Origin of the sequence: Acidaminococcus hominis (assembly GCF_900291475.1) — a bacterium.
GTDB lineage: Bacteria > Bacillota > Negativicutes > Acidaminococcales > Acidaminococcaceae > Acidaminococcus > Acidaminococcus hominis.
The window spans coordinates 692,059-805,042 of the sequence record NZ_OLMM01000005.1; the positions used below are offsets into that span (position 1 = coordinate 692,059).

The 112,984-nt window shown below is 52.5% G+C and carries 114 protein-coding genes, 6 tRNA genes, 1 pseudogene and 1 other annotated feature (2 of these 122 running past the window's edge); of the genes and pseudogenes, 93 read left to right on the forward strand and 28 right to left on the reverse strand.

From position 1 onward, the window contains the following. The 6 genes from C7E10_RS09575 to C7E10_RS09600 form a co-directional block, all read right to left on the reverse strand. On the reverse strand, positions 1-699 hold the 5' portion of the coding sequence (locus tag C7E10_RS09575; RefSeq protein WP_105327057.1) for a helix-turn-helix domain-containing protein. It extends 228 nt beyond the left edge of the window; the window shows 699 of its 927 coding nt (coding positions 1-699); the start codon lies at positions 697-699; its stop codon lies off the left edge, out of view. Between the two features lie 453 nt (positions 700-1,152). After that, complete coding sequence (locus C7E10_RS09580) at positions 1,153-1,305, reverse strand: FeoB-associated Cys-rich membrane protein (RefSeq protein WP_105327058.1); 153 nt, start codon at positions 1,303-1,305, stop codon at positions 1,153-1,155. Between the two features lie 12 nt (positions 1,306-1,317). Then, positions 1,318-3,471: a ferrous iron transport protein B gene (gene feoB / locus C7E10_RS09585; RefSeq protein ID WP_105327059.1), complete on the reverse strand. Its 2,154-nt coding sequence runs from the start codon at positions 3,469-3,471 to the stop codon at positions 1,318-1,320. Between the two features lie 66 nt (positions 3,472-3,537). Further along, positions 3,538-3,774, reverse strand: a complete 237-nt coding sequence (locus C7E10_RS09590; protein ID WP_105327060.1) for a FeoA family protein — start codon at positions 3,772-3,774, stop codon at positions 3,538-3,540. A gap of 10 nt (positions 3,775-3,784) precedes the next feature. Beyond that, positions 3,785-4,006, reverse strand: coding sequence for a FeoA family protein (locus C7E10_RS09595; RefSeq protein ID WP_105327061.1), 222 nt, complete (start codon positions 4,004-4,006; stop codon positions 3,785-3,787). Between the two features lie 206 nt (positions 4,007-4,212). Further along, the gene (locus C7E10_RS09600; protein ID WP_105327062.1) at positions 4,213-5,130 is read right to left on the reverse strand and encodes a DUF368 domain-containing protein; all 918 of its coding nucleotides are present in this window, start codon (positions 5,128-5,130) and stop codon (positions 4,213-4,215) included. A gap of 230 nt (positions 5,131-5,360) precedes the next feature. Between C7E10_RS09600 and map the strand changes: the two genes are divergently transcribed. After that, positions 5,361-6,158, forward strand: coding sequence for a type I methionyl aminopeptidase (map, locus tag C7E10_RS09605; protein WP_353937256.1), 798 nt, complete (start codon positions 5,361-5,363; stop codon positions 6,156-6,158). Between the two features lie 57 nt (positions 6,159-6,215). Next, positions 6,216-6,731 (forward strand): nitroreductase family protein, encoded by a 516-nt coding sequence (locus C7E10_RS09610; RefSeq protein WP_105327064.1) that lies wholly within the window; start codon positions 6,216-6,218, stop codon positions 6,729-6,731. A gap of 78 nt (positions 6,732-6,809) precedes the next feature. Here C7E10_RS09610 and sdaAA read toward each other — a convergent pair whose 3' ends face one another. From sdaAA to C7E10_RS09625, 3 genes are all read right to left on the reverse strand, one after another. Then, the gene (sdaAA, locus tag C7E10_RS09615) at positions 6,810-7,697 is read right to left on the reverse strand and encodes an L-serine ammonia-lyase, iron-sulfur-dependent, subunit alpha (protein WP_105327065.1); all 888 of its coding nucleotides are present in this window, start codon (positions 7,695-7,697) and stop codon (positions 6,810-6,812) included. Positions 7,698-7,715: 18 nt separating this feature from the next. Next, positions 7,716-8,384, reverse strand: coding sequence for an L-serine ammonia-lyase, iron-sulfur-dependent subunit beta (sdaAB, locus tag C7E10_RS09620; protein WP_105327066.1), 669 nt, complete (start codon positions 8,382-8,384; stop codon positions 7,716-7,718). Between the two features lie 108 nt (positions 8,385-8,492). After that, positions 8,493-9,683, reverse strand: coding sequence for a dicarboxylate/amino acid:cation symporter (locus C7E10_RS09625; protein ID WP_105327067.1), 1,191 nt, complete (start codon positions 9,681-9,683; stop codon positions 8,493-8,495). A gap of 165 nt (positions 9,684-9,848) precedes the next feature. Here C7E10_RS09625 and C7E10_RS09630 point away from each other — a divergent pair, with 165 nt between their 5' ends. The 15 genes from C7E10_RS09630 (at position 9,849) to C7E10_RS09700 (ending at position 23,851) form a co-directional block, all read left to right on the forward strand. After that, positions 9,849-10,775, forward strand: coding sequence for a LysR family transcriptional regulator (locus C7E10_RS09630; RefSeq protein ID WP_105327068.1), 927 nt, complete (start codon positions 9,849-9,851; stop codon positions 10,773-10,775). 77 nt (positions 10,776-10,852) lie between these two features. After that, a complete protein-coding gene (gene rpmE / locus C7E10_RS09635) occupies positions 10,853-11,062 on the forward strand; it encodes a 50S ribosomal protein L31 (RefSeq protein WP_105327069.1) in 210 nt (69 codons plus the stop codon). Between the two features lie 63 nt (positions 11,063-11,125). Beyond that, positions 11,126-12,031 (forward strand): DUF1385 domain-containing protein, encoded by a 906-nt coding sequence (locus C7E10_RS09640; RefSeq protein ID WP_105327070.1) that lies wholly within the window; start codon positions 11,126-11,128, stop codon positions 12,029-12,031. 48 nt (positions 12,032-12,079) lie between these two features. Then, on the forward strand, positions 12,080-13,156 hold the full coding sequence (prfA, locus tag C7E10_RS09645; protein ID WP_105327071.1) for a peptide chain release factor 1: 1,077 nt from the start codon (positions 12,080-12,082) through the stop codon (positions 13,154-13,156). Next, positions 13,156-14,061 carry a peptide chain release factor N(5)-glutamine methyltransferase gene (gene prmC / locus C7E10_RS09650; protein WP_105327072.1) on the forward strand — a complete coding sequence of 302 codons (906 nt, stop codon included), beginning with the start codon at positions 13,156-13,158 and terminating at the stop codon, positions 14,059-14,061. Before prfA ends, prmC begins: the two co-directional genes overlap by 1 nt. Continuing rightward, on the forward strand, positions 14,030-15,136 hold the full coding sequence (locus tag C7E10_RS09655) for an L-threonylcarbamoyladenylate synthase (protein WP_105327073.1): 1,107 nt from the start codon (positions 14,030-14,032) through the stop codon (positions 15,134-15,136). Before prmC ends, C7E10_RS09655 begins: the two co-directional genes overlap by 32 nt. Positions 15,137-15,169: 33 nt before the next feature. Further along, a complete protein-coding gene (gene rpiB, locus C7E10_RS09660; protein ID WP_105327074.1) occupies positions 15,170-15,607 on the forward strand; it encodes a ribose 5-phosphate isomerase B in 438 nt (145 codons plus the stop codon). A 9-nt stretch (positions 15,608-15,616) separates the two neighbouring features. Further along, entirely contained in the window at positions 15,617-16,159 is a 543-nt protein-coding gene (locus tag C7E10_RS09665) for a TIGR01440 family protein (RefSeq protein WP_105327075.1), read from the forward strand. Positions 16,160-16,189: 30 nt separating this feature from the next. Then, positions 16,190-17,437, forward strand: a complete 1,248-nt coding sequence (glyA, locus tag C7E10_RS09670) for a serine hydroxymethyltransferase (RefSeq protein WP_105327076.1) — start codon at positions 16,190-16,192, stop codon at positions 17,435-17,437. Positions 17,438-17,467: 30 nt separating this feature from the next. Continuing rightward, entirely contained in the window at positions 17,468-18,094 is a 627-nt protein-coding gene (gene upp / locus C7E10_RS09675; protein WP_105327077.1) for a uracil phosphoribosyltransferase, read from the forward strand. Between the two features lies 1 nt (position 18,095). Beyond that, a complete protein-coding gene (locus C7E10_RS09680; protein WP_105327078.1) occupies positions 18,096-18,584 on the forward strand; it encodes a deoxycytidylate deaminase in 489 nt (162 codons plus the stop codon). 978 nt (positions 18,585-19,562) lie between these two features. After that, positions 19,563-20,972 carry an IS200/IS605 family accessory protein TnpB-related protein gene (locus C7E10_RS09685; RefSeq protein ID WP_105327079.1) on the forward strand — a complete coding sequence of 470 codons (1,410 nt, stop codon included), beginning with the start codon at positions 19,563-19,565 and terminating at the stop codon, positions 20,970-20,972. 256 nt (positions 20,973-21,228) lie between these two features. Next, entirely contained in the window at positions 21,229-21,759 is a 531-nt protein-coding gene (locus tag C7E10_RS09690; protein ID WP_105327080.1) for a cyclophilin-like fold protein, read from the forward strand. Between the two features lie 33 nt (positions 21,760-21,792). Further along, complete coding sequence (locus C7E10_RS09695) at positions 21,793-22,878, forward strand: DUF362 domain-containing protein (RefSeq protein ID WP_105327081.1); 1,086 nt, start codon at positions 21,793-21,795, stop codon at positions 22,876-22,878. A 67-nt stretch (positions 22,879-22,945) separates the two neighbouring features. Beyond that, the gene (locus tag C7E10_RS09700) at positions 22,946-23,851 is read left to right on the forward strand and encodes a permease (RefSeq protein ID WP_105327082.1); all 906 of its coding nucleotides are present in this window, start codon (positions 22,946-22,948) and stop codon (positions 23,849-23,851) included. A gap of 86 nt (positions 23,852-23,937) precedes the next feature. Here C7E10_RS09700 and C7E10_RS09705 read toward each other — a convergent pair whose 3' ends face one another. After that, positions 23,938-25,323, reverse strand: a complete 1,386-nt coding sequence (locus tag C7E10_RS09705; protein ID WP_105327083.1) for an NCS2 family permease — start codon at positions 25,321-25,323, stop codon at positions 23,938-23,940. A 920-nt stretch (positions 25,324-26,243) separates the two neighbouring features. Between C7E10_RS09705 and C7E10_RS09715 the strand changes: the two are divergent. Next, positions 26,244-26,582 (forward strand): annotated as a pseudogene (locus C7E10_RS09715) (IS110 family transposase); the annotation flags it as partial. 30 nt (positions 26,583-26,612) lie between these two features. Here C7E10_RS09715 and C7E10_RS09720 read toward each other — a convergent pair. After that, positions 26,613-27,689, reverse strand: coding sequence for an IS30 family transposase (locus C7E10_RS09720; RefSeq protein WP_105325528.1), 1,077 nt, complete (start codon positions 27,687-27,689; stop codon positions 26,613-26,615). 121 nt (positions 27,690-27,810) lie between these two features. Here C7E10_RS09720 and C7E10_RS09725 point away from each other — a divergent pair, with 121 nt between their 5' ends. The 9 genes from C7E10_RS09725 to C7E10_RS09765 all read left to right on the forward strand — a co-directional run bounded on the left by C7E10_RS09725 (position 27,811) and on the right by C7E10_RS09765 (position 36,765). Then, positions 27,811-28,335 carry an IS3 family transposase gene (locus tag C7E10_RS09725; RefSeq protein ID WP_160101783.1) on the forward strand — a complete coding sequence of 175 codons (525 nt, stop codon included), beginning with the start codon at positions 27,811-27,813 and terminating at the stop codon, positions 28,333-28,335. A 425-nt stretch (positions 28,336-28,760) separates the two neighbouring features. After that, positions 28,761-29,465 (forward strand): DUF542 domain-containing protein, encoded by a 705-nt coding sequence (locus C7E10_RS09730; protein ID WP_105327087.1) that lies wholly within the window; start codon positions 28,761-28,763, stop codon positions 29,463-29,465. A 121-nt stretch (positions 29,466-29,586) separates the two neighbouring features. Then, entirely contained in the window at positions 29,587-30,357 is a 771-nt protein-coding gene (locus C7E10_RS09735; RefSeq protein ID WP_105327088.1) for an SDR family NAD(P)-dependent oxidoreductase, read from the forward strand. Between the two features lie 460 nt (positions 30,358-30,817). Then, positions 30,818-31,816, forward strand: a complete 999-nt coding sequence (locus C7E10_RS09740) for a uroporphyrinogen decarboxylase family protein (RefSeq protein ID WP_105327089.1) — start codon at positions 30,818-30,820, stop codon at positions 31,814-31,816. A gap of 25 nt (positions 31,817-31,841) precedes the next feature. Next, on the forward strand, positions 31,842-32,708 hold the full coding sequence (locus C7E10_RS09745) for a transporter substrate-binding domain-containing protein (RefSeq protein WP_105327090.1): 867 nt from the start codon (positions 31,842-31,844) through the stop codon (positions 32,706-32,708). Between the two features lie 104 nt (positions 32,709-32,812). Beyond that, positions 32,813-33,601, forward strand: a complete 789-nt coding sequence (locus C7E10_RS09750; RefSeq protein ID WP_105327091.1) for an amino acid ABC transporter permease — start codon at positions 32,813-32,815, stop codon at positions 33,599-33,601. Between the two features lie 12 nt (positions 33,602-33,613). Further along, positions 33,614-34,318 (forward strand): amino acid ABC transporter permease, encoded by a 705-nt coding sequence (locus C7E10_RS09755; RefSeq protein ID WP_105327092.1) that lies wholly within the window; start codon positions 33,614-33,616, stop codon positions 34,316-34,318. 16 nt (positions 34,319-34,334) lie between these two features. Beyond that, positions 34,335-35,084, forward strand: a complete 750-nt coding sequence (locus tag C7E10_RS09760; RefSeq protein ID WP_105327093.1) for an amino acid ABC transporter ATP-binding protein — start codon at positions 34,335-34,337, stop codon at positions 35,082-35,084. 271 nt (positions 35,085-35,355) lie between these two features. Beyond that, entirely contained in the window at positions 35,356-36,765 is a 1,410-nt protein-coding gene (locus C7E10_RS09765) for a cation:dicarboxylate symporter family transporter (RefSeq protein ID WP_105327094.1), read from the forward strand. Positions 36,766-36,824: 59 nt separating this feature from the next. On the opposite strand, the gene C7E10_RS09770 is transcribed toward C7E10_RS09765, so the two are convergent. The 4 genes from C7E10_RS09770 to C7E10_RS09780 all read right to left on the reverse strand — a co-directional run bounded on the left by C7E10_RS09770 (position 36,825) and on the right by C7E10_RS09780 (position 39,110). Continuing rightward, the gene (locus tag C7E10_RS09770; protein WP_105327095.1) at positions 36,825-37,427 is read right to left on the reverse strand and encodes a nitroreductase family protein; all 603 of its coding nucleotides are present in this window, start codon (positions 37,425-37,427) and stop codon (positions 36,825-36,827) included. A 39-nt stretch (positions 37,428-37,466) separates the two neighbouring features. Next, positions 37,467-37,694 carry a tautomerase family protein gene (locus tag C7E10_RS09775; protein WP_105327096.1) on the reverse strand — a complete coding sequence of 76 codons (228 nt, stop codon included), beginning with the start codon at positions 37,692-37,694 and terminating at the stop codon, positions 37,467-37,469. A 92-nt stretch (positions 37,695-37,786) separates the two neighbouring features. Next, entirely contained in the window at positions 37,787-37,945 is a 159-nt protein-coding gene (locus C7E10_RS12230; protein WP_199614784.1) for a hypothetical protein, read from the reverse strand. A 13-nt stretch (positions 37,946-37,958) separates the two neighbouring features. Next, entirely contained in the window at positions 37,959-39,110 is a 1,152-nt protein-coding gene (locus tag C7E10_RS09780; protein WP_105327097.1) for a sodium ion-translocating decarboxylase subunit beta, read from the reverse strand. A 299-nt stretch (positions 39,111-39,409) separates the two neighbouring features. Here C7E10_RS09780 and C7E10_RS09785 point away from each other — a divergent pair, with 299 nt between their 5' ends. From C7E10_RS09785 to C7E10_RS09855, 15 genes are all read left to right on the forward strand, one after another. Beyond that, a complete protein-coding gene (locus C7E10_RS09785; protein ID WP_105327098.1) occupies positions 39,410-40,426 on the forward strand; it encodes an alpha-hydroxy-acid oxidizing protein in 1,017 nt (338 codons plus the stop codon). Positions 40,427-40,433: 7 nt separating this feature from the next. After that, positions 40,434-41,765, forward strand: a complete 1,332-nt coding sequence (locus C7E10_RS09790; RefSeq protein ID WP_105327099.1) for a TrkH family potassium uptake protein — start codon at positions 40,434-40,436, stop codon at positions 41,763-41,765. A 15-nt stretch (positions 41,766-41,780) separates the two neighbouring features. After that, positions 41,781-42,440, forward strand: coding sequence for a potassium channel family protein (locus tag C7E10_RS09795; RefSeq protein ID WP_105327100.1), 660 nt, complete (start codon positions 41,781-41,783; stop codon positions 42,438-42,440). Then, a complete protein-coding gene (locus tag C7E10_RS09800; protein WP_105327101.1) occupies positions 42,437-43,219 on the forward strand; it encodes a TrmH family RNA methyltransferase in 783 nt (260 codons plus the stop codon). The genes C7E10_RS09795 and C7E10_RS09800 overlap by 4 nt, the downstream gene beginning before the upstream one ends. Positions 43,220-43,283: 64 nt before the next feature. Further along, positions 43,284-43,500: a binding site (T-box leader), on the forward strand. Between the two features lie 93 nt (positions 43,501-43,593). Next, positions 43,594-46,338, forward strand: coding sequence for an isoleucine--tRNA ligase (gene ileS / locus C7E10_RS09805; protein WP_255668147.1), 2,745 nt, complete (start codon positions 43,594-43,596; stop codon positions 46,336-46,338). Between the two features lie 125 nt (positions 46,339-46,463). Then, positions 46,464-46,760, forward strand: a complete 297-nt coding sequence (locus C7E10_RS09810) for a metal-sensing transcriptional repressor (protein ID WP_105327103.1) — start codon at positions 46,464-46,466, stop codon at positions 46,758-46,760. Between the two features lie 43 nt (positions 46,761-46,803). Further along, the gene (locus tag C7E10_RS09815) at positions 46,804-47,010 is read left to right on the forward strand and encodes a heavy-metal-associated domain-containing protein (protein ID WP_105327104.1); all 207 of its coding nucleotides are present in this window, start codon (positions 46,804-46,806) and stop codon (positions 47,008-47,010) included. A 102-nt stretch (positions 47,011-47,112) separates the two neighbouring features. Further along, positions 47,113-47,751, forward strand: a complete 639-nt coding sequence (locus tag C7E10_RS09820; RefSeq protein WP_105327105.1) for a flavodoxin family protein — start codon at positions 47,113-47,115, stop codon at positions 47,749-47,751. A gap of 177 nt (positions 47,752-47,928) precedes the next feature. Next, entirely contained in the window at positions 47,929-48,363 is a 435-nt protein-coding gene (locus C7E10_RS09825; RefSeq protein ID WP_231086485.1) for an OmpH/Skp family outer membrane protein, read from the forward strand. A 178-nt stretch (positions 48,364-48,541) separates the two neighbouring features. Next, positions 48,542-48,868, forward strand: a complete 327-nt coding sequence (locus C7E10_RS09830; RefSeq protein ID WP_105327106.1) for a thioredoxin family protein — start codon at positions 48,542-48,544, stop codon at positions 48,866-48,868. Further along, positions 48,865-49,788 (forward strand): thioredoxin-disulfide reductase, encoded by a 924-nt coding sequence (trxB, locus tag C7E10_RS09835; RefSeq protein WP_199614782.1) that lies wholly within the window; start codon positions 48,865-48,867, stop codon positions 49,786-49,788. The genes C7E10_RS09830 and trxB overlap by 4 nt, the downstream gene beginning before the upstream one ends. A gap of 54 nt (positions 49,789-49,842) precedes the next feature. Further along, complete coding sequence (locus C7E10_RS09840; RefSeq protein ID WP_105327108.1) at positions 49,843-50,352, forward strand: RrF2 family transcriptional regulator; 510 nt, start codon at positions 49,843-49,845, stop codon at positions 50,350-50,352. A 32-nt stretch (positions 50,353-50,384) separates the two neighbouring features. Further along, positions 50,385-51,107 (forward strand): SIMPL domain-containing protein, encoded by a 723-nt coding sequence (locus C7E10_RS09845; protein WP_105327109.1) that lies wholly within the window; start codon positions 50,385-50,387, stop codon positions 51,105-51,107. 7 nt (positions 51,108-51,114) lie between these two features. Further along, complete coding sequence (locus C7E10_RS09850; protein ID WP_105327110.1) at positions 51,115-51,858, forward strand: 5'-methylthioadenosine/S-adenosylhomocysteine nucleosidase family protein; 744 nt, start codon at positions 51,115-51,117, stop codon at positions 51,856-51,858. Positions 51,859-51,878: 20 nt separating this feature from the next. Then, positions 51,879-52,784 (forward strand): PhzF family isomerase, encoded by a 906-nt coding sequence (locus C7E10_RS09855; protein ID WP_105327111.1) that lies wholly within the window; start codon positions 51,879-51,881, stop codon positions 52,782-52,784. A 94-nt stretch (positions 52,785-52,878) separates the two neighbouring features. On the opposite strand, the gene C7E10_RS09860 is transcribed toward C7E10_RS09855, so the two are convergent. Next, entirely contained in the window at positions 52,879-53,748 is an 870-nt protein-coding gene (locus C7E10_RS09860) for a phosphoribosylaminoimidazolesuccinocarboxamide synthase (protein ID WP_105327112.1), read from the reverse strand. A gap of 464 nt (positions 53,749-54,212) precedes the next feature. Between C7E10_RS09860 and C7E10_RS09865 the strand changes: the two genes are divergently transcribed. From C7E10_RS09865 to C7E10_RS09885, 5 genes are read left to right on the forward strand one after another with little or no spacing between them, the layout of a single operon-like run. Continuing rightward, positions 54,213-54,482, forward strand: coding sequence for an ACT domain-containing protein (locus C7E10_RS09865; protein ID WP_105327113.1), 270 nt, complete (start codon positions 54,213-54,215; stop codon positions 54,480-54,482). Between the two features lie 14 nt (positions 54,483-54,496). Continuing rightward, complete coding sequence (locus C7E10_RS09870; RefSeq protein WP_105327114.1) at positions 54,497-55,858, forward strand: PFL family protein; 1,362 nt, start codon at positions 54,497-54,499, stop codon at positions 55,856-55,858. Next, positions 55,858-56,490 (forward strand): endonuclease III, encoded by a 633-nt coding sequence (gene nth / locus C7E10_RS09875; RefSeq protein ID WP_105327115.1) that lies wholly within the window; start codon positions 55,858-55,860, stop codon positions 56,488-56,490. The genes C7E10_RS09870 and nth overlap by 1 nt, the downstream gene beginning before the upstream one ends. 19 nt (positions 56,491-56,509) lie before the next feature. Next, the gene (locus C7E10_RS09880; RefSeq protein WP_105327116.1) at positions 56,510-58,045 is read left to right on the forward strand and encodes a hypothetical protein; all 1,536 of its coding nucleotides are present in this window, start codon (positions 56,510-56,512) and stop codon (positions 58,043-58,045) included. A gap of 8 nt (positions 58,046-58,053) precedes the next feature. Next, positions 58,054-58,440: a hypothetical protein gene (locus tag C7E10_RS09885; protein WP_105327117.1), complete on the forward strand. Its 387-nt coding sequence runs from the start codon at positions 58,054-58,056 to the stop codon at positions 58,438-58,440. A 123-nt stretch (positions 58,441-58,563) separates the two neighbouring features. On the opposite strand, the gene C7E10_RS09890 is transcribed toward C7E10_RS09885, so the two are convergent. Further along, a complete protein-coding gene (locus C7E10_RS09890; RefSeq protein ID WP_146109059.1) occupies positions 58,564-59,910 on the reverse strand; it encodes an ISL3 family transposase in 1,347 nt (448 codons plus the stop codon). 763 nt (positions 59,911-60,673) lie between these two features. On the opposite strand from C7E10_RS09890, the gene C7E10_RS09900 reads away from it, so the two are divergent. From C7E10_RS09900 to C7E10_RS09925, 6 genes are all read left to right on the forward strand, one after another. Beyond that, positions 60,674-61,855 (forward strand): acetyl-CoA C-acetyltransferase, encoded by a 1,182-nt coding sequence (locus C7E10_RS09900; protein WP_105327120.1) that lies wholly within the window; start codon positions 60,674-60,676, stop codon positions 61,853-61,855. Between the two features lie 54 nt (positions 61,856-61,909). After that, positions 61,910-63,064, forward strand: a complete 1,155-nt coding sequence (locus tag C7E10_RS09905; protein WP_105327121.1) for an acyl-CoA dehydrogenase — start codon at positions 61,910-61,912, stop codon at positions 63,062-63,064. A 126-nt stretch (positions 63,065-63,190) separates the two neighbouring features. Next, positions 63,191-64,051 carry a 3-hydroxybutyryl-CoA dehydrogenase gene (locus tag C7E10_RS09910; protein ID WP_105327122.1) on the forward strand — a complete coding sequence of 287 codons (861 nt, stop codon included), beginning with the start codon at positions 63,191-63,193 and terminating at the stop codon, positions 64,049-64,051. A gap of 27 nt (positions 64,052-64,078) precedes the next feature. After that, a complete protein-coding gene (locus C7E10_RS09915; protein WP_105327123.1) occupies positions 64,079-64,867 on the forward strand; it encodes an enoyl-CoA hydratase-related protein in 789 nt (262 codons plus the stop codon). A gap of 151 nt (positions 64,868-65,018) precedes the next feature. Beyond that, positions 65,019-66,392: an aminopeptidase gene (locus tag C7E10_RS09920; RefSeq protein WP_105327124.1), complete on the forward strand. Its 1,374-nt coding sequence runs from the start codon at positions 65,019-65,021 to the stop codon at positions 66,390-66,392. A gap of 175 nt (positions 66,393-66,567) precedes the next feature. Further along, positions 66,568-67,914, forward strand: a complete 1,347-nt coding sequence (locus C7E10_RS09925) for an ISL3 family transposase (protein ID WP_146109060.1) — start codon at positions 66,568-66,570, stop codon at positions 67,912-67,914. A gap of 231 nt (positions 67,915-68,145) precedes the next feature. Here C7E10_RS09925 and ilvD (C7E10_RS09930) read toward each other — a convergent pair whose 3' ends face one another. After that, the gene (ilvD, locus tag C7E10_RS09930; RefSeq protein ID WP_105327126.1) at positions 68,146-69,813 is read right to left on the reverse strand and encodes a dihydroxy-acid dehydratase; all 1,668 of its coding nucleotides are present in this window, start codon (positions 69,811-69,813) and stop codon (positions 68,146-68,148) included. A 70-nt stretch (positions 69,814-69,883) separates the two neighbouring features. Then, positions 69,884-71,614, reverse strand: coding sequence for an Rqc2 family fibronectin-binding protein (locus C7E10_RS09935; RefSeq protein ID WP_105327127.1), 1,731 nt, complete (start codon positions 71,612-71,614; stop codon positions 69,884-69,886). A 191-nt stretch (positions 71,615-71,805) separates the two neighbouring features. Between C7E10_RS09935 and C7E10_RS09940 the strand changes: the two genes are divergently transcribed. From C7E10_RS09940 to coaBC, 6 genes are read left to right on the forward strand one after another with little or no spacing between them, the layout of a single operon-like run. Then, a complete protein-coding gene (locus C7E10_RS09940) occupies positions 71,806-72,429 on the forward strand; it encodes a hypothetical protein (RefSeq protein WP_105327128.1) in 624 nt (207 codons plus the stop codon). A gap of 12 nt (positions 72,430-72,441) precedes the next feature. After that, positions 72,442-73,353, forward strand: a complete 912-nt coding sequence (locus C7E10_RS09945; protein WP_231085917.1) for a YicC/YloC family endoribonuclease — start codon at positions 72,442-72,444, stop codon at positions 73,351-73,353. Positions 73,354-73,368: 15 nt separating this feature from the next. After that, positions 73,369-73,659, forward strand: coding sequence for an extracellular matrix/biofilm regulator RemA (gene remA, locus C7E10_RS09950; protein ID WP_105327130.1), 291 nt, complete (start codon positions 73,369-73,371; stop codon positions 73,657-73,659). Further along, positions 73,652-74,287: a guanylate kinase gene (gene gmk / locus C7E10_RS09955; RefSeq protein WP_105327131.1), complete on the forward strand. Its 636-nt coding sequence runs from the start codon at positions 73,652-73,654 to the stop codon at positions 74,285-74,287. Before remA ends, gmk begins: the two co-directional genes overlap by 8 nt. Before the next feature lie 26 nt (positions 74,288-74,313). Next, on the forward strand, positions 74,314-74,523 hold the full coding sequence (rpoZ, locus tag C7E10_RS09960) for a DNA-directed RNA polymerase subunit omega (protein ID WP_199614569.1): 210 nt from the start codon (positions 74,314-74,316) through the stop codon (positions 74,521-74,523). Positions 74,524-74,536: 13 nt separating this feature from the next. Beyond that, entirely contained in the window at positions 74,537-75,754 is a 1,218-nt protein-coding gene (gene coaBC / locus C7E10_RS09965) for a bifunctional phosphopantothenoylcysteine decarboxylase/phosphopantothenate--cysteine ligase CoaBC (protein ID WP_105327133.1), read from the forward strand. A 59-nt stretch (positions 75,755-75,813) separates the two neighbouring features. On the opposite strand, the gene hydE is transcribed toward coaBC, so the two are convergent. Next, positions 75,814-76,818 (reverse strand): [FeFe] hydrogenase H-cluster radical SAM maturase HydE, encoded by a 1,005-nt coding sequence (gene hydE, locus C7E10_RS09970; RefSeq protein WP_105327134.1) that lies wholly within the window; start codon positions 76,816-76,818, stop codon positions 75,814-75,816. Positions 76,819-77,104: 286 nt separating this feature from the next. Further along, positions 77,105-77,193: transfer RNA gene (locus tag C7E10_RS09975), tRNA-Ser, on the reverse strand. Between the two features lie 271 nt (positions 77,194-77,464). Here C7E10_RS09975 and C7E10_RS09980 point away from each other — a divergent pair. Then, positions 77,465-77,555: transfer RNA gene (locus tag C7E10_RS09980), tRNA-Ser, on the forward strand. 117 nt (positions 77,556-77,672) lie between these two features. On the opposite strand, the gene C7E10_RS09985 is transcribed toward C7E10_RS09980, so the two are convergent. Beyond that, a complete protein-coding gene (locus tag C7E10_RS09985; protein WP_105327135.1) occupies positions 77,673-78,503 on the reverse strand; it encodes an HAD-IIA family hydrolase in 831 nt (276 codons plus the stop codon). Between the two features lie 179 nt (positions 78,504-78,682). On the opposite strand from C7E10_RS09985, the gene C7E10_RS09990 reads away from it, so the two are divergent. The 16 genes from C7E10_RS09990 to C7E10_RS10065 all read left to right on the forward strand — a co-directional run bounded on the left by C7E10_RS09990 (position 78,683) and on the right by C7E10_RS10065 (position 94,061). Further along, the gene (locus tag C7E10_RS09990) at positions 78,683-80,131 is read left to right on the forward strand and encodes an aminotransferase class I/II-fold pyridoxal phosphate-dependent enzyme (RefSeq protein WP_105327136.1); all 1,449 of its coding nucleotides are present in this window, start codon (positions 78,683-78,685) and stop codon (positions 80,129-80,131) included. Further along, positions 80,128-80,745, forward strand: a complete 618-nt coding sequence (gene tmk, locus C7E10_RS09995) for a dTMP kinase (protein ID WP_105327137.1) — start codon at positions 80,128-80,130, stop codon at positions 80,743-80,745. Before C7E10_RS09990 ends, tmk begins: the two co-directional genes overlap by 4 nt. Before the next feature lie 36 nt (positions 80,746-80,781). Further along, positions 80,782-81,885 carry a DNA polymerase III subunit gene (locus tag C7E10_RS10000; RefSeq protein ID WP_105327446.1) on the forward strand — a complete coding sequence of 368 codons (1,104 nt, stop codon included), beginning with the start codon at positions 80,782-80,784 and terminating at the stop codon, positions 81,883-81,885. A 1-nt stretch (position 81,886) separates the two neighbouring features. Beyond that, complete coding sequence (locus tag C7E10_RS10005; protein WP_105327138.1) at positions 81,887-82,720, forward strand: PSP1 domain-containing protein; 834 nt, start codon at positions 81,887-81,889, stop codon at positions 82,718-82,720. Further along, the gene (locus C7E10_RS10010) at positions 82,720-83,448 is read left to right on the forward strand and encodes a tRNA1(Val) (adenine(37)-N6)-methyltransferase (RefSeq protein ID WP_105327139.1); all 729 of its coding nucleotides are present in this window, start codon (positions 82,720-82,722) and stop codon (positions 83,446-83,448) included. The genes C7E10_RS10005 and C7E10_RS10010 overlap by 1 nt, the downstream gene beginning before the upstream one ends. Before the next feature lie 3 nt (positions 83,449-83,451). Then, a complete protein-coding gene (gene rsmI, locus C7E10_RS10015; protein WP_105327140.1) occupies positions 83,452-84,282 on the forward strand; it encodes a 16S rRNA (cytidine(1402)-2'-O)-methyltransferase in 831 nt (276 codons plus the stop codon). Between the two features lie 100 nt (positions 84,283-84,382). Then, a complete protein-coding gene (gene metG, locus C7E10_RS10020) occupies positions 84,383-86,329 on the forward strand; it encodes a methionine--tRNA ligase (RefSeq protein ID WP_105327141.1) in 1,947 nt (648 codons plus the stop codon). A gap of 1 nt (position 86,330) precedes the next feature. After that, positions 86,331-87,110, forward strand: a complete 780-nt coding sequence (locus tag C7E10_RS10025) for a TatD family hydrolase (RefSeq protein ID WP_105327142.1) — start codon at positions 86,331-86,333, stop codon at positions 87,108-87,110. Between the two features lie 140 nt (positions 87,111-87,250). Next, on the forward strand, positions 87,251-88,234 hold the full coding sequence (locus C7E10_RS10030; protein WP_231085915.1) for a resuscitation-promoting factor: 984 nt from the start codon (positions 87,251-87,253) through the stop codon (positions 88,232-88,234). 21 nt (positions 88,235-88,255) lie between these two features. Continuing rightward, positions 88,256-88,801 carry a ribonuclease M5 gene (gene rnmV / locus C7E10_RS10035; protein WP_105327143.1) on the forward strand — a complete coding sequence of 182 codons (546 nt, stop codon included), beginning with the start codon at positions 88,256-88,258 and terminating at the stop codon, positions 88,799-88,801. An 11-nt stretch (positions 88,802-88,812) separates the two neighbouring features. Then, positions 88,813-89,670: a 16S rRNA (adenine(1518)-N(6)/adenine(1519)-N(6))-dimethyltransferase RsmA gene (rsmA, locus tag C7E10_RS10040; RefSeq protein WP_105327144.1), complete on the forward strand. Its 858-nt coding sequence runs from the start codon at positions 88,813-88,815 to the stop codon at positions 89,668-89,670. Then, the gene (locus tag C7E10_RS10045) at positions 89,667-89,903 is read left to right on the forward strand and encodes a cysteine-rich small domain-containing protein (RefSeq protein WP_105327145.1); all 237 of its coding nucleotides are present in this window, start codon (positions 89,667-89,669) and stop codon (positions 89,901-89,903) included. The genes rsmA and C7E10_RS10045 overlap by 4 nt, the downstream gene beginning before the upstream one ends. Before the next feature lie 149 nt (positions 89,904-90,052). Further along, positions 90,053-90,340 carry a co-chaperone GroES gene (groES, locus tag C7E10_RS10050; RefSeq protein ID WP_105327146.1) on the forward strand — a complete coding sequence of 96 codons (288 nt, stop codon included), beginning with the start codon at positions 90,053-90,055 and terminating at the stop codon, positions 90,338-90,340. Between the two features lie 66 nt (positions 90,341-90,406). Continuing rightward, positions 90,407-92,038, forward strand: coding sequence for a chaperonin GroEL (gene groL / locus C7E10_RS10055; protein WP_105327147.1), 1,632 nt, complete (start codon positions 90,407-90,409; stop codon positions 92,036-92,038). Positions 92,039-92,207: 169 nt separating this feature from the next. Beyond that, on the forward strand, positions 92,208-92,447 hold the full coding sequence (locus tag C7E10_RS10060) for a hypothetical protein (protein ID WP_105327148.1): 240 nt from the start codon (positions 92,208-92,210) through the stop codon (positions 92,445-92,447). Positions 92,448-92,708: 261 nt separating this feature from the next. After that, positions 92,709-94,061: a pyruvate carboxylase subunit B gene (locus C7E10_RS10065; RefSeq protein ID WP_105327149.1), complete on the forward strand. Its 1,353-nt coding sequence runs from the start codon at positions 92,709-92,711 to the stop codon at positions 94,059-94,061. Between the two features lie 192 nt (positions 94,062-94,253). On the opposite strand, the gene C7E10_RS10070 is transcribed toward C7E10_RS10065, so the two are convergent. Continuing rightward, a complete protein-coding gene (locus C7E10_RS10070) occupies positions 94,254-96,188 on the reverse strand; it encodes a transglycosylase domain-containing protein (RefSeq protein WP_234997693.1) in 1,935 nt (644 codons plus the stop codon). Between the two features lie 7 nt (positions 96,189-96,195). Between C7E10_RS10070 and C7E10_RS12350 the strand changes: the two genes are divergently transcribed. The 5 genes from C7E10_RS12350 (at position 96,196) to C7E10_RS10090 (ending at position 100,549) form a co-directional block, all read left to right on the forward strand. Beyond that, on the forward strand, positions 96,196-96,399 hold the full coding sequence (locus C7E10_RS12350) for a hypothetical protein (protein WP_233547549.1): 204 nt from the start codon (positions 96,196-96,198) through the stop codon (positions 96,397-96,399). Positions 96,400-96,723: 324 nt separating this feature from the next. Then, complete coding sequence (gene greA, locus C7E10_RS10075) at positions 96,724-97,233, forward strand: transcription elongation factor GreA (protein ID WP_105327151.1); 510 nt, start codon at positions 96,724-96,726, stop codon at positions 97,231-97,233. A gap of 4 nt (positions 97,234-97,237) precedes the next feature. Then, positions 97,238-99,217, forward strand: a complete 1,980-nt coding sequence (gene lysS, locus C7E10_RS10080; protein ID WP_105327152.1) for a lysine--tRNA ligase — start codon at positions 97,238-97,240, stop codon at positions 99,215-99,217. Positions 99,218-99,286: 69 nt separating this feature from the next. Next, complete coding sequence (locus tag C7E10_RS10085; protein ID WP_105327153.1) at positions 99,287-99,832, forward strand: hypothetical protein; 546 nt, start codon at positions 99,287-99,289, stop codon at positions 99,830-99,832. A gap of 309 nt (positions 99,833-100,141) precedes the next feature. Next, positions 100,142-100,549, forward strand: a complete 408-nt coding sequence (locus tag C7E10_RS10090) for a TerB family tellurite resistance protein (protein ID WP_105327154.1) — start codon at positions 100,142-100,144, stop codon at positions 100,547-100,549. Positions 100,550-100,616: 67 nt separating this feature from the next. On the opposite strand, the gene C7E10_RS10095 is transcribed toward C7E10_RS10090, so the two are convergent. Next, the gene (locus C7E10_RS10095; RefSeq protein WP_160101867.1) at positions 100,617-101,915 is read right to left on the reverse strand and encodes a Na+/H+ antiporter NhaC family protein; all 1,299 of its coding nucleotides are present in this window, start codon (positions 101,913-101,915) and stop codon (positions 100,617-100,619) included. Between the two features lie 70 nt (positions 101,916-101,985). Beyond that, entirely contained in the window at positions 101,986-102,540 is a 555-nt protein-coding gene (locus C7E10_RS10100; RefSeq protein ID WP_105327156.1) for a hypothetical protein, read from the reverse strand. 115 nt (positions 102,541-102,655) lie between these two features. Between C7E10_RS10100 and C7E10_RS10105 the strand changes: the two genes are divergently transcribed. After that, positions 102,656-103,300: an HAD family hydrolase gene (locus tag C7E10_RS10105; protein WP_105327157.1), complete on the forward strand. Its 645-nt coding sequence runs from the start codon at positions 102,656-102,658 to the stop codon at positions 103,298-103,300. A gap of 69 nt (positions 103,301-103,369) precedes the next feature. Here C7E10_RS10105 and ilvD (C7E10_RS10110) read toward each other — a convergent pair whose 3' ends face one another. Next, complete coding sequence (ilvD, locus tag C7E10_RS10110) at positions 103,370-105,073, reverse strand: dihydroxy-acid dehydratase (protein WP_200820217.1); 1,704 nt, start codon at positions 105,071-105,073, stop codon at positions 103,370-103,372. A gap of 123 nt (positions 105,074-105,196) precedes the next feature. Here ilvD (C7E10_RS10110) and C7E10_RS10115 point away from each other — a divergent pair, with 123 nt between their 5' ends. The 3 genes from C7E10_RS10115 (at position 105,197) to C7E10_RS10125 (ending at position 108,297) form a co-directional block, all read left to right on the forward strand. Continuing rightward, the gene (locus C7E10_RS10115; RefSeq protein WP_105327158.1) at positions 105,197-106,114 is read left to right on the forward strand and encodes a LysR family transcriptional regulator; all 918 of its coding nucleotides are present in this window, start codon (positions 105,197-105,199) and stop codon (positions 106,112-106,114) included. 223 nt (positions 106,115-106,337) lie between these two features. Further along, positions 106,338-106,928, forward strand: coding sequence for an HD domain-containing protein (locus tag C7E10_RS10120; RefSeq protein WP_105327159.1), 591 nt, complete (start codon positions 106,338-106,340; stop codon positions 106,926-106,928). A 154-nt stretch (positions 106,929-107,082) separates the two neighbouring features. Continuing rightward, the gene (locus tag C7E10_RS10125; RefSeq protein ID WP_105327160.1) at positions 107,083-108,297 is read left to right on the forward strand and encodes an NADP-dependent isocitrate dehydrogenase; all 1,215 of its coding nucleotides are present in this window, start codon (positions 107,083-107,085) and stop codon (positions 108,295-108,297) included. Between the two features lie 68 nt (positions 108,298-108,365). On the opposite strand, the gene C7E10_RS10130 is transcribed toward C7E10_RS10125, so the two are convergent. Then, entirely contained in the window at positions 108,366-108,596 is a 231-nt protein-coding gene (locus C7E10_RS10130; protein ID WP_105327161.1) for a hypothetical protein, read from the reverse strand. 132 nt (positions 108,597-108,728) lie between these two features. Here C7E10_RS10130 and C7E10_RS10135 point away from each other — a divergent pair, with 132 nt between their 5' ends. The 6 genes from C7E10_RS10135 to C7E10_RS10160 all read left to right on the forward strand — a co-directional run bounded on the left by C7E10_RS10135 (position 108,729) and on the right by C7E10_RS10160 (position 110,266). After that, positions 108,729-109,157 (forward strand): HutP family protein, encoded by a 429-nt coding sequence (locus tag C7E10_RS10135; protein ID WP_105327162.1) that lies wholly within the window; start codon positions 108,729-108,731, stop codon positions 109,155-109,157. A gap of 75 nt (positions 109,158-109,232) precedes the next feature. Beyond that, positions 109,233-109,308 (forward strand) — tRNA-His (locus C7E10_RS10140). A gap of 5 nt (positions 109,309-109,313) precedes the next feature. Further along, positions 109,314-109,389: transfer RNA gene (locus tag C7E10_RS10145), tRNA-Gln, on the forward strand. Positions 109,390-109,393: 4 nt separating this feature from the next. Beyond that, positions 109,394-109,469: transfer RNA gene (locus C7E10_RS10150), tRNA-Lys, on the forward strand. Between the two features lie 19 nt (positions 109,470-109,488). Next, positions 109,489-109,572, forward strand: a tRNA-Leu gene (locus C7E10_RS10155). A 163-nt stretch (positions 109,573-109,735) separates the two neighbouring features. Beyond that, a complete protein-coding gene (locus C7E10_RS10160) occupies positions 109,736-110,266 on the forward strand; it encodes a cysteine hydrolase family protein (protein ID WP_105327163.1) in 531 nt (176 codons plus the stop codon). 52 nt (positions 110,267-110,318) lie between these two features. Here the strand turns inward: C7E10_RS10160 and C7E10_RS10165 are convergent, their stop codons facing one another. Next, entirely contained in the window at positions 110,319-111,614 is a 1,296-nt protein-coding gene (locus C7E10_RS10165; protein ID WP_105327164.1) for an HlyC/CorC family transporter, read from the reverse strand. Between the two features lie 185 nt (positions 111,615-111,799). On the opposite strand from C7E10_RS10165, the gene C7E10_RS10170 reads away from it, so the two are divergent. Further along, positions 111,800-112,459: a M48 family metallopeptidase gene (locus C7E10_RS10170; RefSeq protein WP_105327165.1), complete on the forward strand. Its 660-nt coding sequence runs from the start codon at positions 111,800-111,802 to the stop codon at positions 112,457-112,459. Next, a protein-coding gene (locus tag C7E10_RS10175; RefSeq protein WP_105327166.1) for a serine hydrolase crosses the window boundary here: on the forward strand, positions 112,456-112,984 show its 5' portion. Its footprint extends 431 nt past the window's final position; the window shows 529 of its 960 coding nt (coding positions 1-529); the start codon lies at positions 112,456-112,458; the stop codon falls past the right edge of the window. Before C7E10_RS10170 ends, C7E10_RS10175 begins: the two co-directional genes overlap by 4 nt.

The following is a 112,984-nucleotide window of genomic DNA, read 5'->3' on the forward strand; positions in this document are numbered from 1 at the left end:
CTGGTAGGAAACCTTAAACTTTTCAGCGGTTTCATGGTAAGCATTCCCGTTTTCAATGCAGTATTTTACGATTTCAACGCGCTCGTCAAAGGTCGTTTGTCTAGCTTTAGTCATGATCTTGGCACCTCCAGTACCCGAACTTTTTAGTTCCTCATGACTATTATACTTCTTTAACCAGTCTCTGATTTGACGAGAACTTTTTAATCCGTATTTTTGTACCAGCTGGGACATAGTCGTTTCGCCCTTAAGATATTCCTCTACGCATTGGATCTTAAGATCAGCAGAATAACTTTTAACCTGTCTTTTGTTAAATACCTCAGGACCATTTCCTATATATTCATCTACCCAATACTGTACTGCTTTCCAGTGAACCCCTAACCTTTTTGCAGAAACCATTGGTGATTCTTCATGAGCAAGAACAGCTTTGACAGCCTTTAATTTATCCTCTGCACTGACTTTCGATATAGACATTTTACATACTCTCCTTTCAACGAATCCAGGAGGTTTAACTATATGCCAGTCTACTTTATTCATAGCATACCANTCATGAGCAAGAACAGCTTTGACAGCCTTTAATTTATCCTCTGCACTGACTTTCGATATAGACATTTTACATACTCTCCTTTCAACGAATCCAGGAGGTTTAACTATATGCCAGTCTACTTTATTCATAGCATACCAGCGTGTAGAAGGTGTCATCCACAACGTGGATGACGGAAGAAGTTCACCCTAGCATTTGCGGCCTCCGGCCGCATGCCTTCCACTTAAAGCCTCCTCATTGGCAGGCGCATCCAAACTTTCTCAGTCATCCCTGCGGGATGACAGCCCCTTCACGCTTGAAGGGCCTCATAAGGAAAATATGCGCCCCCAAAGGGGAGGTGGGTCTACGCAAAAAAATAAAAAGCGTGGACCCGGAGAGGTCCTGCGCTATGCGAACAGGAGAAGGGGAAGGAACGCCCCGCCCCAAAGGGCGGGGCAAGGTTGGGGTTCCAGCCCGCTCCCGCGGGCCATATAATCCCAAAAACACCTCTACACTTTTCGCAGAAAAGTGTAGACAATTTCCTTGTTCCCATCATCTATTGTCTCTCATTCATCTTCACCCTTTTCTAAAGCTAAAAAATATGCCCTGGACCGGAGTCCAGGGCATATCTTCTATTTCTTTTTTGAATTTGAAGAGCAGCAGCCGCTGCAGCCGGCACAATTGCAGCCGCAGGAGCTTTTTCCGGATTTATGGTCGTTCACCATCTTCCGAATGACGCTGCCTACAATCAGGAGCAGGACCAAACCAACAAGGGCAGTTCCCATAATACCATCTCCTTACTCGGTGACTTTTTCACCGGCAGGTACGGTTTCTTCAAAATTCGGCATGGGGCGCAGCAGCAGGTAGAGCATACCAGCCAGAATCACGCAGGCAGCGGCAGTACCCAGGGTGAAGGCACCCGTGCTGATGAAGGAACCGAATTGATAGAACATCAAGGCCATGCAGTAAGCAAAGCCGCATTGGTAACCAATGGCAAACAGAGTCCATTTGCCGTTGTTCATTTCCCGTTTGATGGCGCCCATGGCAGCCACGCAGGGAGCGCACAGCAGGTTGAAGATCAGGTAGGAGTAGGCGGACAGCATGGAGAAGTCCTTGGCAAAGGTTCCCCAGAATTCCTGGCCGTCCTCGGACGCTTCGGCCAGGCCGTACAGCACGCCGAAGGTACCTACCAGGTTTTCCTTGGCAATCAGGCCGGTAAAGGTGGCCACAGCGGCTTTCCAGTTACCCCAGCCCAGAGGAGCAAAGATCCAGGCGATGGCTTCGCCGATGCTGGACAGGATGCCGTCGTTCAGGTCTTCTACCATAACCAGGTGGCCATCTACGAAGCCGAAGCTGGAGGTGAACCAAACCAGGATGGTGGACAGCAGGATAACGGTACCGGCTTTCTTTACGAAGCTGGAGCTCCGTTCCCAAACGCTGCGGGCAATATTGCCCAGTGTGGGCATATGGTAGGCCGGCAGTTCCATAACAAAGGGAGCAGGGTCACCGGCAAACAGCTTGGTCTTCTTTAAGATTATACCCGAAATAATGATGGAAGCAATACCTACAAAGTAGGCGGAAGGAGCTACCCACCATTCACCGCCAAAGTAGGCGCCTGCCACCAGGGCAATAATGGGCATCTTGGCGGAGCAGGGGATGAAGGTAGTGGTCATAATGGTCATTTTCCGGTCGGCAGGATTCTCGATGGTACGGGAAGCCATAATGCCGGGTACGCCGCAGCCGGAACCAATCAGCATGGGGATGAAGGATTTGCCGGACAGACCAAATTTCCGGAAAGCACGGTCCAGGATGAAAGCGATACGGGCCATGTAGCCGCAGGCTTCCAGGAAGGCCAGGCAGATGAACAGAACCACCATCTGGGGTACAAAGCCCAGTACGGCGCCAACCCCGGAGATGATACCGTCTACCACCAGCCCGGTCATCCATTCAGCCACGTTCATGCCTTCCAAAATGTCGTGGGCCCCCGGGATGATGATTTCACCAAACAAAGTATCGTTGACCCAGTCCGTAGCTTCCGTACCAATGGTGGTTACGGACAGATAGTACACAAAGAACATGATGACAGCAAAAATAGGCAGGGCCAGGAACCGGTTGGTGACAATCCGGTCAATCTTGTCGGAGGTGGTGAGCTTGCCGCGGCTCTTTTTGATGTTGCAGTCGGCAATAATGGAAGAAATGTATTTGTAGCGTTCGTTGGTGATGATGCTTTCGGCATCGTCGTCCATTTCCTTTTCCACGGACTCAATGTCGCTGTCGATATGGTCGAGGATATTTTGGGGCAGTTTCAAAGCCGCCCGTACCTTGTCATCCCGTTCGAAGAGTTTAATGGCATACCAGCGTTCCTGGTACTGGGGCAGCAGTCCTTGGGTGGCTTCTTCGATATGGGCCAGGGCGTGTTCCACCGGGCCGTCAAAGCTGTGGCGGGCAGTGAAGTGGTCCTGATGCTTGGCCGTCTTGGCAGCCAGGTCAGCAGCTTCCTTGATGCCTTCCCCGGTCCGAGCAGAAATGCCTACCACCGGGCAGCCCATTTCCTTGGACAGCTTGTCCAGGTTTACGATGTCGTTGTTTTTCCGTACCATGTCGATCATATTCACCGCCATGACTACGGGAATGCCCAGTTCCGTCAGCTGGGTGCTCAGGTACAGGTTCCGTTCCAGGTTGGTGCCGTCCACAATGTTCAGAATGGCATCGGGCCGCTCCTTCACCAGGTAATTCCGGGCTACCACTTCTTCCAAAGTGTAGGGAGAGAGAGAGTAGATACCGGGCAGATCCTGAATGATCACGTCCGGATGGCCGCTGAGCTTGCCTTCTTTTTTCTCTACCGTAACGCCGGGCCAGTTGCCCACAAACTGGTTGGACCCGGTGAGGGCGTTGAATAGGGTAGTCTTACCGGTATTGGGGTTCCCGGCAAGTGCAATCTTAAACTCCATGAAAAATACCTTCTTTCTTCCTGATACACAATTTAATTAGTGTTTACTAACAATACGATAAATAAGTTACGCTCCTGTAATTTCTGTAACCTCAACGATTTCCGCGTCAGCTTTCCGCAGGGAAAGTTCGTAACCCCGGACTGTCAATTCCACAGGATCTCCCAAAGGAGCCACTTTGCGGACGTGGACCTTGGTACCCTTGGTCAGCCCCATATCCATAATGTGACGCTTGATGGCGCCTTGACCATGGAGTTTTACCACTTCGTAATCACAGCCTGTCTTGCCGTCTTTCAATGTAAGCATCATAAGCCTCCTACTTTTGTTCTTGTACGATAATTTTGCCTGCCATTTCCGTGCTGATGGCTACCCGAGAATCCCGGATGTTGAGAATCAGCCCGCTGCTGGTATGCTGCACAATGGAAATCACAGCACCCAGGGTAATACCCAGATTTTCCAGATGGGAACGGACCTTGGATGTGCCGCCCACCCGGGCAATCACCAGGGGAACACCGGCTTCTGCAAAGTTTAAGGGCATGGGAGTACCTCTTTTCTCTTGGAAATAAAGATAAGTGTCTATACAAACCTCGTAACAGATATGTTAGCACTAACTAACGTTGTAGTCAATAAAAATTGACAAAATTATGTCTAAAACGTCAAACGGCAGCAAATAGGAGCCCAGCCCGGCGCAAAATGGCAGCAAAAAAGCAGCCTGCCAGGGGGCAGACTGCTTGACTTCAGGAACTAGTCCTGTTCTTCTTCTTGGTTTAACTGGGGATGGAGTTTATGCTCCGTAAAGTTCTTCAGGGCAGTAAGGCCAGCCAGGAGAACGCCGCCGGCAAAGAACCAGACCCAGCTGAAGGTGGCAAAGGACAGGGCAGGCTGGGGCATCTTCAGGGTGGTAGGCCCTTGGACAATGGCATACAGGGAACCCACCATCAGGCCCACGATGAAGTACACCATGGCGGACCGGTGGTTGTCCAGGGCGTTTTTCACCAGCCGGATAATACCGATGATGCCGGCCAAAACCCCAAAACCAAAAATGCACAGCACCGGGAAGTAGGCCAGGTTCATGTGGAGAAATTCCTTGATGGCATCAATAATGGGCACGTACAGGCCAAAAATCAGCAGCATGGTGGACCCGGAAATCCCCGGCAGCACCATGGCGCAGATGGCAATCATGGCAGAAACGAAAATGTATACGGCCAAGAGCGGCGACAAGCTTTCAATGGAGACGTTGATCCCTTGGCCGCCGGAAGGACTGGCCAGGGCAATGACGTACACCAGCACAATGCCGATGAGCATATAGGGGATTTTGCTGACCTTTTGGAGAGCTTCCCGTTCCTCCTTCATAATCAACGGCAGGGAGAAAATGGACAGCCCCAGGAACAGGGAAGTCAGCTGATAAATCTGGGTGGTAAACAGGCTGGCCAGCACATTGACCGAGGAGCCCATGCCGATAACCCAGCCCACCCCCAGGTTGGCCAGAAACTTGAAGCCCTTTTTCTTCAGGGCCAGGTCCCCATGGGTCATCACGTACAGGGAACCAATAAATTCATCATAAAAGCCCAGTATAAAGGCAATGGTGCCGCCGGATACCCCGGGCACGCTGTCCGCCAGGGCCATAAAAAAGCCCCGGATCATATTCAGTACAAATTCCATACCGCCTCATCCTTTCGCGTGAGAAAAACTTGCCAAATCTTTGGGTTTCCCTTAGTATAGGAGAAAAGTCTAACGAAATATTAAACAAAGAGAAAATCCTCTGAAAAGAATTGTGCTATAATTAAAAATTGGTGCGGCGGGTTTTAAGCCAGCACGAATAATAATTATACCGTATTTTTACGAAAAATAGAATAGAGGAGGTTGGAGTTTTGGAAACTGGCGAATTAAAGATGAAACTCATGGAATATGCAGCCAAGGGGTACGAGGTGCCCCGTCTGGATATGATTAAAACCCCGGAACAGATTGCAGGCATCCGGGAAGCAGGCAAGGTGAACACCGGCGTGCTGGATGCGGTGGAAGCCGCCATCAAGGTGGGTATGACCACTGATGAAATCAACACCATCGTGTACGATTACACCATTGCCCACGACGCCATTCCTGCCTGCCTGAACTACGAAGGGTTTCCCAAATCCGTTTGCACTTCCGTCAACGAAGTCATCTGCCACGGGATTCCCGATCCCAAGCAGGTGCTGAAAAGCGGGGATATTGTCAACGTAGATGCCACCACCATCTACAAGGGCTATGTAGGTGACGCTTCCCGGATGTTCATGGTGGGCCGGGTTCCCGATGACCGGAAAAACCTGGTGAATATCACCAAAGAATGCCTGAAGCGGGGCATGGAAAACGCCGTGGGCTGGAAAAATACCCTGGGGGATATTGGCTGGGCCATCCAGAGCTTTGCCCGGAAGCACGGCTATTCCGTAGTCCGGGAATTCGGCGGCCATGGCGTGGGCCTGGAAATGCACGAAGACCCCTTTGTGGCCCATGTGGGCAAACGGCATACGGGCATGCTCCTGGTGCCGGGCATGGTGATTACCATTGAACCCATGGTCAACATGGGCCGGGCGGACCTGTACATCGACGACTTTGACGGCTGGACCGTGCGTACCGTAGATGGCAAGCCTTCTGCCCAGTGGGAACACACCCTGCTGATTACCGAAGGAGAACCGGAAATTCTTTCCTACTAATATATAAGTCTGAAAATTACAGACACTGCTTGAGAAACTGCAAAGGAGATGGAAACGATGAATTTTATGGAATTGGCAAAGGCACGGTACTCCGTGCGCAAGTACAGCGACAAACCCATTGAAAAGGAAAAACTGGACCTGATTCTGGAAGCCGGGCGCATTGCTCCCACCGGCCACAACAACCAGCCCTACCGGGTTTACGTATTAAAGAGCCCGGAAGCCCTGGAAAAGGTACGGGGCCTGACCCGCTGCGCCTTTAACGCTCCGGTGGTGCTGATGGTTACCGTCCGGAAGGACGAAGAATGGGTGAACCCCTTTGAACACGGCATCCGCGCCGGCGAACAGGACGCCAGCATTGTGGCAACCCATATGATGCTAGAAGCTTGGGAACTGGGCATCGGCTCCTGCTGGGTGAACTTCTTCCCGGTGTCCAAAACCGCCGATGCTTTCGAGCTGCCTCTGAACGAAGTGCCCCTGCTGCTGCTGCCCATCGGCTACGCTGCCGAAGGCGTGCATCCGGCCCACCTGCACACCGAACGCCGTTCCAACGACGAACTGGTGAAGGAACTGTAAGAAGACGCTTAAACAAAATGGTCCTGCCTCATCCCAAGGGATGCAGCAGGACCATTTTTTAATTGTAAAAAGGGTAGGTTACTTCTCCGGCCCAAAAACCTTTTCCTTGAGCTTCAGGCCCGTAGGGGTGGTGGCCAGGCCGCCGCCCGCCGTTTCCCGAAGGGAGGCCGGCAGGGCGTGCCCCACCCGGCGCATGGCGTCAATGCATTCGTCCACGGGAATGGCGGATTGGATGCCGGACAGGGCCATATCTGCGGCCGAGAAGGCAATGGCCACGCCGGAGGGGTTCCGTTTGATGCAGGGAATCTCTACCAGCCCGGCCACCGGGTCGCAGACCAGCCCCAGCTGGTTGTTGATGGCCATGGCGCAGGCGTCGGCGCACATTTGGGGCGTGCCCCCGGCCAGTTCCACCAGGGCCGCAGCGGCCATACCGGCAGCACTGCCGCATTCCGCCTGGCAGCCCCCCTCGGCCCCTGCAATGGAGGCGTTGGTGGCAATGGTGATGCCAAAGGCCCCGGCGGTAAACAGGGACATGACCACGACGTGCCGGTCCAGGCCCCGGTCTTCCAGCATGGTAATCAGGCACCCGGGCAGGATGCCGCAGCTGCCCGCCGTGGGGGCGGCCACAATACGGCCCATGGAAGCGTTGCAGCCGGCTACCGCCAGAGCCCGGCCCATAGCCCGCACCAGCAGGGACCCGGACAGGCCGCCGCTGCTGGCAGTGTTGTAGGCCTTCATCTTGTAGCCCTCGCCCCCGGTAAGCCCGGAGGTGGAGCGCTGGTCCTTCTGTTCGCCGAATTTTACGGCTTCCTGCATGACATCAAATTCCTTGGACATCTTGTCATAGACTTCCTGGGGCGTCTTTTCCAGTTCCTGGGCTTGGTCCTCCAGCACCAGCTCACTGATTTTTTTGCCGGACTTTTCGGCGGCGTCCACCAGGTTTTTAATGGCGTTATATTCTAGCATGGTATGCTCCTTCTTCCCTTAAATGGCCCGGATCAGGATGACGTTGGTAACATCCTTTACGGAACGGATGGCTTCAATCATGCCGGCAGGGGGCAGCCCGTCGATTTCGATGGTCATCATGGCAATGCCGCCCTTTACAGGCCGGGACAATTTGAAGTTGCCGATATTCACTTCCTTGTACTTGCTGTACATGATGTTGGTCACGGCTGCAATAACCCCCGGCCGGTCGTAGTGGGGCACCAGGATGGTGTTCCGTTCCCCGGTAAAGTCCACCTTCATGCCGTCAATGTAGTCCACCCGGATATTGCCGCCGCCGATGCTGGCCCCCTGGACGCAGCATTTGGTGCCGTTTTTGCCCACCACGTGGATCCGGGCCGTGTTGGGGTGGGCGTGGGGGATGTCCGCCGGAATGAACGTATAGTGGATGCCCCGCTTGTCCGCAATGGAAAAAATATCCCGGATTTCAATGGCATCGCTGCTGTAGCCCATAATTCCGGCCAGCAACGCCTTGTCCGTGCCGTGGCCCTTGTAGGTCTTGGCGAAGGAACCGGACAGTTCCACCCGCACGTCCTGGGGCTCGTCCTGGTTCAGCATCTTGCTGGCCACTTCCCCCAGCCGTACAGCCCCTGCGGTATGGGAGCTGGAGGGCCCAATCATCACCGGCCCAATAATATCGAATACATTCATAATGTTTCCTCCTGGAATTTCTAAAGGAAAACCCCCGAACCGCCCTGCCGGAGCAGCAGCGAATCAGGGGCGGGTTTCCTTGATTTCTCTATTCTAGCTGAATTGTACTTATTTCTCAATCCAGGTTTTGTAAATTTTATCCACCACTACGGCGATGGCATTATCTCCGGATACGTTGCAGGCGGTGCCGAAGGAATCCTGGGTAATATACAGGGCCACCATCAGGGCGCAGATGGGACCGTTGGGGTCGCCGGCCTGTTTGCCGAAGATCATCCACAGGAAGGGCAGGGCCGTCATAATGGAGCCGCCGGGAGCACCGGGAGAAGCCACCATGCACACGCCCAGGGTCATGATAAAGGGAATCACGATACCCAGATTGATGGGCAGCTGGTACATCAGGCATACCGCCGTAGCGCAGGCCGTAATGGTAATCATGGAGCCGCACATATGGATGTTGGCACACAGGGGGATAACGAAGTTACGAATCTGGTCGCAGACGCCGTCCGCTTCAGAACATTGCAGGTTTACGGGAATGGTGGCAGCGGAGGATTGGGTACCCAGCGCCGTGGTGTAGCCAGGAATCTGGTTTTTCATCAGGGTGAAGGGGTTCTTGTGGGCAATGGTGCCGGACAACAGGAACTGCACAAACAGCAGGGTCAGGTGCATGATGATAACCACCAGGAATACCTTCCACAGTACGCTCAGGATGACAAAGGTCTTGCCGGACTTGGTCATGTCCACGAAAGTGCCGCAGATGTACAGGGGCAGGAAGGGAACAATGGCGTTTTTCAGCACGGCGTCAATGATGGTGGAGAAATCCTTCATGCCATTATACAGGGTGGTACCCATTTCCTTGCCCTTCATATTGGACAGGCACAGGCCCATAATGAACGCCAGGACCACCGCAGAGATGGTATCCAGGATGGGAGGAATGGCAATGGTGAAGTAAGGTTCCAAAGACGTTCCGGCCGTTTTGGAGATTTCCTCCAGCACGCCGGCGTTGATGAAGGACGGGAACAGATTGTCCGCCACAAAGAAGGAATAGGTGCCGCCCACCAGGGTGGAGCAGTAGGCGATAATGGCCGTAATCAGCAGCAGCTTGCCGGCGCCCTGGGACAGGTCGGCGATGCCCATGGTCACGTAGGCCAGGATCATCAGGGGAATGACGAACTTCAGGAAGTTGCTGAAAATCCCCGACAGGGTCACGACCAGGCGGCAGAAATCGGTGGGCAGGTACTGCCCGATAAGGATACCAAGAATGATTGCAATAATAACTTTGGGTACAAGTCCGAGCTTCATAAAAAAAGCCTCCTTTGAAATTTGTCAGACTTGTCTTTGTGCACATTGTATCCAGGTTTGACTTTTCTGTTTATTTAGTGTACTATGTGAAGACACATAAATCAAATTCATAAATAGAATCCAACATATGAAAAAAAGTAATTTTAAAAAGGGTGGCAGGCAAAAATGGAACTACGGCAGCTAAGAAGCTTCTTAAAAGTGGTGGAATTGCAAAGTTTTTCCAAGGCGGCTAAGGCATTGGGCTACTCCCAGTCCGCCATGAGCGTACAAATTCGTGAGCTGGAAACGGAGCTGGGGGTGCGGCTTTTTGACCGGCTGGGCAAATGCGTACGGGTGACCTCCCATGGGGAGGAGCTGGCCCAGGAGGCCATGCCCCTGCTCCAGGAAGTGGAGGCACTGGGGGAGCGGATGCGCAATACGCCCCGGGAAGAAGTCCTGCACCTGGGCATGATTGCTTCCCTGTGCGAGGCCAAAATGCCGTCGGTGATGGAATACTTTTCCCGGCGCTATCCCCGGATCCACGTGAAGGTGACCATCGACTCGCCCCAGAACCTATTGGAGCGGCTGAACCACAACGAAATTGACCTGGCCTACATCCTGGACCAGCCGGTGTACGACGTGAAATGGGTCCGCGCCCTGGAAGAACCGGAAAACATCGTGTTCGTCTGCTCCCGGCGCTCCCCTCTGGCCCTGGAAAAGGAAGTCACCCTGAACCAGCTGCTGGGCCAGCGGTTTTTCCTCACCGAGAAGGACGACAACTACCGCCGGTGCCTGGACCAATACCTGGCGGCCCAGGGCATTGCCCTGAACCCCTTTTTGGAGGTCAGCGATACGGGCTTTATCCTGGATATGGTCCAGCGGAATATGGGCCTGTCCTTTTTGCCCCAGTATGTGGTGGAAAACAGTGTATTCCGCAGCAAGCTGAAAATCCTTACCCTGTCGGACTACCAGCTCCAGCTGTCCCGGCAGCTGTTTTACCACCGGGACAAATGGCTGACCCCGGCCATGAAGGTGGTGCTGGGGATGCCCCAGTTCCGGGGCGCCAAACAGGCTGGAAAAGAAGGCAAAACGCCGGTAGAAACCCTTGCGTGAAACGGCCGTTTGTGGTATAATCATCAAGCATTAATGTCGGGTAATATTAATGTAATTAAAGAAAGAGGTGTCTTGAGATGAAAGAAGGAATTCATCCTAACTACGGTGAATGCACCGTCATTTGTGGCTGTGGGAATACATTTAAAACTGGCAGTGTGAAAAAGGAACTGCGCGTGGACGTTTGCTCCAAATGCCATCCTTTCTTCACCGGCAAGCAGCGTGATATGTCTGCTAGAGGCCGCATTGAAAAATTCAACAAGCGGTACGGCAACAAAGACGCAAAATAAAAACAGCGCACTTCAACAGCAGAGCCTTGGCTCTGCTGGTTTGCTATATGGAGAAAAATCATCATGTCCAAGAAACTGAGTGTAGGCGGCCAAGCCGTCATTGAGGGAGTCATGATGCGGGGCCCGGGGAAAATTGCCGTAGCCGTACGGCAGCCTGACGGGGAAATTGCGGTGGATGTGAAACCCTCCACCAGTATCGGGGATCGGTATCCAGTGCTGAAAAAGCCCTTTCTCAGGGGTATGGTTTCCCTGGTGGAATCCCTGCTCTACGGCATGAAAGCACTATCCTACTCGGCCCAAATGTCCGGGGAGGAAGACGAAAAAATGAGCAGCCTGGAAATGGCCGGCACCATTGCAGTGTCCGTGGGCCTGGCCATTCTGCTGTTTGTGGTGGTGCCTACCGGCGCCATGAAGCTGTTTCAGAGCTGGATTACCAGCTCCGTGGTCCTGAACCTGTGCGAGGGGCTGCTGCGGCTGGCCATTTTCCTGACCTATATCTGGGCCATTTCCCAGCAGAAGGATATCCAGCGGGTGTTCCAGTACCATGGGGCAGAACACAAGACCATCTATACCTATGAACACGGACTGGTGCTCAAGGTGGAAAACGTGCGGCCCTTTTCTACGCTGCACCCCCGCTGCGGCACCAATTTCCTGATGATCGTCATGCTGATCAGCATCTTCATTTTCACCTTCCTGGGTTGGCCCAGCCTGTGGGAACGGATTGCCAGCCGGATTATTCTCATGCCGGTGGTGGCAGGCATCAGCTACGAAATCATCCGGTTTGCCGGCAAGCATATGGACAAGGCCTGGGTGCGGACGGCCATTTTGCCGGGTCTGGCCCTGCAAAAGCTTACCACCCGGGAGCCCGACGACAGTCAGATGGAAGTGGCCATTGCGTCGCTGAAGGCGGTACTGCCGCCGGAAGAAATTCTGGAAGAGCCCGCTCCTCTCGTGCAGCCCGGCAGCTGAAACAGCCGCAAGCATCACCAGTAAGAATAAGAAATAACGGGGAATATTATGTTTGAAAATCTGGATAAATTACAGGATTTGGAAGACCGGTACCTGGACCTGGAAGCGAAAATCAGTGACCCTGACGTCATCAGCAACCAGGCCGAATGGCAGCGCTACACCAAGGCCCATGCCAAACTGACGGAAATCGTCACCGTGTACCGGGAATATAAGAAGCTGGCAGACACCTACCAGGAAGACGAGGCCATCGTCAAGGCCAAGGAAGACCCGGAGCTGGCTGCCATGGCAGAAGAAGAGCTGAAAGAACTGAAGCCGGAAATCGAGGCTTACGAGGAAAAGCTCACCATCCTGCTGCTGCCCAAGGACCCCAACGATGAGAAGAACATCATCATGGAAATCCGGGCCGGCGCCGGCGGGGACGAAGCAGCCCTGTTTGCCGGGGACCTGTTCCGGATGTACACCCGCTACGCCGAAAACAAAGGCTGGAAGGTGGAACTCATGGACTCCAGCCCCACGGGCCTGGGGGGCTTCAAGGAAGTGGTATTCATGGTGTCCGGCCAGGACGTGTACAGCCATATGAAGTTTGAAAGCGGCGTGCACCGGGTCCAGCGGGTACCGGATACGGAATCCCAGGGCCGGGTCCACACCTCTACCGTAACGGTGGCGGTAATGCCCGAAGCCCAGGAAGTGGACGTGGAAATCAACCCGGCGGATATCCGGATTGATACCTACCGGGCAGGGGGCGCCGGCGGCCAGTACGTCAACAAGACGGAATCGGCCGTGCGGATGACCCACATTCCCACCGGCATTGTGGCCCAGTGCCAGGACGAAAAATCCCAGGCCAAAAACCGGGAAAAATGCATGCGGGTGCTGCGGGCCAGAATTTTGGAAGCAGAAGAAGAAAAACAACGGGCAGCCACCGCTGCGGACCGGAGAAGCCAGGTAGGCACCGGGGACCGCAGCGAACGGATCCGGACCTACAACTATCCCCAGGGACGGGTGACGGACCACCGGATTGGGCTGACCCTGCATAAACTGCCGGAAATCATCAACGGTGATCTGGATGAACTGCTCAGTGCCCTGATGACGGCCGAGCAAAGCAAACGGTTACAGCAGGTGAAATAATGACAGAGCAAAAACCGGTTTGGACAATCATCAAAATTCTAAATTGGACAAAGCAGTACTTTGGCGAAAAGGGCGTGGAGAATCCACGCCTGGATGCCGAGGTGCTGCTTTGTGCTGTGCTGGATTATACCCGGCTGCAGCTGTACACCCATTTTGACCAGCCCCTGGAAGAAAAGGAGCTGAAGGAATACCGGGGCTACGTGGCCCGGCGGGCCAAGCGGGAACCGGTGGCCTACATCCTGGGCAAGAAAGGCTTTCTCCAGTATGAGTTCAAGGTCACCCGGGATACCCTGATTCCCCGGCCGGAAACAGAACTGCTGGTGGAAAAGCTGGTGCGCCTGAACAAGGACAAGGGTCCCCGGGAAATCCTGGACATTGGCTGCGGCAGCGGCGCCATTTTGGTGTCGCTCTTGGTCCAGCTGCCAGAGGCCCGGGGCCTGGGGGTAGACATTTCCCCGGGAGCCGCGGCGGTGACGTTAGAGAATGCTGAGGCCATCGGGGTGGAGGAGCGCTGCGCCGTACTGGTTTCGGACCTATACGCCAACATTCCCCCGGACGAGCGGTTCCAGATCATCGTCTCCAACCCGCCCTACATTCCCAAGAAAGACCTGCCCGGCCTCCAGGCAGAGGTCCAGCAGGAGCCCCTGGGCGCCCTGGACGGAGGCGAAGATGGCCTGGACTTTTACCGGCGCATCTTAAAAGACATTTGGAAGTTCCTGGATCCCCAGGGCCTGGTGGCCTTTGAAATCGGCATCGGGGAAGGGGAAGCGGTGGCCCAGCTGTGCCGGGACGCCGGCTTTGACCAGGTGCAGGTGGACCTGGACTATCAAGGCATAGACCGGATGGTCTTTGCGGCAAAGAAGGAATCGACTTATGGAAACGAAATTATGGAAACTAGAAAATAACCGGCCCTTGGAAGACCAGCTGAAGCCTGCGGCAGCCCTTTTGCAGCAGGGGGAAGTGGTGGCCTTTCCTACGGAAACGGTGTATGGACTGGGAGCGGACGGCCTGAACGGCGACGCCTGCAAAAAGATTTTCGCGGCCAAGGGACGGCCGGCGGACAATCCCCTGATCCTGCATATCAGCCAACTGGAGCAGATTAACCAGCTGACCAGCGGCCTGTCCCCTATGGCGGAAAAACTGGCCAAAACCTTTTGGCCGGGTCCCATGACCCTGGTGGTGAACGCCTCGGAGCGGGTGCCCCAGGTGGTGACGGCCGGGCTTACTACGGTTGCGGTGCGCTTTCCCAGCGACCCGGTGGCCCAGGCCCTGATTACCCTGGCCGGGACTCCCATTGCGGCCCCCTCGGCCAACCGGTCCGGGAAGCCCAGTCCCACCAACGCGGCGGACGTGCTCCAGGATATGGACGGCGTCATTGCCGGCGTGGTGGACGGCGGCCCCTGCGCCATCGGAGTGGAATCAACCATTATTGATACCACCGGTGACGTGGCCACCATCCTCCGGCCCGGGGGCATTACCCGGGAAATGCTGGAGCAGGTGCTGGGCCAGGTAGAGCTGGACCGGGGCCTGGTGGAAGCCGGGCAGACTCCCAAGGCGCCGGGCATGAAGTACCGGCACTACGCCCCCAAGGCACCCATGTACCTGATTGAAGGACCGGAAGCCAGCCAGGGCGTTATCCGGGCGGCCATTATGGCAGAAGCCATGGGCCTCAAGGTAGGGGTCCTGGCCATGGAAAAGACCGTGCAGCACCTGCCCAAAACCCAGGATATCCTCATCCGCAGCGGCGGCAAGGACGCCCAGGAACTGGCAGAAAAACTGTATACGGAGCTGCGCAGCTTCGATGCGGAAAACGTGGACGTCATCATTGGCGAAGGGGTTCCCGACGACCATCTGGGCCTAGCCATTATGAACCGGATGCGCAAATCTGCCGGGCACAATATTTTGTGGGCAGAACAGGGAATTTTCCACAAAAAAAGCGGGCAAATACCTGAATTTTTGCAGGCACTTGTGTTAGAATAAAAAGGATTGGACCAACAGAAGGGAGGATTCCTCATGAAAATTATCATCGGCTGTGATCACGGTGGTTTTGAACTGAAAGGAATTATCAAAAAACATCTGGAAGACAAAGGCTACGAAGTGGAAGACGCTGGCTCCTACAGTGCAGATCGGGTGGATTACCCGGATTATGCCAAAAAAGTAGGGGAAGCAGTGGCTGCCGGCAAGGCAGAACAGGGCATCCTGATCTGCGGCACAGGCCTTGGCATGTCCATTGCCGCCAACAAGATCCACGGGATCCGGGCTGCGGTGTGCTCCGACTGCTACAGTGCAGAAAAAGCCAGAGAACACAACAATGCCAACGTTCTGTGCCTGGGTGCACGGGTGCTGGGCAGCGGCCTGGCCGAACAGATTGTAGACGCCTATTTGGGCGCTTCCTTCCTGGGCAGCTACCATACCCAGAGAGTGGAAAAGATTATGGCATTAGAGAAATAAGGTGGCATTATGAAAACGGATGAATTGGTACAGGAACTGGAAGAGGTTACGGAAGAACTGATCAGCAAAGGCGGCGGCAAAGCCGGGAAAGTGCTGGTGGTGGGCTGTTCCTCCAGCGAAGTGCTGGGCAACAAAATCGGTACCGGCGGTTCCCTGAAGCTGGCTGGAGCCCTGGTGGGCGCACTGCAAAAGGTTTGCCGGAAACACAAGATGATTCTGGCCGCCCAATGCTGCGAACATCTGAACCGGGCTCTGGTAGTGGACCAAAAAGCCATGGAAAAATTTGGCTGGCAGGAAGTGACCGTACGGCCAGTGGAACACGCCGGCGGCGCCTTTGCCACCCAAATGTACAATAGCCTGGAACATCCGGCAGTAGTAGAAGAAATCAAGGCCGATATGGGCCTGGATATTGGGCAGACCCTGATCGGCATGCACCTGAAACGGGTGGCAGTGCCGGTGCGGCTGTCCCGAAAGAAACTGGGCGACGCGGTGCTTACCGCCGCCTACACCCGTCCGCCTCTCATTGGCGGGGAACGGGCCGTCTATCGTTAAAGCAGGGCCTGACAAAAAAGGAGGAAGCACATGAATTTGGAAAACTTGACCACCGCTGACCCCCAGGTAGCCGCCGCCATTGGCCGGGAACTGGGCAGACAGAGAAACAAGATTGAATTGATTGCTTCGGAAAACTTTGTTTCCCCGGCTGTCCTGGACGCCATGGGCAGCGTACTCACCAATAAATATGCCGAAGGCTATCCCGGCCACCGCTACTACGGCGGCTGTGAATACGTGGACCAGGTAGAAGAACTGGCCCGCCAGAGAGCCTGCGAACTGTTTGGGGCAGAGCATGCCAACGTGCAGCCCCACTGCGGCGCCAACGCCAACCTGGCTGCCTTCTTTGCCTTCGTAAAACCCGGGGATACCATTATGGGTATGAACCTGTCCCAGGGCGGGCATCTGTCCCATGGGAGCCCGGTGAACATTTCCGGCAGCTACTTCCATATTGTAGCCTACGGCGTGGACCCGGAAACGGAAGTCATCGACTACGACAAGATGGAAGCCATCGCCAAGGAATGCCAGCCCAAGATGATTATCGGCGGCGGCAGCGCCTACGCCCGGACCATCGACTTTGAACGGATGGCCGCCATTGCCCACGGGGTGGGGGCGGTGCTGATGATTGACATGGCCCATATTGCCGGCCTTATTGCGGCAGGGCTTCATCCCAGCCCCATTCCCTATGCGGACGTAGTGACCACCACCACCCACAAGACCCTTCGGGGCCCCCGGGGCGGCATGATCCTGTGCCCGGAAAAATACGCCAAAGCCATTGACAAGGCTGTATTCCCCGGTACCCAGGGCGGTCCCCTGATGCACGTCATTGCCGGCAAGGCCGTAGCCTTTGGCGAAGCCCTGAAGCCGGAGTTCAAGGCATACCAGAAACAGATTTTGCAAAACGCTGCTGCCCTGGCAGACCAGCTGACCCAGGAAGGCCTGCGCCTGGTTTCCGGCGGCACCGATAACCATCTGGTGCTGGTGGATGTGCGGAACAAGAACCTTACCGGCAAGGAAGCCGAACATATGCTGGACGAAGTGGGAATTACCTGCAACAAGAACACCATTCCCTTTGACCCGGCCAGCCCCTTTGTTACCAGCGGCATCCGGCTGGGTTCCCCAGCCTGCACCACCCGGGGCTTTAAGGAAGAAGACTTCCGGGAAGTGGCCAAAATCATCGGCCTGGTGCTGAGCAATCCCGGTAAGGAAGATGCCCAGGAACAGGCCAAGCGGCGGGTTGCTGCCCTGTGCCAGAAGTTCCCCCTGTATCCTAATTTGTAAGCAAAAACATAAAAGGAGAGCGCCAAAACCATGCAAATCCAAGTTGTCAACCATCCTTTAATCAAAGAAAAAATGACCCGTCTGCGTGATAAGAATACCCCTCCTGTGGTATTCCGCCAACTGCTGGACCAGATTGCCCAGCTGATTCTGTTTGATGTTACCCGGGACCTGCCGGTACGGGAAAAGAAAGTTACCACCCCCCTGGAAGAAACTACCGGGTATGAACTGGACGTCAGCGGCATTACCGTAGTGCCCATTCTGCGTGCCGGCCTGGGTTTCCTGGACGCCGTCATGGACCTGATTCCGGAAGCCAACGTAGGCCATATCGGCCTTACCCGGAACGAAGAAACCCTGGAACCCATCAAATATTACTGCAAGATTCCCAAGGACAAAGATGCTGAAATCATCCTGATTGACCCCATGCTGGCTACCGGCGGCAGCGCCGTGGCAGCTCTCAGCATGCTCAAGGCCGACGGCTACAAGCACTTCCGCTTCATGTGCCTGGTAGCAGCTCCGGACGGCGTGAAACTGGTGAACAAGGTACATCCCGATGTGCCCATCTACACCGCAGCCCTGGATGATCATCTGAACGAACATGGCTACATTGTGCCTGGTCTGGGCGATGCCGGCGACCGGGTGTTCGGAACGGTGGAATAAAATGGAAAGACCGGATTGGGACAGCTATTTTATGGAGATTGCCCAGGTGGTGTCCAAGCGTTCCACCTGCCTGAGACGGAAGGTGGGCGCCGTGCTGGTGCGGGATCGGCAGATCCTGGCCACCGGCTACAACGGTACCCCCAAGGGCCTGCCCCACTGTGAAGAAGTGGGCTGCCTCCGGGAAAAGCTCCATGTGCCCAGCGGCCAGAACCATGAGCTTTGTCGGGGCATTCATGCGGAGCAGAACGCAGTCATCCAGGCGGCGGTGAACGGGGTTTCCACCCAGGGCGCCACCCTGTACTGCACCCACCAGCCCTGCGTGGTGTGCTCCAAAATCCTCATCAACGCAGGCATTACCCGGATTGTGTACGCCAACCCGTACCCGGATAAACTGGCTGAGGAAATGCTGAAAAGCGACCACGAACTGAAGCTGGAGGTCTTCCACCCTGGCACAGAAGTGGAAAAACCGGAGAAAATAGAAACGAAATAAGCGGCAGCTGCGTAAAGCGGCTGTGAAAAAATGGCTTGCGAGCTCGATTGAGTTCGCAAGCCATTTTTTGTGGGTTGGGAGGAACGGCCTAGGCGATTGCTGTGGTTGGCATACCTCTGGGATATTTTTGGGGATGTTTGGATGCGGCCGCAACGCTTTACGGTCGCATCCAAATGTCAGTACAGTTCTCCGAGGACATTTGGTATATGCGACCTATGTGATAGCCGTCCGTGAGCCGAACCCGCAGGGTGAAGGAGAACGGAGTACGGCGAACCACTCAGGAAGCTTTCATAACCATTACGATTCAAGTTCTTATCAGCACTATATTTTAGATTTCACTTGACCCGTGGTGGCCTGGAAGCCTTCTGCAAAGCGTTGCGCTCACATCCAAGAGCCGAACGATTATCTAAAGGCTCTTGGCTAATGTGAGCCATGTGATAGCGGCCTGCAAAGCGAACCCGCAGGGTGAAGCTGCGCAGCGAGCCGCGAACCACTGAGAAGGTGTCGCCGGAGGCGACGGATGAGGTTCAAACCAGTTTTTTCGCGGCCCCCGGCCGCATGCCTTCCACTTACCAGTGCACTGCTTGGCGTGCACTGGTAAAGGGGAAGGGAGGCTGCGCCCTAAAAGAACAATGCGCAGCCGGGATGGGGTTCCGATACCGGCCGCAAAGCTAACTGAGAAAGTTCATCCAGGCAGCGGTAACCTCGGAAAAACTTTTATTTTTCACAGTCCCTTTTGTCGTTTGTATGGGGCAGTCCCGGGGTCTTTCCATGCTTTTGCCGTATTATGTACTATTGGAACAAAGTATTTGCGGCAGGTTTTGGGGAAGCCTATAATTTAGAATAAGAGGGTTAAACAGCAGTTTCTAAAAATCATACAAAACCATATAAACATGATTATTTTGTACAAAATTCGAACAATATAATTGCATTTTGTAATATAATAGTATTAATAATTTACAGAATGGAGGTGATGCTGTGATTGTCTCTAAAACCTTTACGCTTGAAACACGACTCAATCAAAATGATAATGCTGATCTAATTAAATACGTCAAGGAGTATAATGCTCTCTATGGCAGAATGTTACGCTTTGCGTGGCATCGTTATAACAATGGCGGCAAGTTCTCTGTAAAGAAAAGCCAGTTCAATACGCTTTTACAAATACAATTTGGAGTAAACAAGCGTTTTGCTAATTCTGTTATCTCTGAAGTCGAGGGTTTATATCGAGGCTTATATCAGTTGAAATGGTATGAGTATAAGCAGTTGAGTGGAAAAATAACGAAACTCTACAGTAAACGGAATAAACTTTGTAAACAAGTATTTGCTTTGAAGGAAAAAGCTCGAAACAATCAGTTGTCACCTTCTGCTTTGAGATATTATCGCAGGCAAAAAGAGAAAATCTTTTACACGGGTCAAAAGATTAACCGCCTCAAACAAAAGCAGGCTAACCTGCTGAAAGAGCTTCAGAGCAAAGATTTGCATCTCTGCTTTGGCTCAAAGAAGCTGTTTTATGCACAGCATAATCTTGAAAACAATAATCTGACAAGTCATAAGGTCTGGCTGGAACATTTCCGTGAGCAGAGAGATAATCGTTCCTTGTATATCGGAGCGAAGGATGAATTTCGCTGTAATCAGATACTGCAACTAACACCAATGGTACACTCGGGTAAAGGTAATCGTTTCGTTATTCAGCTGCGTAAGAACACAAAAGCTCGGGAGTACGTTTATGGAGCTTGTATTTTTAAGTATATGAGCAGCTTGCTAGCAAAAACCATTGTACAGAAAAGCCATGGCGTTAGCTATCGTATCGTATTCCGTGGCAGCAAGTGTTATCTGCAAGCTATGGTAACGTTCGATATAGATACCGACAGCTACAGGACCCGAAAAACGTATGGAACGATTGGCTTGGATTACAATGATGGCTTTATCGAACTTGCCGAGACCAATGAAACGGGAAATCTTGTCGGGCTAAAACACTATGATTTGCATTATCATGGTATGGGAAATAGAGCAAAGTCCGAAATTCGAGAGGTAACCTCTAAGATTGTAAACTACGCAATATCTGTTGGGAAAGACATTGTTATTGAGGATTTAGACTTTAAAGGATCTAAGGCAGAAATCACCAAAGCAAAGTCAGACCAGGGCAAGGCGTACAATAAAATGATTCACGCCTTTGACTATTCGAGGTATAAGGAAACTTTCGAAAATTGTTGTTTTAAACGGAATGTTAATTTGATTCAAGTCAATCCTGCGTATACGAGCAAGATTGCAAAGCAAAAGTATTGTGACAAAAAGAAACTCGTTATTCACCAAGGAGCAAGTTATGTTATTGCTCGTAGAGGTCAGGGCTTCGCAGATGAATATATAAGCAAAAAGAAGTCCTCATAAACAAAAACTTCCGTTAAGAAAGAACTGCTTCCAAGAGATTGCAGTCCTTGTACTTAACGGAAACTATAAAATAGACAACAACAGTTATATTTTGTTGTGCCACTTAGCAATAAGAGAAACAGAATTGAGCTGTTGGTAAATATGAGTGTGCCGTAACACTCGAAATCATTGGGAATTTGTCTTACCCTGTTTTGTATGATTTTATTTTACGGCGTAGGCCCAAGAGAAACTGTTTTTGGCAATAGGGGGGATACCATTGGAAAACAGAAAGAAATTAGGAGCGCTCCTGCTTTTGGGGGCTTTGCTCTTTAGCCTGTCCGCCTGCTCTGCCAGCGGCAGTACCAGCAGCGAGAAAACGGCTCCGCCGCCTGCCCAAACAGCAGCGGCTGCCCCGGACAAGGGGAGCAGCACCCAGGTGCAGGAAGGCAATACCTTTTATGTGAAAGCCGGAAGCCAGGTGTTCCCGGCAGTATTTGCCGACAACACCAGTGCCCAGGCCCTGAAAAAACTTCTGGAAAAGGGGACCATTACCCTGAGCCTGGAAGACTATGGCCATTTTGAAAAGGTAGGCCCCCTGGGCACCGAGCTGCCCCGGAACGATACGAAAATCACCACGGAACCCGGGGACGTGATCCTCTACCAGGGTGATAAAATTACCATTTACTATGACCAGAATACCTGGGACTTTACCCGGCTGGGCAAGATTCCAGGCGTGACCAAGGACCAGCTGCTGCAGGCCTTTGGCCCGGGGAAGGTCCAGGTGACCCTGTCCCTGACCAGACCCTGAGAAGCAAAGCAGTGCGCAGAAAGGAGCGGTATTATGGATAAGAAAAAAGGTTTGCTGGCGGGGCTTTTGCTGCTGGGCTCCCTGGCTTTTACAGCCTGCGGCAGCAGCGCCGGGGCAGCCGGACCCAATGAGGCCAAGCCGGTGGGCAGCACGGCCAAAACCACGGCAGCAGCCTCTGCCGCCGGAACCCTGACCACCAATGGGGGAGCGGTCCTTGACCTGGCCCAACTGAAACACTATACCACCAATAAGGAAGCCCCCAAGGTATACTTTATTGCCGACATTACCCCGGAAGCTATGATCAAGGCCTACGACGCCCTGGGCTGGAAACCCGCCGGGAAAGTAGCTGTGAAGCTGTCCACCGGGGAACCTCCCGCCAGCAACTACCTGTCCCCCAAACTCATTGGGGAACTGGTCCACAAGGTGAACGGCACCATTGTGGAATGCAATACGGCCTACGGCGGCAGCCGTTCCACCACCGCCATGCACTACCAGGTGGCCAAGGACCATGGCTTTACGGACATAGCCAATTTCCAGATTTTGGACGAAAACGGCTCCCTGGCACTGCCGGTCAGCGGTGGTCAGCGGCTGAAGGAAGACTACGTAGGCGCAGCCTTTAAGGACTACGACGATTATCTGGTGCTGTCCCACTTCAAGGGCCATGCCATGGCCGGGTTCGGCGGCGCCATCAAGAATATTTCCATTGGCTTGGGCTCCAGCCAGGGCAAAGCCTGGATCCACAGCGGCGGCACCAGTATGACGGACCCCTGGAGCGGTAAACAGGACGCCTTCCTGGAAGCCATGGCGGACGCCGGCAAGGCCGTTTCCACGGCCCTGGGCAATGGGGACCGGATTGTGTATATCAATGTCATGAACCGGCTGTCCATTGACTGCGACTGCAACGGCAACCCGGCAGAACCGGATATCCACGACATCGGTATCCTGGCCTCCACGGACCCGGTGGCCCTGGACCAGGCCTGCGTGGACCTGGTGTATGCCTCCAAGGGCAGCGACGCCCTGGTGCACCGGATTGAAGACCGGCACGGTATCCACACCCTGGAAAGCGCCGAAAAAATCGGCCTGGGCTCCCGGAGCTACCAGCTGATTGATTTGGACTAAAAAACAAATAAAGGCGGCTGACCCAGCGGGCCGGCCGCTTTTAGCAAATTAGGAAAGGAGGGGGAGTATGGAAATTCTCCAGCGGGAAATGGTGTATATCTGGTACTACTTTACCCTGCAATTGGACCAGATTTTTGGCTACTGGGTCCTGGGTATGCTGCTGGGCTCCGCCGTTTCCGTCTTTTTGAAGGACAAAATCCACGGCGCTGTCCGCACCCTGGGCAGGGTCCACACAGGCGTATTGGGCCTTTTGGCCGCCAGCGCCCTGGGCATTGCCTCTCCTCTTTGTATGTACGGCACCATTCCCCTGGCCGCCTCCTTTTCCCAAAGCGGCGTAAAGGACGACTGGCTGGCCGCCTTTGCCATGGCCTCGGTGCTGCTAAATCCCCAGCTGATTATCTACAGTATGGCCCTGGGGAAAACCGCCCTGCTGATTCGGGTGGTCACCTGCTTTTTGTGCGGGGTGGCGGCAGGCCTTTTGGTGCGGATCTTCTTCCGGCACAAACCCTTCTTCACCTTTGGTCGGTTTCAGGAACCCGTGAGCCATGACACAGACCCCAACCTGCTGCTGCGGTATGTGAAAAACGTGGGCAGGAACCTGAGAGCCACCGGACCCTATTTCCTGTTTGGCATCCTGCTTTCCGCCCTGTTCCAGCGCTACGTACCCGCCCAGCTGATGACCCAGGTCTTTGGCGGCAACAAAGCCTGGGGCGTCCTGATGGCCGCCACCATTGGCGTACCCCTGTATGCCTGCGGCGGAGGCACCATCCCCCTGCTCCAGCAGTGGCTGGCAGAAGGCATGAGCCTGGGCAGCGCCGCCGCCTTTATGCTCACCGGCCCCGCCACCAAAATTACCAACCTGGGCGCACTGAAAATCGTCCTGGGACTGAAACACTTCTTGCTGTACATCGGATTTGTTATGCTATTCGCCCTGGTGACGGGGCTGCTGGTGAACGGAATTTTCGTTGCTTGAGGAAATTCAAAAACTGCACAACCAAAAAGTCAGGCTCCTCTCTGCATCGCAGAGAAGAGCCTGACTTTTCTTGTTGTAGCAACTTTTTACAACATAAAATACTTCAACACAAACACTACCGCCAAACCGCCCATCAGCGGATTCAGTTTCTTCCGCTTTCCAGTGAGCAGGTTCATAACCACGTAGCTGATGATGCCAAAGGAAATGCCTTCAGAAATGCTGTAGCAGAAGGGCATGGCAATAATGGCAATGTAGGCCGGAATGGTTTCGCTGAAATCCTGGAAGCTGATTTCCGTAATGGAGCTGAACATCAAAAAGCCCACCAGAATTAGCGCAGGAGCCGTAGCGAAGGAAGGAATGGCCATAAAGAACGGGGAGAGGAACAGGGAAACGGCGAACAAGAGGGCCACGATGACCCCGGTGAGACCGGTCCGGCCCCCTTCGGAAACCCCGGCAGCACTTTCCACCACGGTGGTTACGGTGCTGGTCCCCAGTACCGCCCCGGCGCAGGTAGCTACTGCATCGGCGAGCAGTGCTCCCCGGATGTTGGGCAGCTTGTTGTTTTCGTCCAGCATTTTGCTCTTGGTGGCCACGCCGATAATGGTGCCCAGGGTATCAAACAGATCCACAAACAGGAAGGCAAAAATCACGGCGAAGAAGTCCAAGGAGAAAATATGGCTAAAGTCCAGCTGCATAAATAACGGGGACGGATCCCGGGGCAGGAAGGACGCCAGACCCCCGGAAAAATTGGGAAATACGCTGAAGGTACCCAGGCTGGGGTCCGGCACGTACAGCCCTGTGGCTTCGCAGACCATGCCCACAAACCAGGTGCCCAGAATCCCAAACAGGATATTGCCCTTGACCTTTTTGATGATCAAAATGGACGTGAACAGGATGCCCAGCAGGGACAGCAGCACTGTAATCCCCACACTGTGGAAGGTGCCGTTAGCCAGGGCCTGGGAAAAGGAGTACAGGGAAACCTTGGTGGCTGGGTTAGCGACGATAATCCGGGAGTTCTGAAGCCCCAGAAACGCAATGAACAGCCCGATGCCCACCGTAATGGCCTGCTTCAGGGTCAGGGGAATGGCGTTGAAAATCGCTTCCCGGATGCTGGTCAGCGTCAGCAGAATGAAGATAATCCCTTCCACAAAAACGGCGGTCAAAGCCGTGTGCCAGGAATAGCCCATCTGCTGGACTACCGTGTAGGCAAAGTAGGCGTTCAGCCCCATACCCGGGGCCAGGGCGAAGGGATAGTTGGCAAAGGCAGCCATGCACAGCGTCCCCACAATGGACGCAATCGCAGTCACCGTCAACAAAGCCCCCCGGTCCATACCCGTAGTACTGAGCACCATAGGATTGACGATCAGAATATAAGCCATGGTCATAAACGTGGTAAGCCCGGCGATGATTTCCGTCCGGACCGTGGTGTGAGCTTCCTTCAGGCGGAAGACCCGTTCAAGAAATTGTTCCATAGAAAATTAGCTCCTCTTTCTTCCCCCTATAGAAATGATTTTTGTAAGAAAAGAAACGGTTTTAACCCGCTCTTTTGTAGAATAACTTCTATTATAGCAAATTTTACCCCAAAAAAGACAACTTAGTGGGGTAGACTACCATAAAAAATTGGAGACGATACTCCATGGACCGCAACAACCGATAAAAGCGCTAGCCCTGTGATAGCCGTCCGGAAAGCAAGCCCACAGGGCGAAACTGCCTGGAATACGGCGAACCGCTAATCTTGGATGGGGGACGCAATGGTGCGCTACTAATATGGGTGCAGGCCCATTCGGGCTACTTGGTTGTTGTTCGCAATGTTTGCCTTTCCGTTCTCTTTGGGGTATATTTTCAAAAAAGCGACGGAGCGCTGACTATTTTTGAAAACATAGCCACCAGTTGGTGCGGTCAGCGAACCTGAAGTGTGCTGGTTCAGGGTATCCACTCTCCTGCATCACTACCTTTCGCAAAGGTAGTGATGCTTTCCTCTCCCCTCGTATGATATGTATGTGAGTTATTAAAAACAGCTCACATACATATTTTTTGTGCGTATAGCGGTAAGAACCATTCGGAGAATTTTCCTCTTCCGGTTTCCCGTCTATACAATCTGAAGCTCTGTAACAAAAGGTTTTCCCATGGTACGATATCAGTAGAGTCTGATGTCCGGAGGCACTGCTATCTCCCCTTGCAGCCAGTTCGTCTGTGTCTGCTCCCTTTAGCATGCGGCCCAGCTCATGAAGCATTACTCCGCTAACACAGAAGTTGCATCTCCTGCCTTAGCACCAGCAAAAAGGCTGACAGGATGAATGCTAATTGCGCGAGGTTGCGGTTACTTCATGATGCCTGGGATAAACCTTTTGCTCAGGCTTCACAAATCTGATCTGGGAAGGAGGATGATATCTTGATTAAGATCAACACTTTGTCAACTTTATACGTCGGTATTGATGTAAGTTCAAAATCCAATGTTGTCTATGCCATGGACTTTGAACAGAATAAGCTTCTTTCTGATTCTTTCCCTAATAATCAGCCTGGCGCTGAAAAATTGGCGAATGCTATCTGTAAATGTATGCTTTCTCATCGAAATCTAAATACTATCGTTTTCGCATTAGAATCCACCTCCATGTACAGTATTCATATTGCCAATTTCCTGTCAGCCAGCGAAATTCTCATGCCTTTTCATCCGTATGTTTATTGTCTCAATCCAAAAATCACAGCGAATTACCGAAAAACTTTTATTGGTAAATTGCAAGTTGAATTTGAACAACTATAATCAAGAAACACACTCAATAGCATAAACTTCATCGAGGAATGCATCAAATAGCTCTGACGGCGTATGGTAGCCCAAAACACGACGTGGGCGCTGGTTCAGCGTATCTGCCATGTTCAGGATATCCTCATCAGAGAACCGCTCTACGGACATGCCCTTTGGGATGAAATCCCTCAGCAAGCCATTGTGGCGTTCGTTTTGAGCCCGTTCCCACGAGCTGTACGAATGTGTAAAGTACATCTTGGTGCCGAGACTCTCGAACTGTGACAAGTTCTCAAACTCAGGACCGTTATCGGCCGTCATCGTCTTAAAAATCTGGCTGAAGCGCTCTGCGCCATATAGCTCCTGCAACTGTGCAAGAGCGGATTCAACGCCGGCACAGGTACGTCCAGGAATGCGGATGGCGATGTAGTTGCGCGTAACCTTTTCAACAGCAGTGAAGACTACTGCCTCACGGCCTGCACGCTGACCAACGACCGTGTCCACTTCCCAGTGGCCAATTTCGGTACCTTCATTGACGACGGCAGGACGTTCCTCAATGGAGCGACCCTTCATACGCTTGTTCTTACGTACCCATTTCCGACGGTGTTTATGCTTTAAGGCTCGCGGGACTTCGAAGAGCGACAGCGGAAGCTTATTAGCCCAAAGCATGTTGTAAAGCGTCTTGGTACAGGGAATCTGTTCCGGCGTAAATAGCTTGTTCCGCCTAGCATAGCCAACGCAGGCATCCAGTGACCAACGTTCCTGGCGGACTTGTTCTACCATCCATTGGATGAACGATTCGCAGTCGTCATGATCGATTTTGCAAGTCTTCCTGGAGTTCTTGCGATTCTTTGCGTATGCCTTCTGACCGCGCTTTGCCATATACTGTGGGGCACGACCGTGCTTGCTTTTTCGTTCCGGCGTTCCACGCCGAAGCTCATAGAAAACAGTCGTATGAGCACATCCTACTGCAGCAGCAATGTTGCGAAGGGAAAGCCCTTGACGATGCAGAGCTTGAATCATACCACGTTCTTCCAAAGAAAGATGGCGGCCGGGGATACGTACGTCCTCCATTGTGTTAGAATGGATGTGATCCATCGTGATTGCTCCTTTGTTGATGATTTCTCGCAAAACCATTTTAGCATGAGGCTTCACTATGGATTTTTATTTTTTGATTAACTGTTCAAGTTCATTTTACAACTGACCCACAGAAAATATCTTGAATAGGGAATTTAAAGCCGATGCCCCTAACCAGAAATGGTGTACTGACGTCTCAGAATTTCACTACTATGAGGGGGTAGTTGTGCATAAGGTATATCTGAGCGCGATTATTGACCTGTATGACAGACGAATTGTTTCCTATGTGATAAGCAACCGGAACGATAAAAATTTGGTATTCAATACCTTCAATAAGGCATTGTTGAAAAACCCTGGCGCGCATCCCCTGTTTCACTCTGACCGGGGATTCCAATACACCTGCAGGGATTTCCGCAAGATGATTCTAGATGCTGGTATGACGCAGAGTATGTCACGGATAGGAAAATGCATTGATAATGGCCCGATGGAAGGCTTCTGGGGCATGCTGAAAAGAGAACGGTACTATACTCGTGACTTCGACAGCCGTAAAGCTTTGGTAACGATGATTAATAACTACATGGAGTATTACAACAGTGGCCGTTTGCAGCGGAATTTGGGCCGTTTGACCCCTATGCAAAAACATAATAGCTACCAAATGGCGGCGTAGAGGTTTATATTATTAGGAACTGTCTACTTGACGGGGAGCACACCAANCATGGAGTATTACAACAGTGGCCGTTTGCAGCGGAATTTGGGCCGTTTGACCCCTATGCAAAAACATAATAGCTACCAAATGGCGGCGTAGAGGTTTATATTATTAGGAACTGTCTACTTGACGGGGAGCACACCAAGCGTGAAGGAGGTGGGGCCCGGAGGGCCTCAGAGGAAGTTTAAATGTTCGGATATAGTTGTAACAAATGAACGCTAAAGAAGGGGCTGTGGAAAAATGAAAGCTCATTTTTTCACAGCCTTTTTTTGCTAGGAAAGATTTCTGCTGAAATGTTGTAATTCCAACGGACCGGGCAAGAAAAATGGGGTATGATACAGCTAACAAGGCAGCGGGAACGAAGCCGCTGCAGGGGAGGCATTCTTATGATTACGAAAAACAACACTTTTGCGGAAGTGGTACGGCAATATCCACAAACCATCGGGCTTTTCAACGAACTGCATCTGGACTACTGCTGCGGCGGGGATCATACCCTGGAACAGGGCGTAGCGGGAAAGGACGTGAATTTGGAGGACCTTTTGGCAAAACTCAACGCAGCAGCCCAAAAGGTGCCGGCCAAGGAAACGGGAGCTGCGGCTTCCCTGGACGCCTTTAAGGAACTGTCCATTCCGGAAATGCTGGACAGCCTGGAACAGACCCACCACGTAACGGAACGGGAAATGATGGGCCAGGCAGAGGAGCTGTTAAACAAAATTCTCATCGTCCATTATCCCCATCACGGAGAGCTGCTGACCCAGCTGCATCACCTGTACTGCGCTTTGAAGGCGGAGCTGGAAGAACATTTTGCCAAAGAAGAACGGCTGGTGTTCCCGCTGCTGCGGCAGCAGCCCCAGCCGGACGCCCAGACCCTGGCCTATGTGAAAAAACTGGAAGAGGAACATAGCGCAGCCGGGGACCTGATCAAGGAAATCCAAAAGCTGACGGAAAACTTTACGCTGCCGGCAGATGCCTGCATCACTTTCGAACGGACCTATAAGACTCTTGAAGCCCTGTTCGATGATATTTTCATCCACATTTTCAAGGAAAATTCCATCCTGTTCCCGGAATACGAGGAACAAGCCCAGAAATAAACTGCATAGAAAGAGCGGGACTGGCTGAGTTCAGTTCCGCTTTTTTATGACCCGAAGCCGGCAGAAACACCTTTGCCAGTCTGTTAGCTTTCTGATAGACTATAGCCAAGGAGATGATCTTATGGATCTAGGACTGACAGATAAAGTAGCGGTCATTACCGGGGGTACGGCGGGCATCGGCCTGGCCACGGCCAAGCAGTTCCTGGCGGAAGGCTGCCAGGTAGCCATTTGCGGGCGCCGGCAGGAAACCCTGGACAAGGCACTGGCCCAGCTGGGGCCCTGGGCCTTTGGCATCCCGGCAGATGTGACCATTGAAGCGCAGGTCTATGCCTTTGCCAAAGCGGTAAAGCAGCATTTTGGACATATAGACGTATGGGTGAACAATGTAGGAGCCTCCTTTGCCCGGGAGGAGGAATGGTACACGGTTGAGGAGATTGACCGGCATTATGAGGTGAATTTCAAGTCCATGGTTATGGGCTGCCAAACCGCGGTGCCGTATCTGGAAAAACAGGGGGGCGTTATTGTGAACGTGGCTTCCCTGGCGGCCCGCTGTGCCACCAGCGGCCGGGCTACCCTGTACGGGGCCATGAAGGCAGCGGTGGTCAATTATACCAATACCTTTGCCGGAGAAGTGGCCAGCCGGGGAATCCGCGTGGTCTCCATACTGCCGGGATTTACCCTGACGCCCTTGGTGGAAGCTACCATTTCCCCGGGAGAACTGGAAAAGCAGGTGAAGCAGTGCCTGCTGCGCCGGGCTGCCAAGCCGGAAGAAATTGCGGCTCCCATTGTGTTTGCCGCCAGCAGCAAAGCCAGCTACATGACGGGTACCGCAGTGGAAATTTCCGGGGGTCGGGCTGTGACGCTGAATCCTGGTTATTCCTACGGGGAATAAGCAAAAAATAAATTCCAACAAAATGCTAGGAAAAAATTTAGCGGCCAAATGACTTTTTTTGAAATAAACGCTTGACAAGTTGATATTCCTAGCGTACTATATTGCTAAACATTGTAAATACGGAAAACGCGAAGATCGGAATAAGTACACATATAAGGCCCATACAGAGAGCGGGAATCACCGGCTGAGAGTTCCTGCCGCAAGCCAAGTATGTTGGAATGCCTCCGTGAGCGGGCGGGCGAATTAGATAGTAGCCTTGCACGGATGTCCCCACGTTAGCGGGTTAGAGTTGCAGCGAAGTTTGCTGTAAGCAGAGTGGAACCACGGACCACCGTCTCTGTATAGAGACGGTGTTTTTTTGTACCCTTTTTCCGGGAAAATCTGCGATTTTGCGCTACCGTACTACCTGTAAAACCTAGTATTTTACTAGAGATTATTTCACTTCGGGGAGGATTTTAAAATGACTCAAAGCAAAAAAGAATTGGTGTTTGCAGCAATGGACAACAAACCGGTGGACCGGGTTCCTTCTGGTTTCTGGTTCCATTTCCTTCAGGACGAAATCCACTCCGATTCCTTCCAGCATCCGGAACTGTTTGAACAGCTGTATGCGGGAGAAACCCGTTACATCGATACGGTGCAGCCGGATTTCGTGAAGATTATGACCGATGGGTTCTTCCCTTACGAAAACCCTACGGCCTTCGGTCTGGAAACGGTGGAAGATTTCAAGCACATTGTGCCTTTGAAGGACGATGATCCTTGGTTTACGGTCCAAATCGGGTACGCCAAGAAACTCAGCGAACGCTACGGCAAGGACATTCCGTTGTTCTACAATCTGTTCTGCGCCGGCACGACCCTGAAATTCATGCGCAAGGACATTTTTGCCGCCGACGCCTGGCTGTCCAAGCTGGTGCTGGAGGATCCGGCAGCGGTGAAGCAGGGCCTGGACGTAATCTCCGGGGATATTGCCAAACTGGCCAAACGGCTGATTACCGAAGGCGGCGTTACCGGCATCTACCTGAGCCTGCAGAACCTGTTGGGCGAAGGCATTAACGAAGCGATTTACCAACAGGTGCTGGCACCTGGTGAAAAAGCCATCCTGGCAGCCGCCAACAGCGTCAGCGACTACAACATCCTGCACATCTGCGGCTGGTCCGGACACCGGAACGATTTGACCTGGTATAAGGACTACGAGGTGAAAACCATCAACTGGGCCGCGGTAGTGGAAGGGGTGCCCTTGGAAGAAGGCCGGAAGATTTTCGGCGGCCGGGCTGCCCTGGGCGGCTTTGGCAACCTGGATAACGAAGTGCTGTACATCGGCACCAAGGAAGAAATTCAGGCAGAAACCAAACGGATTCTGGAAAAGGCCGGCAGAACCGGCATCATCCTGGGTGCCGACTGCACCGTGCCCCGGGATACCAATTGGGAACATTTCGCTTGGGTGCGGGAAGCAGCCAAATAACCAGCTAAAAAGGGGAGTATAGAAGATGAATCTGAAAAAACTCAGCAAAATCGTTTTGACGGCAGCTCTGACGGGCGTTCTGGCAGCAGGCCTGGCAGGCTGCGGCAAAAGTGACGATAAGGCGGCTGCAGGCGGCAGCGACAAAAAGAAAGTGGTGAATGTGGCCTTCACCAACTACTATGTACCCTATGACTTTGTCAACGACAAGGGCGAGCCCGATGGCTTTGAAGTGGCCGTGATGAAGGAAGTGGCCAAGAAGCTGCCCCAGTACGAATGGAAATTTACCGGTACCTCCGATGATGATCTGCTGATCGGGGTCGAATCCGGCAAGTACCAGGTAGGTACCAAGGGCATCTGGAAAACCGCAGCCCGGGAAAAGAAATACGTCTTCCCGAAAAACAACATTGGCGCCAGCGTCATTGGTCTGGTTATCCGGAAAGAAAACGCCAACGAAATCAAGGACATGGATTCCTTTGCCAAGTTCAGTGGCAAGCTGGTCCCCATCGCTCCCCAGGATGCCCGGTACTCCGTTATCGAGCAGTACAACAAGGAACATCCTGACAAGCAGATTCAGTTAAAACCCTCCGAAGCATTCCAGATTGCAGATGCCTACAGCTGGGTGCTGGAAGGCCGGTATGATGCTTACCTGGAAGTAGAGCTGAGCTACAAGAACAACATCGAAAAGGCGGATGCCCCGTACCATAAGTTTGCAGATTCCCTGACCTACCTGCGCTACAAAGGCATTCCCACCTATCCGCTGTTCAACAAGAAAGAACAGAAACTGGCAGATGAGTATGACAAGGCCGTGAAGGAACTGAAAGACGACGGCACTATTGATAAGCTGGAAAAACAGTATTTTGGCGAAAGCCTGTCCCAGTACCTGGGCAAATAAGCAAGCTTAATCCCGCATGGGCTTTGCAGGGCAAAGCCCATGCCTAACTTGGAAAGTGAGAACTTCCACTAGAGGGAAGTCAATTCATAAAGGAGGAATGCGCAGTGCAAACGAGAATTTTTGACCCTTCGGTGATCCTGTCCACCCTGCCGGAGCTGCTGTCCTATTTATCCGTAACTCTGCTGGTGGCTTTTGCCAGTGTGTTCTTCGGATCTGTTTTTGGAATGGTGCTGGCCAAGGCCAAGCTGGGTAACCACCGGCTGCTTAAAGGGCTGGCCCATGGGTACACCTATATCATGCGCTGCACCCCTTCCATTGTTCTCTTGTTCATTGTTTTCTATGGGCTGCCCAAGTTGGCAGAAGCTTTTACGGACCTGAACCTGCACGAGGTGAACCGGGCGGTCTACGCCATCATTACCTTTACCCTGCTGTTTGGGGCCTACATTTCGGAAGTGTTCCGGGCAGCCTATCAGGCCGTCCCCAAAGGGCAGTATGAAGCTGCTGTCAGCATTGGGCTGACGCCCTTCCAGGCTTTTCGCCAGGTAATGCTGCCCCAGGCGGCGGTGGTAGCCCTGCCCAACTTTGGCAATTCCCTGATCAATCTGATGAAGGAAGGGGCGCTGGCCTATACCATCGGTCTGATTGATATGCTGGGGAAAGCCAATCTGATTATTGCCCAGAACTTCGGGGCCTACGGGGTGGAAATCTATCTGGCGGCCATGCTGGTGTACTGGGGCCTGACCACGCTGGTGGGCCAAGGCTTTAACGTTCTGGAGGCTCATTTGAGCAAAGGCCAGGTGAGAACAAGACAAACGGCCAAGGTACGGGTACCGGTGCTGAACGGACCGTCCCTGGGTCTGATCAAAAAATTGCAGCGGCAGGCACTGCATTAAAGGAGGAGCACCATGGAACTGGATACAGCCTTTATGGCAGACACTTTTCTCAAAATCTGGAGCGGTATCGGCACGACCCTGGGGCTCACCGCCCTGTCCCTACTAATCGCCATTCCCTTTGCCTTCTACATGGCGCTTTTGCGGATTCGGGGGAATGTGCTGGGCAGCAGCCTGACCAAAGCCTACGTTTCCTTTGTCCGGGGAACGCCTATTGTACTGCAGATATTGTTGTTCTACAGCCTTTTGCCCAGTTTTTTGAACGTAGTGGTGAAAAGTTTGGGCCTGGACTTTAATGTATTTGAAAGCATTGACCCCTTCTGGTACGCCGTGATTATTTTTGCCTTAAACACCACGGCACTGCTCAGCGAAGTGTTCCGGTCGGCGCTGCTGAGCATTCCCCGGGGACAGCTGGAAGCCGGAGTGAGCATTGGCCTTAGCCCTTTCCAAACCTACCGGAAAATTATCATTCCCCAGGCTGCGGTGGTGGCCTTGCCGGCGGTGTGCAACATTACCGTGAATCTGATCAAGGGCACGTCCCTGGCCTTTCTCATGACCGTAAAAGATGTGCTGGCGGTGGGCAAGATTGCCGCTTCCTATGGGTACAATTATATTGAAGCGTACCTGGATGTTTTTGTTGTTTACCTGATTGTCTGCACTGTAGTGCAGCTGGCCTATAAATTGGCGGAAAACCGGATGGGTTCTTTCCGGGCCGCTTAAGAGGGGTGGAATCAAGATGCTGTTATCGATTCGAGATGTACGCAAAAGCTTTGGCGATTTGGACGTGCTGAAAAACGTTCATATGGATATCAATAAGGGAGATGTGGTGGTGATTTTGGGGCCCAGCGGCTCCGGCAAGACGACCTTTCTGCGCTGCCTGAACTTCCTGGAACGGGCGGATGCGGGAGAAATGGATTTTGCCGGTATGCATCTGGACCTGAACCGGGCTTCCCAAAAGGAAATTGCCGCTGTGCGGAAAAAGACAGCCTTTGTGTTTCAGGGCTACAACTTGTTTGCCAACAAGACGGTACTGGAAAATGTGACCCTGGGGCTCACCACCGGCCGGGGCATGGACAAAAAGGAAGCGGAAGAAATCGCCGTCCAGGCCCTTCAAAAGGTGGGGATGGGCGACCGGCTGGACTACTATCCTTCCCAGCTGTCCGGGGGTCAGCAGCAGCGGGTGGGCATTGCCCGGGCCATTGCGGTGAAACCCGACGTTATCCTTTTTGATGAACCTACCTCGGCCCTGGATCCGGAGCTGGTCGGGGAAGTTCTCAAGGTCATGAAGGACCTGGCAGACGAGGGAACCACCATGATTGTGGTAACCCACGAAATGAAGTTTGCCAAGGACGTAGCCACCCATGTTATCTTCATGGATGGGGGCGTGATTGTAGAAGAAGGCAGTTCCCAGGATATTTTTGAGCATCCCAAAGAAGAACGGACCCAGAAATTCCTTCACCGGGTGCTGTGCCATTCCTATAATTAACTCAGCGGCAAAGGCTGCCTCCAAAGCAGGGTGGTGCTTTGCTGCAAAAGCTGTTAGAATAACAGAAAGCAATAAAGAAATTTGTAAAATAACAAGCTGCGAGAGCGAAGGGCCTGCTGGGGAACGCAGGAAGGACCCTTAGCCCGCTGAGCCTCGGCCCAAACGGGTGCAGCAAGGGAGATGACCACGGACAAAACATGGCAGCACGGCAGCCGGTGAAACGGCTGGAAAGTAAATTACGAAAGCTTAGAGGAGCAAAAGGAGACGTATCATGAACATTCCATTTTTTGAGCAGTTTTTGATGATCAGCAGCCCGACTACCGTGGGCATTCTGGTCCTGTTTGTGGCCCTTTTGGGCGTGGTGTACTATTTGCAGCGGAAAAATACGGACTTTGGCACCCTGGTCATTGCCGGTACCCTTTTGGGGGCAGTGCTGGGACTGGTGGTCCAGGTGATTGCCGGATTCCCCACCGATCCTATGAAGGTGGCCTACGTAAAAGAAAGCACCAAGTGGTTCTCTTTGGTGGGCGGCGGCTTTATTGACCTGATTCGTATGTTGGTTATTCCCCTGGTGTTTATTTCCATTATTCATGTGATTCTTCATATGTCCCAGGGCGCCAATTTGAAGAAACTGGTAACTTCTACCTTGGGGGTAGCGCTCACCATGGTTTCCATTGCAGCCATTGTGGGCCTGACCCTGGGTTCTGTCACCCATCTGGGCCAGGGCATGAGCGCCGCCGAAGGGGCTTCCAAAATGCGTGAGGTAAAGCCGGTGGTGGATACCCTCCGGGCCCTGATTCCCAACAACCCGGTGAATGCCATGGCTACCACCAACGTAATTGCTGTGGTGGTATTTGCCGTAGTTATCGGCGGGATTGCCCGGCTGATCAAGACTACGGGCACAAACCAACTGGAATTGGTGACCAAGTTGTTTGATGAACTGCACCTGATTATTTCCTGGGCTGCGGACTTCATTATCGGTCTGATGCCCTACGGCGTGCTGGCCCTCCTGGCATCTACGCTGGCCCAGCGCGGGTTTGCAGCCATTCGGGATATGGGCCTTTTTATTGTCCTGATTTACGTGGGCGTGGCCATTATGCTGGTGGTACAGTCCCTGCTGCTGATGGCTTTTGGCCTGAACCCTGTGACCTATTTCAAGAAAGCCAAATCCGTACTGCTGCTGGCCTTTACTTCCCGCTCCAGTGTGGGGGCGCTGCCGGCTACCATCAATGCCCTGACGGAAAAATTGGGGGTTAACGATGCAACGGCCAACACGGTGGCCAGCTTTGGCACCACTGCCGGCATGCAGGGCTGCGCCGGTATTTTCCCGGCCCTGTGCATTGTGTACATTTCCAACGTGGCAGGCATCCAACTGGATATGACCATGTATGTGATGAGCGTCATCGTAGTGGCCCTGGGCTCCCTGGGGATTGCCGGGATTCCTGGTACCGCTACCATGTCCGCTTCCGTATCCCTGTCCGGAACGGGGCTGGGGGCCTACTTTGGAATGATCTCCCCGGTGCTGGCCGTTGATCCCATTGTGGATATGGGCCGGACCATGCTGAATGTCAGCGGCTCCATGACCAACGCCATTGTAGTGGACCGGCTGCTGGGCACCTTCAACAAGGAAGCCTTTGACGCGGAAGTGCCTGCGGCAAAAAGCAGCGAAGCTGACCGTTAAATAAAAGAAAGCGCCGAGAACCTGTATTTACAGGTTCCCGGCTTTTTTACGGGGTAAAACTAGAGAGTGGACCGGAAGGTAACCAGCTCTTCCAGCTTTTTCCGGGGCCGGGCTTTGGGAGCCTGGTCCGGATAGCCCAGGGCAACGGCGCCTACCAGCATGGCATCCGGCCGGCCTAGGGCGGTAAGCTCCGGATAGGCAAAGCAGGTGTTGCCTATCCACAGGGAGCCCAGGCCCAGCCGGGTGGCTTCCAGAATCAGGTTTTCCAGGGCGGCGCCAATGGACAGCAGGTCGCACTGCTCCTTAAAGCGGGCGTCAGCGCCAATTAGATCCGTCAGCTCAGCCGGGGCATTGGTGTTGTACACCAGGATGACCACCGGAGCCTGGCGCATGGTCATCAGGGTCATCCGGGCATCTGGCAGACCAAAGGCGGAACCAGGCAGAAAGTCGTGGTTCTGGCGTTCCCGGCGGATTCCCTGTTCCAATAGGGAGCAGGCCTGTTCCTTGGCAGAGTCCTCCAACACCACAAAGTGCCAGGGCTGGCGATTTTTCCCAGAAGGAGCCAGCTGGGCTGCCTTGAGTACGTCTAACAGCAGCTCCCGGGGTACGGGTTTAGCCTGGTATTTTCGGATGCTGCGGCGGGTTTCAATTTCAGGAATCATGGGGTCTTCTCCTTTTTGGCAATGTGATTTTCGGGCGGCTTAGTATTTCTTCACGCCGTCCAGCACCAGCATCTTATCCAGCTTGGTGTCAATTTCGGGTTCCCGGACTTTTTCGTTCCAGTCCTCCGGAGCTACTTCCTCCAGGGAAATATGGATGGCCTGGGGAGGGCAGCCCCAGATGTCCAGAATATCCTGGTAGATTTTATCCGCCAGTTTCTTTTCGGTTTCCGGATCTTTGGGATATACTTTCAAAGCAACGTAAGGCATGGCAATCTCCTTTCTTCGGTGAAACAGGGTAATAAAAAAGCGCTCCTTCTATTATAAAAGAAGGAGCGCAGGAGAAACAAGGGGATAATGGATTAGCGTTTTCTTTTGCTGCCGGCAGGCACCGCATCGGGGCTCACCGGGAACAATTTTACCAGGCCGTAGGTAATGGCGGCAAACAGGGCCATAACCACAAAGACCAGGGGATAGGCGATTACCAGAAGTTCCAAAGCAGCTTGTACACTATTTGTCATCATAAAGCCTCCTTTACATGAGAACCGGAATCAGCGCCATAACAAGGCCGCCTGCTACCACAGAAGCCACCTGGCCCGCTACGTTGACGCCGATGGCCTGCTGGATAATGAAGTTGCTGGGGTCTTCCTTCAGGGCCATTTTGGCAATTACCCGGCCGGAAATGGGGAAGGCGGAAATGCCACAGGCCCCAATCATGGGGTTGATTTTTTTGGTCAGAAACAGGTTGGCCAATTTGGCAAACAGCAGACCGCCCACCGTATCAAATACGAAGGCTACGGCACCCAGGCAGAGAATCTTCAGGACCTGGATGGTCAGGATATTTTCCGCGGTCATGGTGGCGCCTACGGTAATGCCCAGCAGCAGGGTTACCAGGTTGGTGAGCTCGTTTTGGGCCGTTTTGGCCAGGGAGTCACAAACTCCGGATACCTTCAGCAGATTGCCGAACATCAGGGCTCCAATCAGGGGAACGGAAATGGGCGCCAGGATACCGGCTACCAGGGTGACCATCAGGGGAAACAGGAACAGGGCCGTTTGGGAAACGGGCTTTTCTTCCTTATAGTGCATCTTGATCCGCCGTTCTTCCTTGCTGGTCAGCAGTTTCACAATGGGCGGCTGGATAATGGGCACCAGGGACATGTAACAGAAGGCAGTTACCGTAAGAGGTGCCAGCATTTCCGTGGCAAATTTCTGGGCCACGAAGATGGTGGTGGGGCCGTCGGCTGCACCTATGATGCCGATGGAAGCTGCTTCGTTAAAGGGGAAACCCACCAGGGCTGCGCAGATGGTGGCGGCAAAAATCCCCAAATGGGCGGCGGCTGCAAACAGCATCATGTAGGGGGCACGGAGCAGGGGGGCAAAGTCGCACATGGCGCCAATGCCGATAAAAATCAGCACCGGGAACAGTTCGTTGGCAATGCCGGCCTGGTACAGGACGGTGAGAAAGCCCGGCTCCCCGCCGCCCGTGGGCATTACGGCAAAATGGCCGGGAATGTTGGCCAGGATACAGCCTAGTCCCATAGGGAACAGGAGAACGGGCTCGTAGCCCTTCTTGACTCCCAGGTAGATCAGCAGGAAACCGACGGCAAACATAATCCAGACCGTGGGGTCCGACATACCCATGACGCCGGCAAATAATTCCTGGAATACGGTACTTGTGCTAGACATACATCATCACCTCAGCAAAATTTTGTCTTCCCGGCACGGGAGGGGAAAATCCCTGAAAAAAGAGGACCCAACATTTTTCAATGCCAGGTCCTCTACAGCCTTTCTACCCCCGTGCCATCCGTAGAAAGGGATTATGCAGTTTTGTTGGGGCCGCGCCTCTCGAGTTGACCGAACACCCATAAAGATTACACAACTAGTATAAGGCATTTTTCTCGTTTACGCAAGTTCTTCTCCTGGGTCCCTTGTGGTATAATAGGGGAAAAATGTAAATTCCTGAACAACAGGGGGGAGTGTTACCTATGGATTATAAAGAGGTAATGGAAGAAGCGAAAAAGGTTTTAGGCAAGTGCAAAGGCTGCCCGGTGTGCAATGGCGTTGCCTGCCGCAATACCATTCCTGGCCCTGGCGCCAAAGGTGTAGGGGATACGGCCATCCGCAACTACAACAAATGGCAGGAAGTCCGGGTTGTGATGGACACCCTGTGTGAAAAGCGGCCGGTGGATACCTCCATCGAACTGTTTGGCCGTACTTTTAAATACCCGATTTTTGCTGGCCCGGTGGGTGCTGTGGCCATGCACTACAGCGATAAGTACAATGACGTAACCTACAATGCGGAGCTGGTTCCTGGCTGCGCCGAAGCGGGCATTGCTGCCTTTACCGGCGACGGCATGGATCCCCAGGTCATGCAGGGTGCCACCCAGGCCATCAAAGCCTGCGGGGGCTTGGGCGTGCCCACGGTAAAACCCTGGAATACCCAGATGATTGCTGAAAAAATGGCGCTGGTAAAAGATGCTGGTGCCTTTGCGGTGGCTATGGACGTGGATGCGGCCGGACTGCCTTTCCTGAAAAACTTTGTGCCCCCTGCCGGGAGCAAATCCGTGGCCGAAATGGCAGAAATCATCGGCCTGGCTGGCCGTCCCTTTATTGTCAAGGGCATCATGAGCGTTAAGGGTGCCCTGAAGGCCAAAGAAGCCGGGGCAGCTGCCATCATCGTATCCAACCATGGGGGCCGGGTACTGGACCAAAGTCCTGCAACGGCAGAAGTGCTGCCGGAAATTGTGGAAGCTGTCAAAGGTTCCGGCCTGAAGATCCTGGTGGACGGCGGCATCCGCACCGGCGTAGATGTATTCAAGGCTTTGGCCATGGGCGCTGATGCCGTGGTTATTGCCAGACCCTTTGTGACTGCCGTTTATGGCGGCGGCAAGGAAGGGGTCAAGCTGCTGGCTGCCAAACTGGGTGCTGAGCTGGCGGACACCATGGAAATGTGCGGGGCTGCTTCCCTTAGCGAAATCAGCAGCGCCATGATTCGGAGGTAAGAAATTCTTGAGCAGGGTACATCATTTTTCCCCGTCACAGATTATTGCGCTCACCTTTGCCGGGCTGATTCTTACAGGGGCACTGCTGCTTATGCTGCCCCTGTCCAGTGCCCAGGGCACTTGGCTGCCTTTTGTGGATGCGCTGTTTACAGCGGCTTCCGCTTCCTGCGTTACCGGCCTTGTGGTAGTGGATACGGGGACTTATTTTTCCCTGTTCGGCCAGCTGGTGCTCATTGCCCTGATCCAATTGGGGGGCCTGGGCCTGATGCTGTTTGCTACGCTGTTTTCTGTGGCCATGGGCCGGAGAATCAGCCTTCAGGACCGGCTGAACATCCAGGCTTCCCTGAACCAGAACGATATGGAAGGGCTGGTGCGGATGTGTATCCGGGTGGCCAAATATACCCTGGCCATTGAGGGCTTTTTCGGTACTATTTTAGCCTTCCGGTTCTATCCGGAATTTGGCCTTCGAGGCATCTACTACGGCTATTGGCACGCCATCTCGGCCTTCTGCAATGCAGGCTTTGATTTGTTTGGCCAGTACCAGAGCCTGGTGCGCTACGTAACGGACCCCACCATCAATCTGGTAATCTGTATTTTGATTGTTTTGGGCGGCTTGGGCTTTGCGGTGATGAGCGACTGTCTGGAAAAGAAATTCCGGTTTGCCCGGCTGCGGCTTCACAGCAAAATGGTGCTGGTGGCCACGGCAGCTCTTATTGTGGCCGGTACCGTGGGGTTTGCCTTTTTGGAGCATGGGAATATGGGCACTATTGGAAGCCTTTCCCCGGCAGGCCAGTTCTGGGCCAGCCTGTTCCAGTCAGTAAGTCCCCGTACGGCGGGCTTTAACACGGTGGACATCAACAGTATGCGCAGTCCCACCATGGTGCTGACCATTCTCCTGATGTTTATCGGCGCGTCCCCGGCTTCCACCGGCGGCGGGATCAAGACCACTACCTTTGCCCTGCTGCTGCTGAATATCTGGCAGGTGCTCCACGGCAAGGACGAGTGTGTGGTCTACGGCCGGCGCATTGGGGACGAGACCATGTTCCAGGCCTTTGCCATTACCAGCATGTCGCTGATCTGGGTGACGGCAGCGGTGCTGTGCATCACCTATCTGGAAGATACCAGCTTTTTGTATGCACTTTTTGAAGTGGTTTCCGCCTACGCAACCGTGGGCCTTTCCACGGGACTCAGCCAGCATTTGTGCACGGCCAGCAAGATTATCCTGACGCTGACCATGTACACTGGCCGGGTAGGGGTTATGACCTTTGCCCTGGCGCTGACGGCCCGGAAAGACAGCGGCCATATCCGGTACCCGGAAGAAAAAATCATCATTGGTTAGGAGTACATAGAAATCATGAAAGAAAAACGGCAGTTTGTAATCTGGGGCCTGGGCCGGTTCGGCAGCAGCGTAGGAGAAACCCTGGTTCACCTGGGGCACGATGTGCTGGGGGTGGACAAGGACGAGGATGCCGTCCAGGATATGGCGGATAAGCTGACCCATGTGGTGCTGTGCGACGTCATTGACGAAAAAACCGTCAAAAGCCTGGGTATCCGGAACTTTGACGTAGCCATTGTGGCCATTGGGGACCTGGAACCCAGCCTTCTGTGCACCATGCTCATGAAGGAAACCGGGGTAAAGACCATTGTGGCCAAGGCTTCCTCCACCCTGCACGGAAAAATGCTGGAGAAGCTGGGAGCCACCCGGGTCATCTATCCGGAACGGGATATGGGCCGGCGGGTAGGCCATAACCTGGCTTATACCAATATCATGGACTTTATCGAGCTGTCGGACAATATGTGCCTGATGGAAATTGCCATCTCCGAGAAAATGGTGGGCAAGAGCCTGGCAGATTTGGATGTGCGGCGGAAATACAAAGTCAACGTGGTGGCGGTGAAGCATGAAGACGGCACCACGGAAATCAGCCTGGATCCTACCAAGGCCCTGCTGGCCGGGGATATGATGGTGGTCATCGGGTCCCGGCAAAGCGTAGAAGCCCTGGAGGACGGTATATGATCAGTGAAATTACATCCCTAAAAAATGATTTGGTGAAGCGGGCAGCTTCCCTGAAAGTGAAAAAATACCGGCAGCGGGAGCAGCTGTTCCTGCTGGAGGGCAAGCGGGCGGTGGACGAAGCCCGGCGTTCTTCCTGGCAGATCCAGGCCTACTTCTTTACCAAACTGCCGGAAGAATGGACCCAGGAAGCGGATGCTGGAGACACGCCCTATTACCAGGTAACCGAAGCGGTGATGGAAAAAATCACGGCTACGGAAGATCCCCAGGGGGTGGCGGCTTTGGTGGCCCTAAAAGAAACCCCGTTAAAGGATTTTCACCCGGCCAAGGGTCTGGTATTGGTGCTTGATAAAATCCGGGACCCGGGCAACACCGGGACCCTGATTCGGACCGCCGATGCCCTGGGGGCTGCCGGGGTGATTCTTTTGGCAGAGACGGCGGACCTGTACAACCCCAAGGTGGTGCGCTCCACCATGGGCTCCCTGTTCCACCTGCCGGTGTTTACCGGGGTGACCCAGGAAGAGCTGTTAAACTGGTGCCGGAAGGAGCAGTTTACCCTGTGGGCGACAGCACTGGAAGGGGCAAAGAACGTAACGGAAACCGCTTGGCCCCAAAAAACTGCCCTGGTTATGGGCAGCGAAGCGGAAGGGGTGGACCCGGCGCTTCTTGCCCAGGCGGATACCAAAATCATGATTCCTATGGCAGGCCAGGCGGAAAGCCTGAACGTGGCCATTGCTGGAGGAATTCTCCTGTTTTTGGGTTCCCAGGGCCAAAAGGCCTAGCAAAGGGCGAAAGGTTTATTGACGGAAAATCCTAAGAAGTGTATAATAAAGCGTAAATTTAATACACAAGGCGATGACAGAGACAGTACGGCCAGCAATCGGTGCAGCGATTCGGGGACAGTGGGAGCCCGGACAGGAGAGCGCAGGCAGGAACATCACTCTGGAGCCGGTCTTTGAAACAGCAGTAAAAGACCCGGTTTATGCCCGTTACGGCATACGAGTGGCAGCAGTTTTGCTGTCATGAGGGTGGTACCACGGGTCTGTAACGTCTCGTCCCTTAGGGGACGGGACGTATTTTTTTGGAGGTGTAACAAGTGAGCAGCGAAAAAGATCAGTACAGCAACACGCTAAACCTGCCGAAAACCGATTTCCCTATGCGGGCAGGACTTCCCAAGCGGGAACCGGATTTCCTGGATTTCTGGTATAAAAATGATGTGTACGGGGAAAAGCAAAAACTCCATGCCGGCCATAAGAAGTTTGTCCTGCATGATGGCCCTCCCTATGCCAACGGCAAGATTCATATGGGTCATGCCCTGAACAAAATTCTGAAAGACATCATTGTCAAATACAAATACGCCAGAGGTTACGATACCCCTTACGTACCGGGCTGGGATACCCACGGCATGCCCATTGAGCACGCCTGCATCAAGGCCACCGGGGTGGACCGCCACAAGCTGAGTCCTGTAGAACTGCGGAAAATGTGCCGGGAATACGCCCTGGAATGGATTGACACCCAGCGCAGCGACTTTAAGCGCCTAGGCGTACTGGGGGACTGGGCCCATCCCTACGTTACCCTGGATCCCCATTTTGAAGCGGAACAGGTGCGGGTATTTGGTACCATGGCCAACAAGGGCTATATCTATAAGGGCAAGAAAACCGTTTACTGGTGCCCCCACTGCGAAACTGCCCTGGCAGAAGCCGAAATCGAATATGCTGACCAGAAAACCCCGACCATTTTCGTCAAGATGCCTCTGGTCAAGGATAACGGGCTGACTCCGGAAGAAGCCAAGGGTAAACCGGCCTACATGGTTGTTTGGACCACCACCCCCTGGACCATTCCTGCCAACGTGGCTGTCGCTGTAAACCCGGAGGTGGAATACGCCTGGGTGGAATATAACGGCGAAGTATTGATCATGGCAGCAGAACTGGTGGACAAGGTAGCCGAAGAATGCGGCGTCACCTTTGGTCCTGTTCTGGGCACTACCCAGGGCCGGAAATTTGAACTGGCTGAATGCGTCCATCCTTTCCCGGAATATAACCACCGGAAATCCCTGGTAGTCCTGGCCGACTATGTTGACCTGGAAACCGGTTCTGGCTGTGTACATACCGCTCCTGGCCACGGCGACGTGGACTATTTGACCGGTCTGAAATACAACCTGCCCATCCTGTGTCCTGTGGACGAAAAGGGCTGCTTCACCGACGAGGCCGGTGAAATGCTCAAGGGCAAGTTTGTCTTCGACAGCAACGGACTGGTCATCAAACACCTGGCTGAACTGAACGTACTGCTGGGCAAAAAGACCATCCATCACCAATACGCCCACTGCTGGCGCTGCAAGAACCCCATCATCTACCGGGCTTCCGAACAATGGTTTGCTTCCGTAGACGGGTTCCGCCAGGAAGCACTGGACGCCATTGCCAACGATGTAAAATGGATTCCCAGCTGGGGCGAATCCCGGATCCACAACATGGTGGCTGACCGCCATGACTGGTGTATTTCCCGGCAGAGAGTCTGGGGCGTGCCCATTCCCATCTTCTACTGCGAAGACTGCGGGGAACCCCTGATTAACCCGGATACCATCGAAGCCGTAGCCAATATTTTCGAAACCGAAGGCAGCGACGCCTGGTGGAACCATACGGCAGAAGAACTGCTGCCCCAGGGTACCAAGTGCAGCAAATGCGGCGGCACTCATTTCCGCAAGGAAAAGGACATCATGGACGTGTGGTTCGACTCCGGTTCCTCCCATATGGGCGTACTGACCAAACGGCCGGAACTGCAATGGCCGGCGGATATGTACCTGGAAGGCAGTGACCAGCACAGAGGCTGGTTCCAGTCCTCCCTGCTAACCTCCGTAGCTGTTACCGGCAAGGCGCCTTACCGTTCCGTTCTGACCCACGGCTACGTGCTGGATGGGGAAGGCCGGAAGATGAGCAAATCCCTGGGCAATGTGGTGGTTCCCCAGGAAGTCATTTCTCAATACGGGGCAGATATTGTCCGCCTGTGGGTGGCTTCCACCGACTACAAGCAGGACGTGCGGATTTCGCCCGTAATCCTGAAACAGCTGGCTGAAGTGTACCGGAAAGTCCGGAACACCATTCGCTACATCCTGGGCAACACCTACGACTTTGACTATGAAAAAGACAAGGTTGCCTTTGACCAAATGGAAGAGCTGGACCAATGGGCTCTCATGCGCTTTGAAGAACTGAAGAACGAAGTGGAGCAGGCCTACGAAGAATACGATTTCCACGTACTGTTCCATGCCATCCATGACTTCTGCACGGTGGACATGAGTGCCTTCTACCTGGATATCATCAAGGACCGGCTGTACACCAGCAAGCAAAACAGCCAAAAACGGCGTTCTGCCCAAACGGCCATGTATCAGATCCTGAAGGAACTGATGGTGATGCTGATGCCGGTACTGAGCTTTACCATGGAAGAAGTCTACCAGTATATGAATAAACCGGCTGACGCGCCTTTGAGCGTACAGATGCTGCCCTGGCCGGAACATCATGCCGAATACATCAACAAGGAACTGGAAGAAAAATGGAATGCCTTCCTGGCCATCCGGGGCGAAATCACCAAGGTCCTGGAAAATGCCCGGAGAGCCAAGACCATCGGCCATTCCCTGGATGCCAAAGTGGTTCTGTATGCCGAAGGGGATGCCCTGGCCGAGCTGAAGGCCCTGGAAAGCCATTTGCCGGCTCTCCTGATTGTTTCCCAGGCAGAACTCCACGAAGGTCTGGGTGCCGACGGGGAAGAAACCGGCCGCAGTGACCTGAAGGTTGCTGTCCTGCCGGCGGACGGGGAAAAATGCGAACGCTGCTGGTGCTACAGCACCACCGTTGGCCAGAACCCGGAACACCCCACCCTGTGCTCCAAGTGCTGCGAAGCAGTGGACTAAAACAAGAATAGCTTGCAGTAGGAAGGTGCGGCTTAGGCTGCACCTTTCTTTTTATGACTGGAAAGGTGGGATATTGACAAACCGCCGCCAGCTACGTACAATATACGTAACGGAGGTATCGTACTATGGAACATGAAGAGAAATATAAAGTGCGCGATAAGGACGGCAAAGAGTACAAGGACCTGATTGCCCGCCTGAACCGGATTGAAGGCCAGGTGCGGGGGGTAAAGCGCATGGTGGAAGAAGACCGGTATTGCGTGGATATCCTGACCCAGGTCAGCGCCATTACCTGCGGCTTGAATGCGTTCAACAAAAAACTACTAGCCAACCACATCAAAAGCTGCGTAGTCAACGATATCCGTGCCGGGGACGATTCCGTGGTGGATGAGCTGTGCGAAACCCTGCAGAAGCTGATGAAATAAGCCCGGAACGCCAAAAATTGTAAGGGTCCAAGGAGGATTTCAGATGGAAAAGATTGTAAAAGTCAACGGCATGATGTGCCAGAATTGCCAAAAGCATGTACGGGAAGCCCTGGAAGCTATGGACGGCGTAACGGCTGTAGAAGTAAGCCTGGAAAACAAGAACGCCAAAGTGGAAATGAGCCGGGACATTCCTGCTGACGAATTCAAGAAAGTCATCGAAGACGCTGGCTACGAATTTGCCGGCTGCTAAGTGGCTCCAATAAACATAATACAAAGAAACCGTCCTTAAGGGGGCGGCTTCTTTGCGTATAGGCAAAGGTATATCCTGGGGGTGTACCGGAAGGGGAGAAATATGAAAGTATTACTGGTAAACGGCAGCAGCCATACCAATGGCACCACCATGGCTGCGCTAAACGAAATGATCAAGGTATTTCAGGCTGAAAACGTGGAAACGGAAGTAATCCAGCTGGGGGGCAAGCCCATTGCGGACTGCCTCCAGTGCGGCTACTGCTTTACCCACGAAGGCTGCGTCATGAAGGACGACGGAGTCAACGACTTTGTGAAAAAGGCGGAGCAGGCAGACGGCTTCGTTTTTGCTTCACCTACCTATTTTGCCCATCCCAGCGGCCGGCTGTTTTCTTTCCTGGACCGGGTGTTTTTCAGCGCCGCCACTGGGGAAGTGTGCAAGGCCTTCCAGTTTAAGCCCGGCGCTGCGGTAGCGGTAGCACGCCGGGGCGGCACCTCTGCTACCCTGGACGCCATCAACAAGTATTTTGGCATTGCCCAGATGCCGGTGGCCGGGTCCACCTATTGGAATATGGTCCATGGGCTGGAAGCCAAGGATACAGCGGAAGACCTGGAAGGGCTCCAGACCATGCGGAACCTGGCCCGGAATATGGTATGGATGATGCGTTGCTTTGCCCTGGGACGGGAAAAAGGGATTCCTCTGCCGGCCACGGAGTCGGAAGCGTTTACCTGTTTTGTCCGGTAATACAGCAGTTCGAACTGGAAGCCGCTAAGCCTGGAAAAGGGCTAAAACGGCAGTTCTGGGGAAAAGGTGACGTAATTTCGCCATGTTTTTTCGGTTGCGCCTGGGTAGGGTCCATGATATAATTGCTCCTGTTAGATATTCAATTCCAAAGACCATTGGAAGAAAGGATGATTTTACGTGAAAAAACAATTTTTAGCTTTGGTAATGGCCCTGCTGGTATGCGTTGGTTACTCCGGAGTTATGGTTCCGGCAACGGCGTACGCTGCTGAGTCCATCGGCTATGTGGATCTGAATACAGTTTTTGCCCATCACCCTGATTTTGCTTCTGCCAGAGCAGCCATGAATCTGGAACAACAAAAAGCCCAAAAGGAATTTCAGGAAAAGGCTCCCAGCCTGGATGATAATGGCAAGAGAGCCCTGGACAACACCTTGACCGAACAAATCGCCAAGAGAGAACAGGATCTGTTCAACCCCATCCGCAAGAAGATTCTGGATGCCGTGCATAAAGTTGCCAAAGAAAAAGGCATCGACGTTGTCCTGACTTCCAGCGCTGTTGTTGAAGGCGGCACCGATATGACCAACGATGTACTGAAGGCTGTTGGCGCAAAATAATTGAATTAGCCTAGGGCTGTGCTTATGCACAGTCCTTTTTTGCGCCCTATTTGTGACCGGGCAGCGGCAATCCTGTGACAAGGCAGAATGTACATTGACAATTTTAACTGTGCTTGCTAAAATTACAGTATTGAAGCAATACAATCAGCAACTTCTATACAATTGGAGGATGAGCATAATGGAATTCTTGAAAGTGACTGAACAAAATTTTGACAGTGATGTACTGAAGAGCAGCAAACCGGTGGTTGTAGGTTTTTCCGCACCCTGGTGCGGTTATTGCAAACGGCTGAAACCGGCTATTGGCCAACTGGCTATGGAAATTGCCGACAAGGTCAGCTTTGGCGGCGTAAATATTGATGAAGAAGAAGAACTGGCCAAGAAATTCCAGGTAGAAACCATTCCCAGCCTGATGCTGGTAAAAGACGGCCAGTGCAGCGAATTGCTGGTAAACCCGCCTTCCAAGGCCGCAGTAAAGGAATGGCTGGAGGGTAAAGGCGTATTATGAGCAAGGCTTATGATGTGCTGATCATTGGCGGCGGGCCTGCCGGCTACACGGCAGCCCTGTACGCTGCCCGGAGCGGGTATTCTGCTGCGGTGCTGGAAAAATTGTCTCCGGGCGGCCAAATGGCCACCACGTCTGAAATCGAAAACTATCCTGGCTTCCCCGGGGTGGTGGATGGTTTCGAACTGGGAGAAAAGATGCAGCAGGGGGCCGAACAGGCCGGTGCTGAAACGGTGTATGCTGAAGTACGGGGCGTGGACCTGAAGGCCAACCCCAAGGTGGTGGAAACCTCCGAGGGAACGTTTACGGGTCGGGTAGTGATGCTTGCTACGGGGGCTTATCCCCGGGTACTGGGCATTCCCAAGGAAGATTCCCTGGTGAACCGGGGCGTTTCCTACTGTGCTACTTGTGACGGCAGCTTCTATAAAGGCAAGACGGTGGTAGTAAACGGCGGCGGCAATACGGCTGTAGGCGATGCCCTGTACCTGGCCAAGCTGGCCAAGAAGGTGTACCTGGTGCACCGGCGCCATGAGCTGCGGGCCACGCCTTTGTACCTGAAACGGCTGGAAGAAAACCACGTGGAAATTCTGTGGGATAGTGTTATCGAAGGGCTGGATTCTGACAAGAAGCTTACCGGCGTCAAGGTAAAGAATGTCAAAACGGGAGAAGTCCAGGAGGTACCCTGTGACGGGCTGTTTGTGGCCATTGGCCGTCAGCCGGAGAGTGCCCTGTTTGCTGGACAGGTAGAGCTGGACAAGGCAGGCTACATTGTGGCTGGGGAAGATACCAAAACTTCCGAACCCGGTGTCTTTGCCATTGGTGATGTGCGGACCAAAGAGGTGCGGCAGATCATCACCGCGGCGGCGGACGGCGCAGTGGCCGTGCATTACGCCGAGGAATTTTTGAACGAACAGGAAAAATAAAAGATATAGAGAAGGGCAGCGGCTTGAAAGCTTCTGCCCTAGAGAGGGAATAGCGTGAAAAGTGATTTTATAGTGGCGGTCCATGCACTGGTCTATCTGTCCCATCGGGGCTGTCTGGCATCCAGTGAAGAGCTGGCGGAAAATATCTGCACCAACCCGGCCCGTGTACGGAAAATCATGGGAAAACTGAAAAAGATGGGCATTATTACCACCCGAGAAGGTCATGTGGGCGGTTATTGCCCCTGTGAAGGGTTGGAAAAGGCTACCCTGTATGATATTGCCAAGGGCATGGGTACGGTGTTTGTGGACACCAAATGGCGCAGCGGCAACGAAGACATCAACTGCTTCATCAGTGGCGGTATGGCCCAGGTGTTTGACGGCCTGTACCAGGAACTGGACGATTTGTGCATGGAATATCTGAAAAAAATAACCCTGGGAGATGTGCTGCGGCAGATTGTGACCCAAAACCTGCAACATTTGGACCGGTGTCACGGAGCCCTGGAAGGGGACTGCCCGGCCTGGGACAACAGCAAGCAAAATCCCGGTCATAAGTTTGTGGTATAATAAGGGCATCTAAAACTGGAAAGGGTGGTTTTATGAAGAAAGCAGGAACGATTCTTCTGGCGGCTGCACTGGCGGTCTGCCTCCACATGCCTGCAGCCCTGGCGGATCAGCCCCTGGATACCATTTCCGTTTCGGGAGTGGCTTCCAAAGTGGTGGAACCGGACATGGCGACAGTAAACTTGTCCTATACCAAAAAGGGTGAAACGGTGGAAGAAGTGCGGCAGGCTGGTGCTCAGGTCAGCAAGGCGCTGCTGCGCACCATGCTGGAGCAGGGCATTGCCCAAGAGGACATCAGCTCTGTGGATTACAGCATTTCCCCGGTGTACCATTACGACAGGGACGGCCGGCAGAAGCAGGATGGCTATAGCCTGAACGCAGGTTGGACCGTTAAGGTTAAGAATCTGGCCAAGCTGGGTACCATCATTGACCAGAGTTTGACCACTGGGGTGGACCAGGTCAGCGGAGTGAATTTTGGCCTGCAGAACGAGGATTTGATCAAGAACCAACTGCTGGGACAGGCCGTGCAAAATGCCCGGTATTCTGCTCAGGCAGTAGCCAGTGCCGGCGGCCGGAATTTGGGCGTTCTGCGCCAAGCTTCCATTCCTTCGTCTTCTGTGGTGGAAGCACAGCCTATCTTGATGGCTCGGCTGGAAAAGGTGGGTTCTGCTGCCAATGACACTACTACCCTGGCTCCCAAAGCACTGACCATTACAGTACGGGTAAACACCTTGTTTGCCCTGGCTATGCCAGAGTGAGGCTGCTATGAAACAGCCGGAATTTCTTGCTGGAATGAAACCGGTGCTGCTGCAGGGCGCCATGGAGCTGGAAACAGCGGTGCTGCGTCAGGGCCTTACAGGGGTCCGGGAAGTTCATAAAGGAAATTTTAGCTTTTGGCAGGGAACCTTGGGTTCCCTGCCTGTTGTTGTTTCCCGGACGGGAATTGGTACGGCGGCGGCAGGAGCGGCAACAGCCCTGGGCTGCGCTCTCTTTCAGCCGGCCCTGGTGCTGAGCCAGGGGACGGCGGGGGGCTACGGTGAACTTCACCCCTATGACCTGGTGCTGGGCAGCCGGTATTTTAATGCCAATGCGCTGTATACGGCCCCCAGTGGGGACAAGCGGTATCTGTACCTGTCCCGGCTGGAGGAGGAAAGTGATGACGCCGCCTTTACCGGTACCGGGCCGCTGCCGGACCAGTGCAGCGGTGCGGTAATGGACTGGCTGCGCCAGGGTGCCGCTGGCTATACCCGGGGCAGGGTCGTGGAGGGGCTTATTGCTTCTTCTGACCAGTGGAACGCAGATCCTGGACGGATTGCCCAGGCGGCGCAGCTGACCCAGGCCCTTTGTGAGGAAATGGAAACAGCGGCAGCTGGGGAAACAGCCGCTCGGTTTGGCGTGCCCTTTGGAGCCGTCCGGGTTATTTCCAACAATAACCAGTTGGGAGAAGGTTTTCAGGCTGCAACAGCAGAGGTTCTGGCCCAATGGCTGCTGGAGCTATTAAAAAAATAAGATCAGGCGGAGGGGAAAACATGAAAAAGTACAAGGTGTATCAGGTGGACGCATTTACCACGGAGCGGTTCCGGGGAAACCCGGCCGGGGTGGTGGCCAATGCGGAAGGACTGACGGAGGAGCAGATGCTGGCCATTGCCCGGGAGCTGAACAACTCCGAAAGCGCATTTATTTTTCCGTCCCAGGAGGAGGGCGTGGACTGCCAGGTGCGGTTCTTTACCCCCAAAACGGAAGTGCCCATGTGCGGCCATGCTACCGTATCTGCTCATTATATCCGCTGCCTGACCGGGGAGGCCAAGCTGGGCCGGACCATCCAGAAAATCCAGGCAGGGGTCCTGCCGGTGGACATTGCCAAGGACGGGGACGATTATGTCATCACCATGACCCAGGGAACGCCCCATGTAGGGGAACCCTTTGCTGCACCGCTGGTGGGCCGGATCTGTGAGGCGCTGGGGATTACGCCCCTGGAGCTGCGCGGGGACTGCCCGGTAGCCTTTGCCAATACGGGGGCAGGGAAAATCATGGTGCCTTTGCGAGCCTTGGAGCAGCTAAACAGCCTGACGCCTGACCTGGGGGCTCTCACCAAAATCAGCCAGGAATTGGGTATTGGGGGCTACTATGTATTTACCCTCCATCCTGGGGAGGAGTACCTGGTACACGGGCGGACGTTCTCTCCTGCCATTGGCATTAATGAGGATCCGGTAACGGGCAACTCCAATGGCCCTTTGGGCGCCTACCTGGTGCATTATGGCATTTGTCAGGACACGGCTGCGGCAGACTCCTTTGACTTCAAGATTATCCAAGGGGAAGCCTTGGGCCGCCGGGGCCAAATGGGCGTCCATGTGGAAATTGCCCAGGGGGAACCTGTCCTGGTACAAATTTCCGGCAAGGCTGTGGTGTGTTTTGCCACGGAAATAGAGATTTGAGAACTGGACCTGGGAATTTCCCGGGTCTTTTTTTTGGGGCTTAAAGGGCATAAAAAAACGGATGCGCAAAAACGCATCCGTTTGAAGGTCTAGTTTAGAATTTTTTGCCAGTGAGCTTTTCGTAAGCTTCTTTGTACTTGGCAATGGTCTTGTCGATGACTTCCTGGGGCAGCAGGTAATCGCTGTCCGGGTTGGCTTTCAGCCAGTCACGGACGAATTGCTTGTCGTAGGAAGGTTGGCTCTTGCCGGCTTCGTAGCCTTCCAAAGGCCAGAAGCGGGAACTGTCCGGAGTGAGCATTTCATCGCCCAGGACGATTTCGCCTTTTTCGTTCAGGCCAAATTCCAGTTTGGTGTCGGCAATGATGATGCCTTTGGTGTAGGCATAGTCAGCGCATTTTTTGTACAGGGCAATGGTGTAGTCACGAATGGCTTCGGTGTATTCCTTGCCTTTGCCCGGGAAAATCTTTTCCAGATAGGTAACGCATTGGGCTTCGGAAATGTTTTCGTCATGATCGCCCAGTTCAGCTTTGGTGCTGGGGGTGAAAATGGGTTCAGGCAGTTTTTCAGATTCTTTCAGGCCGGCAGGCAGGGTGATACCGCAGACGGTGCCGTCCTTTTGGTAGGATTCCCAGCCGCTGCCGGTAATATAGCCACGGACGATGCATTCCACAGGAATCATGTTCAGTTTACGGCATTTCATGCTTTTGCCGGCAAATTCCGGGCTGCGGAAAAATTCGGGCATATCAGCCGGATCTACGGAGATCATGTGGTTGGGAATAATGTCCTTGGTGAAGTCGAACCAGAATTTGGACATTTGGGTCAGTACGGCACCCTTGTCCGTAATGGTGTTTTTCAGAATATGGTCGAAGGCAGAGATCCGGTCAGAAGCTACCATAATCAGGCTGTCGCCGATATCGTAAATCTCCCGAACTTTCCCGGATTTAAAAGGTTTGTATTCCTGCATGATCCATCCTCCTTAAAAAGTAGAAATAATGATTTTCTTCCCCTATCATACCACAAAGAAGGCTTTTGGTCGAATGTTTTTCAAAGATTTTACCATAATGTTTGTCTTATTTGTTACAATCGGGAGCACATTCGGCCTTTGCATGGCTCTTATTGGAATGGCTGCGGAAAAGACAGGGGAATGGGCATAGAAATTCCGAAAAATGGCAAACATTGTTCAGAAATCATTTTCTGACACAGGAAGAACTGAAAAAAAGGTTACGGGTATGCATTTGATACGTATAAATGTCTTTAACACGTACATAGAGAAAATGGGTACTCCAGGGGATGCATCAAGAATAATTGTCTATTTCACAAAAAAATCCGGATTATCCCCAGGAGAAATGGGTTCCAGCTATTTTCATTCTTTGTTCGATATCGTATAATTGAACATAAACCTGTTAAAGTAGAAAGGATGTTAAAAACATGCGTATTGTTATGACCATCGTTGGTGTCGATAAGGTAGGCATCATTGCAAAGGCCAGCAGCCTGCTGGCAGAAAACAATGTAAACATTTTGAATATCAACCAGAATATTGATGACGGTTTTTTCAACATGGTACTCATTGGGGACTTGGACAACGCTTCTATTTCCGTACAGGATCTGAAGGAACAGGCATCGGCCCTGGGACAGCAGCTGGGTGTGGAAATCCGCGTCCAGAGTGAAGACATTTTCATGGCCATGCACCGGATTTAGGAGGCAGACACAGCATGTTTTATGATATCAAAGATATTTTAGAAACCACCCAGATGATTACCAAAAACAATCTGGATGTGCGCACCATTACCATGGGCATCAGCCTGCGGGACTGCGCCGACCCAGATGTGAAGGTATGTGCTCAAAAAATCTACGACAAGATTACCCATACGGCCAAAGACCTGGTAAAGGTAGGTTCTGACCTGGAAGCAGAGCTGGGGGTACCCATTATCCACAAACGCATTTCCGTGACCCCCATTTCCCTGGTTGGGGAATCCTGCCAAACGGACAGTTACGTGCCCCTGGCCAAGGCCCTGGATGCTGCGGCCAAGGCTGTGGGTGTGAATTTCATTGGCGGCTTTAGCGCCCTGGTGGAAAAAGGCTATACCCATGGGGACCGTACGCTGATTGCTTCCATTCCGGAAGCGCTGGCCACCACGGACCTGGTGTGTTCTTCTGTGGCCATTGGTTCCACCAAGGCCGGCATCAACATGGACGCCGTAAAGCAAATGGGCCAGATCGTCAAAGAAACGGCCCGGCTGACGGCGGCAAACGATGCCTTGGGCTGCGCCAAACTGGTGATTTTCTGCAACCCTGTACAGGACAACCCCTTTATGGCCGGTGCCTTCCATGGGGTAACGGAACCGGAAAGCGTCATCAACGTAGGGGTTTCCGGACCTGGGGTGGTAAAGCACGCCTTGGAAGCCGTGCGGGGAGAAGATATTGGCGTAGTGGCCGAAACCATCAAGAAGACGGCTTTCAAGATTACCCGGGTAGGCCAATTGGTGGCTCAGGAAGCCGCCAAACGGTTAAACACCCAGTTTGGCATCATTGATTTGTCCCTGGCACCTACACCGGCTGTAGGGGACAGCGTGGCACATATCCTGGAAGAAATCGGGCTGGAAGCCTGCGGCTGTCCGGGAACCACGGCAGCCCTGGCCATGCTGAACGATGCTGTGAAAAAGGGCGGGCTTATGGCCTCCAGCTACGTGGGCGGTCTGAGCGGTGCCTTTATTCCTGTCAGTGAAGATGCCGGGATGATTGCAGCGGTAGAAAACCATGCCCTGAGCCTGGAAAAATTGGAAGCCATGACCTGCGTTTGCTCCGTTGGCCTGGATATGATTGCCGTTCCTGGGGATACCACGGCGGAAACCATTTCTGCGGTAATTGCTGACGAAGCAGCCATTGGCATGATCAACAACAAAACCACGGCTGTCCGGCTGATTCCTGTGCCGGGCAAAAAGGTGGGGGATAATGTGGAATTTGGCGGTCTTTTGGGCCATGCTCCCATCATTGCCGTGAACACGTTTAAACCCGATGTATTTATCAACCGGGGCGGCAGAATTCCCGCACCGGTAAGGAGTCTGACCAACTAATGAGAAAAAAAGAAAGGGTTCAGGCCATCTTGGCGGCACTGGAAGAAACGTATAAGGGGCAGGGAACTGCCCTTCATTACCGGACACCCTTTGAACTGCTGGTGGCGGTGATCCTCTCTGCCCAATGTACAGATGAGCGGGTGAATAAGGTGACTGCCCGGCTGTTTCCCCGGTATGATACCCCGGAGAAGCTAGGGGCCTTGACCCAGACCCAATTGGAAGCGCTGATTCATGACTGCGGCTTATTCCATTCCAAGGCAAAAAATATCTTGGCGACCTGCCAGGCCCTGAGCACGCAGTTTGCTTCCAAGGTACCTGAAACCATGAACGAGCTGCTGAGTCTGCCCGGGGTAGGCCGCAAGACCGCAGATGTAATGATGAGCGTGGCTTTTGGCAAGCCGGCCATTGCCGTGGATACCCATGTGTTCCGGGTAGCCCACCGGCTGGGCTTGTCGGAAGGAACTACGCCTCTGGCGGTAGAACAGGACCTGCAGAAGGCCATTCCCAAGCGTCAGTGGGGGGAAGCCCACCACTGGTTTATCTGGCACGGCAGAAAGGTGTGCCGGGCCCGGAAGCCCTTGTGCAGTGAGTGCCCGGTAGTGGACTACTGCCCGTCACGGATGCTGGACTGAAGAATGTAGGTGACCGCAAATGCAGAACGTATACGATGCTATCGACGATTTTTATACCCATGATCCCAACTGGAACGAACTGCTGCCCCGGGAGACGGTGGAAAACTATTTTCGGCAGCGGGCGTGGCAGGGGGCTCATGACTTCCAACTCCAAAAGGAATGGAAGGTGCTGGTGATGCTGTGCATCTACCTGGAAAACGCCGATTTGACCCTTGATGAACTAACCGGGGATGAACTGGTGGATGCCGTTTCCTGGTGCGGCCAGAATGTGGTGGATTTTACCCTTTCCTATACTTCCATTCAGTATTTTCTGGATACCCTGGGAAGCTTTTTTGTGTACCTGAAAAAACAAAAGAAACTCACCAGCAGCGTGGCTCCGTATCTGGCCAAAGAAATGCTCTTAAAGGATGATGGGACCGTTGCCCTGCTAGACAGCGACGGCCGTTATCTGCCCGGGGAAGAAGAACGGGAGGAAAACGCGGCGCCGCCGGCTGAGGGAAAGGTTTTTCTGAATGCCCAGGAGGAGCTTTTGGGGCTCATGTCAGAAATCCATCTGTTTTTCCAGAAGGACCAATTCAATGCAGATTTTGAACGGGCTGTGGCCCTGTATGAGGGAGCCCTGGGCCATATTGACATTAACGATGAAGCCGGCGAAGAATTTTGGCGGGGCTTCTGGGATTATTTTCTGTTCGATTATCATTTGATTCAGGAAGACGTGCCGGCCCTGACCTATTTCAAGGAGCATGGCAATACCGCCTACCTGGAGCTGTGCAATGAGTTAAATATGGCTTTTACTTCTGTCTTCTACATTGAAGATGTGATTCAGGAAGAACGCTACCTGGTTCGGGATTTTCTGACGGGAGAACCCTATTATGCAGGCTTTCATGTAGATAATTGGGACGGCCCTTTGGAAGAACAATTGTTTATGGGACATATTTTCGTAAACCGGAGCATGGGCATGAACTTCCTGGAGCCCTTCCATATTCCGCCCCTGGCCCAGAAACGGTTTATGGAGCTGCTCAGCGACTGTCTGGACTGGTTCGATGTGCAGCAGCCTGGTGCGGACTGGGACGACTTTTTGAACCGTCATTCCCTGCTGTGCCGGAAACTGCTGCATCTGGTGGAAAAGAACCCTGCTGGGGTGCGTTTTCCCTACGAAACGCAACAGCTGGACTATAGGCCGCCCCAACTTGGCAAAGATCCGTCCTATATTGAACGGCTTATTGAGAATATCTTTTTCAGCAGCCACCTAAGCGTCTACGATGTGACGCTGGCCCGGAACCTGTGGCAGGACTTCCTGAACACGGATCCCCACGTGGTACAGCTGCTGCCCCAGGTGTGGGCGGCAGCGGTGGTGGAAAATTATTTGGAAATCAACGAAAAACGGACTGCCCGGAATTTACCCTTCTTTAAGGACACCATGGGTATTTCTCCCATTGATTTGGAGCATGCCTACCAAGATATCCGGGATGCCCTGCAGCTGGAACCTTCTGATCCACGGTATCTGAACGAACAGGGCTTTTTGATGCTGTTTGCGAATGAGACTCAGAAGTAGGAGGAACCATGATTTGTAAACAATGCGGATTGGAATATCCGGATGATTTGGAGGCCTGTCCGGGCTGCCAGGCTCCCAATGAGGAGGTTACGGCCAGGGTGCTGACGGAAACCGAACGGGATTCCTTTGCCGGCACCACCATTGAAGCTAGGGTGGACGACGGGGAAACTGACGAAACATTTAAGGTCTACGACCAGGAGGATTTGCGCCGGGAAGAAGAAAAGAAAGCCCGGCTGGCACGGCTGAAAGCTGCCGGGCTTTCCATCCTGAAAACGGCCCTGGTGGTAGTGGCCCTGTTTACCCTGTTCGGGTTCCTTATGCCCGCCCTATTTGTTTTTCTGGTCATCGGCCTTGCCGTCTGCGCCGGCTGGTGGTTTATGCACCGAGGCTTCTGACGTTTTTGTTCAAGAGATACCTGGCTTGCCGGGTATCTTTTTTGGCTCTTCACGTTTTATTGTGGGATGGCAGATTTCTGCCATCCTTCTTTTATGTCTAGCAACATCCCACTGTCGCAATCTCTAGACAGTGCCGTTTCGTATAGATGGTAATGCTGAATATCGAATCAGAGTGAAAAAATATTCATCATTTTTGTATCCATACCCTATTCGTTTTGCAACCTTAATCTTGTTATTGAAGCCTTCAAGCTTTCCTGTGGTAATCGGATGGGCTGAGTGAGCAATCAAACCCTCTTTGCGTTTTCGCTTTAAGCGGGCAAACTTTTGCAGCTGCGGTATGTTGCTCTCCTCGGCTCCTTTAAACCATTTTTCCCATTCTACGGCAGCTAAATCGGGGTTTCTAAGCTCGAATAGATCACTTAGTTCCTCTTTCATTGTATGGCAAACTGTCAAATTTTCATGTTTTTTAAGGATTTCCTTGAGATTTTCTGCCTTTTTATCGCTTAGTGTTTCTTCCTTGCAAAGCAGCGTCCAGCGAGCTTGTTTTACTTCCTTGTAAAGCCGATTCTCCTCTTTAATTGAATCCTCTGCTTTTGTTGCCTGCTCTTCAGCAATATTCTCTGTAATCCCAAGCTTTAGGTTATCGGCTTTCTCTTTGTGCTGTCTTGCTTCCTCCAGCCTTACGGCTCCCAGCACATCTCGTCCATACTGGGCTTGCATATGGTAGCGGTCGTATACTATTGCCGCATGAGGCAGATACTTTTCTACCAGGGTGTTGAACGATGCGTTCATGTCCATTGCGACAGCTTCTACTTCAGACAAATACTCCAGGTCTGTCTCTTCAAAAAACTTTGTAAAGGCAGCTATAGAGCGTCCCGCACCAACCCAGAGGATGTCTCCCATATCAAGGTCCATAACACAGGTTGCGTAAGTATGGCCTTTGTGCATTGCAAACTCATCAACGGCAAGATGCTTAGGACGGTAGCCACTTTTGCGAAGTTCCTCGCTTCGCGTTTTGAGAGCCTCGTCCATAATTTCCTTATGGATTTTAGAAACTGTTCCCCAATGGATACCGGTCAAATCGCTGACTGCTTTAATCGTCATTTGATGCATAAGCAAAATCTTGATCCATAAAGCGGCACGAGAAGTGACTCTGGTTCCAGGATACTTAAAGGTTATGTTTTCATTGAAGGTATGCCCGCATTTTTGGCACCGGTAGCGGTGGAATCTCACACGAAGAATCCGTGGCTTTCCGGGTATCCAGGGCATGTCTTTAAGTGTAGTTACAGGGTTGTCATGGACATGGACCTTACCGCCGCAGCAAGGGCATACAACGTCGGCTGTAGGCCGGGTACTATTTACATCTATGATCTCTTCAAAAAGAGAAGCAATACTCGTAGGAATATTAAAATTTTCCTGTATGTTTTTGCATAAATTTGCTATACTTGAGGTTGAGAGCACGTGGATCATTCCTTTCGTAGTTTTGTCGCTATTACTTAGAATGGAGCATCCCGTGCTCTTTTTCAATACCTTTTTTCAGTTTTTAAATTCTGTCTTAGATTTCGTATCCCCCAATTTTCCGTGATGAGCCNAGAGCACGTGGATCATTCCTTTCGTAGTTTTGTCGCTATTACTTAGAATGGAGCATCCCGTGCTCTTTTTCAATACCTTTTTTCAGTTTTTAAATTCTGTCTTAGATTTCGTATCCCCCAATTTTCCGTGATGAGCCTCTTTTTTTGTGGGGAAAACTGCAAATTATTGGGCAGGGCACGGCAAAATATTTTTTTGCACAATTGTGCACTGGACAAGCGGCGCAGAATGGGCTAAAGTATAAAGTAGCAGTGTCTTTGCAGGGCCTGGCAGTGCAAAAATGGGGGTATTTCCCTTTGTTTTTTGCGTCAGGGACCGTGTGCAATTTCAGCAAGTTTCTCGCCTTATCCATAAATTTATTTATGAGAGTACGAGAAACGGAAGATAAAATACAGGCATAGGGCTGTTGTTGGTTAAATAAAATAACAAGTCCACAAATTTTAATTATGGAAAACTTCATAATTGGCGTCTTCCTTTTGGTTCATAATTAGTGTATAATTAAATCCATAAGTAAAACCTGATTTTTATTTTCGGTTTCTACTGACAAATCAGCAAAAAGAATAGAGCGAATTTTTTGTGATGGTCTGTTCCTTTTCTGGTGAGCAAGCTTTTCTCTAGTTAAACTTAGAAGGGATGGTAAGTTATGCGTGAAGTTGTAATCGTAAGTGCTGTAAGAACTGCTATTGGTAAGTTTGGCGGCAGCCTGACCCCCATGAGCGCAGTACAATTGGGTGCTGTAGTTATCAAGGAAGCTCTGGAAAGAGCCAAGGTTGATCCGGCAAAGGTTGACGAAGTTATTTTCGGCAACGTGCTGCAAGCTGGCCTGGGCCAAAACCCGGCTAGACAAGCTGCTATCTATGGCGGCGTTCCCCAAGAAGTTCCGGCTTTCACCGTCAACAAAGTTTGCGGTTCCGGTCTGAAATGCGTTGAATTGGCTGCCCAATCCATTCTGGCTGGCGACAACGATATCGTTGTAGCAGGCGGTATGGAAAGCATGTCCAATGCTCCTTTCGTAACCAGCGGCAAAGCTAGATGGGGCCTGCGTATGGGTGACAGCAAGCTGACCGACGTAATGATCAAAGACGGCCTGTGGGATGCCTTCAACAACTACCACATGGGCATCACCTCCGAAAACGTAGCTGAAAAATTTGGCGTAACCCGTCAGGACCAGGATGAAGTATCCGTACGGTCCCAGGAAAGAGCCATTGCTGCCATTAAGAGTGGTGCTTTCAAAGAAGAAATCGTTCCTGTTACCATTAAAACCAAAAAAGGCGAAGTAGTATTCGATACCGATGAGTTCCCCAGAGAAGGAACCACCATGGAAGTTCTGGCCAAACTGCGCCCGGCTTTCAAGAAAGATGGTACCGTTACTGCCGGCAACGCTTCCGGCTTGAACGACGGCGCTGCTGCCCTGGTTATTATGTCTGCTGACAAAGCCAAAGAACTGGGCCTGAAACCTATGGCTAAGATTCTGTCTTACGCTTCTGCCGGTGTAGATCCTGCCATCATGGGCATTGGACCTATCCCTGCCAGCCGCAAAGCCTTGGCTAAAGCTGGTAAAGAAGTCAGCGATATGGACCTGATTGAAGCCAACGAAGCTTTCGCTGCCCAATTCGTAGAAGTTGGCAGAGAACTGAAATTCGATATGGATAAAGTAAACGTTAACGGCGGCGCCGTAGCTCTGGGCCATCCCATTGGTGCCAGCGGTGCCCGTATCCTGGTTACCCTGTTGTATGCCCTGAAACATAGAGACAAGAAATTGGGTCTGGCCACGCTGTGCATCGGCGGCGGCATGGGTACTGCAACCGTGGTGGAAATGCTCTAATTAGGTGTAATACACCTTTAGATATTAAAAAACAGAGGAAAGAGGTTATTTACCATGGATTTCAATCTGACTGAAGACCAAGCTATGATTAAGGATATGGCTAAGGAGTTCTCCGAAAAGTTTCTGGCTCCTACCATTGAAGAAAGAGATGCGAACCATATTTGGGACCGCAAATTGATCGATCAAATGATGGAAGCCGGTTTTGCCGGCGTTTGCTTCCCCGAAGAATACGGCGGCATGGGCCTGGACGTTCTGAGCTATATCCTGGCTGTAGAAGAAATGTCCAAAGTCGATGACGGCACTGGTATCACTCTGTCTGCCTGCGTTTCCCTGTGCGCAACCCCGATTTACATGTACGGTACTGAAGAACAAAAACAAAAATACCTGAGACCTATCTGCGAAGGCCAGCACGTTGGTGCTTTTGGTCTGACCGAACCGTCTGCAGGTACCGATGCTTCTGCTCAACAGACCACTGCTGTTCTGAAGGGTGACAAATACATCCTGAACGGCTCCAAGATCTTTATCACCAATGGTAAAGAAGCTGACACCTATGTTGTATTTGCCATGACCGACAAGAGCAAAGGCAACCATGGTATTACCGCTTTCATTCTGGAAAAAGGCATGCCCGGCTTCAAATTCGGCAAGATCGAAAACAAAATGGGCGGCCACACTTCCATCACTGCTGAATTGGTATTCGAAGACCTGGAAGTTCCTGTGGAAAACAGACTGGGCGAAGAAGGCGAAGGCTTCAAGATTGCTATGTCCACCCTGGACGGCGGCCGTATCGGCGTAGCTGCCCAAGCTCTGGGTATTGCTGAAGGCGCTCTGGATGCTGCTGTGAAGTACTCCAAAGAACGTGAACAATTTGGTCGTCCTATCTCCAAGTTCCAAGCTATCAGCTTCAAACTGGCTGACATGGCCATGAAGATTGATGCTGCCCGGTATCTGGTTTACCATGCAGCTTTCCTGAAACAAGCTGGCGAACCGTACTCTGAAGCTGCTGCTGAAGCAAAATGCTTTGCTTCTGACGTAGCTATGGAAGTTACCACCGATGCTGTACAAGTATTCGGCGGCTACGGCTACACTGTAGATTACCCTGTTGAACGCTACATGAGAAATGCCAAGATTACCCAAATCTACGAAGGCACCAACGAAGTGCAACGCATGGTAATTTCCCGTGCTCTGCTGGCTGACAAGAAAAAGAAATAAGTTGTAACCAGTGATTGACCAAGTGCGCCTTAGGGCGCATTTGGTTATTCATTGAAATTTTTAGAGAATTTAAATATTTAAGGATTCAATATTTGGGTTGAAATGAAGTGCAAAGGAGATTTTACTATGGAATTAAAAAAAGTTATGGTTATCGGCGCAGGCCAAATGGGCAGCGGTATTGCCCAGGTTATGGCCAGCCACGGCGTTGAAGTTGTGCTGCGCGATATCAAACAAGAATTTGTTGACCGGGGGATCAGCAATATCGAAAAGAATCTGGCTCACTCTGTAGCCAAAGGCCGTATCACTGAAGATGATAAGAAAGCCACTTTGGCTAAAATTCATGGTGTGGTAGAAATGACCCAGGAAACCTGCAATGTGCACCTGGCCATTGAAGCTGCTACCGAAAACCTGAAAATCAAACAAGACATTTTCAAGACCCTGGATGAACTGTGCCCGGCTGACACTATCATTGCCAGCAACACTTCTTCCGTGTCCATCACCCTGCTGGGTGCCGGCACCAAGAGACCGGACAAATTCATCGGCATGCATTTCTTTAACCCGGCTCCTGTAATGAAGCTGGTGGAAGTAACCAGAGGCCTGGCTACTTCTGACGATACCTTTGCCAAAGTAAAACAATTGGCTCTGGATCTGGAAAAATCTCCTGTGGAAGTTCATGATGCCCCGGGCTTTGTAGGCAACCGGATCATGATCCCCATGATTAACGAAGCAATCTTCACCTTGAGCGAAGGCGTAGCTAACGCTGAGGATATCGATACCGTAGCCAAACTGGGCTTTAACCATCCCATGGGCCCTCTGGCTCTGTCCGACCTGATCGGCAACGACACCGTTCTGGCTATTATGGAAGTTCTGTACAAGGGCTTTGGCGATCCTAAATATCGTCCGGCTCCGCTGCTGCGTAAAATGGTAGAAGCTGGTTACCTGGGCCGCAAGACCGGTAAGGGCTTTTACGATTACAGTAAGAAATAATATTCCTAGGGGATAGTGGTGAGTTCCATGTATCAATATGAAAATTTACTGGTATCAACCTCGGAAGACGGGATTACTACCGTTACCATCAACCGTCCTAAATTCCTGAATGCACTGGACATCCAGACCTTGCAGGAAATGGAAGACGCTTTTGAAAAACTGGCAACGGATCCCAATACCCGTTCCATGATCATCCGCGGCGGCGGTGAAAAGGCCTTTGTGGCCGGCGCTGACCTGAAAGCCATGAGCACCATGACGGCCGTGGAAGGACGGAATTTCTCCATCCTGGGTCATGAGGTATTTGATGCCATTGAAAAACTTCCGTATGTGGTAATTGCTGCAGTAAACGGGTATGCCCTGGGCGGCGGCTGTGAATTGGCCCTGGCCTGCGACTTCCGTTTCGGCTCCACCACGGCCAAATTTGGCCAGCCGGAAGTAAATTACGGCATTATTCCTGGTTTTGGCGGTTCCCAAAGACTGGCCCGGCTGATTGGCAAGGGCTATGCCAAGGAAATGATCTATACCGGGGACATGATCAATGCGGAAGAAGCCTATCGTTTGGGCCTGATCAATCGGATTCTTCCTCCGGAAGAATTGATTCCTGCCTGCGAAGAAGTCTGCCGCAAAATCATGAAAAAAGGTCCTCTGGCCATTGCCAGCGCCAAAGACGCCATTGACCGCGGTTTGAAAATGGATCTGGACTCCGGGCTGTCCTATGAAGCCCAGGTATTTGGCAACTGCTTTGCCACCTTGGACCAAAAAGAAGGCATGAAGGCATTCCTGGAAAAACGGAAACCCGTATTTATGAACAAATAAGGTTCCTTTTAGGGAATGGAAAGACCCCCATTTGTCAGAAGTATTCTGGCAGCTGGGGGCCTTTTTGCGTCTGGTGGGGGGCATCTCTGTACAAAAGTGCCTTGAAAAGTTATACTACTATATGTAGGACCAAAGAATGGAGGTTAGTAAAATGAAAGTTACCTATAGCAGAACAGAGTCCGCCTGGCAGCGTATGGATGCCCAGGAACGGGAAGCTGTCATGAATTATGGTGAAGGGTATAAGGCATTTTTGGATACTGCCCGGAGTGAGCGGCTGGCTGTAAAGGAAATTTTGGAACGGGCTGAAAAGGCCGGTTTCAAACCTTTGTACGACTGCAAGGAAGTAAAGGCTGGGGACAAGGTATATTGGAACCAGAAAGGCAAATCCTGTATTTTGGCTGTGGTAGGGGAAGAACCCGTCCACGCTGGGTTAAAAATTGTAGGCTCCCATATTGATGCCCCCCGGCTGGACCTGAAGGGCAATCCTGTCCATGAACAGGATGGGTTGGTTTACTTCCGTACCCATTACTACGGCGGCATCAAGAAGTATCAATGGCCCTGCATTCCCCTGGCCCTGGTGGGCGTAATTTTCACCAAGGACGGCAAGAAGGTGGAAGTGAACATTGGTATGGACGAAAAGGATCCCGTCTTCTACATTACGGACCTGCTGATCCATATGGCCCAGGACCAGATGAAAAAGACCCTGGCAGAAGGGGTTACCGGCGAGCAGCTCCAGGCTGTCATCGGCTCCAATTCTGACCACGACCAAAAGGTGAAGGATGCGGTAATGAAGCTGCTGAAGGACACCTATGGGGTGGAAGAAGAAGACTTTGCAGCTGCTGAGCTGGAACTGGTACCGGCGCTCAAGAGCCGCGATGTGGGCTTTGACCGGTCCATGATTGCTGCCTATGGCCAGGATGACCGGGTATGCTCCTACGCCAACCTGGAAGCTATTTTGAACGCCAAACCGGGGACCAAAACCCAGGCTGCCCTGTTTACCGATAAGGAAGAAATCGGTTCCTATGGCAACACCGGTATGCAGTCTTCCTATTTTGTGAAGTTTGTCATGAAGCTGCTGGCCCTGCAGAACGCAGGCAGCCTGCTGGACTTCTACGAAACTATGGAAAACAGCGAAATGCTGTCCGGTGACGTAAACAGCTGCCTGGATCCCATGTTCCCGGAAGTTACGGAAAAGGACAATTCCTCCCTGCTGGGTTACGGCATTGCCATGACCAAGTTTACCGGCGCCCGGGGCAAGGCGGGCAGCAACGATGCCAACAGTGAATTCATGCAAAAAGTCCGCACCATTTTCAATGACGCCGGGGTGGCCTGGCAGATTGGCGAACTGGGCAAGGTGGACCAGGGCGGCGGCGGCACCATTGCCTTTATGCTGGCCGACTGGGGCTGCGAGGTGGTGGACTGCGGCACGGCCATGCTGAGCATGCACGCTCCTTATGACCTGCTGAGTAAAACCGATGCCTACGAAACCTATCGGGCCTACAAAGCCTTCTTTGAAAGCAAATAAAATTTTTAACGCAAAAGAGCGATGTACCTTTGAGGCACATCGCTCTTGATTTTTGGCTCATCACGGAAAATTGGGGGATACGAAATCTAAGACAGAATTTAAAAACTGAAAAAAGGTATTGAAAAAGAGCACGGGATGCTCCATTCTAAGTAATAGCGACAAAACTACGAAAGGAATGATCCACGTGCTCTCAACCTCAAGTATAGCAAATTTATGCAAAAACATACAGGACAATTTTAATATTCCTACGAGTATTGCTTCTCTTTTTGAAGAGATCATAGATGTAAATAGTACCCGGCCTACAGCCGACGTTGTATGCCCTTGCTGCGGCGGTAAGGTCCATGTCCATGACAACCCTGTAACTACACTTAAAGACATGTCCTGGATACCCGGAAAGCCACGGATTCTTCGTGTGAGATTCCACCGCTACCGGTGCCAAAAATGCGGGCATACCTTCAATGAAAACATAACCTTTAAGTATCCTGGAACCAGAGTCACTTCTCGTGCCGCTTTATGGATCAAGATTTTGCTTATGCATCAAATGACGATTAAAGCAGTCAGCGATTTGACCGGTATCCATTGGGGAACAGTTTCTAAAATCCATAAGGAAATTATGGACGAGGCTCTCAAAACGCGAAGCGAGGAACTTCGCAAAAGTGGCTACCGTCCTAAGCATCTTGCCGTTGATGAGTTTGCAATGCACAAAGGCCATACTTACGCAACCTGTGTTATGGACCTTGATATGGGAGACATCCTCTGGGTTGGTGCGGGACGCTCTATAGCTGCCTTTACAAAGTTTTTTGAAGAGACAGACCTGGAGTATTTGTCTGAAGTAGAAGCTGTCGCAATGGACATGAACGCATCGTTCAACACCCTGGTAGAAAAGTATCTGCCTCATGCGGCAATAGTATACGACCGCTACCATATGCAAGCCCAGTATGGACGAGATGTGCTGGGAGCCGTAAGGCTGGAGGAAGCAAGACAGCACAAAGAGAAAGCCGATAACCTAAAGCTTGGGATTACAGAGAATATTGCTGAAGAGCAGGCAACAAAAGCAGAGGATTCAATTAAAGAGGAGAATCGGCTTTACAAGGAAGTAAAACAAGCTCGCTGGACGCTGCTTTGCAAGGAAGAAACACTAAGCGATAAAAAGGCAGAAAATCTCAAGGAAATCCTTAAAAAACATGAAAATTTGACAGTTTGCCATACAATGAAAGAGGAACTAAGTGATCTATTCGAGCTTAGAAACCCCGATTTAGCTGCCGTAGAATGGGAAAAATGGTTTAAAGGAGCCGAGGAGAGCAACATACCGCAGCTGCAAAAGTTTGCCCGCTTAAAGCGAAAACGCAAAGAGGGTTTGATTGCTCACTCAGCCCATCCGATTACCACAGGAAAGCTTGAAGGCTTCAATAACAAGATTAAGGTTGCAAAACGAATAGGGTATGGATACAAAAATGATGAATATTTTTTCACTCTGATTCGATATTCAGCATTACCATCTATACGAAACGGCACTGTCTAGAGATTGCGACAGTGGGATGTTGCTAGACATAAAAGAAGGATGGCAGAAATCTGCCATCCCACAATAAAACGTGAAGAGCCNTTTTCACTCTGATTCGATATTCAGCATTACCATCTATACGAAACGGCACTGTCTAGAGATTGCGACAGTGGGATGTTGCTAGACATAAAAGAAGGATGGCAGAAATCTGCCATCCCACAATAAAACGTGAAGAGCCTGATTTTTTAGGGGTTAATTGAATTTCAGTACGGCGCCCTGGGCGGCAGAAGAAACCAGGGAAGCGTAGCGGGCCAGGTAGCCCCGCTGTACTTTGGGGGGCGGGCAAACCCAGTTTTTCCGGCGTTCTTCCAGTTCCTCGTCGGTAAGGCGGACATTGAGCTTCCGGTTGGGGATATCGATGTCGATGATGTCCCCGTCTTCAATCAGGGCAATGTTGCCGCCTTCCCGGGCTTCCGGAGAGATGTGGCCAATGCAGGCGCCCTGGGTGGCACCGGAGAAGCGGCCATCGGTGAGCAGGGCTACGGAGCTGCCCAGGCCCATGCCGGTAATGACGGCGGTGGGGTTAAGCATTTCCCGCATACCCGGACCGCCTTTGGGCCCTTCATAGCGGATAACCACCACGTCACCCGGTTTGATTTCCTTGCCTACGATGGCTACGATGGCTTCATCTTCTGAATTGAATACCCGGGCGGGACCTGTATGGGTCAGCATTTCCGGCACTACGGCGCTTTCCTTGACCACGGAGCAGTCCTTGGCCAGGTTGCCCTTCAAGATGGCAATGCCGCCGGTTTTCCGGACCGGGTCTTTGACGGTGTGAATGACTTCTGGACGGAGAATCTTGGCTCCCTTGATGTTTTCGCCTACGGTTTTGCCGGTAACGGTCAGGCAATCCTTTTCAATGAGTCCGGCCCGGGACAGCTCGTGCATTACGGCCCGGATGCCGCCGGCTTCCTCCACGTCCACCATGTGGAAGGTGCCGCTGGGGGAGAGTTTGGTCAGGTAAGGGGTCTTTTTGCTGATTTTATCAAATTCTTCCAGGGACAGGTCCACGCTAGCTTCATGGGCAATGGCCGGCAGATGGAGGCAGGTGTTGGTGGAGCCGCCCATGGCCATATCCACAGTAATGGCGTTTTTGAAGGCTTTGGCGGTCATAATGTCCTTGGGACAGATGTTGTGTTTTAACAGGTCCATGATCCGTTTCCCGGCTTCCTTGGCCAGGGCCACCCGGGCACCCTGATAGGCAGCAGGAATGGTGCCGTTGCCGGGCAGACCCATACCCAGTACTTCCGTCAGGGAGTTCATGGTGTTGGCCGTAAACAGGCCGGCACAGGAACCGCAGCCGGGGCAGGCACAGTGTTCGATTTCGGACAGCTTATGCTTGGAAATCTTGCCGGCTTCAAAGCGGCCGGCAGCTTCAAACACGGTGCTGACGCTGATATCCTTGCCTTCGTAGCGGCCGGGCAGCATGGGGCCGCCGCTGACTACAATGGCGGGGATGTTCAGCCGGGCTGCTGCCATGAGCATACCCGGAACAATCTTATCACAGTTGGGGATGAGCACCAGGGCGTCAAAGGCGTGGCCATTGGCTACGGCTTCAATACTGTCTGCCACCAGTTCCCGGCTGGCCAGGGGGTATTTCATCCCGTCGTGGCCCATGGCAATGCCGTCGCAGATGCCAATGGCAGGGAATTCAATGGGGGTGCCGCCGTTTTCCAGGACACCATATTTAACGGCCTTGGCAATGCGGTCCAAATCCATATGGCCGGGAATAATCTCGTTTTGGGCGTTGCAGATGCCAATCAGCGGTTTTTTCAATTCATCTTCGGTGTAACCCATGGCATAGAACAAAGAGCGATGGGCAGCGCGGGTGGAACCTTTTTTTACGGTGGTACTTCTCATAATGTCTCCCCTTCTTCTTTTCAAAAAATGTTAAATGTAAGCTCTAATTTACCACGTTTTGTAACGGCTGTCAACCTTTCAAGGAAGTTCGTGGATGAACATACAGGGTTTTCTGTCCGGTGTAGATGACAAAGCCGGGTTTGGCACCGCTGGGCTTTTTCACCAGGTGTTTCTCCGCGCAGTCTACGGCTACCCGATCAGAATTCTTGCCCTTGCTGTAACCGGCGGCCAGGGAAGCGGCCATAAGAATATCTTCTTCCCGGGGCTGAGGCAGGGTGGTTTTCAGGATTACGTGGGAACCGGGGATGTTCTTGGCGTGGAACCACAGGTCCTTGCCCCGGCCCAGCTTAAAGGTCACGTAATCATTTTGCTTATTGTTCTTCCCTATATATAAGGTAGTTTCCGGGGAAAGTACAATTTTCAGGGGTTCGGATTTGCTCTGGGTGGGTACCCGCTTTTTGGAGGAGGGGAGGAGTCCCAGCTGGATAATTTCCTGTTTGATTTCCCCAATCTCTCCCTTGGTGACGGCGGTGTCCAGGGAGGCGTCCAGGGACTGGAGGTAGGTGAGCAGGTCCTGGGCTTCCTGCTGTTGAAGCTTGATTTCTCCCACCGCCCGTTTGAATTTGTTGTACTTCTTGTAGTAGGCCTGGGCATTTTCCATGGGGTTTAGGGAGGGGGAGAGGGAAATTTTCATAGGTTTGCTGTCATAGATATTGGGCAGTTCACAGGAAGTCTGGCCTTTTTTCACCTGCCAGCCGTAGGCCATCAGGGTATCCGCCATGATTTTCTGCTCTTCGGCGTTTTCCGCCTTGGCCAGGTCCTGGGCCAGGAATTTCAGCTTCTTGGCCACTTTTGCTTCCTGGGTAACCACCAGTTTGGTCAAGAGGTCCTTGTCGGGAATCTGGACGGGAACCAGGGAGGCACTGTAGGCCTGGGCTTCCAGCAGGGAAGCAAAAGGCTTTTGGGTCCACTCCGGATGGGTTTGGGGCACATAGGGCACCAGATTTTTCATCCGGTTGTGGCTGTCAATCTGGGCAATTACGGTGGAATCGGTGCCGTCCAGGCGTTTGCCGATTTCTGCCTGGAGGCCGGCCAGGGCTTTTTCCAGCTGCTGGGCCTGGGTCAGCTCCAGCAGGTTGGCCGGGCCGGAAATCCCAGCCCGGAGCAGTACTTCCTGGGCGGTATAGCGGCCAATGCCCTGGGTGGCGGAAATCAGCGCCTGTTCCAGGGGCAGGTCCCCGCAGGCAGTTACCGCTTCCCTAAGGGCGTGGGGAGAGGTTTGGAGAAAGTCCAGCCCGTCCTGGGCTGGGGGATATGCGTAAGGCTGGTTGGGCAGGATTTGACGGACCCGGCTTTGGAATTTACCAATATGGCGCAGGGCATCCAGAATGATACCCTGTTCGTTTACGAAAATAATATTGCTGTTTTTCCCGGTCAGCTCCAGCACCAGGCGCTTGGTGATGATTTTCCGTTCCGCGCCAATGCTGTCCACGGACAGGGTAATAATCCGGTCCAGGCCCTGCTGGCTGATTTTGGTGATGCGGCCTTCTTCCAGGTGTTTGCGCAGCAGCATACAGAAGGAAGGGGGGAGATCCGGCCGTTCAGGCAGGGTTTGGGGCAGGGTGATCAGGGGCGTGTCACCGCCCATGTCCACCAGGAGATTTTCGGTATGGTTCTGGGTATTGATCTGCAGCAGCAGGGAACTTTTGCCGGGCATAAAAATCTTGAAAATTTTGCCGCCCAAAAGCCGGCGGCTCAGTTCCTGGGTCAGTACCTGTAGGGTGATGCCTTCTAAGTTCATGGTAGGTTCCTCTCTTTGTGCTTTCCGCCCGCGGTGAAAAGGGTGGGGCTTTCAGCGAAATCAACTCCCCGCGGGTTTGCACCCTTGCGTGGAATTCGTTATAATATTTAAGTTAGGATGCGTGTTAAGGCACGTCTCCTCCAGTATAATATGACTGAACAGTTCGGTCAAACCGCAAAGGAGAGGAATCAATGAAAAAAGTAGGATTTCTAGCAGCTGCGCTGCTTCTTGTTTCCCAGACCGCCTTCGCCATGCTTCCCCTTACGGATGGAGCCATCAGTCAGGCCCAGGTCTATGGCCTGGAGCGGAGAAATGCCCCATTAGGGGAACTGGTTGCCCCGTGGACCGTATACGACCGGAAGCAGACCAATAAGTATGGCCTGCGGGAACGGGTCATTGTGTATACGCCCTATCTGACGGCAGCCGTGGATGCCCAGCAGACGGGAAAAAACGGTCAAAAGCCCACCCCGGAACAGGGGTTGAAGGTAGCCAAGCAGTACGATGGGGTTCTGGCCTTGGGGTTAAATATTTCCACCAGTGTAAAACTGGAGCCCAAATCCCTCAAGGTGAAGATGTACCAGGGTACCAATGTGTTTGAGCCCTATTACGTGAACCTAAACAGTGCTTCCCAGCGGGATATGCAGGTGGTCAATGCCCAGACGGGAGCTTTGCAGAATGCCAATGTGTGGGATTTGCAGTATTATGTGTATTTTGATCTGTCAAAAATTGATGCCAACCGGGTGATGGTACTGTCCGTTCAGGATGAGTACGGCGGTACCCGGGAGTTTGTATTAAACCTGACAAAAATGAACTAACTCTAAGGGAGCGTGGAAAGCGTGGTACAAAGCATGACCGGTTACGGCCGGGGAGAAGTCCAAAAAGATGATTTTTCATTTACCATTGAAATCAAGACGGTCAATCACCGGTATGCAGAACTGGCCATGCGCCTGCCCCGCTTCCTGAATCCAGTGGAAAACCGTATCCGGAAGCAGATTTTGGATCAGCTGCTGCGGGGACGGATTGATGTTTTTATTACCGCCAGCTACACGGGAACAGAAGGACGCCGAGTAAAGATTGACAAAGGGCTGGTAAAGGCTTATTATGATAGTTTGAAAGATATGGCCCAAATGCTGTCGATTCCGGCGGAAAACCTGGGAAACCAGCAGGAAATTCTCTTCATTGCTGGCTGTGACCAGGTTATGGTCCCGGAAGACACCGAAGTTGACCTGGAAACCCTGTGGCCGCTGATGGAAAATGCAGTGCAGCAGGCAATTCAGCGGTGCCTTGCCATGCGGCAGCTGGAGGGAGACCATATTTCCCAGGATGTGGCAAACCGCATTGCCCTCATTGGACAGCAGCTGGCCCAGGTGGAAGCCCGGGCGCCGCAAACCGTTGCAGAGTACGAGCGCCGCCTCCGTGAGAAGATTCAGGCCCTGTTGGATGAGGCAGGCGCCGGGAAATTGGATCCGGCCGGTATCCTTCAAGAAACTGCTGTTTATGCGGATCGGGTCAACGTGACGGAAGAAATTGTCCGTTTGCACAGTCATCTGCAGCAATTTACCCAGATGCTTCACGAAGAAAAGCCGGTGGGACGGCGGATGGACTTTCTGGTACAGGAAATGAACCGGGAAGCCAATACCATTGCTTCCAAGGCCGGTGATGCCCAAATCATCCAAGTGATTGTGGATATGAAAGGCGAAATCGAGAAAGTCAGGGAACAAATCCAGAATATACAATAGAGTAGGAGAGAATTTATGGACATCAAATTGATCAACATCGGCTTTGGCAACATCGTTTCCGCACAGCGGGTGGTTACCATCATCGGACCTGAATCTGCCCCCATCAAGCGGATTATCCAAGACGGACGGGACAAGGGTGTGGTCATTGACGCCACCTACGGCCGCCGTACCAGAGCGGTCTTGATCATGGACAGCGGCCATGTGGTGCTGTCCGCCCTGCAGCCGGAAACCATCGCCAACCGGTTCAACACGGAAGATGCACCGGCTCCTCTGGCAGAGGATCTGAAGGAGGAAGAACATGAATAAACCCGAAGGTATTCTGCTGGTATTATCCGGCCCCAGTGGTGCTGGCAAAGGCACCATCTGCGCCCGCCTGCTGGAAAAACGGGAAGGCATGGCCTATTCCGTGTCCTGCACCACCCGGGAACCCCGGAAGGGGGAAGTGGATGGGAAAAACTATTTCTTTAAGAGCCGGGATGAGTTTGAAGATATGATCAAGAACAACGGCCTTTTGGAACACGCCTCCGTATATGGCAACTACTACGGGACGCCCCGCCAATACGTCATGGACAAACTGGCCGAAGGCCTGGATGTGGTCCTGGAAATCGATCCCCAGGGTGCCTTGCAGGTAAAAAAGAGCTTTCCGGACGGCGTTTTTGTATTCATTGTGCCTCCGTCCCTGGATGAACTGTCCAAGCGGATTTACAAACGGGGCACCGATGCTGTGGACGTGATCAAACGCCGGCTCAGTGCCGCTACCTCCGAACTGGCCTATGCTTCCAAGTACGACTATATTGTAGTCAACGACGAAGTGGAAAAGGCTACGGACAAGGTCAGCAAGATTATTGACGTGGAACACCTGCGGGTGGGCCGCACCTATTATATTGTGGATGAAATTTGCCAAATGAAAGATGGCGTCTGGGTCTGCGAGTAAGCAGAAAAGGAGAATACGTTATGTCTATGATTGATCCCTCTATCGATGATTTAGCAGAAAAAGTTGGCAGCAAATACGGCCTGGTTATTATGGCCGCCAAGCGTGCCCGCCAGCTGGTGGACCATGCGCCTGCCCTGGTAGAAAGCAAATCCAACAAACCTGTTTCCATTGCCATGGAAGAAATCGCCCAAGGCCTGGTAACCATTGCCGGGAAAGACGATTTGAAGAAGAAATAAAAGGAGCAGACCGGTGCTGGAAGGAAAAAAGATTCTTTTAGGCGTTACCGGCGGCATTGCTGCTTATAAGGCGGTTACCCTGACCAGCCGGCTGGTGCAGGCTGGGGCGCAGGTGCGGGTTATCATGACGGAAGCGGCCACCAAACTGGTGTCCCCGCTGCTGTTTAAGGAAATCAGTACCCACCAGGTAGCCGTGGGTATGTGGGGCGGCAACGATGAATTCAACGTGGAACACGTGGCTGTGGGCCGTTGGTGTGACCTGGTGGTGGTGGCTCCGGCTACCGCCAACATCATCAGCAAAATGGCTAACGGCCTGGCTGATGACCTGCTGTCTACTACGCTGCTGGCTTGTGACAAACCCAAAATCATTTGCCCGGCCATGAATACCAATATGCTGAACAATCCGGCCACGGCCCGGAACCTGGCCACCCTGCGGCAGGACGGCGTGGTGATTATGCCCAGTGCGGCTGGTCACCTGGCCTGCGGCATTAACGGGTCCGGCCGGCTGCCTGAGCCGGAAGATATTTTGGCTTTTATTGATGGGTATCTGGCTTCCCTCCACGGGGACCTGAAGGGTATGAAAATCCTGGTGACAGCCGGGGGAACCCGGGAAGCCATTGATCCGGTGCGGTTTATCGGCAACCGTTCCAGCGGCAAGATGGGCTATGCCATCGCCCGGGACGCGGCCCGGCGGGGCGCCCAGGTGATTCTGGTGTCCGGCCCTACGGCCCTTGAGCCGCCCCGGAATGTGGTGGTGCACCAGGTGGAAACCACCCAGGAAATGCTGGACGCGGTTTTGAGTGCCTACGACCAGGTAGATGCAGTGATCAAGGCAGCTGCTGTGGCTGACTACAAGCCCCATCACCAGGCAGAACAGAAAATCAAAAAGCAGGACGATAATCTGGTGCTGACCCTGGACAAAAACCCGGATATTTTGAAACTGCTGGGACAGCGGAAAAAACACCAGATTCTGGTGGGCTTTGCTGCCGAAACCCAAAACCTTTTGGAAAACGCTGCGGCCAAGGTGAAGAAAAAGAACCTGGATATGATTGTGGCCAACGATGTGACCATGCAGGGAGCGGGTTTCAGCACTGACACCAATGTGGTGAAGCTGCTGTATCCCGATGGAAAAATTGAAAGCCTGGGTCTTATGACCAAGGAAGAAGTGGGTAACCACATCTTGGATATTGTCCGGGAAAAGGTCGCCGCCAAACGCCAGGAAAAAGCCTGAAACAACGAAAAAGAACCCCAAGTACGCTGAGCACTTGGGGTTCTTCTGTGTCTATAAAGTTAATCCACCACCATGGTGTACTCCCGGGTATCCAGGTAGGTGTAGAGCATTTCCAGGGTATGGAACAATTTTTGCCGGGAATCATTTTTCAGGGCGCCGGGTTCTTCCGGGGGTTCCAAGGGAACCCGCACCACATTGGCACCGCTGAGTACGGACAACAGCTGGCCCTGGGCGTTGATCTTGTTCACTTCCGGGGGAGCGGTAATATCTGCCCGGGGGAACATAATTCGCACAATGGCTATCAGCCGCAGAAATTCTTCCAGGCTGGCCCGCTTTTCCTGTCGGAATGGGGTGTTGTCTCGGGGGATAAAGGGCACCAGGGAAATGGCCTTGGGGCTCAGTTCCTGGAGCAGGGTCAGGGAACGGGCCAGATATTCCGGCGTCTCAAAGGGCGCCCCTACTAGGAAGCCCGTATCCATGGTATAGCCAATCGCCTTGGCATCGTTGTAGCAGTCAATTTTGGTGGAAAGGGCCTGGGCAGGGGGATGGAGCTTGGAAAAATGCAGGGGGTCCGCTGTTTCGTAGCGAAGCAGGTAACCCTGGGCTCCGGCCTTGAACATCCGCTGGTAGGAGGCCTTGCTGCGCTCTTCCAGAGCCAGGCCAAGCTTTACCTCGGGAAACTGCTTTTTCAGGTTGGTCAAGAGATTGCACATGATCATGTCCGTGTAGTACTGGTCTTCCCCGGACTCCAAAATCAGGTACCGCATGCCCAGGTCGTATCCTTCCTGACAGGCACCCTTGATTTGCTCCCAGTTCAGCCGGAACCGGGGCAGCACAGTGTTTTCCGAACGCAGCTGGCAGTACAGGCAGTTTTTGGGACAGTGGTTGGTGAATTCCAAAACCCCTTGGACCTGGATAACCCGCTTGAACAGAACGGTTACGGCCTCTTGGGCAGCCCCAAACAGCTTGGCCCGGGTAACGGAATCCTCGGTTTGGAGCAGCGCAATAAATTCCTCGTCAGTGAGGATGGACTCCATTTTCAGTTTTTCTACCAGATCCTCCATGGCTGTTCCCCGCTTTCCCCTTAGAATAGTTTTATTATACTATATTTGCCCAGGGACGCCAAAGAAAAATTACAGCTGCAAGCATTTGGCCCTTGGGTGCGTCCTGGCAAAGCGAAAACTTGAAAGGCAGGGGGCGGAGGAGGTTGGGGCGCTGTCCTGCCTGCACGGCTAAAAATTTCCCTGCAAATAGAAAAAGCCAGGAACCCCTGACCGCTGCCCTTTTCTGAATTCCGGTGGGGGAATCAACTGCAGCCAGCGAAAGAGTTTCTGACCTAAAAAACAAAATTGGCGGAGAGGGTGGGATTCGAACCCACGGTCCCTTGCAGGATCGCCAGTTTTCAAGACTGGTGCCTTAAACCGCTCGGCCACCTCTCCGCATAACAAATCAAGTATAAACTAGGCCATTTCCCTTGTCAAGGAGAAACGAAGGCGAGCAAGGGGCGGAACACGTCTGACCTGGGAGAAAAAGGGAGAAAGGCTGCGAAGGAGGGGAGCTGGCTTAGAACACAGAATTGGAAATAGTCTGGGTGGAAGGGGAAAAGGGGAAGTAAAAACAGCTTTTAGAGCTGGAAGTATAGAAAATCGCAAAAAAGTATTGACAGCTTTGGCAATATCGTGTATAGTAACAGAGTCAGATAGTTCCAACGGAGTGGTACTCAAGTGGCTGAAGAGGACGGTTTGCTAAATCGTTAGGGGGGTTAAACCCCGCGTGGGTTCAAATCCCACCCACTCCGCCATTATTTTTATTATGACCGCATGCTTTTGGTAAGCAGGGCGGTTTTTTATTGCCCAAAATCGTGTGGAAAAGCAAAAATCGGAGAAAGCTCTAGGCTTCCTCCGATTTTTTGTGTGGTTTATTTCTTTTCTTTGGCTTCTTTCGGCTCTGGTGCGTCAGCGTTATAACCGGGTACCAGATCTCCAATGCCATTTAGAATGTAGTGGGGTTGGTAGGAGAACTTCTTGATATTCTCCCGGGTGGAAACGCCGGTAAGTACCAGGACAGTTTCTAAACCGGTTTCTACCCCAGCCACAATGTCCGTATCCATTCTGTCACCAATCATTACAGAATCCTCGGAATGGACGCCCAGCTTTTTCAGCCCGGTACGCATCATTAAAGGATTGGGTTTGCCGATGAAGTAGGCTTGCTTGCCGGTAGCCATTTCGATAGGCGATACCAAGGCCCGGCAGGCAGGAATGATACCCCGTTCACTGGGCCCGGTCAGGTCGGAGTTGGTGGCAATGAGCTTGGCCCCCTTGTGGATCAGCTCCGTGGCCTTGAGAATCATTTCGTAGTTATAGCCGGTGGTTTCCCCGACGACCACGTAATCTGGATTTACATCGTTAAAGGTAATGCCGGCATCGTACAGGGCGTTTAACAGGCCGTGAGCCCCGATTACGTAAGCAGAGCAGTCCGGCGCCTGGTTTTTGAGAAAATGTGCCGTAGCCAAAGCACTGGTGTAGAAATGGCTTTCTTCAATATCGATTCCCATGGCCAGCAGCTTTTTGCGCAGTTCCAGGGGAGAACGTTCACTGGAGTTGGTGAGAAAGAGAAATTGTTTCTTTTCTTTTTTCAGCCAGGCGACAAATTCCTTCACGCCGGGCAGCAGGGTGTTGCCATGATAGATGACACCGTCCATATCACTGATGAAACCTTTTTTATTGCGAATGATGTTCAGATCACGCATATTATTTCTCCCTTCGATAGTTTAATTCTATTATCCATTTTCTCCGTAAAAATTACAACAAGGTTTTGTGATTTTCTGGGAAAATTACAAAAGAGGGGAAGGGCAGGGGACGAGTGGTTTCTAGTGGCAGGCGGCCTCCTTATATGATAAAATAAAATATTGACTAAGGAGGCATAATCTTGACTGCACAAAAACCTTTGCTGGCTGCGGTAGAAAAATACCGGCTGGCTCACGTATATCCTCTGCATACTCCTGGTCATAAAGGAGGCAGGGGCGCCGATCCGGATCTAATGCATTTGGCAGGGCCGGTGGCATTGGAAAGTGATGTTTCTCTTATGGAGGAACTGGACGATATCCATCATCCTTCCGGCTGCATCAAGGCGCTGGAAGATCAGGCAGCCAAGGTGTACCATGCTGATCGCTGCTTTTTGGGGGTGAACGGCACCACCGGGGTTATTCACGGGATGCTGCTGGGGGCTCTGAACCCTGGGGACAAAATCCTGATTCCCCGCAATTCCCACCGTTCGGTAATGGGCGGGCTGGTACTGGGCGATTTGACACCTGTGTATGTCCGGCCCTGCTATAGCGAAACCTGGCGGCTGAGCCTCCAGATTACCCCGGAGCAGGTGGAGCAGGCTTTTCAGGAACAGCCGGACCTGAAGGCCGTATTTTTGACCACCCCCAACTATTTTGGCCTGGCGGCGGATACGGCAAAGATTGCCCAAATCGCCCATGCTCATGGGGCGGTGCTCCTGGTAGATGAGGCCCATGGGCCCCACCTGGGGTTTTCGGAGCAGCTGCCGCCTTCGGCCATGGACTGCGGCGCCGATGCGGCGGCCCAGAGCACCCATAAAATTGTGGGGGCTATGACCCAGTGCTCGCTGCTGCAGGTCCGCTACGGACGGCTGCGGCCAGAACGGCTGGAAGCGGCCATGAGCCTGGTAACCACCACCAGCCCCAACTATATCCTTATGGGATCCCTGGACGGGGCGGTGGCCCAGCTGTTGGACCACGGCCGGGAAATGGCAGAGCAGTCCCTGCGGGCTGGCAAGCTGCTGCGGCAGGTGCTTAGAAAGCTGCCGGGACTGCCGGTCCTGGATCAGGAACTCCTTGGCCAGGGGGGCGTTGCGGCTGTAGATGGAGGAAAAGTAACCATTCAGGTCAGCGCCCTGGGCATCACCGGCCCGGAAGCGGCGCAGGCCCTGCGGGAGCAGGGAATTGCCGTGGAACTGGTGGATCAGGACCACGTGCTTTTTTTGGTAACGTATGCAGATGATACCCCGGAATTTGCAGCTGTGGCCGAAAAAATCCGGCAGGTGCTGGAAAAAATGGCGAAAGCTGCAGGGGCTATGCTTCCGGTGCCGGAGCCGGCCGCACTGCCGGAACTGGTACTGCCGCCCCGGCAGGCCTTTTTCAGCCGCCGGCATGCGGTGCCCTTTGCTGAGGCCGCAGGAGAAATTGCTGGGGAAAGCATCAGCTTTTATCCGCCGGGGATTCCCCTGGTGGTTCCTGGGGAACGGCTTACCCAGGAAATGCTGGACTACTGCCGCAAATTGCAGGCAAAGGGGCTCTTGGTCAGCGGCCCCCGGGATACAACACTTGAGACCATTGAGGTGATGGACAAATGAACAAAGGTTTGTTTATCGTACTGGAAGGACCCGATGGCAGCGGGAAAACTACCCAGGCTGCCAAGCTGGCAGATTGGTTCCGGCTGTATGGCCGGGAAGTGGTGGTAACCCGGGAACCCGGGGGCACGGAAGCGGCCGAAGAAATCCGGGAAATTGTCCTGGATCCGGCCCTGAATTTGTCCGCTGAAACGGAAATCCTGCTGCATCTGGCAGCCCGGGCCGACCATGTGGCCAAGGTAATCCGGCCGGCGGTGGAAGCGGGGAAGGTGGTCCTATGTGACCGGTTCAGCGACTCTACCCTGGTGTATCAGGGGATTCTCCGGAACCGGGACCTGGGAGAGCTGGTGCAGTTAAACGGCTTTGCGACCCAGGGCCTGCTGCCGGATTTGACCCTGCTTTTGGACGGCAGTCCCCGGGCTCTCTTGAGCCGACGGAAGGACCGGGGAGTAGTGGATAAATTTGAATTGCAGGGGCTGGACTTTCAGGAGAAGGTCAGAAATGGCTACCTGCAGCTGGCCAAAGCGGAGCCGGAGCGGTTCCTGGTGGTGGATGCCCTGGGAGACCCGGCTGTGGTGTCGGCCGAAATCACCAAGCAATTGGAAAAACTGCTGTAAATAACGCCGCCTTGCGGCAGAATGATAGGGATGCGTATGTGGGATCGTATTGTTGGACACGAAATTGAAAAGCGCTTTCTGCAGAACCTGCTGACAGGAGAGCGGAAAACTCCTTCACTGTTGTTCTACGGGCCCGAAGGCATCGGCAAGAAGAAGCTGGCGCTGGAATTTGCCAAAAGTTTCCTCTGTTTGGAGGACCCTTTGACGGATACTTCCTGCAAAAGCTGCCGGGCCTTTGGGGCAGGGTCCCATCCGGACCTGTTGTTGGTGGAGCCGGGCGGCAATACCAGTACCATCAGCATTGGCCAAATCCGGCAGCTGAGCCAACAGGCCCTGTACGCCCCGGTGCTGTCCCCCTATAAAGTATGCATTATCGAACAGGCGGACCATATGCAGGAAACCGCCCAAAACGCGCTGCTGAAGCTTTTGGAAGAACCGCCGGACTACTGGCTGTTCATCCTGGTGGCAGACCGGGTGGAGGCTCTTTTGCCCACCATTTTATCCAGGGTGGTACAGATCCAGTTCTATCCCCTAACCCTGGAGCAGACCCGGCAGGCTATGGAGCAGGCCCTGCTGACCCAGTGGGAAGTGCCCGAAAGCCTGGAGGGAGCAGAGCCCGGTGCCGTCCAGGCCCAGTGGCTAAAGGAAGGGCCGGTACTCAGCGCGCTTGCCGGGGGATCACCTGGCAAGGCCGTGGACTTGTTCCGGCTGGAGGCCCTCACCCTGCGGCAGCAGGTCCTGGACCTTTTGGAAAAGGTGGACGAGGACCAGCTGATGGTTTATCTTAAAGGGCTGGATTGGTTGGACAAGGCAGCCACAGCCCCCAAAAAGAAAAACAGCGGAGATGGCGAAAAGGAGCCGGCTTTTGACCGGCGGGAACCGGATTTTCTCCGGCTGGAACTTTTGCTGCTGCTGCTGCGGGACGGTTTGCTGCTCCAGGCGGGAGTGGCAGCGCCCTTGTACAATGAAGATATAAGAAAAGAGGCAGCCCTGTGCTTTGCCGGCTGGAAACCCAGCCAGCTGCGCAGAACCTTGGACCTGGTACAGGAAAGCCGGCTGGCCATTGCCCGTTTTGTGCCCCGGCGCCTGGTATTTGAGGCCCTGCTGCTAGAGATACAGGCATTGCGAAAGGAGATGTAGTGTGGTTACTATTGTTGGAGTCCGGTTTAAGAAAGCCGGCAAGATTTATTATTTTGCTCCAGGAGAACTGAAGCTGGAAAAAGGGGACCATGTGATTGTGGAAACCGCCCGGGGAATTGAATATGGCCAAGTGGTGATTCCCCAGCAGGAAGTACCGGAAGAAAAAATTGTTTCTCCTCTGAAAACCGTACTGCGCAAGGGCACTGAAAAAGATGCCCGGCAGGTAGAAGAAAATCACCAGAAGGAAAAGGAAGCCTTCGCCATCTGTGAAAAGAAAATTGCGGCCCGGAAGCTGGATATGCATCTGGTGAACGTAGAATATACTTTTGATGTGGGCAAGATTATTTTTTATTTTACAGCCGATGGCCGGATTGATTTCCGGGAATTGGTGAAGGATTTGGCAGCGGTGTTCCGTACCCGGATTGAACTGCGCCAGATTGGCGTCCGGGACGAAGCGAAAATGCTGGGCGGCATTGGCTGCTGCGGCCGTCCCCTGTGCTGTGCCACCTTCCTGGGAGATTTTGAGCCGGTATCCATCCGGATGGCCAAGGAACAGAACCTGTCCCTGAACCCGACCAAGATTTCCGGGATCTGCGGCCGCCTGCTGTGCTGCCTGAAATACGAAAATGATATGTACTGCGGGAAGAAGAAAGAAAAACGCAAGGAACATCTTACCGTTCCCAAACCAGGTATGAAAGTGGTTACGCCCAGCGGAGAGGGCATGGTGATGCATATCAGCCGCCGGGAACAGACAGTGACCGTAGAACTGTCCCCGGGAAACCGGATTGAAGTGGCCTGGGACGAGATTGTGGAATCTTCCCGGGCGGAGGATTAATGAAGGACACAGAACGGAAGGACTGCCTGCCCGATGGGAAAACCGTAATCTGGCAGGATCCCCAGGAATTTTGCTTTACCACGGACGCCGTATTTCTGGCGGCTTTTCCCCATCTGGTGAAAAAGGCCAGGGTGCTGGAGCTGGGCTGCGGCACCGGGGCAGTGAGTCTGATGCTGGCCCTGCGGGGTGCCGGGTCCGTTTTGGGGGTGGACTACAATCCCCACGTGATTGAGCTGCTGAACCGCAGCATTAGGGAGAACCATCTGGAACAGGTGGTGACGGTCCACCAGCTGGATTTGCGGAATCTCCGCCAGCTGGTGCCCAGCGAAAGCCTGGACCTGGTGGCGGCCAATCCGCCCTACCGGGTAGGAGGCCGGCGGCGTCAGGTAGGCACGGCGGCTTGCCATGAGGTGGATACGACCCTGGAAGATTTTTTCCAGGCGGCGGCCTATGGCCTAAAGACCAAGGGCCGTTTTGCCCTGGTTCAGTTGCCGGAGCGGTTTACCGAGGCAGTGAAGCTGGGGCTGGCCTATCAGCTGGAATTAAAACGGCTCCAGTGGGTCCATTCCTATGTGGACCGGCCTGCCTGGATTTTTTTGGCAGAATTTGTAAAAGGGGGACGGCCGGGCCTGACGGTCCTGTCGCCCTTGTGTATGTATAACCCTGACGGGTCCTACAGCAAGGAAACGCTGGCCTATTACCGGGCTGGCACAACAAGGGAGGAATAGAATATGGCAGAACAAGGCATTCTGTATTTGTGTGCCACTCCCATTGGGAACCTGGAAGACATGACGCCCCGGGCCCTGCGGATGCTCCAGGAGGCGGATCTCATTGCTGCCGAGGATACCCGGCATACCCGGCAGCTGCTGAACCATTTTGACATTCATGGCCAGTTGCTGAGCTACCATGAACACAATAAGGAAAAGATGGGACCGGTGCTGCTGTCCGCACTCCAGGAAGGAAAGAACATTGCCTTGGTCAGCGATGCGGGTTTTCCCGGGATTTCTGACCCTGGGGAGCAGATTGCCAAAGAGGCCATTGCAGCCGGCATCCAGGTGGTGCCCGTGCCCGGTGCCAATGCGGCCCTGACGGCCCTGGTAGCTTCCGGCCTACCGTCCACCCCTTTCTTTTTTGGGGGCTTTTTGCCCAAGAGCCGGAGGAACCGGAAGGAAAAGCTGGAAGAATGGAAAAATATTCCCGCTACCCTGATTCTCTACGAAGCACCCCACCGGATTACGGAAGTGCTGAAGGATATGGAGGAGGTCTGGGGCAATCGGCGGCTGGCCATGTGCCGGGAGCTGACCAAGCTTCACGAGGAATTTTTCCGGGGCACGGTGGAACAGGCCCGGCAGCACCTGGATGAAAATCCGCCCCGGGGTGAATTTGTCCTGGTGGTGGAGCAGGGGGAAGTGGTCCGGGAAGAACCTCAGGGTGATCCCCTGGACGAGGTACGCCGGCTGATGGAAAGCGGCGTGGACAAGAAGACGGCCCTAGCCCAGGCTGCCAAAACCTACAAGGTGCCCAAACGGGAGCTGTACAACCGGCTGCTGAAGGAAGAATAAGCTTTTTCCAACGAAAGAAAGAAGAGAATTTTCTTTTTGGGAAGAATTGTAGTATGATAAGGAAAGATTCACTTATTCAGACAGAAAAAGGGGAATGATGATGACTAAACCGAGTTTTTATATTACGACACCCATCTATTATCCCAGTGCCAACCTGCATATAGGCCATGCCTACTGCACCACCATTGCGGATACCATTGCCCGGTACAAACGGGCCAATGGTTTTGATGTCCGGTTCATTACCGGCAGTGACGAACACGGCCAAAAGATCCAGCGCAAGGCCAAGGAAGCTGGCGTTACCCCCATCCAATACGTGGACGGCATTGTGGCCAACTTCAAAAAATTGTGGAGTATGCTGGGCATCAGCTACGACGATTTTGTCCGTACCTCCGAACCCCGCCACCAAAAAGTGGTGCAGGAAGTCCTGAAGCGGGTTTATGATAAGGGCGACATCTATAAGAAGGACTATGTGGGCAAGTATTGCGTACCCTGCGAATCCTTCTGGACGGACCACCAGATTGAAGAAGCCGGCGGGGTTTGCCCCGATTGCGGCCGTCCGGTAGAAACCATGAAGGAATCCAGCTATTTCTTCAAAATGAGCAATTATCAGGACAAAATCCTGGAATATATCGAAGCCCATCCTGACTTTATCCAGCCGGTAAGCCGCCGGAACGAGATGATCAGCTTCCTGAAGCAGGGGCTGGAAGATTTGTGCATTTCCCGGAGCAGCTTTGACTGGGGTATTCCTGTGCCCTGGGATCCGAAACACGTGGTATATGTATGGTTTGATGCCCTGCTGGCCTACTTTACCGGCATCGGCTGCATGGCCGACATGGAGGAATTCCATCGTTTCTGGCCGGCGGACCTGCACCTAGTGGGCAAGGAAATCGTGCGTTTCCATACCATCATTTGGCCGGCCATGCTGATGGCCATGGGTGAAGAATTGCCCAAGGAAGTCTACGGCCATGGCTGGCTGGTGGTAGACGGGGACAAAATGAGCAAATCCAAGGGCAACGTGGTTGACCCGGTGGAACCCATTAAGGAATTTGGCCCCGACGCTGTCCGTTATTTCCTGCTGCGGGAAATCAGCCTGGGCAGCGACGGCAACTACTCCCGGAAAGGTTTGATCAGACGGGTAAACACCGACCTGGCCAACGACCTGGGGAACTTGCAGTACCGTACGGTTTCCATGATTGAAAAGTATCACGGCGGTGTGGTGCATAAGACTGTGGTGGATAACGAAGTGGATGCTGCTTTCCGGGAACTGGCTGCGGTTACCCTGAAGGATTACCGGGCTGCCATGGATAAGTATGCCATCAACGACGGGATTAAGGTAATCTGGAACTACGTAGGCGCTGCCAACAAGTACATTGACGCTTCTACGCCCTGGATTTTGGCCAAGGACCCGGCACAGGCCAAACGCCTGGAAGCTGTAATGTATAATCTGGCCGATGCAGTCCGGAATATTGCCATTCTGATTTCCTCCATGATGCCCTTTACGGCGCCCAAAATCTACGAACAGCTGGGCCTTGCCGTACCGGACCAGTTTATGCTGGACGATGTAGCCTGGGGCAACCTGCCTGACGGCACCAAGGTCCAAAAAGGTCAGCCCATCTTCCCGAGAATTGAGGAGGAAGAAGAACCGGCTGCGGAAAAGGCTGCTCCTGTAACGGAAGCCAAAAAGGAAAGCAAGAAAGCTGCGGCTGCCGGGGTTGTTACGCCGGACCAGATTACCATTGAAGATTTCGGCAAATTGGACCTGCGGGTAGCTACCATTGAAAAGGCAGAACGGGTTCCCAAAACCGATAAATTGATGAAAATTACGGTAAAAGTGGGCGAAGAAGAGCGGACTATTGTTTCCGGCATTGCCCAGTACTATACGGAAGAAGACCTGCCCGGCAAGAACGTGGTGGTCATTGCCAACCTGAAACCGGCCAAGCTGAAGGGCATTGAGTCCCGGGGCATGCTGCTGGCCGCTTCTGATGGTCAGGGCCATCTGGTTCTTGTAGAAGCTCCTGGGATTTCTTCCGGCAGCAAGGTGAAATAATATGGCACGTCTTCCTTTATACGATACCCATGCCCATTTGGACGTGGAAGATTTTGACGCGGATAGGAAAGAGCTGCTCCAGAAAATTGGTGAAAACATGGCCGGGATCATTGATCCCGGCTGTGATCTTCTTAGCTCCCAAAAAGCCCTGGACCTGGCTCATGCCTATCCCTTTGTATACGCCGCTGTAGGGCTGCACCCGGAAGAACTGTCCCATTGCAGCCTAAAGGATTTGGAGCAGCTGGATGCCTGGTGCGCCGACCCCAAGGTGGTGGCCATTGGAGAGATTGGACTGGACTACTACAACGATGAAAATTCGCCCCATGCCTTGCAGCAGGAGTTTCTCCAGGCCCAGCTGGAGCTGGCCAGGAAGCATCAGCTGCCGGTGATTCTCCACGACCGGGATTCCCACGAAGATCTGCTGGCCATTTTGCTCAGCCAGCCGGAGGACCTGACAGGGGTGCTCCACTGTTTTTCTGGCAGCTGGGAAATGGCGGAAAAACTCCTGGAACGGGGCTGGTACTTTGGCTTTGGGGGCACCAGCACCTTCAAGAACGACCGGGGGGTCCGGTCCATTTTGGCAAAAATGCCGGAAGACCGGATCCTCTTTGAAACCGATTCTCCCTACATGGCGCCGGTGCCTTATCGGGGCAAGCGGAACAATCCGCTGTATACCGCTATTGTGGCGGAGCGGGCGGCAGCCCTGAGGGGGACCACACCGGAAAAAATCATGGAATGTTCATCAAATAACGCAAAAATGTTGTTTTCCAAACTAAAATAAGCCAAAACTATATGTAAATTTTACAAACTCGTTACATTTGCGACCGGGTAAATCGTACATAATTATCACCAGGTACTAACATCGTTTTGACAGAAAACCGCTTCCTATGGTAGAATTAGCCATCTTAAGGAGGCGAAAATTTGCGAAAAAGAGAACATTTTAAGCGTCCCTATAAATGGGTTGTAGTTTTCCTGCTGCTCATGTCCAGCGTGAATTTCTTCGGCTTTGCTTCGGCACCGAAAAATGTCACGGTGAAAGTAGACGGGCAAACCCTGCAGCTCAGCACCAGAGCCCTGACAGTACAGGGAGCTTTGGAGGAAGCCGGTGTAGTTCTTCATAAAGCCGACGGGTATGAAGTAGTCGGCAGTGAAAAATTCAGCGACGGTGCGACGATTGAAGTTGTCCGCGCAATGCCTATCAAGGTATGGAAGTCTGGAAGAACGACCGAGTACAACATAGGGCGGAAAACAGTGCGAGATGTATTGAACGCTGTGGGAGTCGACTATGAAGGATACCAAGTATATCCCGCTTTGGATTCAGAAGCGAAACCAGATATGACCATTAATGTCATTTCTCCCACTACCCAGCTGGGTACGGATACGGAAGAAATCCCGTATGACGTGCAGCTGCGGAACAATGATGATCTGCCCCGGGGCAGACGAAATGTAGTGTCTCCCGGCCAAAACGGACAGGTGAAAATCACCTATCGGACCATTAAAGTGGGAGATGCAGTGGTAAAACGGGAACTGCAGCGGGAAGTAATCGCTGAACCTGTTCCTGAAATCGTGGAAGTGGGTACCGGCAACAACAATATGCTGGAAACTTCCCGTGGCTATGTGCGTTACCGTTCCGCCAGAACGGTGGAAGCCTCTGCCTATACCCTGGCAGAAGGCAGTGGTACGGGACTTACCTCCACAGGTGTGGTGCCCTACCACGGAATTGTGGCCGTGGATCCGGACGTAATCCCTTATGGGACCCGGATGTATATTCCTGGCTACGGTTTTGCTGTAGCAGGTGACTGCGGCGGTGCCATCAACGGCAATCGGATCGACCTTTACATGGATGACTATGGTGATGCCATAGCCTGGGGCCGACGACAAGTAACCATGTATATCTTAGAATAAAAAACGTTACAGGAGAAAAAAGTGCTGAAGGAAGTACTCATTGTAGAAGGAAAAATGGACACCGTAGCGGTCAAGAAGGCAGTGGATGCTGAGACTATAGAAACCGGTGGCTTTACCTTGGCACCCTATACCCTGGACCTGATTAAAGCAGCCTATGAAAAGCGCGGGATCATCATTATGACCGACCCCGACGGCGCAGGGGACCGCATCCGGAAGTTTCTGACGGAGCGTTTCCCGAACGCCGGGCAGGCCTTTGTGCCTAAGGCGGAAGCCCTGGCCCACCACGATGTGGGTATTGAACAGGCGCAGCCGGAGGCCATCCTCAAAGCTCTTTCCAAGGTGCATTTTCAGGAAATGAATCCCCGAAAGGAATTTTCCTCTCGGGATTTATTTTTGTCCGGGTTGTCCGGCAGTCCTGAGGCCGCCAGGCGGCGGGACCGGGTAGGGGCCATCTTGGGCATTGGCTACGGCAATGCCAAGCAGTTGGTCAGTCGTTTAAACAATTACGGCATCACCCGGGAAGAATTCCGCCAAGCGGTGGCCCAGGTAGCTGAAGAAGAGAAGTAGGGAGGAACAGTATGCTGCATCCTGTCATTGCCAGTCGGGAAGTGACCCATTATATTTTGCAGACCTTTGGGCTGAAGGCCAAGAAGCGCTTTGGCCAGAATTTCCTCATTAATGAAAAGGTGGTGCAGGCCATTGCCCAGGCTGCCCAAATTGGACCTGGGGACCTGGTACTGGAAATCGGTCCGGGCATTGGTACCCTGACCCAGGCCCTGGCGGAAACCGGCGCCCAGGTAAAAAGTGTGGAAATCGACCAAAGCCTTTTGCCGGTACTGGCCAAAACCCTGGAAGGTTACACCAATGTGGAAATTATTCCTGGGGACGTGCTGAAAGTGGATTTGGGGGAGATTACCCAGCACGAACCTTTCACGGTAGCTGCCAATCTGCCCTACTACATTACCACTCCGATTATTTTTGCTCTCCTGGAACAGCAGCTGCCCCTGAAACGGCTGGTGGTTATGGTCCAGAAGGAAGTGGCTGAACGGATGACTGCTGGCCCGGGCACCAAGGATTACGGTCCCCTGTCCCTGGCTCTCCAGTACTACTCCGAGCCCCGGTTAGCGCTTTCCGTGCCGGCCCGGGATTTCATGCCGGCACCCAAGGTGGATTCCATGGTAGTGGTTTGTGAAAAACGGGAGCAGCCGCCGGTGGACGCAGATCCCAAGCTGTTTTTCCAGGTGGTGCGGGCAGCCTTTTCCCAGCGGCGGAAAATGCTCAGCAATTGTCTAAAGAGTCTGGGGCTCTCCAGTGACCAGGTAAAGACCCTGATGGAACGGGCAGGGATTGACGGCAAGCGCCGGGGAGAATCTCTTTCCATGGAAGAATTTGGCAAACTGACCAAAGCCTACGCCGAAAGCCTGAAGCAAGCATGAGCCAGCGGTATAAATTCTTTTCTCACAAGGACTGTGAATTTTTCCCCTGCCACCCTGGGGCGGACCGGGAAAACTTCAACTGTCTGTTCTGCTTCTGTCCCCTGTATGCTTTGGGGGAGAACTGCGGCGGCAGCTACAGCCTGCTGCCAAATGGCGTAAAGGATTGCAGCCGCTGCCTGTATCCCCATGAAAAAGAGCATTACGATGCCATAATGGCCAAACTGAAAAAATAAAAAATCAAGCCTTTTGAAAAAAAATAGTCAAAGGGCTTGATTTTTTTTTGAAACATGCTATTATAGGTAATGTAGTTAGCACTCCTGTTAAATGAGTGCTAATAAAATCAAAAACACCAATTTGTGATATAAGAAAGGGGATTCGTAACATGTTAAAGCCTTTGGATGACCATGTTGTAGTAGAACCGATTGTACAAGAGGAGAAAACCAGTTCCGGTTTGTATCTGCCCGATACGGCCCACAAGGATAAACCTCAGACTGGCAAAGTGATTGCCGTTGGTACCGGTCGTCTGCTGGACAATGGTACGAGAGTTGCCTCCGAAGTTAAGGTGGGGGATGTGGTTGTATTCGCCAAATACTCCGGCAGCGATGTAACGCTGGATGAAAAAGATTACATCATCCTGAGAGACAGCGATATCCTGGCTGTTGTAGAGTAAGCAATTCCTCTCTGCAAGCAAGACACAATTACCCGATAGAATTTGGAATTAAGGAGAGATTTCAGAATGGCTAAAATGATTAAATTTGATGAAGATGCTCGCCGCGGCCTGGAACGCGGTGTCAATGCCCTGGCTGATGCTGTTAAAGTAACCTTGGGACCCAAGGGCCGCAACGTTGTTCTTGAAAAGAAATTCGGTTCTCCTACCATCACCAACGATGGCGTAACCATTGCTAAAGATATTGAACTGGAAGATCCGTTTGAAAACATGGGCGCTGCCCTGGTGCGTGAGGTTGCTACCAAAACCAACGATATCGCTGGCGACGGCACTACCACCGCTACGGTTCTGGCCCAATCCATTGTGCACGAAGGCATGAAGAACGTAGTAGCCGGTGCCAACCCCATGGTTCTGAAGAAGGGCATCAAGAAAGCTACCGATGTTCTAGTTGAAGAACTGAAGAAGAGCGCACAAGATGTTAAGACCAAAGAAGAAAAAGCTCAGGTTGCTTCCATCTCCGCTGGGGATGAAGAAATCGGCGGCTTGATTGCCGATGCTATGGAAAAAGTTGGCAACGATGGCGTAATTACCGTTGAAGAATCCAAGACCATGGATACTTCCCTGGAAACTGTAGAAGGTATGCAATTCGACCGCGGCTACATTTCCCCGTACATGGTAACGGATCCGGATAAGATGGAATCCGTAATGTCCAACCCGTACGTATTCATTACGGACCGGAAGATCACCCTGATCAACGACATTATGCCCCTTCTGGAAAAAGTGGTTCAACAAGGCCGTGAACTGCTGATCATTGCTGAAGACGTGGAAGGCGAAGCTCTGGCTACCTTGGTTGTAAACAGACTGCGTGGCACCTTCAAGGCTGTAGCTGTTAAGGCTCCTGGCTTTGGTGATCGCCGCAAGGCTATGCTCCAGGATATTGCTACCCTGACCGGTGCAACCGTAATCAGTGAAGAAGTTGGCCGTAAACTGGACAGCGCTTCCCTGCAAGACCTGGGTACCTGCGGCCAAGTTCGGGTAACCAAGGATATGACCACCATTGTTGATGGCGGCGGCGACAAACAAGCCATTGCTGACCGGGTTGCTTCCATCCGTGCCCAGATTCCGGAAACCACTTCTACTTTCGATAAAGAAAAACTGCAAGAACGTTTGGCTAAATTGTCCGGCGGCGTAGCTGTAATCAAAGTTGGTGCTGCTACCGAAACCGAACTGAAAGACAAGAAACTGAGAATCGAAGATGCCCTGAACGCTACCCGCGCTGCTGTGGCTGAAGGTATTGTTGCCGGCGGTGGTACCGCTCTGCTGCAAGTACAGCCTGCTCTGGAAGAACTGGCTGCTGCAGCTGAAGGCGATGAAAAGACCGGCGTTGAAATCGTAAAACGCGCCATTGAAGCTCCGGTTCGTCAAATCGCTGACAACGCAGGCCTGGAAGGCGCTGTGATTGTTGAAGCTGTGAAGAAAGCTGAAAAGGGCATTGGCTTCAACGCTCTGACTGGCGAATATGTTGACATGATCAAATCCGGTATTGTGGATCCCTGCAAAGTAACCCGCAGCGCTCTGCAAAATGCAGCCTCCATCGCTTCCATGATTCTGACCACGGAAGCTGTTGTAGCTGACAAACCGGCTAAGGAAGCTGCTCCTGCTGCTCCTGGCATGGGCGGCGGAATGCCTGGAATGATGTAAGCATCAGCTAGGTTTCTGAACCTTAAAAAACCGCATGGAGATTTCCTCCGTGCGGTTTTTTCATAACTGGAAAGCAATTTTCGGTCCGGGTTTTGCTTTTTGCTGTCCTTAGGGCAGAAAGCATGGTAAGATAAAGGGAGTGTTCAGGGCAGAAAAAGGAGGCGGTATAATGGACAAAGAAGAATTTATCAAACGGCTGGAACAGGAAGGCCGCTATGATACCCCGCTGATTCTGCAGTATGCCGGCTGGCTGGAGAAGGAAAGCGCCAAGCTGAATATCCCTCCAGAGAAACTTTACGACAAGGAGTGGCTGGCAGGCGGTTCCATTCCCCGGGTCCGGGGCTATTACCAGGACCGGGAAGGGCAGTGGACCGATAAAATGGACTACCCTTGGAATTTTGAAAAGTAGGGCTTTGGGGCCTTGCTTTATACTGCAGCAACCCCTTGACTAAGGGTAAACCCAAAGACAGCCGGCTGCGTTTCAGCCTTTGAAAGGCTGGGCGCGCCGGCTTCGTTTGTCATACAGACCCAGGCTTGGTGCGGGTTTGGCGAAAGATAAGAGTTATCTAATAAATAGGATAACCCAGAATATATTACCGTACTGTAGGGGATTATGTTATAATACCAGAGTATAGATAGGCTATGAAGTACCAATTTAGGAGGTTGAGTAATGAATAATCCGAATCCCGTTAAAATTGTGGAAACGGTCCTGAGAGATGGTCATCAGTCCATCTGCGCTACCAGAATGCGTACCAGCGATATGCTTCCTGTACTGGAAGCCCTGGATGACTGCGGCTTCTACGCTTTGGAAGCTTGGGGCGGCGCAACGTTTGACTCCTGCCTGCGCTTCCTGAACGAAGATCCCTGGGAACGCCTGCGTACCATCCGTAAACACGTTAAGAACACCAAACTGCAAATGCTGCTCCGCGGCCAAAACATCCTGGGCTACAACCATTACGCCGATGATGTGGTTAGCGAATTCGTGAAACGCAGCGTAGATAACGGTATCGACATCATCCGTATTTTTGATGCTTTCAATGATACCCGGAACCTGGAAACGGCTATGAAGGCAACCAAGGCTGCCGGCGCACATGCCCAGGGCACCCTGGTATACACCATCAGCCCGTACCATAAGGACAGCGACTATCTGAAGCTGGCCAAGGAACTGGTGGAAATGGGCGCAGATTCCATCTGCATCAAAGATATGTCCGGTCTGCTGGCTCCCTATGCCTGCTACTCTCTGGTATCTGCCCTGAAGAAAGAAATCAACATCCCCATCAACGTACATTCCCACTGCACCAGCGGCATGGGCGCTATGACCATTCTGAAGGCTGTAGAAGCCGGCGCTGACATTGTGGATACTGCCATGTCTCCCTTTGCTGAAAGCACCAGCCATACCTGCACCGAATCCCTGGTCTACACCCTGCAAGGTACTGAACGGGATACTAAAATTGATGTGAACAAGCTGTATCCGATTGCCGACCATTTCAAGAAGGTTCGTGCAGATCTGGAAAAGACTTTCAATCTGAACACCAACATTGGCATCAATCCTCAGGTTCTGAGCTTCCAGATTCCTGGCGGTATGCTCAGCAACCTGCGTAAGCAGCTGACTGAACAAGGTGTTGCCGATAAGTACGAAGACCTGCTGAAGGAAATGCCGAAAGTTCGTGCTGACCTGGGTTATCCTCCGCTGGTAACTCCTTCCAGCCAGATTGTAGGCTCCATGGCTACCCTGAACGTTATGTTCGGCCGGTACAAGATGATTCCGAAGGAAGTAAAAGATATCGTGCGCGGCAAATACGGCAAGACTCCGGGACCCATCAGCGAAGAACTGAAGAAACTGGTCCTGAAGAAAGGCGAAGAACCCATTACCTACAGACCGGCTGATGACATCGCTCCGCAAATGGAAAAGATGCGTGCCGACCTGGCAGCCAAGGGTTATCCTAATGCTACCGTGGAAGATGTGCTGTCCTATGCACTGTTCCCTGAAGTAGCCCTGGCTTTCTTCAAAAACAACAGATAAAACAAAAATCCGGGTGCCGCTAGGCACCCGGATTTTTACGTTTAAGGGAGGATAGGTTAAGCTCTTTTGTAGAAGGCTTCAGCAGGGACATATTTCCCTTTTAAGCGGCACAGGAGACTTAGACATAAAGTTGCTTTAACCTAAAAAGAAATCCCATCAGAGGTCCATTTGGACGTTCTGATGGGATTTCTTTTATTGCTTGGGCGGGCGCACCGGAGGAGGTGCAGCGCTGCTCTTGGAACCGCTGGAAGAAGAAGGCGGTTTGGGAACATTGCCGCCTCCTGGCAGGGCATCCTCGTCATTGTTGGAAGAGGTGTCATCACTGCTGGTGTTGGCGTTCTTCTTGTCCGTTGTCTTCTTATCCTTGTCGTCGGTCTTTTTCTTGTCGTCCTTCTTGGTATCCTGGGCAGGAGGTTCAGCCTTGGCTGCAGGCATCTTGAAGCCGGCAGGGGCTTCGAAATCTTCCCGGGGCAGTTCTGCTACCGCACGGCTCATAAAGGTGCGCCACAGCACGGCAGGTTCGCCGCCGCCGGTCATTTCACCCAGGGAGTCGTTGTTGTCATCACCAATCCAGACTGCGCAGGCCAGGTTGGGAGTAAAGCCCACAAACCAGGCATCCCGGTATTCACTGGTGGTACCGGTCTTGCCGGCCGCAGGACGGTTAATGGCAGCTGCCCGGCCTGTGCCGCGGGTCATTACATCCCGCATCATTGAAATCAGCATATAGGCGCTGGAAGGCTTGCAGACAGTTACGGGGTCGTCCTTATGTTCGTACAGAACCTTGCCGTTCCGGTCCAGAATCTTCACGATGGGAGTGGGTTTGTTGTATTTGCCCATGTTGGCAATGGCGCCGTAGGCACCGGCCATTTCCAGCGGCGTTACGCCGTGGGTCAGGCCGCCCAAAGCCATGGCAGAGTTGTTGTCGGATTGGGGTCCGTCTTCTACCAGGGTGGTGATGCCCATTTTCTTGGCCAGGGCCAGGACATTGCTGTTGCCGTACTTCTCACTGATCTTGACCGCAGGCACGTTGTAGGAATAGGTCAGGGCCGTACGCAGGGTCATCCGGCCGTGGAAGCGGCGGTCAAAGTTCTGGGGATTCCAATTGCCGGGAATGGGGGAGTCATCCACAATGTCATTGGGGGTGGCGCCGTGTTCCAGGGCATTCAGATACACAAAGGCTTTGAAAGCAGAACCGGGCTGGCGTTCAGCCATGACTGCACGGTTGAACTGGTCGGAACCCCGGCCGCCGATCATGGCCCGGATGTAGCCGGTCTGAGGATCGATAGCCACAATGGCCGACTGGGGCTGCTTCAATTTGTTGTCATCGGTGTAGTAGGTGGGGGTCAGGGCAGCGGCTTCTTCGGCTGCTTTCTGCATTTCAGGATCCAGGGAGGTATAGACCTTCAGGCCTTGTTTATACACGGCATCGGGACCATATTTGTCCACCAGAATCTGGATGCAGTAATCAATGAAGTACTTCTTGGAACCCGGGCTGTCGTTAAGACTCTTGTAGGTCAGGGGTTCTGCGTAGGCGGCGTCTGCCTGTTCCTGGGTAATGAACCCATACTTGACCATCTGGTCCAGCACGGTCTGCTGCCGTTCTTTGGCGGCTTTGGGGTTGGCCAGGGGGGAGAAGTAGTTGGGGCTCTTGGGAATCCCGGCAATCATGGCACATTGGGCCAAATCCAGGTCCTGGACGTGCTTGCCGAAGTAGGTGTTGGCAGCGGTTTCTACACCATAGGCACCTTGGCCGAAGTAAATCTGGTTCATGTACATTTCCAGGATTTCCTTCTTGGTGTACTTCTGCTCAATCTGCAGGGCAATAAAAGCCTCATGGATTTTCCGGGTCAGGGTTCTTTCCTGGGTCAGGAAGTAGTTTTTGGCCAGCTGCTGGGTAATGGTACTGCCGCCCTGGACTTCGCCGTAGCGGATGTAGGTGTAGATGGCACGGCCAATTCCCCGGAAGTCGATACCGCTGTGTTCGTAGAAGCGGATATCTTCTGCGGCCAGAAAGGCGTTTTGCAGGTTTTGGGGCACCTTTTCGATGGTTACGGGAATCCGGTCTTCTTCCGAATCTACGGTGGTGATCAAATCACCATTGGCATAGAAAAATTGGGAGGAGGCCATGGGAACCATGTCCTTGGAAAGTATTTTGGCTGTCGTAAATTTTGCCAGGGCAAAAAAGGCGGCAACCGATAAAAAGCCCACCAGAATCAAAGCGAGAACAGCAGAAAAAATCGTGCTGCCTAATTTCTTTCTTCTGCGCGGATTTTTCGAACCGAAAAGGTCTTTCCAGTTCTTGTTGGAATTTCTTGTCATCGCGTCAGCTCCTAAATAAAGTGAATAAAGTTCAGAACTCAGTTTATCGGTATTATATCACATTCTTATCATTGCATAAAGAAAAAGGGAATTTGTTCAGGAAAGTTTGCAGACAGGAAACTGGCGGATTTCCTTTCCCGGCAATTTGTAAAAAAATGTGTGAAGCGGGACCTGAAAAGAACCGCTGGTTGGAGAGCCTATCGGCAGACTTCCTAATATAATGAAACAAAATAACGTTCTTCTGGCGGCGTAAGATTGACAAAAAGAGCGTAAAAACCTATAATTTACAAGATACGTTAAGTAAGCAAGCAGTGCCTTAAGGCCTATAAAGGAGTCGTGAACAATGGCTGAACAAACGATACTGACCGAAGAAGGTCTGAAAAAATTAGAAGATGAACTGGATTATCTTCGTTCCGAGAAAAGACAGCAGGTTGCTGAACGCTTGAAGATTGCCATTTCCTATGGTGATATCAGCGAAAACTCCGAGTACGATGATGCCAAGAATGAACAGGCTTTCGTAGAAGGCCGTATTCTGACCTTGGAAAAGATGGTACGCAATGCCAAGGTTATCAAAGATTCCGAAATCAACAAAAGCGTGGTTTCCCTGGGTTCCAAAGTCAAGATTGAAGATATGGAAACCGGCGAACAGGAAGAATATACCGTTGTAGGTACTACCGAAGCCGATCCCATGGCTGAACCGCCCCGGATTTCCAACGAATCCCCTGTGGGCAAAGCCATTTTGGGACAAAAAGTGGATTCCGTTGTAAAGGTACCCACTCCCGCCGGCGAACTGAGCTATAAGATTGTAGCCATCAGCAAACCCACCACCAAAAAGAAGAAAGCCAAGGAGTGATTTCATGTCCGAAGAAAAGATTAGCCCCACGGACGCAAAGGAAGGCTTGGGCGAAGAAGAACTGAACGAACAAATGGCTGTTCGTCTGGAAAAAGCCCGGAAGCTGGAAGAAAAGGGCATTCTGCCGTTTGGCCATGCCTATGAAGTAACCCATCATACCAAAGAAGTACATGATCAGGTAGAAGCTATGGAAGCTGCCGGTACGGTAGTGAAGGTGGCTGGCCGTTTGATGGCCATCCGCGGCCATGGCAAAACCTGCTTTATGGATTTGCAGGATAAAACCGGTAAGATTCAGCTGTATGTCCGCAAGGACGAAATGGGCGAAGACGCCTACAGCGTAGTAAAACTGCTGGATATTGGCGATATTGTAGGCGTGGAAGGCGTTGTTTTCAAAACCCATATGGGTGAACCTTCCATTCGCGTACAGAAACTGGAATTCCTCAGCAAGGCCCTGAAACCCCTGCCGGAAAAATGGCACGGCCTGAAGGACAAGGAAATCCGTTACCGCCAGCGTTATGTGGATCTGATTGTAAATCCGGAAGTCCGGGAGGTCTTCATCAAACGGACCCAGATTATCAAGAGTATCCGCCATATTTTGGATGACGAAGGCTATCTGGAAGTAGAAACCCCGGTTCTGAACACCATTTCCGGCGGTGCTACGGCCCGTCCTTTTGTCACCCACCACAATGCCTTGGACATTGACCTGTACCTGCGCATTGCTACCGAACTAAACCTGAAGCGCCTGATTGTAGGCGGCATGGAACGGGTATATGAATTGGGCCGCGTCTTCCGCAACGAAGGCATGGACATCAAACACAACCCGGAATTCACCACCCTGGAATTGTATCAGGCTTACGGTGATTTCAATACCATGATGGACATTACCGAAAAGCTCGTTTCGGAAACTGCACAGCGGGTACTGGGTACCATGAAGATTTCCTACGAAGGTACGGAAATCGACCTGACCCCTCCCTGGCCGCGGATGACCATGATTGAAGCGGTGAAGAAGTACAGCGGCAAGGACTTTACCAGTGTCAAGGACGTGGAAGAAGCCCGGAAAATGGCCAAGGAAGCCAATGTGGCTTTCGAACCTGCCTGGGGCGTAGGTAAAATCCTGAACGCTTTCTTTGATGCATACGTAGAAAAAGAATTGGTGCAGCCGGTATTTATTACGGGCCATCCCAAGGAAATTTCTCCTTTGGCCAAAAGCAGCCAAGCCGATCCGGAAATTACCGATCGTTTTGAAGGCTTCATTTATGGACGGGAGCTGTGCAATGGCTTTACCGAACTGAATGACCCCATTGACCAAAGAGAACGGTTTGAAAAACAAGTGGAAGAACGGGCTGCCGGGGACGACGAAGCTGGCATGATGGACGAAGACTTCATCAATGCCCTGATGCATGGCCTGCCTCCTACAGGCGGTCTGGGTATCGGCATCGACCGTCTGGTAATGTTCCTGACCGGAGCCGTTTCCATCCGTGACGTGCTGCTGTTCCCCACTATGAGACCTCTGGAGGCCCAAAAAGCCGACAACAAGGCTGCGGAAGTACCCGCTGCTGCTGGGGAAAAAGTAGTGGAAGTCCAAAGCGCCGCTGTACCTGTGGAAATTGACTTCTCCAAGGTAACCATTGAGCCGCTGTTTGAGGACCAGGTGGAATTTGATAATTTCGCTGCCTGCGATTTCCGGGCTGTGAAGGTCAAAGACTGCTTTGCAGTGCCCAAGAGCAAAAAGCTGCTCCAGTTTACCCTGGATGACGGAACGGGTACGGACCGGACCATCCTGAGCGGTATTCACGCTTTCTATGAACCGGAAGATTTGATTGGCAAGACCTGTATTGCCATCATCAATCTGCCTCCGCGGAAGATGATGGGTGTGGAATCCTGCGGTATGCTGCTGTCGGCAGAATACCATGAAGGAGAAGATCGGAAACTGCAGCTATTGCAGGTAGATCCTCATATTCCTGCTGGTGCCAAGCTTTGCTAAAATAATGAAAGGGTGTGCAGCTGCGGCTGTACATCCTTTTTTTTGAAAAAATTGGGAGGAGGCGGGAAAATGACCGCATGGATTACCACCTATACAGGCCGTCATGTGGACCCGGTGCAGCCGGATCCGGAGCAGCTGGTGCCGGAAGATATCGCCCACGCCCTGTCCCTGATCTGCCGGGGCAACGGCCATGTGAAAACGTTTTATTCCGTAGGGCAGCACTGTATTGCCTGTGCCCGGGAAGCCCTGGCCCGGGGCTATAGCCGCCGGGTGGCTTTGGGAGCACTGCTCCACGACGCCAGTGAATGTTACCTGTCCGACGTACCCAGTCCCTTTAAGCGGACGCTGAAGGGCTACCGGGAGCAGGAGGATGCCCTGTTGAACCTGATTTTCACCAAGTTCTTGGGCAGCCCGCTAACAGAGGAAGAAAGCCGGCAGGTATTTGATATTGACCGGGGACTGCTAGGCAGCGACCTGCGGCAGCTCTTAAACGAGGAGGAGGTCTCTTCGGCCAGCCCCCTCCTTTTGCCGGTGGACTATACCGTTCTGCCCTTTGCCCAGGTGGAGCAGACCTATTTGGAATTGTTTCATAAACTGCAAAATCCTTTTGCCTAAGTAAAACTCCCTGTCTGTGAAGGCAGGGAGTTTTTTGAAATTTTGCCGTATGTTTAGTAGAATTTGCCGTCTTTCAGGAGTTGCAAAAAGTTCCTATAAAAAATGGGAAATTATATAATGAAATAACGTGAAAATATTGAATAATCTTTCTTAGCGTAGTAGGATAGTTCCTGTATGAGGGGCACGGAGCCAGGGGAGAGAGGCTTCCCTGACGGCAGTGGTACAGCTTTTCCAGGGTATAATTGATCCTGTGGGTAATAGGCTGAAGCTGGCGTGCAATCGGATTATTCGCTAAAGGAGGATTTTCAAATGTATTTAAATTTGCTGAAAGACCAGGAAAAAAAGATGTTTTTGGATTTGTGCAAGACCATTGGCAATTCCGATGGGGATTATTCGGACAGTGAGAAAACGATCATTAAGGCCTATTGTCAGGAAATGAACATTCCTTATGATGATGAGCCTTGTCAGCAGGATGGGGAAGCCCTGATGAAAGAACTGGCGGCCCAGTGCAGCCCCCGGGAAAAGAAAATCATCGTGCTGGAGCTGATTGGTCTTGCTTTGGCCGATGAACATTTTACTGATGATGAACGGAAATTGATTGCAACGGCTACCCAGATTTTTGGGGTGGGCGAGGAATTTGCCAAGGGCTGTGAAAAGGCCACCCAGGAATACATTGAAGCCCAGAAGCTGTTTGGGCAGCTGGTGTTTGGCGCATAAGAAAATATTGCTGTAAAAAAATCCCTGTCCTTTTGGGCAGGGATTTTTGTCACTTTTAAGAGGCCGGTCAGGCAGACGCCGGATGGCGGAAGGACTTTAACAGGGCCCACAGGGGAACCAGAATCAGGTAGCAGGCAAACAGAATGGATTCCCGGGGGGAACCGGTGGTATCCAGTACCGTGGCGCAGGCAATGGACCAGGGAATCAGGGGAGAAATCACTACGGCAGTGTCTTCCAGGCTGATAGCAAACTGATTTTTGTTGTCTGTTAAAGAGCCGCACAGTTGGGAAGTCAGAATAATGCTCAGGGTCTGATTGCAGGAAATCAGTGCCGTAAAAATAGCTGAAAGGAGGGTGGGGACAAAATAGCCGGTTTTTTGGCTAAGCCGTTCCAGGACGGCATGGACTCCATCCAGCAGGCCGGTACCTTGGAAAATCCCGGCAAAGGAGGAGGACAGGCATACGATGGCACCTACCCGCAGCATGGATACGATACCGCCGCCGTTGACCATGGGTGCCAAAACGGGGTCCTGTACGTGGAACCCAAAGAGCATAATGGACAGTAGCTCTCCGGGGGCACTTCCCTGGACTGCTACGCAGAGGATAAAGGCCAGGATAATGCTGACGCCCATATTTTTCTTTACGTTGACGTGAAAGAAGGAAAGAACCAGGATGGACAGGGCAGGCAGTACCAATATGGGTGAGAACTGGTAAAGAGATTCCAGGGCGTTATTCTGGGCCAAAAGGGTCTGGTCCACCGGCAGGGAAAGGCCTACCCCCAGGTAAATCAGGGAAGCGGCCAAAAAGGGCGGCAGGGTATCCAGAGCCATATTCCGAATGTTGGTGTACAGGTCCGTTTCCGTCAGGACGCTGACCAAAAGGGCGCTGGTGGAAACAGGGCTCATCCGGTCTCCAAAATATACCCCGGACAAAATGGCACCGCCGGTGTAGAGGGCGGGAACCCCCAGGGTATTGCCGATGGACATGGTGATGACGCCCATGGTGGCCGCTGTGCCAAAGGAGGTTCCCAGGAGAAAGGAAATGGCACAGTTTAACAGAAAGGCCAGCAGCAGAAAAATGGAAGGCCGGATGAACTGGGTGGCCAGGCTGATGATGTAGGCAATGGTACCAGAAGCCCGCCACAGACCGGTGAGCATACCGATGAGCAAAAAGACCAGGAAGATGGTCTTCACGTTATTGATGCCGGCCAGGGCCATTTTCAGCACAGCCCCCAGACTGTACTTTTTGTAGAGACCATAGGCAACGAACAGCAGGAAACCAGCAAATAGTGCCAGCAGCAGGGGTACATCCATAAAAATGCAGCCAAAAAGAATCAGGCAGAACAGGGCAATAACCAGATTTTCCAAGTAGATCAGCTCCTTGCGGGAATGGATGATAAAGAAAGAGGGAGCCGCAGCCCCCTCTTATGAATGATGGTTACTCCAGGGATTCAAAATAGGAGAAACGCCAGCCTTTTTCAGTTTTTACGTAGGGGAAGGTCACCTTTTGTACCCGGACTACGTTGGTTTTGCCATGTTCCGGATCCTGCATAATGGGGGTAGAAGCCTGGAGCTCAATCCGGTCAGCACCCTTGCGGACGATGTTGAAGGTGGTGGTTCCCTTGTGGGGATCCAGGGGTTTGCCGTTGGGAGCAACATACAGCTTTCCGTCGAATTCCCGGTAGAAACGGCTGCCACTGATGATGAAGCTGCTCAGGGCATCGGTAAAGTTTTCGTGGACCTTGGCCTTTAACTGGGCCATGGTTCTGATGTTGGTGTCGGAAACGGAATAGTAGATCATGTAGCCGCTGTCCTTTTTGTCATTGCCATCGGTGGGCAGGGGCTGGTGTTCAAACCATTCAAAGACGGTAACGGCATTTTGGAACGCCGTAATCACTTCCTGGTCCGTGGGGGCGCTGGGAGAAGCAAAAGCGGCACCGGCTGCGGAAAGAACCAGGCAGACGGCTAAAAAGAAAGAACGGAATATTTTCATGGTGCACACTCCTTAAATAAATTCTTCTCTATTTTACCATATCTGGGACCGCCTGACCATGGTTCAGGAAGAGTCGTGCTATAATAGGAAAAGATTGAGACAAAAGGAGAATATTATGAAACAGTATCAGGCAGTAATCTTTGACTTGGATGGTACCCTGCTGAATACTTTAACGGATCTGTGGCAGGCGGTTCACTATATTACAGAAAAGTACGGCTATCCAGAGCGTTCCCACAGGGAGGTGCGGGCCGCTTTGGGAAATGGGCTGGAGCAGCTTCTGCGGCTGTCCCTGCCGGAGCTTACGGAACCCCGCTTCCAGGCACTGCTTGGGGAATTCAGGGAGTATTACGTGGCCCATTGCAATGAGGCTACCGCCCCTTATCCAGGAATCTTAGAACTCCTTGGAGAGTTGAAGCAGCGGGGACTTGCCCTGGCCATTGTATCCAATAAGGCACAGCCGGCGGTAACTGCCCTTTGTCAGCAGTATTTTTCTGCGTATATCCAGACCGCCATTGGGGAAAGCCGCCAGGTAAAACGGAAGCCGGCTCCCGATACGGTGCTATTGGCCCTGCGCCAACTGGGAGTGCAGCGGCAGCAGGCCGTCTATGTGGGGGACTCGGAAGTAGATTCCCAAACGGCCCGAAATGCAGGGCTGGATTGTTTTTTGGTCAGCTGGGGCTTTCGGGACCGGCAGGAATTGGAAAAGCTGCCCCGTACCCGTTTGGTGGACCGGCCGGAAGAAATCGCAAAACTGGTATAAAAATAAGGCATCCCTGGAGAGGATGCCTTATTTTTTGCAGGGCGAAGAAACAATTGTCAGACTGGAAAATCAGTCTTCTGGGTTGGGTGGGGTGTTTAGCACTGCCCCTTGGTCAGCCCCTGTTACCAGTGCGGCATAGCGGCGCAGGGCAGGGGTGGCTTTTTTCCGGATAGGAACCAGGTGCTTCAGCCGCCGTTCAATTTCTTCCTGGGGCACGCACAGGGTCAGTTTCCGGTTAGGGATATCGATGATGATTTCATCCCCTTCTTCCACGGCGGCAATGGGGCCGCCGGCAGCGGCTTCCGGGGAAATATAGCCGATACACGGCCCCCGAGTGGAGCCGGAGAAACGGCCATCGGTAATCAGGGCGCAGCTTTCGTCCATGCCCCGGCCAACCAACAGGGAGGTGGTCATGTGCATTTCCCGCATACCGGGGCCGCCCTTAGGACCTTCATAGGTAATTACAATTACGTCTCCTGTATGGATCTGGTCACCGGAAACGGCGGCACTGGCGTCTTCCATGGAATGGAAAATTCGGGCTTTGCCTTTGAAATAGTGCATGGAGGGCTTAACCCCGGAGACTTTTACCACAGCACCTTTGGGAGCCAGGTTGCCATACAAGATGGCCAGGCCGCCTTCCTGGCTCTTGGGGTGGGATAGGGGATAGATCAGGTCATTTTCCACTAAGGGAACATCCTTCAGATTTTCTCCCAGGGTCTTGCCGTTCACGGTCATTTGGGTGGTGTCCAACTTGCTTTCAATGGCCTTGAGCACTGCGGGCACGCCGCCGGCTTCTTCCAGATCCAGCAGGGGATATTTTCCGGAGGGCTTGATATTGCACAGGTAAGGTACCTGGCGGCTCAGGACGTCAAAATCCTTTAGGCTCAGGTCAATGCCGCCTTCGTGGGCAATGGCCGGAATGTGCAGGGTGCTGTTGGTGGAAGCTCCCATGGCTATACTGGCAGCAATACCGTTTAAGAGAGCACCCCGGGTCATGATTTTTCGGGGAGTCAGGTTTTCTTTTACCATTTCCACAATCCGCCGGCCGGATTCTTTGGCCAGACGGCGCTTTTTGGAAGAAACCGCATGGGAGAGCCCAACCCCTGGCAGAGTCATGCCCACCACCTCTGCCAGGCAGCACATGGTATTGGCGGTGCCCAGCATGGAGCAGGTGCCAACCCCAGGCAGAGCGCATTTTTCCACTTCCAGCAGTTCCTCCACACTCATTTTGCCGGTTTGGGTTTTGCCAATCAGTTCTCGCATATCGGTGAGGGTCAAGGTTTTGCCCTTGTATTTGCCAGGGAGCATGGGCCCGGCAGAAACCACCAGGGCGGGGATATTTAACCGCATGGCAGCCATCAGCATACCGGGGACAATCTTGTCGCAGCCGGGCATCAGGACCATGCCGTCAAACTGGTGGGCTTCCACCATATATTCGATGGAATCACAAATCAATTCCCGGCTGGGCAGGGGATAGCTCATCCCTTTATGACCTTGGCAGATACCGTCGCAGATGGCGATGGTGGAAAATTCTCGGGCAATGCCGCCGGCTTCGGCAATGCCCAGTTTTACATGGTCAGCCAATTCCTTCAGGTGAAAATGGCCGGGGACCATTTCTGTAAAGGAGTTGACCACAGCAATCATGGGCTTTTTGAAGTCTTCTTCGTCCAGGCCTGTGGCATACAGCAGGGCCCTGTGGGCGGAGCGCTCGATGCCATTGGTCAGCTGACCGCTGCGGTACGGTTTGTACTGCATCTTGCTTTCGTCAACCATCTTTTTTGCCTCCTTTTGGCAGGTTCTCTTGGTTGTTTCTACCATACCATGGTACAATTACACTGGCAAGATTGAAAAAGATGGAGTGAATACACTCAAAAATGTATTTGTAAAGGAGAACCTATGGAAACGGCCCAAGCCTATTTTTTGGTAGTAGTGCAGGAAAAAAGCCTGAAAAAAGCGGCCCAGCGGCTTTTTCTCTCTCCGCAGAATTTGGGAAACCACATGAAGCGGCTGGAGGACCGCTATGGTCCGCTATTTGTTCGGCGACCCAGGTTTACCCTGACTGCGGTGGGACAGGCCTTGGCGGAAAGTCTTTGGGAAATCAGAAATATTGAACAGGAATTTGCCCAAAGGGCGGCCCAACTGTCCCAGACCCCGCAAGGAGAGCTGCGTATGGGGCTGAACAGCAGCCGGGCCCAGGTGCTGCTGCCCCGGCTGGTACCCACTTTTCGCCAGCAATTTCCGGAGGTAACTTTGGATTTTGTTTACGGGGATACCCAGGTTCTGGAGCAGCAGCTTTTGGAAGGGGAGCTGGATCTGGTATTGGGGGTGGATGCCCAGGAGCAGGCCCAGCTGGAACAGCTGCCGCTTTTGGCGGAGCCTATTTTGTTTGCCTTGGCGGCAGAACTGGCGGAGAAAATCGGGGCCAAGGAAAAGCGGGAATTGACACCTGACCAGGCAGCTTCTTTTCCCCTTTTGCGGAATCCGGAGTCCAGCCATCTGCAGCAGAAGCTAACACGGTTTTGGGCCCGGCAGACAGTGCAGCCCCGCTATGACCTTACAGCCGCCGATTTTCTTCTCCAGCTGGAACTGGCTGCTCAGGGCCTGGGTGGGTGTTTTTTTCCAGCCATGCTGCTGTCCCGGCTGGAGGTTTTGAACCAGCAGCTGCCCCCAGCAAAGCAGCTTTTGGTCTATCAGGTGCAGGACCTTACTGAGAAATCCCAACTTTCGTTGGTATTGCGCAAAAAGCAGTTCCGCCCCGAATTTTTAAAGGCCTGGATCCGGCTTTGGCAGCAGGCTGCCGGCAAAGGGGCATAAAAAAAGAGCCCGGAGGCTCCTAAAGGCATAAAAAATGGTCTCGCAAGTTTGTAGCTCGGAGGTATTCCAAAGGAACACTCCATACAAAAGGAGGCCATTGATTATTATATAACACAACTTTGTGATTTTGTAAAATTTACAGGATGTATCTTTTTAACAGCAAGAAAAAGTGTATTAAATAATACAAAACTTGTTGGAATTTTGTTAAATGAAGGAGAACAACATGGCTAAGACCCGTTTGGAAAAACAGCTGGATTTTATTTTGGAAGTGGACCAGGAAAAGAATATTTTACGGCAGACCCACCTGTCCCGCCACGGCCGGCGGGAAAATGATGCCGAGCATGCCTGGCATATGGCCCTTATGTGCTGCCTATTGAAGGAATATGCCAATGAGCCTTTTGATCTGGCAAGAACGCTTTTAATGATTTTGATTCACGATGTGGTGGAAATTGATGCCGGGGATACTTATGCCTACGATGAAGCCGGTAAGGCTACCCAGGCAGAGCGGGAGAAGCGGGCGTCCCAGAGGATTTTTGGCCTTTTGCCGGAAGACCAGAAAGCGCTGCTTCTGGGGCTCTTTGCGGAGTTTGAGGCGGGGGATACCCCGGAAGCCAAATTTGCCCACGTGATGGATAATTTCCAACCCCTGCTGTTAAATGATGCCAATGGGGGCGGAGACTGGAAAAGCCACGGGGTGCATCGGCAGCAGGTGGAGCAGCGCAACACACGGACCGGGGAAGGCTCCCAAGCCATCTGGTCCTATATGCAGCAGCTGATTCAGAGAAATGTGGACAAGGGAAGTTTGGGGCAGTAACTGGTTTTTATAGAAAGCCGGGCAGATACGTTACAGAGATTGATTTTAATTATGGAAGCAATGATAATTTTGTATGCTTTGCCTTTCCGGAATTGTGATAGGATATTACCAACACGAAAACCCGAGACAATACTGTAAGGCAAAGGAGAGTACTATGGCAGAAAAAATTAGCATGAAAACCCCATTGGTAGAAATGGATGGGGACGAAATGACCCGGATTCTGTGGAAGTTGATTAAGGACATTTTAATCCTTCCCTATGTGGACCTGAAATCGGAGTATTACGATTTGGGAATGTCCTACCGGGACGAAACCGATGACCAGGTGACCATTGATTCCGCTCTGGCTACGAAAAAGTACGGCGTGGCGGTAAAATGCGCTACCATTACTCCCAATGCCCAGCGGGTGGAAGAATACCACCTGAAGAAAATGTGGAAGAGTCCCAACGGCACAATCAGGGCTCTCCTGGACGGTACGGTATTCCGGAAACCCATTATGGTCAAGGGCATCCATCCGCTGATTCCTACCTGGAAAAAGCCCATTACCATTGCCCGTCATGCCTACGGGGATATCTACAAGAATACGGAACTTCGGGTACCCGGTGCTGGCACGGCCCAGCTGGTCTTTACGGGTGCGGACGGAAAAAAGACCGTGCAGACCATCCAGGAATTTGACGGTCCCGGCATTGTGCAGGGGGTGTACAATACCGATGCCTCCATCGAAAACTTTGCCCGGACCTGCTTCCAATATGCTCTGGAGCAAAAGGAAGATCTGTGGTTTGCCACCAAGGATACGGTGTCCAAAATCTACGATCATCGGTTCAAGGACATTTTCCAGGACCTGTACGACCAGGAATATAAGCCGCAATTTGAAGCCGCCGGTATCACCTATTTCTATACCCTGATTGATGATGTGGTAGCCCGGATTATTCGGTCCCAGGGGGGTATGATTTGGGCCTGCAAGAACTACGATGGGGACGTTATGAGCGATATGATGGCTACTGCCTTTGGCAGTCTGGCCATGATGACCTCCGTGCTGGTTTCCCCCAACGGCTGCTACGAATACGAAGCGGCTCACGGCACGGTGCAGCGCCACTATTACCGGTACCTGAAAGGGGAAAAGACTTCCACCAACCCGGTGGCTACCATTTTTGCCTGGACCGGTGCCCTGCGCAAGAGAGGCCAACTGGATGAACTGCCGGAACTGGTAACCTTTGCCGGCCAGCTGGAAGAAAGTGTGCTTGCAACCCTGGAAGACGGGGTTATGACCGGGGATCTGCTGGCGGTATCCGACCTGCCCAACAAGCAGAAGGTCAACAGTGAGGAATTCCTCCTGGCTATTCAGCAGCGGCTGAACGCCCGGAGAAGCTGAAAACGCCTGGTAAGCAAAAAAGCTGTACAGAAACGGATTTTGTCTCTGTACAGCTTTTTCTGTAGGTTTTAGTAAGCGCTTTTGCCGAAAATGGGATGGACCGTGGGCTTTAAGGTCAGCCGCTTGGCCAGTTCTACGGCTTCTTCCAGGTGCAGGTCCGTTTTTTGGCCCCGTTCCTCAAAGATGCACATGGGATTGTCGCTGCCGATTTCGCTGCCCGGCATATACATATACTGCTCATTATCCGGGTCCCCTAAAATCAGGCCGGCCTGCAGTTCTTCTGCTACAATAACTGACATAATACCCTCCTTGTTTATTGCTTCTATCATAACAGAAGGAGGGAAGCTCTGACAAGGGAGTTTCCACAAAAGAGGAAAATTGCTATAATAGAAGGTATCCATTAAAGCAGAACGGAAGAAAAGGAGAATTATATGGAAAAAGAAATTGCCAGCATTGATGTAGGACGGGCAGCTCTCAGAATGGCCCTGACCGCAACCAGAGAAGAAGAAGACCTTTTGAAGAAAAGTCTCCGGGACCAAGGGTACCGGGCTGCGGCTGTGGATTTTGGCGGAGAGTTTTTGCCCAGCGTGAAGAAAATCGTAGAACGGGCCGTGGTAGCTGCCGAACGGCAGAACATTGTGACGGATACCCATGTAGGGGCTGGTACGGTGGCAGGGGCTGCCCATGAAGCCCTGGCCCAGATTATGCACAAAGCCATCGGCTTTAATGTAGGGGGAAAGATTGGCGTGGCCCGCCATGGAGAGCATTTGTGCGTGGCTGTTTATATGAGCGTGGGGGTCCTGAACCTGAATGAATTGTGTGTAGGCATGGCCCACCGGTCCCTGGCAGGAATTGATTAAAAAAGTTTCAAAATCCTATTGACAAAATTCGCATCTCCATGATAGAATAACAAAGTCGTCAGACAAGGTAACATGGTGGATATGGTGAAGCGGTTAACACACTGGATTGTGGCTCCAGCACGCGTGGGTTCGATCCCCACTATCCACCCCACTTTTTGGGGCGTAGCCAAGTCGGTAAGGCACGGGACTTTGACTCCCGCATGCGTTGGTTCGAGTCCAGCCGCCCCAGCCATGATGATTCACTAGCTCAGTTGGTAGAGCACCTGACTTTTAATCAGGGTGTCCCGGGTTCGAATCCCGGGTGGATCACCATTTTTTTTTTACATAAAACGCGGATGTGGCGGAATTGGCAGACGCGCCAGACTTAGGATCTGGTGTCCATGACGTGCAGGTTCAAGTCCTGTCATCCGCACCATACGGTAATTTCACCCGCTTTTCGGTTTCGGCCGGGAAGCGGGTATTTTGTTGTGCCCAAACAGGGGCAGGGTGCCAATGCAAGAAATTTTTACAAGGTATGGGGCTTTATGCTATACTAAATGAGAATATTCCCCTCTGGGAAAGAAAAGAGGTTTTCCCCCATGAAAAACAGCTATTTGATTGTGGTAGATATGCAGAACGATTTTGTCAATGGCAGCCTGGGAACAGAAGAAGCACAGCAGATTACTTTTAATGTGCTGAAAAAAGTGGCCAATTATCCCGGTCACGTGATTTTTACCCAGGACACCCACGGGGAAACCTATCTGGATACCCAGGAAGGAAAGAATCTCCCTGTAAAACACTGCATCAAGGGAACCCACGGCTGGCACTTGATTCCAGGCCTGGAAAAGCTGGCCAAGGAACACCACTGGCCTGTTTACCAGAAACCGACCTTTGGCTCTTTCACTTTGGCGGAAGATCTGAAGAAATTAAACAGCACCCGGCCTATTGAGGAAATTGAATTGATTGGTCTGTGTACGGATATTTGTGTGGTTTCCAACGCCCTGCTGCTGAAAGCGGCCATGCCGGAAGTGCCTATTTATGTGGACAGCAGCTGCTGTGCCGGAGTAACACCGGAATCCCATAACGCTGCCCTGGCCACCCTGAAAAGCTGTCAGGTTCATGTACGCTGAGTAAGCTAAGCAAAGAAAAATCCTCCAAACCTTGTGTGGCTTGGAGGATTTTTTATTCGTCGTCTTCTTCTTTTGCTTTGGGACGGACTTCTACGATGATTTCCTGGACCCGGTGGTTGTTGGCCCGGGTGACGGTAACATGCAGGTTCTTGCAGTCGAAGGAGTCTCCTTTTTGGGGGATGGTCTCCAGGGTATCCACCACCCAACCGCTGATGGAATTGTTTTCCAGACCATAGTCGGTAATGTCCAGATCCAAATATTTGAACAGGTCAAACAAATTGGCGTTTTGGGAATTGGAGGAGCAGGAAATCATATAGCGGTTCTTGCCAATCCGGTGGAAGGACGAAATCACCTTGTCATGCTCGTCCCAGATTTCGCCAACCAGTTCTTCCACAATGTCTTCGGTGGTGACCAACCCCTTGACGGTGCCGTAGCTGTCCATGACCATGGCCATTTCGATTTTGGCTTCCTGGAGGGTTTTCATTACCCGGGAAATTTTGGTGGATTGATGGACGAAGGCTGCTTTTTTCAGCCGTTCTTCCAGTCTAAAATGGGGGTTTTTGATATAGCCGGAAAAAAAGTCTTTAGCGTGAAGAATGCCAATGATTTCGCTATAGTCGTCCTTAAATACAGGAATCCGGGAGAAGCCGTAGTCGGAAAAAATCTTCAGGGCCTTTTGGTTTCCCTCGGAAATGTCCATGGCCATCATATCCACCCGGGGGGTCATGATTTCCCGGACCCGAATATCACTGAATTCAATGGCGGATTTGATCAGTTGGCTATCCTGCTTGTTGATGGCGCCGCCGCTGGCTACTTCATCTACCATCAGAAGCAATTCTCCTTCGGTAGCACCGTGGGCCGCTTTTTTGGACAGCAGATGACTGAAAGCAGTTTTCAGCAGTTGAAACAAATAGTTTAGAGGAGTAAAAAGAAATACCAGAATGCGCAGCAGCCCTGCGGTACTCATGGCAAATTTTTCCGGATAGTCCTTGGCGGCGCTTTTGGGGAGAATTTCTCCAAATATCAGGATGACAATGGTAGTGACTACGGTGGCCAGGGCCAGGCCGGAAGGGCCAAAGTACGCGGTGGAGCAGGCCGCAGCCAGGGAGGCTGTGGCAATATTTACGATATTATTGCCGATTAATATGGTGGACAAGGCATTATCAAATTTGTCCAGCAGCTTCAGCACGGTTTTGGCCCGACGGTTGCCATCTTTGGCCAAATTTTTCAGCCGCAGCTTATTGCAGCTGGTAAGTGCTGTTTCTGTGGCGGAAAAATACGCAGAAAGGGATATAAAAACAATCAGGATACCCGTCAGAAGGGTAGTGGGGATGTTGAATTCTTCCATAGTATGGGATCACGCTTCCTTATTAGTATACTGTCCATTATAGGTGAATTTTCCGGGGCGGTCAACGGAGACAGAAACAAATGGCTGTAAAAAATCTATCACTCTGGGGTGTTTTCGTAAAATAAATTGGGATTTTGTAAAAGCCTGCCCGGGAAATTGGCAGAGTATGCTATAATAGGAATGCTATGATTAAAATTGCAAAAATCATCAGATCCAGACGGCGCACCCTGGCGGTAGAAATCAACCGGGAAGGCCAAGTAATTGTGCGCGCGCCCTATGGGCTGAGCAAAGAACGAATTGAATATTTTTTGGCGTCCCGTCAGGACTGGATTGCGTCCCATGTGGCAAAGGCGGCGGACGAGAAACGGGCCATACAGCCCTTGGAGCTCCGGGAAGGAGCTGCTTTGCTGTTATGGGGAAAGCGGCGAACCCTGCACCTGGTGCCGGGAGAGAATATTTTTCTGACCCAGGAGCAGCTGATTTTGGGAGAGCAGGTGACCCTGCCTAAGCTGATCCAATATTTCCAGGAGGAGCTAGGGACCTATCTTAGGGAACGGGTACCGTACTTTGCCGGGCTCCTGGGACTTCCTGCTCCCCAAATCAAGCTGTCCCAGGCCCGGACCCGCTGGGGCTACTGCAACTACCGGAACCAGCTGGGTTTTTGCTGGCGGCTGGTATTCTGCCCGCCTGGCGTAATTGATTATGTGATTGTCCATGAGCTGTGCCATATCCGCAACAAGTCCCACAATCGGCTGTTTTGGCAGGCGGTGGAAGAAATTTTGCCGGACCGGAAGCAGCGGGAACAATGGTTAAAGACTAATAGAAGGGTTATGATTGTCTTATGAGTATCAACAAACGGATTATTCTTTGCTTGATAGGCTTGGTGCTGGTGGGGGTAATATCCTTTTCCCTGCTGCACAACAGCCCCAAATATCAGCAGCAGCAAAAACAGGCCCAAAACGCCCAGCTGGTCCATTCCAAGGATACCAAGCTGCCCTATGCCTATTTGAATAATGTGATTGCCCAGTCGGGGGCGGCCTGTTCCGTGTATTACCGTTCTTTGGATACCGGGGAAGTGTTCTACAACTACTCCGGCAAGATGCCGGCCGGGGATCTGATCCGTCCCTATGTGGCTGCTGCGGTTTTGGCCCAGGTGGAAAATAAGGACCTGGCATTGGATGAGGTGTACACCCTGCGGCAGCGGGATATTAGAACGGACAGCCCGGCTTTGGGACAGGTCCCCGCAGGCAGCCAAGTAACGGTTCAAAATCTTTTGGAAGATATGCTGCTGCAAAATGACCGGACGGCTTTGTACAAGCTGATCTGGATTGCTGGCCGGGAAGACATCAACGCCTGGCTGACGGAAAAAG

What these genes read in the sequence shown, in the direction of transcription:
- C7E10_RS09580 (WP_105327058.1), bottom strand. Translation starts at nt 1,305, where the DNA reads ATGGGAACTGCCCTTGTTGGTTTGGTCCTGCTCCTGATTGTAGGCAGC.
- feoB (WP_105327059.1), bottom strand. Translation starts at nt 3,471, where the DNA reads ATGGAGTTTAAGATTGCACTTGCCGGGAACCCCAATACCGGTAAGACT.
- C7E10_RS09590 (WP_105327060.1), bottom strand. Translation starts at nt 3,774, where the DNA reads ATGCTTACATTGAAAGACGGCAAGACAGGCTGTGATTACGAAGTGGTA.
- C7E10_RS09595 (WP_105327061.1), bottom strand. Translation starts at nt 4,006, where the DNA reads ATGCCCTTAAACTTTGCAGAAGCCGGTGTTCCCCTGGTGATTGCCCGG.
- C7E10_RS09600 (WP_105327062.1), bottom strand. Translation starts at nt 5,130, where the DNA reads ATGGAATTTGTACTGAATATGATCCGGGGCTTTTTTATGGCCCTGGCG.
- map (WP_353937256.1), top strand. Translation starts at nt 5,361, where the DNA reads ATGAAACTCATGGAATATGCAGCCAAGGGGTACGAGGTGCCCCGTCTG.
- C7E10_RS09610 (WP_105327064.1), top strand. Translation starts at nt 6,216, where the DNA reads ATGAATTTTATGGAATTGGCAAAGGCACGGTACTCCGTGCGCAAGTAC.
- sdaAA (WP_105327065.1), bottom strand. Translation starts at nt 7,697, where the DNA reads ATGCTAGAATATAACGCCATTAAAAACCTGGTGGACGCCGCCGAAAAG.
- sdaAB (WP_105327066.1), bottom strand. Translation starts at nt 8,384, where the DNA reads ATGAATGTATTCGATATTATTGGGCCGGTGATGATTGGGCCCTCCAGC.
- C7E10_RS09625 (WP_105327067.1), bottom strand. Translation starts at nt 9,683, where the DNA reads ATGAAGCTCGGACTTGTACCCAAAGTTATTATTGCAATCATTCTTGGT.
- C7E10_RS09630 (WP_105327068.1), top strand. Translation starts at nt 9,849, where the DNA reads ATGGAACTACGGCAGCTAAGAAGCTTCTTAAAAGTGGTGGAATTGCAA.
- rpmE (WP_105327069.1), top strand. Translation starts at nt 10,853, where the DNA reads ATGAAAGAAGGAATTCATCCTAACTACGGTGAATGCACCGTCATTTGT.
- C7E10_RS09640 (WP_105327070.1), top strand. Translation starts at nt 11,126, where the DNA reads ATGTCCAAGAAACTGAGTGTAGGCGGCCAAGCCGTCATTGAGGGAGTC.
- prfA (WP_105327071.1), top strand. Translation starts at nt 12,080, where the DNA reads ATGTTTGAAAATCTGGATAAATTACAGGATTTGGAAGACCGGTACCTG.
- prmC (WP_105327072.1), top strand. Translation starts at nt 13,156, where the DNA reads ATGACAGAGCAAAAACCGGTTTGGACAATCATCAAAATTCTAAATTGG.
- C7E10_RS09655 (WP_105327073.1), top strand. Translation starts at nt 14,030, where the DNA reads ATGGAAACGAAATTATGGAAACTAGAAAATAACCGGCCCTTGGAAGAC.
- rpiB (WP_105327074.1), top strand. Translation starts at nt 15,170, where the DNA reads ATGAAAATTATCATCGGCTGTGATCACGGTGGTTTTGAACTGAAAGGA.
- C7E10_RS09665 (WP_105327075.1), top strand. Translation starts at nt 15,617, where the DNA reads ATGAAAACGGATGAATTGGTACAGGAACTGGAAGAGGTTACGGAAGAA.
- glyA (WP_105327076.1), top strand. Translation starts at nt 16,190, where the DNA reads ATGAATTTGGAAAACTTGACCACCGCTGACCCCCAGGTAGCCGCCGCC.
- upp (WP_105327077.1), top strand. Translation starts at nt 17,468, where the DNA reads ATGCAAATCCAAGTTGTCAACCATCCTTTAATCAAAGAAAAAATGACC.
- C7E10_RS09680 (WP_105327078.1), top strand. Translation starts at nt 18,096, where the DNA reads ATGGAAAGACCGGATTGGGACAGCTATTTTATGGAGATTGCCCAGGTG.
- C7E10_RS09695 (WP_105327081.1), top strand. Translation starts at nt 21,793, where the DNA reads ATGGATAAGAAAAAAGGTTTGCTGGCGGGGCTTTTGCTGCTGGGCTCC.
- C7E10_RS09700 (WP_105327082.1), top strand. Translation starts at nt 22,946, where the DNA reads ATGGAAATTCTCCAGCGGGAAATGGTGTATATCTGGTACTACTTTACC.
- C7E10_RS09705 (WP_105327083.1), bottom strand. Translation starts at nt 25,323, where the DNA reads ATGGAACAATTTCTTGAACGGGTCTTCCGCCTGAAGGAAGCTCACACC.
- C7E10_RS09720 (WP_105325528.1), bottom strand. Translation starts at nt 27,689, where the DNA reads ATGGATCACATCCATTCTAACACAATGGAGGACGTACGTATCCCCGGC.
- C7E10_RS09730 (WP_105327087.1), top strand. Translation starts at nt 28,761, where the DNA reads ATGATTACGAAAAACAACACTTTTGCGGAAGTGGTACGGCAATATCCA.
- C7E10_RS09735 (WP_105327088.1), top strand. Translation starts at nt 29,587, where the DNA reads ATGGATCTAGGACTGACAGATAAAGTAGCGGTCATTACCGGGGGTACG.
- C7E10_RS09740 (WP_105327089.1), top strand. Translation starts at nt 30,818, where the DNA reads ATGACTCAAAGCAAAAAAGAATTGGTGTTTGCAGCAATGGACAACAAA.
- C7E10_RS09745 (WP_105327090.1), top strand. Translation starts at nt 31,842, where the DNA reads ATGAATCTGAAAAAACTCAGCAAAATCGTTTTGACGGCAGCTCTGACG.
- C7E10_RS09755 (WP_105327092.1), top strand. Translation starts at nt 33,614, where the DNA reads ATGGAACTGGATACAGCCTTTATGGCAGACACTTTTCTCAAAATCTGG.
- C7E10_RS09760 (WP_105327093.1), top strand. Translation starts at nt 34,335, where the DNA reads ATGCTGTTATCGATTCGAGATGTACGCAAAAGCTTTGGCGATTTGGAC.
- C7E10_RS09765 (WP_105327094.1), top strand. Translation starts at nt 35,356, where the DNA reads ATGAACATTCCATTTTTTGAGCAGTTTTTGATGATCAGCAGCCCGACT.
- C7E10_RS09770 (WP_105327095.1), bottom strand. Translation starts at nt 37,427, where the DNA reads ATGATTCCTGAAATTGAAACCCGCCGCAGCATCCGAAAATACCAGGCT.
- C7E10_RS09775 (WP_105327096.1), bottom strand. Translation starts at nt 37,694, where the DNA reads ATGCCTTACGTTGCTTTGAAAGTATATCCCAAAGATCCGGAAACCGAA.
- C7E10_RS12230 (WP_199614784.1), bottom strand. Translation starts at nt 37,945, where the DNA reads ATGACAAATAGTGTACAAGCTGCTTTGGAACTTCTGGTAATCGCCTAT.
- C7E10_RS09780 (WP_105327097.1), bottom strand. Translation starts at nt 39,110, where the DNA reads ATGTCTAGCACAAGTACCGTATTCCAGGAATTATTTGCCGGCGTCATG.
- C7E10_RS09785 (WP_105327098.1), top strand. Translation starts at nt 39,410, where the DNA reads ATGGATTATAAAGAGGTAATGGAAGAAGCGAAAAAGGTTTTAGGCAAG.
- C7E10_RS09795 (WP_105327100.1), top strand. Translation starts at nt 41,781, where the DNA reads ATGAAAGAAAAACGGCAGTTTGTAATCTGGGGCCTGGGCCGGTTCGGC.
- C7E10_RS09800 (WP_105327101.1), top strand. Translation starts at nt 42,437, where the DNA reads ATGATCAGTGAAATTACATCCCTAAAAAATGATTTGGTGAAGCGGGCA.
- ileS (WP_255668147.1), top strand. Translation starts at nt 43,594, where the DNA reads ATGCGGGCAGGACTTCCCAAGCGGGAACCGGATTTCCTGGATTTCTGG.
- C7E10_RS09810 (WP_105327103.1), top strand. Translation starts at nt 46,464, where the DNA reads ATGGAACATGAAGAGAAATATAAAGTGCGCGATAAGGACGGCAAAGAG.
- C7E10_RS09815 (WP_105327104.1), top strand. Translation starts at nt 46,804, where the DNA reads ATGGAAAAGATTGTAAAAGTCAACGGCATGATGTGCCAGAATTGCCAA.
- C7E10_RS09820 (WP_105327105.1), top strand. Translation starts at nt 47,113, where the DNA reads ATGAAAGTATTACTGGTAAACGGCAGCAGCCATACCAATGGCACCACC.
- C7E10_RS09830 (WP_105327106.1), top strand. Translation starts at nt 48,542, where the DNA reads ATGGAATTCTTGAAAGTGACTGAACAAAATTTTGACAGTGATGTACTG.
- trxB (WP_199614782.1), top strand. Translation starts at nt 48,865, where the DNA reads ATGAGCAAGGCTTATGATGTGCTGATCATTGGCGGCGGGCCTGCCGGC.
- C7E10_RS09845 (WP_105327109.1), top strand. Translation starts at nt 50,385, where the DNA reads ATGAAGAAAGCAGGAACGATTCTTCTGGCGGCTGCACTGGCGGTCTGC.
- C7E10_RS09850 (WP_105327110.1), top strand. Translation starts at nt 51,115, where the DNA reads ATGAAACAGCCGGAATTTCTTGCTGGAATGAAACCGGTGCTGCTGCAG.
- C7E10_RS09855 (WP_105327111.1), top strand. Translation starts at nt 51,879, where the DNA reads ATGAAAAAGTACAAGGTGTATCAGGTGGACGCATTTACCACGGAGCGG.
- C7E10_RS09860 (WP_105327112.1), bottom strand. Translation starts at nt 53,748, where the DNA reads ATGCAGGAATACAAACCTTTTAAATCCGGGAAAGTTCGGGAGATTTAC.
- C7E10_RS09865 (WP_105327113.1), top strand. Translation starts at nt 54,213, where the DNA reads ATGCGTATTGTTATGACCATCGTTGGTGTCGATAAGGTAGGCATCATT.
- C7E10_RS09870 (WP_105327114.1), top strand. Translation starts at nt 54,497, where the DNA reads ATGTTTTATGATATCAAAGATATTTTAGAAACCACCCAGATGATTACC.
- nth (WP_105327115.1), top strand. Translation starts at nt 55,858, where the DNA reads ATGAGAAAAAAAGAAAGGGTTCAGGCCATCTTGGCGGCACTGGAAGAA.
- C7E10_RS09880 (WP_105327116.1), top strand. Translation starts at nt 56,510, where the DNA reads ATGCAGAACGTATACGATGCTATCGACGATTTTTATACCCATGATCCC.
- C7E10_RS09885 (WP_105327117.1), top strand. Translation starts at nt 58,054, where the DNA reads ATGATTTGTAAACAATGCGGATTGGAATATCCGGATGATTTGGAGGCC.
- C7E10_RS09890 (WP_146109059.1), bottom strand. Translation starts at nt 59,910, where the DNA reads ATGATCCACGTGCTCTCAACCTCAAGTATAGCAAATTTATGCAAAAAC.
- C7E10_RS09900 (WP_105327120.1), top strand. Translation starts at nt 60,674, where the DNA reads ATGCGTGAAGTTGTAATCGTAAGTGCTGTAAGAACTGCTATTGGTAAG.
- C7E10_RS09905 (WP_105327121.1), top strand. Translation starts at nt 61,910, where the DNA reads ATGGATTTCAATCTGACTGAAGACCAAGCTATGATTAAGGATATGGCT.
- C7E10_RS09910 (WP_105327122.1), top strand. Translation starts at nt 63,191, where the DNA reads ATGGAATTAAAAAAAGTTATGGTTATCGGCGCAGGCCAAATGGGCAGC.
- C7E10_RS09915 (WP_105327123.1), top strand. Translation starts at nt 64,079, where the DNA reads ATGTATCAATATGAAAATTTACTGGTATCAACCTCGGAAGACGGGATT.
- C7E10_RS09920 (WP_105327124.1), top strand. Translation starts at nt 65,019, where the DNA reads ATGAAAGTTACCTATAGCAGAACAGAGTCCGCCTGGCAGCGTATGGAT.
- C7E10_RS09925 (WP_146109060.1), top strand. Translation starts at nt 66,568, where the DNA reads ATGATCCACGTGCTCTCAACCTCAAGTATAGCAAATTTATGCAAAAAC.
- ilvD (WP_105327126.1), bottom strand. Translation starts at nt 69,813, where the DNA reads ATGAGAAGTACCACCGTAAAAAAAGGTTCCACCCGCGCTGCCCATCGC.
- C7E10_RS09935 (WP_105327127.1), bottom strand. Translation starts at nt 71,614, where the DNA reads ATGAACTTAGAAGGCATCACCCTACAGGTACTGACCCAGGAACTGAGC.
- C7E10_RS09940 (WP_105327128.1), top strand. Translation starts at nt 71,806, where the DNA reads ATGAAAAAAGTAGGATTTCTAGCAGCTGCGCTGCTTCTTGTTTCCCAG.
- remA (WP_105327130.1), top strand. Translation starts at nt 73,369, where the DNA reads ATGGACATCAAATTGATCAACATCGGCTTTGGCAACATCGTTTCCGCA.
- gmk (WP_105327131.1), top strand. Translation starts at nt 73,652, where the DNA reads ATGAATAAACCCGAAGGTATTCTGCTGGTATTATCCGGCCCCAGTGGT.
- rpoZ (WP_199614569.1), top strand. Translation starts at nt 74,314, where the DNA reads ATGATTGATCCCTCTATCGATGATTTAGCAGAAAAAGTTGGCAGCAAA.
- hydE (WP_105327134.1), bottom strand. Translation starts at nt 76,818, where the DNA reads ATGGAGGATCTGGTAGAAAAACTGAAAATGGAGTCCATCCTCACTGAC.
- C7E10_RS09985 (WP_105327135.1), bottom strand. Translation starts at nt 78,503, where the DNA reads ATGCGTGATCTGAACATCATTCGCAATAAAAAAGGTTTCATCAGTGAT.
- tmk (WP_105327137.1), top strand. Translation starts at nt 80,128, where the DNA reads ATGAACAAAGGTTTGTTTATCGTACTGGAAGGACCCGATGGCAGCGGG.
- C7E10_RS10000 (WP_105327446.1), top strand. Translation starts at nt 80,782, where the DNA reads ATGTGGGATCGTATTGTTGGACACGAAATTGAAAAGCGCTTTCTGCAG.
- C7E10_RS10010 (WP_105327139.1), top strand. Translation starts at nt 82,720, where the DNA reads ATGAAGGACACAGAACGGAAGGACTGCCTGCCCGATGGGAAAACCGTA.
- rsmI (WP_105327140.1), top strand. Translation starts at nt 83,452, where the DNA reads ATGGCAGAACAAGGCATTCTGTATTTGTGTGCCACTCCCATTGGGAAC.
- metG (WP_105327141.1), top strand. Translation starts at nt 84,383, where the DNA reads ATGACTAAACCGAGTTTTTATATTACGACACCCATCTATTATCCCAGT.
- C7E10_RS10025 (WP_105327142.1), top strand. Translation starts at nt 86,331, where the DNA reads ATGGCACGTCTTCCTTTATACGATACCCATGCCCATTTGGACGTGGAA.
- rsmA (WP_105327144.1), top strand. Translation starts at nt 88,813, where the DNA reads ATGCTGCATCCTGTCATTGCCAGTCGGGAAGTGACCCATTATATTTTG.
- C7E10_RS10045 (WP_105327145.1), top strand. Translation starts at nt 89,667, where the DNA reads ATGAGCCAGCGGTATAAATTCTTTTCTCACAAGGACTGTGAATTTTTC.
- groES (WP_105327146.1), top strand. Translation starts at nt 90,053, where the DNA reads ATGTTAAAGCCTTTGGATGACCATGTTGTAGTAGAACCGATTGTACAA.
- groL (WP_105327147.1), top strand. Translation starts at nt 90,407, where the DNA reads ATGGCTAAAATGATTAAATTTGATGAAGATGCTCGCCGCGGCCTGGAA.
- C7E10_RS10060 (WP_105327148.1), top strand. Translation starts at nt 92,208, where the DNA reads ATGGACAAAGAAGAATTTATCAAACGGCTGGAACAGGAAGGCCGCTAT.
- C7E10_RS10065 (WP_105327149.1), top strand. Translation starts at nt 92,709, where the DNA reads ATGAATAATCCGAATCCCGTTAAAATTGTGGAAACGGTCCTGAGAGAT.
- C7E10_RS10070 (WP_234997693.1), bottom strand. Translation starts at nt 96,188, where the DNA reads ATGGCCTCCTCCCAATTTTTCTATGCCAATGGTGATTTGATCACCACC.
- C7E10_RS12350 (WP_233547549.1), top strand. Translation starts at nt 96,196, where the DNA reads ATGTCCTTGGAAAGTATTTTGGCTGTCGTAAATTTTGCCAGGGCAAAA.
- greA (WP_105327151.1), top strand. Translation starts at nt 96,724, where the DNA reads ATGGCTGAACAAACGATACTGACCGAAGAAGGTCTGAAAAAATTAGAA.
- lysS (WP_105327152.1), top strand. Translation starts at nt 97,238, where the DNA reads ATGTCCGAAGAAAAGATTAGCCCCACGGACGCAAAGGAAGGCTTGGGC.
- C7E10_RS10085 (WP_105327153.1), top strand. Translation starts at nt 99,287, where the DNA reads ATGACCGCATGGATTACCACCTATACAGGCCGTCATGTGGACCCGGTG.
- C7E10_RS10090 (WP_105327154.1), top strand. Translation starts at nt 100,142, where the DNA reads ATGTATTTAAATTTGCTGAAAGACCAGGAAAAAAAGATGTTTTTGGAT.
- C7E10_RS10100 (WP_105327156.1), bottom strand. Translation starts at nt 102,540, where the DNA reads ATGAAAATATTCCGTTCTTTCTTTTTAGCCGTCTGCCTGGTTCTTTCC.
- C7E10_RS10105 (WP_105327157.1), top strand. Translation starts at nt 102,656, where the DNA reads ATGAAACAGTATCAGGCAGTAATCTTTGACTTGGATGGTACCCTGCTG.
- ilvD (WP_200820217.1), bottom strand. Translation starts at nt 105,073, where the DNA reads ATGGTTGACGAAAGCAAGATGCAGTACAAACCGTACCGCAGCGGTCAG.
- C7E10_RS10115 (WP_105327158.1), top strand. Translation starts at nt 105,197, where the DNA reads ATGGAAACGGCCCAAGCCTATTTTTTGGTAGTAGTGCAGGAAAAAAGC.
- C7E10_RS10120 (WP_105327159.1), top strand. Translation starts at nt 106,338, where the DNA reads ATGGCTAAGACCCGTTTGGAAAAACAGCTGGATTTTATTTTGGAAGTG.
- C7E10_RS10125 (WP_105327160.1), top strand. Translation starts at nt 107,083, where the DNA reads ATGGCAGAAAAAATTAGCATGAAAACCCCATTGGTAGAAATGGATGGG.
- C7E10_RS10130 (WP_105327161.1), bottom strand. Translation starts at nt 108,596, where the DNA reads ATGTCAGTTATTGTAGCAGAAGAACTGCAGGCCGGCCTGATTTTAGGG.
- C7E10_RS10135 (WP_105327162.1), top strand. Translation starts at nt 108,729, where the DNA reads ATGGAAAAAGAAATTGCCAGCATTGATGTAGGACGGGCAGCTCTCAGA.
- C7E10_RS10160 (WP_105327163.1), top strand. Translation starts at nt 109,736, where the DNA reads ATGAAAAACAGCTATTTGATTGTGGTAGATATGCAGAACGATTTTGTC.
- C7E10_RS10165 (WP_105327164.1), bottom strand. Translation starts at nt 111,614, where the DNA reads ATGGAAGAATTCAACATCCCCACTACCCTTCTGACGGGTATCCTGATT.
- C7E10_RS10170 (WP_105327165.1), top strand. Translation starts at nt 111,800, where the DNA reads ATGATTAAAATTGCAAAAATCATCAGATCCAGACGGCGCACCCTGGCG.